The following is an 83,642-nucleotide window of genomic DNA, read 5'->3' as shown; positions in this document are numbered from 1 at the left end:
TGCTCGGCGCCGCGCTGCTCGCGATCCGTCGCGACTAACGTGAACAACGACTGACCGGCGAAACCGGTCACTCAACTGCAGTCCGCTTCACGCGGACCTTTTCTTTCGGACGCTACACCCCACAGCCGCAGCACTCTCCGACCAGAATACTACTCGGGACAACGCAGCCGAGGTCGGGTGAGACGACAAGGGCTTTACTGCGCGGACGCCTGGTTTCAGGACATGCCGAGCGTACTCACCGACCTGTTCGCGTGGCTCGTCATCGCCGCGTTCCTCGTCGGTGCGTCGTTCGACTGGCTGCAGCGTCGGTCCGCCGCGGGGCTCCAGCGGTCGGGGCGGGGCTGGCTGGCCGCGCTCTCAGACCGGCTCAGTTCCGCCGGCGCCGACCCGGCGCGGGCGACGACGGCCGCGGCGTGGGCGCTGTTCGCCGCGTTCTGGCTGGTGCTGTTCCCGCACTTCGCGTTCACGCAGAAGAGCTACGTCGAGGGCGTCCTGGCGCTGGCGGCCGTACCGGCGTGTCTGTACGCCGGCTGGCTGCTGTGGAACGGCCGCGACTCGCTGTTCGTGCTGTCGCGCGCCGTCGCCGCGATGGGGCTGGTGTACCTGCCGTTCGAGACGATTCCGTCGTTCACGGTCGCCGGCGTCCACGTCCCGGCGCCGAAGCGCGTCCTGATTCTGACGGTGACCGAGCAGACTGGGTTCGTGATGCGGCTGCTCGGCTACCACCCCGAGCGCGTCGAGGGGCCGGTGCTCGGCTACATGAACGCCTACCAGTTCACGACCGCCGGCGGCCACAACCTCCTGTTCGAAATCCTGCTCGCCTGCACCGGGCTCGGCAGCATGGCGATCTTCGTCGGGCTCATCGCCGCGGTCCGCGCGCCGCTCGCCCGGAAGCTCCGCGCGCTCGCCGTGTCGATTCCGGTCATCTGGGCGCTCAACCTCGTCCGCACCACGTTCATCGGCGTCACGTTCGGCAACCAGTACCTCCAGGTGTTCGTCGACGAGGTGCTGTTCCTGTTCGGCTCGGACAACGTCTACAAGGTGTCGTACTTCGTCGCCGACCGCATCCTCAGTCAGGTGCTCGCGGTCGTCGCGCTCGTCGGCATCACCTACCTCGTCGTCCGCGAACTCCCCGAACTGCTCACGGTCGTCGAGGACGTGCTGTACCTCCTCACGAACGAGGAGTACGACCTCCGGAGCCAGGTCGACCCGGCGCACGACGCGGCCGCCGACTCCGGCTCACAGCGCCTCTGACGGACCGGCCGACCCAGACTCCTCCTCGCGGCCCCGCCGGACGCCGTTTTTCGCCGTCGACTCAGAACTCCGGGAGCGCGTCGACCGGGCAGCCGGCGAGCGTTTCGAGCGCTTCGGCTTCGAGGTGGTGGAGGTCGCCGGGGACGACGAGCATGTGCAGCGGGTCGCCGAAGTCGCGGTCGGCGAGCGCGCCGAGCCGGTCCGCGGCGACGACCGGGTCGGGGCTGCCGGCGCGGCCGACGACGACGCCGAGCGCGGAAGCGTCCCAGTCGTCCGCGAGCATCTCGGCGGCCGTCGACGCCGACATGTACTCGTCCGGTTCGCCTGGCTGCGGGCCGGCCGGCGACGACCCGGCGACCTTGATGTCGAGGTAGACGAGCGTGTGCAGCCCGCGGTCGCGGTTCGCGTCGATGCCGTCGCGGACGCTCTGCGGGACGCCGTCGGCGCCGTGCGCGTACGGGAACGGCAGCGTCACCGCCTTCCCGAACCGGTAGTTCTGCAGCCCGGTCAGCGACGACGCGGCGGACTGGGCGGTGACGCCGTGAATCACGCGGGTGTCGACGCCGCGCTCTGCGGCGCGCACCCGGAGGTCGACGTGCGTCGTCGAAATCATGGTGTCGCCGGCGGTGAGAAACGCGACGTCGCCGTCTTCGGCGGCGTCGAGAATCGGCTCCGGGCGCTGCTCGACGCCCTCGCGGTCGCGGACCTCGACGTCGACGCTGTGGTGCGCCGCGAGGTCGTCGACCGTGGTGCCGACGAGCCGGCTCGTGTAGAACTCCGCGAACACGCGGTCGGCGGCGCGGAGCGCCTCCCGGCCCTCGACGGTGACGGAGCGTTCGTCGTACAGGCCGAGACCGATGAACGTGAGCATAGCCGCAGGTGCGGCGCCGCGACGCTTCCCGGTTTCGCTTGCCGTACAGGCGCTCGCGGCCGCCCCCGGATTCGCGGCGTCCCGCCCGACCTATTCGTCGTCGTCGCCGCGGAGCGCCACCGGAAGGAACCGCCGCCAGCCGTCGTCGTCCGGCGAGTGCCGCGGCGTCGGCGCAATCCACTGGCCGCGTGCGTCGATTTCCTCCTCCTGGTTGTCGCCGACGAGCGGCGGCACGACCGGAATCGCGGCGGCGAGCGCCAGCATCCCGAGCAGCAGCACCGGAATCGGCGAGACGCTCGTCGCACCGCCGCCCGGCGTCGTCGTCGCCGGCGGCTCCCCGCCCTGCTTCGTCGCCGTCGCGGTGTCACCGCCGACCCCGGCTCCCGCTGCCGTCGTCGTCACCGCGGTCACCGTCGGAGTCGCCGTCCGCGTCGCTGACCGCGTCGCGGTCGCAGTCGGCGTCGGCGTGGCCGTCGGCGTCGCAGTCGGTGTGGGCGTCGCGGTGGAGACCGCACCGCCACCGCCGCCACTGAGTCCGCCGCCGCTGCCTCCGCCACCCGACGAAGGCGTCGGTGTTGCGGTCGTGGTCTGGGTGTCGGTCGGTGTTGCGGTCGCGGTCTGGGTGTCGGTCGGTGTTGCGGTCGACGCGGATTCGACCGTCACGGTCGCGGTGTCGGACGCGGTGTTCCCGGCGGCGTCGGCGACCGTGAGTCGGACCGTGTACGTCCCGGTCGCGTCGAACGTGTACGAGACGGTTCGCCCGGTTTTCATCGTGTTGTCGGGGAACCGCCACGTGTACGAGACGATGCGGGTGGTGGCGTCCGAGTCCTGACTCGGCGCGTACGTCGCGGATTCGTCGACGGTCACGGTGCGGTTCGCGACGGCGACCTGCGGCGCGGTCGTGTCGAGCACCACCTCGTCGGTCGTCGCCTCGTCGGTGTTCCCCTGGCCGTCGTCCGCGGTGACGGTGACGGCGTGTGCGCCGTCGCTGCCGCCGTCGACGTCGACGGTCGCCCGGTACGCGCCGTCCTGCCGGGTCAACACGACGGTGCCGGCGCCGAACGCTGAGAGGTCGGCGGTCACCTCGTCGACGTCGCCGGAGACGTTCGCGGTGACGGTGAGCCGGTCGGTCTCGTTGACGACGCCGTTCCCGTCGGTCGCGTCCGTCAGGTTCGCCGAGACGACCGTCGGCACGGCCACGTCGCGCGTCTCGTTCACCGTCAGCGTCTCGGTGACCGTCTGGCCGTCGTCGTCGGTCGCGTCGCCGAGCGTCAGCGTGTAGTTCCCGTCGGTCGTCGCGTTCAGGCTCGCCCGGTACCGGTAGTCGTCGCCGGCGCTGACCTCGTCGAAGTCGCCGAATGACACCGCGGGAGCGTCCGGGCCGTCGAGCGTCAGGTCGGCGTCGGAGACGTCGTCGGTGGCGTTGAAGCCGGCGGTCAGATTCCCGTCGGCCGCGGTTTCGAGCGTGAGGTTGTACACCGAAAAGTCCGACACGGAGACGTCGTCGGTGAGGTTCTCGCCGTCGACCTGGCCGTCCTGGGACGTCGCCCGGTCCACCGTCACGGTGTAGTTCCCGCTGGCGGCGTCCTCGTAGACGCCGGTGTAGCGGTACGGCGCCGCCGCGTCGTCGGTCGAGAAGTTCGACAGGTCGAGCGTCGCGTCCTCCGGCCCGGTCACGGCGACGTCGACGCCGCCCAGCGGTTCGGAGGCGTTGAAGCCGATGGCGATGTCGGTCCCGCTCTGCGTCGTCGCGTCCAGGTCGGAGACGTTGAATCTGGCGTCCACGACGCCGGAGTCGGTGAGCCCCGGCGACGCAGCGTCGCCGTCAGTCGACGCTGCGGATTCGAGCGTCCCGTCGTAGGTGCCGTCGGCGTCCGGCGTGTACGTCGCGTTGTAGACGTAGTCGCCGCCGTCGCTGGTCTCGGTGAAGTTCGACAGGTGGAGCGTCGTCCCGTCCGGCCCGGCGACGTCGACGGTGACGGCGCTCAGCGGCTCGGTCGCCGTGAACGAGACGTTCAGCGTCCCGGGCTCCCCGACTTCCGACCGGTTCGCGACCGTGAAGTTCGACAGCGAGAGCGGCTCGTCCTGCCCGTTCACCAGCGCGACACCGGCGCTGGTCGCCGCGCTGACGCCGTCGACGGTCCCGGTTGTGCCGGAGTAGGTGACGTACCCGATCTTGCTCGGCGGCGACGAGGTGAGGTACAGCACCTCCGGGGTGCCGTCGCCGGTCCAGTTGACGGCGGCGACCGGCGTCTTCTTCGCGCCGCTGGCGAGCGTCGTGACTCCGCCGACGCCGACGAGTTCGACGTTCCCGGAGCCGTCGACGATGGGGACCCGTGCGACGCCGTCGCCGTCGAAGTCCCGGGGGGCGCCGACGGTGCCGCCGGCCGCCGGCTCACCCGAGAACTCCACGTCCTGCTGGCCCGTCGTGTTGTAGTAGCGCAGCATCCCGGCGCTGTTGTAGACGATTTCGGCGACGCCGTCGCCGGTGACGTCAGCGACGCCCGCCGCGCCGCTGAGCGAGTCGCCCGGGTCGACGACCGTCGTCGGAGCGCCGTTATACGTGACCCGCCGTAGCCCGTCGCCGCCGCTTCCAGGGGTGTAGAAGACGCTCGTGGTGCCGTCGCCGTCCAGGTCGCCGACGGCGACTTTGGTCTTCGAGGCCTTCACGCCGGTCGCGAGAAGCTTCTGCTCCCCCGACCGGTCGATGACGGACAGGTCGCCGTTCCCCGTCACGTACGGCACCTCGGCGTACCAGTCGCCGTCCATGTCCGCGGCCGCCCCGACGATTTCGGCGGAGACGCCCGTCCCGATGCGGTCGCCGTCGGTGGTGACCAGCGTCAGTTCGCTGGTGCTGCTGTTGACGTACGCGAACTGCACGGTCCCGCCCGAAACGCTGCCCTCCGTCGCCGCGAGCGGCGCGCTGAGCGCCGCCGCGCCGTCGCTCGCCCGGTCGCCCGTCAGGTGTGCCGCGGCGCCGCTGACCGTCTGCCCTGCCGTGGGCGCCGCCCCCGCGGCGACCACAGCGACGACCAGCGTGCCGACCACCGCGGCCCGCGCGACGACCCGGTATCGCCCGGTGTCTGACACGTGTCCAAGAAAATACACTGGAAACACGGAAAACGCTTGTCGCCGTCGCAGGCGCGCTGACTCGGTGCATCCGGCGAATACTCTCCCGACGCGACGATTCTCACCGCAGAGGTATGAGTTAATCCATCAATCCCTAGAAACAGAAATTTGTGCTGCCGAGGCGGGTGCGGCGTGATTCGTCAGCGGCCGCGGGTCGATGACTCAGAGGCATCAGAAGCATCCGCGGGCGGTGCGGCGGCCCGCCCCGTCTCCGGTGCGAGGAGCGCCGCGGCCCGGTAGCACGCGACGTCGACGACGCCGAACGCGGTGCCGACGACGCTGCCGACGACGGCGCCGCCGGCGGTGCCGAGCAGCAACAGGTACGCCAGCACGACGACGTCGCCGGTCCCCTCCAGCAGTTCGAGGCCGGCGAGGACGACGGCGCCGGCGACGGCGAACCCCATGCCGACGACGGCGCCGCCGACCGCGCCGCGGCCGAGGAGGTGCAGCGTCTCGCCGTCGGTGCTCCGCCGGAGGCCGCCGAGCGCGAACACCCACCGCGTCGTCGCGACGACGAGTAGCCACAGGTAACCGAACGCCGCGAACCCGGGGAGCGTCCCGAGCCCCGAGAGCGCCCCGGTGAGCGCGCCGGCCGCGTGCCCGGCGAGCACCGCGAGCAGCGCGAAGCCGACGACGTTGAACGTCGCCACCGACCACGTCTCCGCGTCCGGCCACTCAGCCATGCGCGAGCACCTCCGCGAGCACGACGACCACGAGCAGCGCACCCGTCGTCGCACCGTAGGACGAGGTGATGCGCCGGCACACGGCGTCGTCCGGGTCGTCGACGTCGCGGAGGCGGAACACGGCCAGCGACCGGACGCCCGAGCCGGCGACGAACAGCGCGACCACGGCGAGTTTCAGGGTGAACACGGCGCCCCAGCGCGTCCCGGGGCCGGGCGCGCCGAGCGCCCCGAGGTTCCCGACGCCGGTGACGACCATCACGCCCATCGCCGCCCAGAACACGCACTCGAACTGCCTGAGCAGCGGGCCGGCCGCGCGGTCGCCGACCCGGAGCCCCGCCCACACCGCCGCGGAGCCGGCGAGCAGCACGACCATGCCGAGCACGTGGACTGTCCGGACTGCGAGGTGGAGGGCACCTGCCATACGCCCACGATTCCTCTGTCAACACAAAAACACCGGGGAGTCTACAGGTACTCGGGCGCTACTCCCCCGCTCGCGGTCCAGCCTGCCCCTTCCCGATAGCGTTCACACCTGAAGAGGCGTCCTTGGCACACCCAAACATGACCTTCTAGTCTCTGTGTGCAATTAACAGATAATATCGCTATATAGGTGAATACAGAGAAGACTTATTCGAGATTAGTGCATGAGTAGTCACTGAGAGCGCAGAACGATGAAGGGAACACAAATCCTGTGCCGAGTGGTCGGCCACGACTGGGAAGCCACCGACCTCAGAGTCACGCACGGCCGGGTCGAGTGCGGCCGCTGCGGCGACGCCGAGTGGCGGCAGAACTGAGCCGGCGCTGCGCGCTGCCACAATTCGGCGCTTCGAAAACGGCTCGTCGGCGACGGTACGGTCGTCAGAAGGCAAGCCGGTGGAGGGATTTGAACCCTCGGCCTATTCCTTACGAAGGAATCGCTCTGCCAGCTGAGCTACACCGGCGCGTGTATCAGTCGTCGGGGGGAGACGGAAATAAGGATTCCGGAACCGCGGCGCCGTGCCCCGCTCTCACATCCGGCGGAGGCGGGCGTCGACGCAGACGTTCAGTTCGTGTGGCGCGTACGACCGGACGTCGTGTTCCGTGAGGACGTCGACGCGGTAGTCGTCGCCGGCGGCGTCGCGGATGGCGCGCTCTGCGGGGCCGTACGGGTCGGATTCGTGCTGGATGTCGTAGACGTGGAGGACGCAGTCGTCGCCGGCGAACGCGACGGCGGTGTCGAGGAACTCGGTGGCGGTGTGCGGGAGGTTCATGAGGACGCGGTCGGCCCAGTCGGGGTAGTCGGCGGCGACGTCGCGGACGTCGCCCTCGACGGCGGTGACGCGGTCGGTGACGTCGTTGCGGCGGGCGTTCTCGCGGAGGTACTCGACGGCGCGCGGATTCAGGTCGCAGGCGACGACGTCGGCGCCGCGGGCGGCCATCGGCACCGCGAACGGCCCGACGCCGGCGAACATGTCGACGACCTGCTCGTCGGCGTCGACCTGCGTGACGACGCGGTGGCGCTCGGTGGCGAGCCGCGGCGAGAAGTAGACGTCGGCGATGTCGAGGAGGAACTCGTGGCCGTACTCGCGGTGGACGGTCTCGGTGCCGTCGCCGGCGAGCACCTCCCAGTCGCGGACGCGGTACTCGCCGCGGACCTTCGACGCCCGGTTCACGACGGTTTTGCAGGGGACGTCGGAGGCCATGACGGCGTCGGCGACCGCCTGCGCCGTCGCCGGGTCGTCCTCGTCGACGATGACGACGTCGCCGAGCCGCTCGTACGTCGGCTCGTACCCCAGAATCTCGGCGGGCGTCCGCGGCCGGTCGCGCTCGGCGGCGTCGCGCGCCACGACGTCGTAGTCGTCGGCGACGGCGTCGGCGTCGGTGACCGGGATGTAGATGTCGCCGTCCTCCACCTCGATTTCGCGGTCGCCGTCGAGGACGCCGCGCTCCGCGAGCCGCTCGCGGGTGGCTTCGCCGTCCTCGACGGGGACGCGGACGCACGGCACGCTCATGCCGCGAAATCGGCCGGCGGCGGCGAAAGGGCTACCGGTTCGAATCGTCGCCGTCGTCGCCGTCGTCGTGGCCGGCGTGGTCGCCGTCGCCGTCGTCGTGGCCGGCGTCGGGCCGCTGTTCGCCGAGCGCGGTGAGCAGCGGCGTGTCGACGGCGGGGTCGCGGTTGAGCGCGGTGTCGACGCCGAACGACTCCGCGAGCGCGTCGTCCGCGAGGACGGCTTCGGGGTCGCCGGCCGCGCGGATTCGGCCGCCGGCGAGCAGGACGAGCCGGTCGCAGAACCGCGCTGCGAGGTTCAGGTCGTGGATGGCGGCGAGGGCGGCCTTCCCGTCGGCGACGGCGTCGGCGACGAGCCGGAACGTCCGGAGCTGGTGGTTGATGTCGAGGCTCGCGGTCGGCTCGTCGAGCAGCAGCGCCGGCGTGTCCTGCGCGAGCGCCCGTGCGAGCAGGAGCCGCTGACGTTCGCCGCCCGACAGCGTCGTGACGGCCCGGTCGGCGAACGCGGCGACTTCGGCGCGCTCCATCGCCCGCTCGACCGCGGCGTCGTCGTCGTCGCCGGCCTGCCCGAACCGGGAGACGTACGGCGTCCGGCCCATCTCGACGGCCTCCCGAACCGTGAACTCGAAGCTGAACGTCGCGTCCTGCGGCACCGTCGCGACGCGGCGCGCCGTCGCCCGGCGGCTCAGCCCCGCGACGTCGTCGCCGGCGAGCGCCACGCGGCCGGCGTCGGGCGTCAGCGTCCCGTTGAGCACCCGGATGAGCGTCGTCTTCCCGGCGCCGTTCGGGCCGACGAGCCCCACCAGTTCGCCCGCGTCGACGTCGAGTGACACGCCGTCGAGCACCGTGTCGCCGCCGAGCGCGACGGAGACGTCGGTGGCGCGGATGCGCGGCTGCTCCGCGTCGCCGGCGCCGTCGTCAGCGCCGCCGGCAGCGTCGCCGGCGCGGCTCGTCGCGGGGGTATCGCGACTCGCGTCGGCGTCGCCGCGGCTCACAGTTCGTACACCTCGCGCTTGCGGAGCAGGTAGAGGAAGAAGGGGGCGCCGGCGGCGGCGGTGACGATGCCGACGGGGAGTTCGGCGGCGCCCGAGCGGGCGACGGTGTCGGCGGCGACGAGGAAGGCGCCGCCGGCGAGCGCGCTGGTCGGCAGCAGGACGCGGTGGTCCGGGCCGACGACGAGCCGGAGCGCGTGCGGGACGATGAGGCCGACGAAGCCGATGACGCCGGAGACGGCGACGGCGGCCGCCGTGAGAACCGAGGAGACGGCGAGCAGCGCGCGTTTGCTGCGCTCGACGTTCACGCCGAGCGCGCCGGCGTCGGACTCGCCGAGCAGCAGCACGTTCAGGTCGCGGCTGTACGCGAACAGCACCGCGACGAGCGGCGGGACGACGAGCGCGACGGCGCCGACGTCGCCCCACGAGGCGTTGTCGAGGTGGCCCATCAGCCAGTAGACGACGCGGCGCATCGACTCGCCGCTGCGGAGCAGCAGGTACGACGTGACGGCGCCGAGGAACGTCTGGACCGCGACGCCGGCGAGCAGCAGCGTCGCGACCGGGGTGCGGCCGTCGCGGGTGGCGACGAGGTAGACGCCGAAGCCGGCGAGGAGCGCGCCGACGAACGCGGCGCCGCCGAGGCCGACGAACGGCAGACTCCCCAGCGGGCCGAGCGCGGCGACGATGGCGCTCGGCGCGACGATCCAGGCGACCGCGCCGACCGCGGCGCCGGAGGACACGCCGACGATTGACGGGTCCGCCATCGGGTTCCGGAAGAACCCCTGCATGACGGCGCCGGCGGACGCGAGCGCGACGCCGACGAACGCGCCGAGCAGGATGCGCGGCAGCCGGACCTGCATGACGATGGTGCTGTTCACGTCGGAGACGGGGAAGGAGAACGGGTGGGCGTACCGGAGCCGGACCGGGAGGCCGGCGGCGTCCGCGCCGACGCCGCCCGCGAGGTCGACGCCCACCGGGACGGCGACGCTGTTCGCGAGCACGGCGAGGACCGTGCGCGCCGGGATGGACACCGGGCCGACGCCGGCGCTCACCGTCACGACGGCGGCGAGCACGCCGGCGAGCACCGCGGAGTAGGCCGCGGCGCGGCTCCAGGGACGCATCGATAACTCAACCAGAGTTGGTTTAGGTACATATTTATTGCTTTCTCCGTAGGAACGAGTATGCGACAGTTCACAGCGATTCTCGTCACCGCCGCCGTCCTGCTCGCCGGCGTCGCGCCAGCGGCCGGCGCAGCGGGCGCAGCGGGCACAGCGGCCGGCGCAGCACCGGCCGGCACGGACGCCCCGCTCCAGCAGAGCGGCGGCGCGGCGCAGTGTTCGTTCCCGTTCACGGCGACCGACGCCACCGGGACCGAAGTGACCGTCGAGGAGAAGCCCGAGCGCGTGACGACGCTCGCGCCCAGCGCCGCCCAGACGATGTGGGAGATCGGCGGGAAATCGCAGGTCGTCGGCGTCTCCAGGCACGCGACCTACCTCGACGGCGCCGAGTCGCGGACGAACGTCTCGGCGGGCTTCTCCGTCAGCGTCGAGGCGGTCGTCGGCACGAACCCGGACCTCGTGCTGGCGCCGAACGTCATCCCGACTGACACGGTGACCGCGCTGCGGAACGCCGGGCTGAAGGTGTTCTACATGTCCGCCGCCACCAGCGTCGCGGACGTCCGGAACAAGACGACGCTCATCGGCCGCCTCACCGGGAACTGCCGGGGCGCCGCCGAGGCGAACGCCTGGATGACCGCGAACGTCGACGCGGCGGCGCAGGCGACAGCCGACGTCGAGCCGGTGCGGGCGCTCTACCCGCTCGGCGGCGGCTACGTCGCCAACACCGGGACGTTCATCTCCGCGATGATGCGGGCGTCCGGCGCCGAGAACGTCGTCGCGGAGGCGAACGTCTCCAAGCTGTATCCGCAGCTCAGCAGCGAAGTGATTCTGCAACTGCAGCCCGACTGGCTCGTGTTGAGCAGCGGCTCGTCGTACCTGCTCTCGCAGGAGCCGTACGCGAGCACCCCCGCGGTGCAGAACAACAACACGGTGACCGTGAACGCCAACTACCTGAACCAGCCGGCGCCGCGGTCGGTCGTCATGGCGGTCCGGACGATGACGAAGGCGTTCCACCCCGAGGCGGCCGCATCCGCCGAGTTCGAGACGCGCGCCGAAGTCGAAGCGTCGATGTCGACGCCGACGCCCGAGCCGACCACCGCCGCCTCGACCACGGCGACGACCGACTCGCCGGCCGAGTCGACCGCGACCACCGGCGCCGGCTTCGGCTTCGCCGTCGCCGCGCTCTCCGTCGCCGTCGCGGCGCTGCTCGCACGCCGCCGATAGCACCCTTTTTCCGCGCGGGCCACGGCGTCCCGGTATGGTCGAAAACGTCCTGTGGCCTGCGTACTTCGACGCGGCGCTCACCCGCTCTGCGGGGCGGCGCGTCCCGGCGGACCTCGCGGTCGCGGAGCCGACGGTGGACGAGATCGCGAAGGCGGTCCAGCAGGTCGGCTACGACGCGAAAATCGAGCGGGACGCGACGTACAGCCGCGAGTACGAACAGCGCGGCCGCGTCCTCGTCACCGGCACCGAAGAGACCGCGAAGAACGACCTGGTGCAGGCGGTCGGCGCCTACCTCGGCGTCATCCGAGGCGACTGAGGTGCCGCGATGAGACGCGTCGGCGAAGTCGTCCGGACGGCGCAGGGGCTCGCCGTCGTCCGCGTCCCGCCCGACACCGACCCGGTCGACGTCGGCGCGGAAGTCGTCGACGAGTCGCTGACCAGAGTCGGCTGGGTCGTCGACGTGTTCGGACCGGTCGACCGGCCGTACGTCGCGGTCACCCCGACCGACGAATCGCGCCTCGCCGGGCTGCTCGGCGAGAAACTGTACTCGCGGTAGGGTCACGTCACGACAGTCGTCCATCCACGGCGCTCGCCGTATTCTTCCGGGCGTTCAGCCAAACACTCAAGAATCGCGTGCGCTTACCGATTCAACTGCTCCAGCTTCAGTACCATTCTGAGTGACATCCTCCCCGCCGTAAACGGCGAGGTTTTAGCGCCTATTCCGCCCAGATAAATGGCTTGAACGTCCTTCTATCCGCGTGCAATGGGCCTTCCCGGATTGATTCTCGGTATACTGACGTTTGGTACAGGCGCTGTTGGGCCGATGCGTACGGAGCGCCCGAGTGGTTCACTGACTACTCCTGACCCAAGGGCTAAGCCGTGTCAACGCTAACGTTGACGTAACGATGGCGACCGCTGATGAGCAGATTCGGGTGAGCGACCGTGTGAAGCGGGAACTCAACCGCCTCCGGCGTGAGGGAGAGAGCTACAACGACGTCCTGGAGCGCGTCCTCGACGAGGACCGCGTCGGCGACTTCTACGACGGGTTCGGCCGCTGGTCCGACGAGGAGGCCGAGCGCGTCCGTGAAGGGCGTCGGAAGTCGAAGGAGAAGCGGAAGCAGCGGATGCGAGAGCGGACTGAGGACGCTACATGAAGGTCCTCGACGCGACGTTTCTCATCGACTACCTGGACGGCGTCGAAGCGACGAAGGAGTTCTACGAGGCGGCTGGAGCCCAGAACGAGCGTTGGGTGATGCCCGTCCCGGCGTACGCCGAGGCACTTGTCGGTGAGGGGAACCTCCCGAACGGCGACGTCGCCGGCGCTCGTGCTGACCTCTCGTGGGGAGAGAAGTACGAGGTGGACGAGAGGACGGCAGTGACAGCGGGGGAGATCGCGGACGAGGTCGCCCCGGGCGGGCCGTACCTAGACGGTCTCGACGCACTGATCGCAGCGGTCGGGCGTGAACTGGACGCGCCGGTTGTTTCTGCCGACGGTGACCTCACCCACGAGGAGACGAAGAAGGTCGTTGACGTCGAAGAATACTGACCGGGCAGACTGACAGCACGGCCCCTCGACTGACAGCACGACCGTATTGTCGGCCACCAGTTTTGATGACCGTAAACTGGTAGGCGTGTGAGCGGTACGTTCGCACACCTACTTGCCGATTTAGCCGTTTCAGTTTCAGGCACCGATAGTGTTCAGATACGGATGAAGGGTGAGGCTGAACGATTTATGAGTGTTCTATGCTCGAAACCGACCGTATCGACGGTAGTGCCGACTGCTTCGAGTTAGCGTTTCTGGAGCGTTGACTACCCGGCCAAACGCTTATTCGACGCCTACCGCTATTCGTAGCTAAGATGGCCAGTTCGACCAGAGACGGCGGGGACCACACCGACGAGATTCGCCTCTGGCGTGAAGACGACTGGTGGGTGGCTGAAGACGTCGAAACCGGCGTCACGACACAGGGACAGTCTCGGGCGGTCGCGCTGGAGAACCTCGACGAGGCAGTTGCGCTGAACGAAGGCGATGTCGGCACCGAGCCGAGCGACGAGGAACTCCGTGAACTCGGCATCGACCCGGCGGACAACACGACGGGAGAAGACGAACCGCCGGACGTACTCGACTGATGGGGGGCGGGCGTTCTCGGGGCGGGAGGTCGTGAAGGCGCTGGTCAACGCAGGCGGCTTCGAGTGGCGACGGACCGCTGGCGACCACGCACAGCTCTCCTACGAACATCCGTCGAACGACAGTGACCAGCGGCGCGTCACGGTTCCGTTGCACGACGAACTCCGGACGGGGACGCTGCGCAGTATCGCGAAGCAAGCCGGAGCGAACGACTTCGACGCGTTCTGCGACTGGATCGACCGGAACGGGTGACCCGTTCGGTCGACGGTCCGCAACCCCCAACACTGACCGGTCCTCGCCGCCCGGTCTCTGCGGCGGATTCGGGCGCGTCATCTCGTCAGGCTTTACCTGCGTGGGCGCAAACGCCGCCGTAATGGCACAAGCAGCCGAGCAGGGCGAACTCGTCCCCGTCATCGGGCTGGAGGTCCACGTCCAGCTCGAGACGGAGACGAAGGTGTTCTGCGGGTGTTCGACGGAGCCCGCCGAGGACGAGGCGCCCAACACGCGCGTCTGCCCGGTCTGTCTCGGGCTCCCCGGGGCGCTCCCCGTGCTGAACGAGGCGGCGGTGGAGGCCGCGGTGAAAGTCGGGAAGGCGCTGGACGCCGACATCCCCGAGCAGACCCGGTTCCACCGGAAGAACTACTACTACCCCGACCTGCCGAAGAACTTCCAGATTACGCAGTACGACGCGCCGCTGTGCGCCGACGGCACGCTGTCGTTCAGCCACGAGGGCGACCGGCACGAGGTGTCGGTTCGGCGCGCCCACCTCGAAGAGGACCCGGGCAGCATCCGGCACGTCCGCGACGGGACGCAGGACCTCGACGTCCGGACGACGTCGGTGGACCGCGCGGACTACACGCTCGTCGACTACAACCGCGCCGGGACGCCGCTGATGGAGGTCGTCACGGAGCCGGACTTCCGCGACCCCGCCGAGGTCCGCGCGTTCCTCGAGAAACTGGAGGAGGTGCTGGAGTACCTCGGCGTGTTCGACGCGTCCCGCGACGGCAGCCTCCGCATCGACGCGAACCTCTCGATGATTCCGGGGTCGGAGATCCGCGACGACGGCACCATCCCGACGGAGACGCTCGAATCCGCGAACCGGACCGAGGTGAAGAACATCTCCAGCCACAAGGGCGCCCAGACCGCGCTGAGCTACGAGGAGAGCCGGCAGGAGAACCTGCTGCGCCGCGGCAAGGCGGTCGAACAGGAGACGCGGCACTTCAACGAGACGCACGGCAACACCATCTCGATGCGGTCGAAAGAGGAGGAGAAGGACTACCGGTACTTCCGGGAGGCCGACCTGCCGCCGCTGCAGGTCGCCCACTGGAAGGAGGAAATCGCGATTCCGGAGCTGCCCGACGCCCGCCGCGCCCGGTTCCGCGACGAGTACGGCCTCGACGAGGAGGCCGCCGCGAAACTCACGTCCCGGAAGCAGGTCGCGGACTTCTTCGAGGCGGTCGCCGCCGAGTTCGACCCGTCGGTCGCCGCGACCTGGGTCGCCGACAACCTCCTCGGCGAACTCCACTACCGCGACATGACAATCGACGACGTCGACGACCGGCTCGACGAGTTCATGCGGCTCATCGAGCTGGTCGACCAGGACGAACTCACCGTGAAGAACGCGGAGGAGACCGTGCTGCGCGCGATGCTCGACGAGGGCGTCGCCCCGGACGAGGTCATCGAACGCGAAGGGCTCGGGAAGGCCGGCGAGAGCGAAGTCGTCGACGCCGTCCGCGACGCCATCGAGGAGAACCCGGACGCCGTCGAGGACTACCACGAGGGCGAAGGCGGCGCGCTCAACTACCTCGTCGGCCAGGTGATGCAGCGCACCGGCGGCTCGGCCGACCCCGGCACCGTCAACGAACTGCTCCGCGACGAACTCGAATCGTAGCGCGGCGACCCGGGCCGTCCCGCGGTGTCGATTCGCCCCGCGGCGACTCGATTTCTCCTGCGGCGCGTCGCGGCGCTTCTCTCGGCTGTTCTGCGGCGTCGCGGACGGGTCGCCGGTTCCCGGAGGGTTTTGGGTGCTGGGGGCGCCGGGACCGGTATGCCCGAAACCGCGGACGACCTGCACACGATGACGTGGGAGGACGCCGGCGAGTCTTTGCTGTCGGCCGACTGCGTGATTCAGCCGACCGGCAGCACCGAGCAGCACTCCACGCACCTCCCGGTGTCCGTCGACACGCTGCGCGCGGACCACCTTTCGGCGGAGCTGGTGGACGCCGCCGCCGACCACGACCTGGAGTTCGTTCGGCTGCCGACGCTGCCGTACGGCGACTCCGAACACCACATGCGGTTCCCCGGCACCGTGACGCTGAGCCAGGACACCTACAAGTCCGTCCTCGTCGACGTCGGCGAGTCGCTCGCCGCCCACGGCGTCGACCGCGTCCTGTTCTTGAACTGCCACGGCGGCAACAAGCAGGCGCTCGACCTCGCCACCGACCGGCTGAACCGCGACACCGACCTCGCGGCGCACTTCGTCCACTGGACCGACTTCGCCCGCGACGAACTCGAAGCCGAGTTCGGCGACGACTGGGGGCACGCCGGCGACCACGAGACGTCGTTCGTGGAGCTGTTCCGCCCCGACCTCGTCAAACAGGAGAAGAAGCAGCCGCAAGACGCCGCCGAGATGCCGAAGACCCGGTCGTGGACGTACTTCGACGACGTCACCGAACTCGGCGGCCTCGGCGACCCGACGAACTCCGACCCGGAGTTCATGGAGGACGTCGTCGCCGACACCACTGACAGCATCCTCTCGGCGCTGCGCGACGACATCGACGACGGCTGGTGAACCGCGAACGGGGACTCACGGGCGGCGACCGACGCGCGGAGCCGTCCGTAGCGGCCCGTGGCGGTGCGTGAGGAAGCGAAACGCGGCGAGACCGAAATTAGTTCTGCGGGTGTTCAGGCGGCGACGTCGTCGGTTTCCGGGGTCGACGGGCGGCCGGCGGGGCCGGTGCCGGTGTCGCCGTCGCGGCCGTCGTAGCGGGCGCGGACGACGGTGACGACGGCGCCGACGCCGACGAGCGTCAGGGCGAGTCGGAGCAGGCCGCCGCCGGGGACGAACTGGGTGAGTGCGACGACGAGCAGCCCGACGGCGAGCGCCCGCCACGCCGAGTCGCTGTCGGCGTCGGCGGCGCGGAGCGCCCAGGCGCCGAACGTGTACGCGCCGAGCACCAGGCCGGCCCACAGCAGCAGCGCGTACGCCGCGCCGCCGAGCAGCGCCAGCGGGATGCCGATGACGGTGACTGCGACCAGCACGAGCGCCAGCGGGACGCCGACGAGCGCGAGCAGCCCGATACCGCCGCTGCGCGCCGCGTCGGTCAAGCCGGCGTCGCGGACGTCGGCGGCGAACTTCGGGGCGACGAGGACGAACAGCGCGCCGAGCGCGAGGTGGGCGAGCGTCCGGTAGGCGACGCCGACCCACGACGGGACGGCGAACAGGCCGCCGGGGCCGCCGTCGAAGCCGACGACGCTGCCGCCGTAGCCGAGGTCGGCGCGGCTGACCGTGCCGGCGACGCCGCTGCCGGCGTACGCGAAGTCGTCGGAGTCGTACGTGACGCTGCCGCCGACGGCCGCGGTCGGGCCGATGCGGACGCGGTCGGCACCGATTCGGACGTCGCCCGCGACGGCGCCGTCGATGACGACGTCGCCCGCGCCGACGTCGAGGGCGCCGCCGACGACGCCGGACTCGCGGAGCGCGAACGCGCCGGCGCCGACGTCGACGTCGCCGTCGACGCGGCCTTCGATGGTCACGGCGCCGCCCGACCCGAGGAGGTCGCCGGTGACGACGCCGGAGGGCGCAATCTGGACGGTGCCGCCGACGGCGTTGACGTCGCCGTCGACAGTCCCGTAGACGACGACGGTGCCGCCGACCGCGTCGAGGGTCCCGTCGACGGTTTCGCCGGCGGCGACGACGACGGCCCCGCCGACCCGCTCGTCGGCCGCCGCCGGCGCGACGGCGACGAGGAGGACGACGAACAGCACCGCGAACAGCCGCGAAACGGAGAGGTTCATGTTCGGCTGTCCCGACGCCGCTGGAGACGATAAAATAGCGTCGGACGCGTGTTATCTCGGCGCAGCCCGCCGCTGTGCGGCGAATCCGGACGGGTCGTCGCTGCGGTCGCGGCGCCGTCAGACGTGCTCGTCGAGGAACGACGCGATGGCTTCGAACTCCTCGATGCGGTTCTCGCGGGACGTGGTGTGGTGGCCCTCGTCGTCGAACACGAGGTGCTCGACGGGGACGCCCTGTTCGCGGACCGCGTCGACGACCTGCTCGGTCTCCTCGACCGGGACGCGCGGGTCGTTGGCGCCGTGCTGGACGAACAGCGGGCAGGCGACGTTGTCGATGTGGGTGAGCGGCGACACCGACTTGAGGAAGTCGTAGTCGTCGTCGAGGCTGCCGTACTCGGCTTCGCGGTGGCTGCGCCGCCACTCGCCGGTGTTCTCGAGGAACGTCGTGAAGTCCGCGATGCCGACGAAGTCGACGGCGGCCGCCCACAGGTCGGGGTACTCGGTGATGGCGGCGAGCACCATGAAGCCGCCGTACGACCGGCCGTAGGCGACGACGCGGTCGGTGTCGGCCGCCGGCCGGTCGGCGAGCCAGTCGACGGCGGCGGCGACGTCCGCGACCGAGTCCATCCGTTTTTCCACGTCGTCAAGGTGGCTGTACGCCTTCCCGTAGCCGGCGGAGCCGCGGACGTTCGGTTCGAGGACGGCGTAGCCGCGGTTCACGAAGAACTGCTTCACCGGGTAGAACCACGGGCGGCGCTGGTGCTCCGGGCCGCCGTGAATGTCGACGATGACCGGCGCCGGGTCGTCGGCGTCGGCCGCCGGCGGCGCCGTCCAGTACGCCGGAATCTCGCGGCCGTCGAACGTCTCGTAGTGCACCGTCTCGGCGTCGTGGAACGCCGCGGACGGCAGGCCGTTCGTGCCGACCGGCGTCCAGTCCGTGCCGTCCGCGTCGTCGAACGCGGCGACGTGGACGCCGTACGGCTCCGTCGGCGCCGTGTGGGTGTACGCGTAGCGCGCGGCGTCGCCGTCGAACGCGACTCCCTGCACGACGCCGTCGACCGTCGGCGCCGCGGCCGCGGTGAACTCGTCGCCGTCGAGGACGCCGGCGCGGACCGCCGAGTAGCCGCCTTCGTTCACCGTGAACGCGCAGCGGCCCGTCTCGCGGTCGTACGCGAACGAGTCGACGTCCCAGGCGTCGGTGCCGGGTTCGCCGAGCGCGTCGTCGTGGCCGGCGACCGGCGTGATGGCGGTGGCGCCGTCGGCGCTCTCCGCCGGGTCGACGCGGGCGACGTAGGCGGTGTCGGCGCCGTGGTTCGTGACGCAGTAGAGCCCGCCGTCGTCGCCGAAGTGGACGTGGCTGTACGTCGCCTCCGAGCCGTCCGACAGCGTCGTCGACGCCCCGATGTCGAGGTCGAGCACGGCGAGTTCGTCGTCGTAGCTGCTGTGCGGCTTCGTCACGGCGAGCAGTTCGCCGTCCGGGCCGAACGCCTCGACGGAGAGCCAGCCGCCCGGCCCCTCGTACACCAGTTCGGGGTCGCCGTCGAGCCGCTGGACGTACACGTCGAACCGGCCGTCCGCGTCGCGGTTCGCGGTGTAGGCGACGCGGTCGCCGTCCGGCCCCCAGGCGCCCCAGTCGTGTTTCGACTCGGGGTCGTCGGTGAGCGCCGAGTCCGCGCCGGTGTCGAGGTCGTAGTGGCGGAGCTGGTCGCGCTCGTCGCTCCCGCGGTCCATCGCGTACACGAACGTCTCGTCGGTCGGCGACGCCGCGACCGCCGAGACGCGCTCCTCGTGCGGCGTGAGCCGCGTCGGCCACGTCCCGGCGGCTTCGGTCGTCCACACCTGCGGCGTCCCGGACGTGTCCGCGAGGAACAGCAGCCGGCCGGCCGGCGTGAGCGTCGGCGAGTCCACGTGTTCGATGGCGAGGAAGCGCGCGACGCCGTAGTCGGGGTCGGCGCCGCCGCCAGCGTCGTCGGTGTCGGAGTCGCTCATGGCTGTACTGCCGACGGGCCGCTGGTAAAGGATTGGGCCACCGGCGAACCGGGCTGGCGGGGAACCTGACCGCCGACGAATCGGGCTGTCGGGGAACCGGCCCGCCGACGAACCAGGTCGCCGACGAACTCGCGTGGCGCTTCAGTCGCCGTTTCGTGGTCGTTCCGGGGCGGGAGTTCCGAGCGCGAAACCTTTAGAAGGTGAATCGGCCTATCTTCCCGCAACGAATGGAGCTCATCATCACGGAGAAGGACAACGCCTCGCGGCGGATCTCCGAAATCCTCTCCGGCGGGTCGTACGACTCCGAGCGGCAGGCCGGGGTGAACGTCTACCGGTGGGGCGGGACGCGCTGCATCGGGCTGTCCGGCCACGTCGTCGGCGTGGACTTCCCGCCGGAGTACGACGACTGGCGGGACGTCGAGCCGGTCGAACTCATCGACGCGCCGGTACAGAAGCGGCCGACCCAGGAGAACATCGTCCGGGCGCTGCGGCTGCTCGCCCGGAACGCCGACCGGGTCGTCATCGCGACCGACTACGACCGCGAAGGCGAACTCATCGGGAAGGAGGCGTACGAACTCGTCCGCGAAGTGAACGAGGACGTCCCGGTCGACCGCGTCCGGTTCTCCTCCATCACGGAGCGGGAGGTGACGGAGGCGTTCGAGAACCCCGACGACATCGACTTCGACCTCGCGGCCGCCGGCGAGGCACGGCAGGTCATCGACCTCGTGTGGGGCGCCGCGCTCACCCGGTTCCTGTCGCTGTCGGCGCGGCAGCTCGGCGAGGACTTCATCTCCGTCGGCCGGGTGCAGGGGCCGACGCTGAAACTCATCGTCGACCGCGAACGCGAAATCCAGGCGTTCGACCCCGACGACTACTGGGAGCTGTTCGCCGACCTGCTGAAACGCGACGGCAACGTCGCGGACGACGCAGACGACGCCGCGGACCAGGCGTTCGAGGCGCAGTACTTCTACGAGGACGACGACGGCACGGAGGCCGAACGCGTCTGGGACCAGGTCGTCGCCGAGCAGGTGTACGAGGCGCTGTCGGCCGCCGACTCCGCGACCGTCGACTCCGTTCGGCGCCGCACCCGGACGGACGAGCCGCCCGCACCGTTCAACACGACGCAGTTCATCCGCGCCGCCTCCTCCATCGGCTACTCCGCCCAGCGCGCGATGAGCATCGCCGAGGACCTCTACACCGCCGGCTACATCACGTACCCGCGGACCGACAACACGGTGTACCCGGACGACCTCGACGAGCGCGACCTGCTCGACGACCTCAGCGGCGCCCGGCAGTTCGGCGACGACGCCGAGTCGCTGCTCGACCAGGAGGACATCACGCCGACCGAGGGCGACGAGGAGACCACCGACCACCCGCCGATTCACCCGACCGGCGAACTCCCGTCGGCGTCCGAGCTCTCCGAGGACGAATGGGAGGTGTACGAGCTGGTGGTGCGGCGCTTCTTCGCGACGGTCGCCGCGGACGCGACGTGGGAGCACCTCCGCGTCGTCACGCAGGTCCCGGCGGCCGACGCCGGCGTCAACGACGACGACACGCTGTCGCTGAAGAGCAACGGGAAGCGGCTCGTCGAGGCCGGCTACCACGACGTCTACCCGTACTTCTCCACGAACGAGAGCTACGTCCCCGGCGTCGAAGAGGGCGAGACGCTCTCCGTGTCGGACACCCGGCTGGAGGAGAAGCAGACGCAGCCGCCGCGCCGGTACGGCCAGTCACGGCTCATCGAAACCATGGAGGACCTCGGCGTCGGCACCAAGTCCACCCGCCACAACGTCATCCAGAAACTGTACGACCGCGGCTACATCGAGGGCGACCCGCCGCGGCCCACGAAGCTCGCCGAGGCGGTCGTCGAGGCGTCAGAGCAGTTCGCCGACCGCATCGTCAGCGACGAGATGACGGCGCAGCTCGAACAGGACATGCAGGCCATCGCGCGCGGCGAGAAAACGTATGACGAGGTCGCCGACGAGTCGCGCGAGATGCTCGACGCCGTCTTCGACGGCCTCACCGACTCCCGCGAGGAGGTCGGCGACCTGCTCCAGAAGTCGCTGAAAGCCGACAAGCAGCTCGGCCCGTGCCCGGACTGCGGCGAGGAGCTGCTCGTCAGAAAGAGCCGGCACGGCTCCTATTTCGTCGGCTGTGACGGCTACCCGGACTGCGAGTACACGCTGCCGCTCCCCTCCACCGGGAAGCCGCTCATCCTCGACGAGGAGTGCGACGAACACGGCCTCCACCACGTCAAGATGCTCGCCGGCCGCAAGACGTTCGTCCACGGCTGCCCGCAGTGCAGGGCCGACGAGGCCGACGAGGAGGAGGACATCGTCATCGGCGACTGCCCCGAGTGCGGCGACGAGCACGGCGGCGAACTCGCCATCAAGCGGCTCCGCAGCGGCGCCCGCCTCGTCGGCTGCACCCGCTACCCTGACTGCGAGTACTCGCTGCCGCTGCCGCGCCGCGGCGACATCGAAGTCACCGACGAGGAGTGCGACGAACACGGCCTCCCGCACCTCGTCGTCCACTCCGGCGACGAACCCTGGGAGCTCGGCTGCCCAATCTGCAACTACCGCGAGTACCAGTCCCGGCAGGCCGGCTCCGAACTCGAAACAATCGACGGCATCGGCGCCAAGACCGCAGAGAAACTGAAAGACGCCGGCGTCGAAGACGTCTCCTCGCTCAAAGACGTCGAACCCGACGAACTCGCCGCCGACGTCGACGGCATCGGCCCCGACACCGTCCGCGACTGGCAGGCGAAAGCGGACTGACCCGCTCCGCGCCTCGTCGACACCTGCGCCGGCCGTCGCCGGACGACCGGGAATCGTCGTCCGCGACGCCCGCCGGACACCCGCAATCCGCGCCCTTTTTAGCCCTCCTCAGACCATGCCTCGCCACGAATGAGTACGCCGTGGGACGACTGGGACCACGTTCTGAAAGTGGATCCCGACAAGGAGCTTTACGGGGACGACACGTTCGCGGACGTCTGCGAGACCGGCACCGACGCCATCGAGATCGGCGGCACCCTCGACATCACGGAGGAGAAGATGAACCGGGTGGTGGCGGCCTGCGCCGAACACGACGTGCCGCTGTTTCAGGAGCCGTCGAATCCGGGCGTCGTCACCGGCGCGGACGCGCTCGACGGCTACCTGATTCCGACGGTGTTCAACGCCGGCGAGCCGTTCTGGATTACCGGCGCGCACAAGGAGTGGGTCCGCATCGCCGACGAGATGGACTGGGACCGGACGCACACGGAGGCGTACATCGTGATGAACCCGGACGCGTCGGTCGCGGAGCTCACAGGCGCGGACTGCGACCTCGACGCCGAGGAGGTGGCGGCGTACGCCCGCGTCGCCGAGCGGATGTTCGGCCAGGACATCGTCTACGTCGAGTACTCCGGCACGTTCGGCGACACCAACGTCGTCGGTGCGGCGCAGGACGCGCTCGACGACGCCACGCTGTTTTACGGCGGCGGCATCCACGACTACGACTCCGCGAACGAGATGGGCCGCTACGCCGACACCGTCGTCGTCGGCGACCTGCTGCACGACGAAGGCGTCGACGCCGTCCGCGAAACCGTCGACGGCGTCAAGGACGCACACGAATAGGCGTCGTCGCGGCCGTCGCTGATTCACATCGTCGTTCGGGAGGGTCGGTGTCGGGAATCGACCGACTTTAAGCCCCGCACGCCGGAACAGCCTCGTATGGAAGGTCGAACCTACACGGCCGACGCCGAGCCGGGCGACGAGGTCACCGTCGCCGGCTGGGTGCACGAAAAGCGGGACCTCGGCGGCATCGCGTTCCTCATTCTGCGCGACACCTCCGGGAAGATCCAGGTAAAATTCGAGAAGGACGAGATGGACGACGACCTCGTCGAAACCGGGCTGGACGCCCACCGCGAGTCGGTGCTGTCCGTCTCCGGCACCGTCAAGGAGGAGCCGCGGGCGCCGACCGGCGTCGAGGTCGTCCCGGAGTCCATCGACGTGCTGGCCGCCGCGGACCCCGAACTGCCGCTCGACCCGTCCGGGAAGGTGGACGCGGAGCTTCCGACGCGGCTCGACAACCGCACGCTCGACCTCCGGAAGGACGAAGTGAAAGCCATCTTCGAGATTCGCGCCGAGATTCTGCGCGCCGCCCGCGACACGTTCCGCGCGCTCGGCTGCACAGAAATCAACACGCCGAAAATCGTCGCGACCGGGACCGAGGGCGGCACGGAGCTGTTCCCCATCACGTACTTCGGCGAGGAGGCGTTCATGAACCAGAGCCCGCAGCTGTTCAAGCAGCTGATGGCCGGCTCCGGGCTGGAGCGCGTCTTCGAAATCGGCCCGATTTTCCGGGCGGAAGAGCACAACACGCCGCGGCACCTCAACGAGGCGCACAGCATCGACTTCGAGGGCGCGTTCTGCGACCACCACGAGGCGATGGACGCCGCGGAGGCCGTCACGACCGCCGCCTACGACGCCGTCGCGGAGAACTGCGAGGAGCAGCTCGAAGCGCTCGGCATGGCCGAGGAGTTCGACGTGCCGGACGGCGACTTCCCGCGGCTGAGCTACGAGGAGGCGCTCGAACGCATCAACGCGACCGGCGAACTCGACGAGCACCTCGTCTGGGGCGACGACCTGTCGACCGAGGCCGAACACGTCCTCGGGCAGGAGGTCGGCGAGCACTACTTCATCACCGACTGGCCCAGCGAGGTCAAGCCGTTCTACATCAAGGACCACGACGACGACGAGGAGCTGTCGACCGGCTTCGACATGATGCATCCGCGGATGGAGCTCGTCTCCGGCGGCGCCCGCGAACACCGCCACGAGAAGCTCATCGAGGGCTTCGAACAGCAGGGGCTCGACCCCGAGGAGTTCGAGTACTACACGAAGATGTTCCGGTACGGCATGCCGCCGCACGCCGGCTGGGGGATGGGCGCAGAGCGGCTCGTCATGACCGTCCTCGGGCTGGAGAACATCCGCGAAGCCGTCCTGTTCCCGCGCGACCGCCAGCGGCTCAGCCCGTAGCGCCGCCCGCCACGCCCCGGTTTTCCGGCGGCGACTCGGCTCGCCGAACCGATTTTCGACGCCGACTCAGACCCCCTGGTTTCGGCTCCGGGTCGGCCGTCGCGTTCCACAACCGATACTTACCCGCCGCGTCAGGTACGGACGATGACCGACGAGGCGACCGCGTTCGCGCCGGGACACGTCACGGCCTTCTTCGCACCGTACCCCGACGACTCGCCGGCCCGCGCCGGGTCGCGCGGCGCCGGCTTCGCACTCGCCGACGGCGTCGAGGTGACGGTGCGCCGCGGCGACGACGCGGCCGACGAGACCGGGAGCGGCGCTGGCGGCGCCGCCGGCGACCGCGACAGCGACGTGGTCCTCGACGGCGTTCCGGCGGAGATGGAGGCCGTGTCGCTGACGCTGGACGCGCTCGGCGTCGGCACCGACACGGCGCCCGCCGAGGTGGAGGTGACGACGGACCTCCCGGTCGGCGCCGGGTTCGGCGTCTCCGGCGCGGCGGCGCTCGCGACGGCGCTCGCGGCGAACGACCTGTTCGACCTGCAGCGCTCCGAGAACGGGCTGGTGAACGCTGCGCACGTCGCGGAGGTGGAGGCCGGAACCGGGCTCGGCGACGTCGTCGCGCAGTTCCGCGGCGGCCTCCCGATTCGGCTGGAGCCGGGCGCGCCGACGTACGGCCACTTCGACGGGCTGCCGGCGCGGCCCACCGTCGAGTACGTCACGTTCGGCGAACTGTCGACCGCGGAGGTGCTCGACGGCGACCTCGACCCGGTCCGGGAGGCCGGCGAGGCGGCGCTGACGCGGCTGATGCGTCGGCCGTCAGTCGAGGAGCTGTTCGCGGCGTCCCGGGAGTTCGCGGGCGACGCGGGGCTGCTCGTCCCGGAGGTCGCGGAGGCGGTCGACGCCGTCGAGGCGGAGGGCGGCCTGGCGTCGATGGCGATGCTCGGCCGCACCGCGTTCGCGCTCGGCACGGGGCTGTCGGACGCCGGCTACGACGCCGAACGGTGCGGGACGCACCCGACCGGCGCCACGGTCCTCGACGGCCGATAGGCCTGCCGCGCGGCGGCGACCCGGTCGCGCTGCGGGCGGCGCCGGAACCGACCGGCGTCGCCGATAGCCGGCTTTTTCGCGGCGCGTCTCCGAGACCGAGCCATGAGCGACGACACCTCCGGCGGCGACGACTCCGACGCCGAGGATGCCGACGTCCCGGACGCCCCCGGCGAGGTCGACCACGAGTCCGAAATCCCCGAAGACCACCCGCGGTACGAGTCGCTGCTGACGCGCCACCGCATCGAGGCCGGCGTCGAGAAGGGCATCACGTCGACGCAGGGGCTCATCGCGGAGGGCCGCGGCGAGGCGTTCGACTACCTGCTCGGCGAGCGCACCATCGACAGCGCCGACCGCGCCGAGCGCGCCGCCGCCGCCCACCTGCTGCTCGCCGACCACCCGGTGGTGTCCGTGAACGGCAACGTCGCGGCGCTCGTCCCGGCGGAGGTCGTCGAACTCGCGGACGTCGTCGGCGCCGACGTCGAAGTGAACCTGTTCAACCGGACGGAGGAGCGCGTCGAAGCCATCGCCGACCACCTCCGCGAGCACGGCGCCGACGAGGTGAAGGGGCTGACCGCGGACGGCCGCATCCCGGGGCTGTCACACGAGCGCGCCAAGGTCGACGCCGACGGCATCGGCGACGCCGACGTCGTCGTCGTCCCGCTGGAGGACGGCGACCGCGCCGCGGCGCTCGGCGAGATGGGGAAGACCGAAATCGTCATCGACCTGAACCCGATGAGCCGGTCCGCGCAGGTCGCCGCCGTCCCCGTCATCGACAACATCATCCGCGCGGTGCCGAACATCACGGCGCACGCCCGCGACCTCGCCGACGCGGACGACGAGACGCTGCGGCGCATCGTCGACGAGTTCGACCGGGAGGCGGCGCTCCGCGACGCCGAGCGCGCCATCCGCGACGGCGACCTGGAGTAGTTCTGCGGCTCGTTCGGGCACTCGCACGGCCGCCGGCGCGGCGGCTCAGTCGAACCCAGAAATCAGCGTGACGAGCCACTGCGCCGGGTCGCCGCGGCGGCGCACCTCGACGCGCTCGACCCACTTCACCCACTGGAAGCCGCGGCGCCCAGGCGCCACCAGGCGAGCGGGCGCGCCGTGGCCGTGGCTGAGTTCGTCGCCGCCGACGTGCGTCGCCAGCAGCGCCTCGCGCGCCTCCGCGACCGGGAGCGACCACCGGTAGCCCGTCACGGAGACGAACCGGACGAACCGGGCGTCGTCGGCGACGCCGGCCCGGTCGAGGAGGTCGCCGACGCGGACGCCGCCCCAGCGCTGCACCGTGTACCAGCCGCTCGTGCAGTCCAGCGTCGCGTCGAGCGTCGCGGCGCCGCCGCCGGCGGTTTCATCGTCGGCGGGTTCGTCGCTGTCGGCGCTCGCGTCCGCGCCGGCTGCTTCGTCGCCGCCGCCGGCCGCGTTGCCCGCGCGGTCGACGTCGTCGACGCCGAGGGCGAGTTCGGCGTCGACCGCGCCGGCGACCGTCAGCGTCCAGGCGTCGCGGTCGACGGGGTCGGGGTCGTCGGCGACCCACGACGTCACCGGGAAGTCGCCGCCGCGGGTGTCTGCTGCGGAGAGGTCGCCGACGGGCTTCGAGCCGGTGAAGCGGCGGTCGGCGCCGCCGAGCAGTCGGTCCGCCGTCTCGGAGGCGCGCCACGCGACCGCGCCGCCGACGAGGACCGCCCCGGTTTTCAGCGCCGCGCGCCGGTCGGCGTCGACGCGGCGCGGCGAGTGGTACCGCGCCCGGAGGTGGACGACGACGAGCGGCACCAGCAGCAGTCCGAGGCCGACGTGGAGGTTCAGCGTCGTCCAGCCCCACAGCGGCACGTTCCCGCCGAGCACCCAGAACAGCCCGGTGGCGACCGCCGCGACGGCGACGGCGGCCTGCAGCACCGACAGCGGCGTCGCGGCGTCCCAGCCGGCGCGGTCGACGACGCGGCGCCGCACCCGCCACAGCTTCGCGGCGAGCAGCGCGGCGAGCGAGAGCCCGACGGCCGCGTGCAGCCAGAACAGCCACGCGCCGCTCCGCGTCCCCGTGGTGAACGACGCGAGCCCGGAGCCGACCGCGACGGCGACGCCGGCGGCCAGCGCCCAGTCGACGACGCGCGGCGGCGGCGTCAGCGCGGCCAGGACGGACCGGAGCACGGTCGCCGTTCGGGCGCTACCGGCATAGTTCTCCGGTGTGCAGCCGGGTCACGCCGCGTCGCCGGTCAGTTCCTCGGGCGGGCCGCCGGGGAGGCTGTCGCGGCGGTGCGGCGCGGAGAAGTCGATGTCGGGGCCGGTCGGCACCAGCCGCTTCGGGTTCAGGTCGGCGTGGCTCTTGTAGTAGTGCCGCGTGATGTGGTCCACGTTCACCGTCTTGGCGACCCCCGGCGTCTGGTAGACGTCCTTCGTGTACTCCCAGAGGTTCGGGTACTCGTGGACCGCGCGACGGTTACACCGGAAGTGGGTGTGGTAGACGTGGTCGAACCGGACGAGCGTCGCGAACATCGCGAGGTCGGCCTCGGTGAGGCGGTCGCCGGCGAGGTAGCGCTGCTCGCCGAGCAGGTCCTCGTAGCGGTCGAGCGCGTCGAACAGGTCGTCGACGGCGTCGTCGTACGCCTCCTGCGTCCCGGCGAAGCCGGCGCGGTAGACGCCGTTGTTGATGGTCGGGTAGATGTCGTCGATGCGGGCGTCGATCTCCTCGCGGTACCCCTCCGGGTAGAGGTCGACGCCGTTCCCGAGGTCGTCGAACGCGGTGTCGAGCATCCGCATGATCTCCTCGGACTCGTTGTTCACCACGGTCTCCTGCTGTTTGTCCCACAGCACCGGGACGGTGACGCGGCCCGTGTACTCCGGGTCGGCTTTCGTGTAGACGTCTCGGAGGTAGTGCGCGCTGTTCAGCGGGTCCGGGTGCGCCTCGCTGAACTCCCAGCCGTCGTCGTACCGCTCCGGCTGGACGAGCGACAGCGAAATCGCGTCTTCGAGCCCCTTCAGCGACCGGGTGAGCGCGACGCGGTGCGCCCACGGGCAGGCGCGGCAGATGTAGACGTGGTACCGCCCCGGTTCGGCCGGGAACTCCGGGTTGTCGACGCGCTCTCCGCCCGCCTCCCGGACGGCGCCGTCGACCCAGTCGCGGAACGACGTCTCGGTGCGCTCGAACTCCCCGCCGCCGCCCGTGTCCCGACGGACGTCGGTTCGCCACTCGCCGTCCACCAGCATGTTTGTCGCGTCGCTCATCGCGTGGACCTTCGGCGCCTCGCGGCAAAAATGGGTCGGCGCCGCGGCCGCCCCGAGACGCCCGCGACGACTGCACCCTGCGGAGTTTCAAACCGTTTTCACTGAAATTTATGGCGGCTCACCGCGACGACAGTCGTGATGCACGAGTGCCAGAACTGCGGGGCGGAGGTCACCGAACGGTACGCGCGGGTGTTCGCGCCGGACGAAACCGCCGGGCCGCGGGTGTGTCCGCGCTGTGACGACATGGTTCGCGACGGCGCCGACGTCAGGGAGGCGCGAGCGAACCGCGGCTAACCGCCGCGGCGACCCGGCGCCGCCGCATCCCGGCGCATCCCGCCGCCGTCGACGACCCGGCAGCGGCGACTCGCGTCCCCGGTCAGAGCAGGTGGTCGCGGACGGCGCGCGCGACGGTCGGGGCGTCCGGGCCGACCACGTAGACGATGGGTTCGATGCCGAAGCCGCCGGACTGGTACACCGCGAACGGTTCGTCGGCGTCGACGGCGGCGTCGCGGAGCGCCGACGCGATAGGGTTCGTCTCCGAGCCGGGTTCGACGTCGGCGCCGTCGCCGCCGCGCGCGTCGAACTCGACGGTCGGCACGTCGGCGTCGCGGAGCGCCGACACGACGTCCTCGTCGTACCGGACGTTCACGGCGGCGCGGGCGTCGACGCCGGCGGCGCGCACCGACAGCAGGACGCCGGCGACGTGCTCGCTGACGCCGAACTCCGGGTCGCCCGGCACCGACGCCCGGCCCTTCACGTCGAAGATGCGGCCCGGGACGGCGGCGACGTCCTCGATGTCGTCGGCGTCGGCGGTGCACTCGACGAGGTTCGACCCGACGTTCGGCACCAGGCCGGCGAACCCGGAGGCGTTCGTCAGCGTCCGGAGGCCGCGGCGCAGCGACGCCAGCACCCGCTCGCGTTCGCGCAGCCCGCTCTCGGGGTCGTGCACCGAGAAGTCGTACTCGGCGTCCGCCAGCTCCGGCATCGCCTCCTCGTGGAGGTCGGCGAGCAGGTCGCCGTCCTCCAGCCGCCGGATGAACACCTCCAGTTCGACGAGCGCGCCGACGCGGCTCAGTTCGCCGGACGCCAGCCCCTCGCCCACCCGCTCGACGACGTCGCCGACGCGGTCGTCCGCCAGCACCTCCCGGCGACGACTCACCTCGCCGTGGGCGTACTTCGACACCGCCGACTGACTGATTCCGAGCAGGTCGGCGACCTCGCGCTGGGTCAGCCCGCGGCCGCGGAGGTCCTCCGCGAGCATCGACCGGAGCGTCGGCAGGAACTCGTCGACGACGACCTCCTCGACGAACTTCATCCGTCGGCCCCCACCGAGTCGCCGTCAGCGGCACCGCCGGCAGCACCGCCAGCGCCGTCAGCGTCGCCGTCGCCCTCGACGTGGAACTCGGGGTCGTCGCCGATGCGGGAGGCCTGCGGGCCGCCCTGCCCCTGGTACTTCGAGCCGCGCTCGACGCCGTAGGGCCGTTCGGCGGGCGACTTCAGTTCGGTGAAGGTGAGCTGTGAGACGCGCATCCCGGGCGAGAGCGCGACCGGCGCGTTCCCGAGGTTCGACAGTTCGAGCGTGATGCGGCCCTCGAACCCGGGGTCGCAGAGGCCGGCGGTGGCGTGGACCACGATGGCGAGCCGGCCGAGCGACGACCGGCCCTCGACGTGCGCGACGAGGTCCGGCGGAATCTCGACGCGCTCTTTCGTGGTGCCGAGCACGAAGTCGCCGGGGTGGAGGATGAAGTCGTCGCCCTCCGGGACGTGCGTCTCCGTGACGTACTCGTCCACCTCGCGCTCGTCGTTCGGGTGGATGCACGGGATGTTGGTGCGGCGGAACTCTAGGAACTCCGAGCCGAGACGGAGGTCGACGCTCGCGGGCTGCACCTGCATGTCGACGTCGTCGAGCGGGTCGACGACGAGGTCCCCGTCGCGGAGCCGCGCGAGGATGTCGGTGTCCGCCAGTATCATGGTTCCACGACCGGCCCACGGGGACGTAAACCAACCGTTCCGCGGCGCTTCCGCCGCTCGGACGCCGCCGGTCAGACCAGTTCGAACAGCAGCCCGACGACGGTCGTGACGACGACCAGCGCCGCGGCGTCCGAGACGGAGACGTCCCGGAGTTCGGCCAGCCCGTACGTCCGAATCACGCCGGCCCACACCGCGACCACGACCGCGCCGCCCATCGACGCCGGGCCGACGGTCGCGACGACCGCTTCGAGCGCCTGCACCGCGCTCTCGGGGGTCCCGCCGATGGACGCGGTCCGGAGTTTGTACACGAGGAATCCGCCGACCGCGAACAGCCGGGCCAGGCTCGGCGCCATCCCCCAGCCCGCGACCGCGAGCGACCGCCCGAACTCGCCTTCCGCGTCGAACATCGCGCTGCCGACGTGGAGCACTACGCCCTGCACCAGCCACAGCAGTGGCACCACGACGAGCGTCGCCCACGGCAGCCACGAGTACTCCTCGAGGAGGAGCGCGCCGAGCCGCCGCTCGATGGTCTCCGGCACCGACGGGTCACAGCCGGTGCGCGTCGTGTTCAGCGGATTCGGCCCCTCACACACCCACTCCGGGGTGTGCGCCGGGTTCTGCACCTCGACCATGACGTCGAGCGTCGCCGCGAACTCGTGGAGCAGCACGCTGGCGCCGGCCGCTGACAAGACCGCGACGGCGCCGACGACGATTGTCGCGTCGCGCAGCGGCGCCGACGACTGTTCGGCGAAGTATTCCTGCGGGTGGAGGAGGGGCGTCCGGGGACCTGCCATGGTCGCACCGATGTTCCCGACCCGCCAAATGTGTTTGGAGTTCTCGGGCGGACGGCCGACGAACCGCCGCCGGCGACGCGGACCGGCGACCGCGTCGATGACAGGAGCTATACCGTCTCCGTCGCCACGTCCGGTATGAAGCAGGCCATCGTCGCGCGGACCGACATCGGCATGGGGAAGGGGAAGCTGGCCGCGCAGGTCGCTCACGCCGCGCTGTCGGCGTACGAGGACACCGACGAGCGGACGCGCCGCGAGTGGAAAGGCTCCGGGCAGAAGAAGGTCGTCCTGAAGGGGGAAAGCGAGTCGCAGCTGTTCGAACTCGCGGACGTCGCCGAACGCGAAGGGCTGCCGTACGCCGTCGTCCGCGACGCCGGCCACACCCAGCTCGAACCGGGGACCGTGACGGCGCTCGCCGTCGGCCCCGGCCCGGACAGCCTCGTCGACAAGGTCACCGGCGACCTCCCGCTGTACTGAGCTCCGCCGTCGCTCGGCGACCGCTCCGGAACCCTGCGCCGTTTTCTCGGGCCCCTAACGTTTTGAGTGAATGGGGCGTCCGTCCGGTACGGAGATGCCATCAGACGACCGTCCGTCCGTGCTCGTCGTCGACGACGAAGAGGACGTGACGCAGGCGTACGCGCTCTGGCTCGGCGACGACTACGACGTGACGACGGCGCACGACGGCGACGAGGCGCTCGACGCCATCGACGACGACACGGACGTCGTCCTCCTCGACCGGCGGATGCCGCGGCTGTCGGGCGACGAGGCGCTCGACCGCATCCGCGAGGCCGGCTACGACGCCCGGGTCGCGATGGTGACGGCGGTCGACCCGGACTTCGACGTCCTGGAGATGCCGTTCGACACGTACCTGACGAAGCCGGTGAGCCGCGAGGAGCTGCTGGACACGGTCGACGGGCTGGTGGCGCTGTCGAACTACGACGACGCGGTGCGCGAGCAGTTCTCGCTCGCAGAGAAGCGCGCGACCCTCGAACAGTCGAAGCCGCAGAGCGAACTGGCCGACAGCGAGGCGTTCGAGCGGCTGGAAGCCGAACTGGAGGCGGCCGCCGAGGCGGCCGACGACACGCTCGGCGACGTCGACCACGAGTCGATGAAGGCGGCGCTCTCCGGCCTCCCGGACGAGGAGGAAGGCACGTTCGCCGGCGCCGAAGACGACACCAACGGCGGGGCTCCGGGGGACGCCGCCGAGAACGGCGCCGACGGCTTCGGCTCGACGTAGCGGGCGACGTGCGGTGATGCGCGGTGGCGCCGGCGGCAGGGTGGGAGAGCGACCTCCGCCACGAGACGCGGACCGTCCGCGGCCGCGACAGGTAAGGCACTTCTCGGCGCGCCGTGAACGGCCGGTAATGCGCGAGGCGCACCCCCGCGAGCAGGCGACCGGCGTCGACTTCTACGTCAGCGACGCCGACGGCATCGGCGGCCGACTCCGCGCCGCCCCGGAGGACTTCCGGGTCCGCGAGCGCGAACGGATGGAGCCCGAGCCCGTCGACGCCGACCCCGGGTCGTACCCGCACCTCCTGCTCCGCGTGACGCTGCGGGGCTGGGACACGAACGACTTCGCCGGCCGGCTGAGCGACGCGCTCGGCGCCAGCCGCGAACGGGTGTCGTGGGCCGGCACGAAGGACAAACACGCCGTCACGACCCAGCTGTTCACGGTCCGGGACGCCGACCCGGACGACCTCCCGGACGTCAGCGGCGCCGACGTCGACGTGCTCGGCCGCGTCGGCCGCGCCCTGTCGTTCGGCGACCTCGCCGGCAACGAGTTCGAGATTCGGGTCCGCGACGCCGACGGCGACCCGGCGCCCGTCACGGCGGCGCTCCGCGAGTTCGGCGACGGCGACGTCGCGGTCCCGAACGTCTTCGGCCACCAGCGGTTCGGGAGCCGCCGACCCATCACGCACGAGGTCGGCCTCGCCGCCGTCCGCGGCGACTGGCGCGGCGCCGTCCTCGCCTACTGCGGATCGCCGCACGACGCCGAGCCGGAGGCGTCCCAGCGCGCCCGCCGCGTCGTCGAGGCCGAGGCGGCGTCCGACGACCCGGACTGGGCGGCCGCGCTCGACGCCATGCCGAGCCGGCTGCGGTACGAGCGGTCGATGCTCCACCGGCTCGACGAGGGCGCCGGCTGGCGCGAGGCGCTGGAGGCGGTGCCGTCGAACCTCCAGCGGCTGTTCGTCAACGCCGCCCAGTCGTACATCTTCAACCGCATCCTCAGCGAGCGGCTCCGGCGCGGCCTCCCGTTCACGGAGCCCGTCGCCGGCGACGTCTGCTGTTTCGCCGAACGCGACGTCGCGTTCCCGAAGCCCGACATGGACCGGATACAGCACGCCACCGACGACCGCGTCGACGTGCTCGCCCGGCACTGCGGCCGCGGCCGCGCGTTCGTCACGGCGCCGCTCGTCGGCACCGACACCGAACTCGCGGACGGCGAACCCGGCGACATCGAACGCGAAGTGCTCGACGACCTCGGCGTCTCCCCCGGCGACTTCGCGCTCCCCGACGCCTTCGAGTCCAGCGGCACCCGCCGCGCCGTCCTCGTCACCACCGACCTGACCGTCGGCGACCGCGACGGCGACCCGGTGTTCTCGTTCGCGCTCCCCTCCGGGTCGTACGCGACGGCGCTCCTGCGCGAGTACCTGAAGTGCGACCCCGAGCGGCTGTAGCGCCCCCGCGACCCGCAGGGCGTCGCGCGGTGCCGGCGAAGGGCCCGCCAATCCCACAGTATTTGTCCGCGGCGACACCACGGTACGGTAATGAGCGTCTACCGGACCGCGGCCGACCTCGCCGACGCCGGCGAGACCGTCGCGCTCGCGACCGTCACGGCCGTCGAGGGGAGCACGCCGCGAGACCCCGGCGCGACGATGCTGGTCCGCGAAGACGGCTCTACGGACGGCACCATCGGCGGCGGCACCGTCGAGGAGTTGACGCGGACGGCCGCCGTCGAAGCCATCGAGGAGCGCGAGCCGCGAACCGAACACTGGGAGCTCCGCCGCGACGGCAACACCGGGATGGTGTGCGGCGGCGAGATGACCGTGTTCATCGACGTCGTCGTCGGCGCGCCGCGGCTCGTCGTCGCCGGCGGCGGCCACATCGCGGTGCCGCTCGCGCGCATGGCGGACGAGATGGGCTACGAGGTGTGCGTCGTCGACGACCGCGAGGAGTTCGCCGACCCCGAGCGGTTCCCGGACGCCGAGGTGTTCTGCGGCGACTACGACGACGGCATCGCCGAGTTCGGCGTCACCTCCAACACCGCCGTCGCCATCGCCAGCCGCAGCGGCACCTTCGACCGCATCGCGGCCCAGGAGGCGCTCGAACGCGACGCCTACTACGTCGGCCTCGTCGCCTCCGACGACAAGGCCGACCACGTCCGCGACGGCCTGCTCGACGACGGCGTCGACGAGGACGCGCTGGAGCGGCTGCACGCCCCGGTCGGACTCGACGTCGGCGGCGGCGACCCGGCGGACGTCGCGCTCTCCATCCTCGCGGAACTCAACCGAGTCCGCCACGGGAAGCCGGCGTCCGTCGACGCGGAATCCTGACGCCTCACGCGGATTCCCTCCACGAACTTCTGGCTACCCAACTTTAAAGCCGACGCTCCCGTAGTAATTAACATGGCAGCTGATGGCAAGGCCTCGGGTGATGGGCCGCCGGCGGGTGGTGAGGACGGAGGGATGGACGACCCCTCCCGACGACAGATAATCAAGGGGGTAATCGGCGGAACGCTGGTCGCCGCCAACGCCTACCTGTTCAACAACATCCGGCAGGCGTCCGCGGAGACGGACGGCGAGGCGCCGGGCGTCCGCGAGCGGGTGTCGAACCAGCTCAAACTGAACGTCAACGGGAAGACCCGGTTCGTGAAGGTGGAGGACCAAGAGCGGCTCGCGGAGACGCTCCGCTACAAGCTCGGACTCACCGGGACGAAGTTCGGCTGCGACCGCGCGATGTGCGGCGCCTGCACGGTCGAGGTCGACGGCGACCCGATTTACGGCTGCACGTACTTCACGCGCGACGCCGTCGGGAAGGACGTCACGACCATCGAGGGGCTGGAGTCCGACGGCCAACTCCACCCGCTTCAGGAGTCGTTCATCGAGGAGCTCGGCGGGCAGTGCGCCTACTGCACGCCCGGCATGATCATGTCCGGGAAGAACCTCCTCGAGGAGAACTCGGACCCGACCCGCGAGGAGGTCAAAGAGGCGCTCTCCGGGAACCTCTGCCGGTGCGGGAACTACGAGAACGAGATTCAGAGCGTGCTGAACGCCGCGGAGAAGATGTAACTCATGGCGGACAACCAGTACGTCGGCCAGGACTTCGAGATTCCGGACGGCCGCGCGAAAGTCACCGGCGAGGCGAAGTACGCCGACGACTACCTGTTCGACAACGCGCTCGACGCCAAGACGGTCAAGTCGCCGTACGCGCACGCGAAGGTGCAGGACATCGACACGACGGCCGCCGAGCAGATGTCGGGCGTCGAGGCCGTCATCACGTACAAGGACGTGCCCGGCACAGACATCGGCCAGCCGATTCTGGCCGAGGAGCCGCTCGTGTACGGCTACCCGGTCGCCGCGGTCGCGGCGAAAGACGAGTACACGGCCGCGGCGGCGGTCGAGGAGATCGACGTCGAGTACGAGGTGCTCGACCACGTCGTCGACCCGGTGGAGACGCTGAAGCCGGGGTCGCCGAACGCCCGCCCGGAGGGGAACGCGCCGACCGGCGAAGCCGGCGGCGAGAGCGCCGAGGGGCAGGGCGGCGCCACCAACGCCGTCGGCACCATCAAGTGGAAGAACGCCGACTTCAGCGAGCGCTTCCCGAAGAACCCGGGGAAGTACCCGCTGAAGTGGTCGTGGGGCGACGTCGAGAAAGGCTTCGAGAAAGCCGACCACGTCGTCGAGGACACCGTCGAGTCCCAGCCGTTCGCGACGAACCCGCTCGAACCGCGGTCCACCGTCGCGCACTGGCAGTCGAACGGCTCCGTGAAGGTGTGGGGGTCCAGCCAGAGCATGAGCATGACCCACACGGGCCTGGCGTCGATGATCGGCGTCAGCCCGGCGAACCTCACCTTCATCAACAACTTCACCGGCGGCGGCTTCGGGTCGAAAGGGACGAGCTACCCGCAGATGGGCGTCCCGGCGCTGCTGTCGAAGGAGCTGAACCGCCCCGTCAAGATTCGCGGCACCCGGAAAGAGGAGTTCCACTGGGGGAACGGCCGGTCGACGCTCATCGCGAAAATCAAGGTCGGCATCACCGACGACGGCACGATCACCGCCCTCGACATCCAGGGCATCGCGGACTCCGGGGCGTACTCCGCCGACGCGCTCTCGACGCTCAGTTCGGCGTACAACTCCATCTCGCAGTGCTGGCAGCCCGAGACGCTCCGCGTCCGCGGCATCGGCGTCTTCACGAACACGCCGAAGCGCTGGCCACAGCGCGGCCCCGGACAGAACCAGGGCGGACTCGTGATGTCGCAGGTCATCGACCAGCTCGCCGAAGTCGCCAGCATCGACCCGCTGGAGCTCCGCATGCAGAACACGCCGTCGCAGGGCGACCCGGCCGGCCCGACGCGGGCACCCATCACGAGCGCCAACCTGAAGGAGGCGTACGAGATGGCGGCCGAGGACATCAACTACGAAGAGAAACGCCGGCGCTCCGGCACCGTGGAGGGCTCGAAGATTTACGGCGTCGGCGCCGGCACCGCCTCCCACCACTCCGGCTACATCGGCTTCGACGGCCTCGTCGCCGTCCACACCGACGGCACCGTCGAGGTCCGGCAGGGCGCCGGGAACCTCGGGACGGAGTCGTTCGCCGCCGTCGCCCGGATGGTCGCCGAAACCATGGACGTCCCGTGGGACCAGGTGAAGGTGCAGTGGGGCCGCAGCGACCAGGCGTCGTTCACGCTCGGCCAGTTCTCCTCGAACACGACGTTCACGACGGGGCTGGCGAACGTGAAGGCCGCAGAGACCGCGATGGAGTACCTCCGCGAAATCGCGTCGCAGACGCTCGGCGGCGCGCCGGACGACTACGAGGTCACCGGCGGCGAAGTCGTCAACACCCAGACCGGCGACAGCATGACGCTGGCGCAGGCGGCGCAGGCCGCAGTCGAGCTGGGCGGGAAGTACACCGCGGAGACGGTGCCGACGAAGTACCAGGAGAGCCTGGTGCCGCTCACCATCGCGGCCGCACAGGACATCAAAGGCGAGAGCCTCGTCGCGTTCGGGAAGTCCACGTCCGAGGACCTCGACGGCTTCGTGACGTCGTTCGCGGGCTGTATCGCGGAGGTGTCCGTCGACCTGCAGACCGGCGAAGTCGCCGTCGAGGAGATCGCGAACTACGCCGACTCCGGCCGCATCATCCACCCGGAGGGGCACAAAGCGCAGGTGGAGGGCGCGACCGTCCAGGCCATCGGCTACGTCCTGATGGAGCACTACCTCCACGACGACGACACCGGGATTCCGCTGAACACTGACTTCTACAAGAACAAGCCGCCGGCGATTCAGGACTACTCGGAGACGGAGTTGAAGACCGGCGGCGTCGACAACCCCGACCCGTACGGGCCGCACGGCGCGAAAGGCGTCGGTGAGCCGCCGTACGGCGCAGCGGCCGCCGCGGTCGCCAGCGCCACGCGGGACGCGCTCGGCGTGACGTTCGACACGTTCCCGCTGAGTCCGAGCGAGGTGCTCGAGAAGATTCAAAGCGAGGAGGTCGACATCTGACCATGCAACAGGACATGATTCCGCCGCTGAAGCACGTCGACGCGACCAGCGTCGACGAGGCGGTACGACTGCTGAGGAAACACGGCGACGACGCCGCGACCATCGCCGGCAACACCGACGAGATCAACTGGATGAAAAACCGGATGCGGATGCCGGAGGTGCTCGTCGACCTGAAGCCCATCGACGAACTCGCCGGTATCGAAGAGACCAGCGACGGCGGCCTCAAGATCGGCGCGCTCACGACGCTGTCCGACGTGGAGTCTCACGGCGCCGTCAGCGGCCACTTCTCGGTGCTCGCCGACGCCGTCGGCGAGGTCGCGACGCCGCAGATTCGGAACCAGGGCACCATCGGCGGGAACCTCTCGCAGGACTCGCGCTGCTGGTACTACCGGAGCGGCTTCGACTGCTACCGCGCCGGCGGCAACACCTGCTACGCCATCACCGGCGAGTCCCGCGACCACGCCGTCACCGACTACTCGCGGTGCATCACGGCGCACCCGTCGGACGGCGCGGTGGCGCTGATGGCGCTCGACGCGAAGGTCGTCGTGAAGGGCGCCCGCGGCGAGCGCCGCGAACCGCTCTCGGAGTTCTTCGTCGGCCCCGAGGAGAACATCACGGTGATGAACGACCTCGCACACGACGAGGTCCTGACGCACATCGAGGTGCCGAGCGACTGGCGCGACGCCAAGTTCTACTTCGAGAAGGTCACCGACCGCGAGTCGTGGGACTTCCCCATCGTCAACATCGCGGCCGCCGTCAGAACGTCCGGCGGGTCCGTCTCGGACGTCCGGCTGGTCAGCAACGGGCTGGCGCCGACGCCGAAGCGCCTCCGGAACGCCGAGCGGTCCATCACGGGGAAGCCGCTCACCGAGGGCGCCGCCGACAAGGCGTCCGACACGGTGCTGCCGAACGCCGCGCCCCAGCCCGACAACGAGTTCAAGGTGCAGCTCGCGGACAACCTCGTCAAGCGCGCCCTGACCGGCGTCCAGTAGCCCGCCGACTCACGCCGCGTCCGCGCTGCGTCCCGCGTCGTCCCGCCTCACGCCTCCCGCGCTCCGTTTTTCGCTGCCGCCGCTTCCGGTTCTTCGAGACCCGGGGAGTCACGCGTCCGTCCGGTTCGCGACCGCCGCGAGGTCGAAGTCGTCGAACCGGCGGGCGTAACTCGGCACGTCGCCGAGCGTCCGGAACCGGACGCTGACCGTCACGGACTCGCCGGGCCGGAGCGTCCGCGTCGGCCGGGACTGCCGGGCGCCGATGACCGACCGGTTCGCGTCGTAGAACGTCGCGACGACCCGGGAGAGTTCCCGCGGCCGGTCGCCGGTGTTGACGACGGTGCTGCCGACGACGACGCGGTCCTGGCCGCGGCTCTCGACGTGCTGGTTCCGGACGACGAGCGCCGAGTCGACGTCGCCGCCCTCGCGGAACGACACGGAGACGTCGTAGTCGTCGACCGCGGACTCGGTCGGCAGGTGGACGTCGAACGGCGCGGTGGCGCCGGCGGGAATCGTCGTTCGGAGCGTCCGCTGTGTCGCCGACGCCACCCGGTCGCCGTTCCGGTAGCCCGTCACGGTGACCGTGACGTTCGTTATCGGTCCGTTCCGGCCGTTCGCGACCTCGCCGACGACGGTCGGCCGGCCGGTCCGGTCGAGGTGAACCGTCGACCCCTGCACCGACACCTCGCCGGCCGTCGGCGCGGCCGGAACCGTCCCGTTGACGGCCGCCTCGATGCCGACGAAGCCGCCGTAGACGAGCAGCCCCGAGGCGACCGCGGCCGCGAGCACGACCCGGTAGTTCGTCATGGAGCCGGGTACGTGCCGGAGCGCCGTGGGGCTGCCGGTCCCGGAACCGCGACCCGGCCGGACGGCCGGCGGTTCGGACGACCGACCGCCGCCGCGACGTTCCGGGGACGGTGGATTCTTTGGTGCGTCGGCCGGGTGTACGGGTGTGCAGACGGAGATTCACGTCTACGGCGACCCGCTCGACCCTCGCGGCTGGGTGACAGAGCCGGCGCTCCGCGCGCTGGACGCGGCGCTCGGCGACGCCGACTGGCGGTTCCACCCGACCGTGCTCGTCCCCGACTGGGCGGCGTACGACGGCCCGGAGTTCCCGGGCGGGAAGGGGTCGGTCGCCGCGGTGTGTTCGCGGGTCAGCGAGGAGAGCGGGATGCCCATCGACGAGTTCCTGTGGTTCGACGACCCGCCGGCGACGTCCGCGCCCGCGTGCCGCGGCGTCGTCGCCGCCGCCGAGCAGGGCGCCGAGGCGGAGCGGCGGTTCCTGCGCGCCGCGCGGGAGGCGACGTTCCTGCGGCGCACCAACCTCGACACCGAGTCCGCCGTGGTCGACCTCGCCGCGTCGGTTCCGGGCGTCGACGCCGACGGCTTCGCGGACGACGTCGCCGACGCGGCCGTCCCCGACCCCGACTCGTCGGTGCTGGACGTCACCGGCGTCGACGCGGCCGGCGACCGCCCCGCGCTGCCGACCGTCGTGGTTCGCGGCGACGAAGGCGAACGCGGCGTCTCCGGGTGGGCCGACTTCGACGAACTCGCGCACGTCGTGCAGGCGGCCACCGGGTCGGCGCCGCCGTCCCCGTCGCTGACCGTCGCGGAGGCGCTCGACCGGTACTCCGCGGCCGGCTGGCTCGCGCCCGCCGAACTCACGGCGCTCACCGGCGAGTCGTACGACGACGCCGCCGACGAGGCCCGCGCGGACGACGACGTCGTCGAGCGGTCGTTCGCGTCGGAGCCGTTCTTCCGGGCCGCCGACTACGTCGCCGACGGCGGAAACGGCGACGGTGCCGACGAGGAGCCCGACGCGACCGACGAGCCGGCCGGTGACGGAGCGGAGGGGACGCCGGGCGCCGAGGCGTCCGGGCCGCGGGACGCCCCGGTCGAATGACGGTCCGCGTCTTCGAGCTGCGCGGCGTCTACGTGTTCCGGTTCGACGGCGACGTGCCTCCGTCGCTGGCGCGCCACTACAACGACCGCGAGGACCGCTACGAACTGCCGACGGCGGACGCGCTCGACGACCTGCCCGTCGCGTACGACCGCGTCGACGACCCGGACCGCTTCCGCGTGTCGTTCCGCGGCGACCCGCCCGAGGACGTCGCCGACGCGGCGCTGCTCGTCGACGAGGGCCCCGTCTCGTCGACGGTGCTGTGCCCGGACGAGGACGCCGTCGAGGCCGCGGTCGCTGCGGGCGGCGAGCGCGTCGAACCCGACGGGTAGCGGACGAGACGGACGGAGAAAACGGACGCTTCAGTTTCGCGGTTCGCGGCGAGACGGGCCGCGTCCGTCAGGAGAGCCGTTCTGCGAGGTGGCTGCCGACGTAGCTGAACACGGTCCACGACAGCAGCAGCATCAGCAGCACCGCGAACGTCACCGGCCACACCGACACGCCGATGTTCGCGGTGATGAACGTCGGCCAGACGCCGGCGAGGCCGGTGAGCAGGACGACTAGTGCGACCGTCAGCGCGCCGAAGGCGCCGGAGAGGGCGCCGCGGAGGTGCCCGGTCTCTTCGTCGGTCGACAGCCGGTCGGCGACGCTGCCGCCGACGAGCGGCCACCCGACGAGCAACACGGCGAACCCGACGACGTCGCCGACCTGCAGCACGAAGACGTGGAGCAGGCCGAGGAGTGCCACGACCCCGCCGCCGATGACGTCCGGCGGCGCGGGAAGCGCGTCGGGACGCGAACGGCTGGTGTCTGTTGCCATGCGTCTAGGTTCCCCCGGAAGCAGTATAAACGTACCGCCCCCGAACGTCGCCGCCGTCTCCCGAATCGAGGGTTTCGCGGCGGTCGCGTCGACGGCTCAGTCCGCGCGCTCGGAGCGGGGCTCGTACCGCTTCACGGCGTCCCAGTACTCCGACGGCGTGTCGATGTCCACGAAGATTCGCTCGTCGCCGACCGGGACGTCGCGGGTGTCGGTGTCGTCGGCGTACACGACGGCGCGTGCGCCCTCGTCGGCCGGCGCGTCCAGCAGGGCGTCGAACGTGCTCGCGGCGAACAGCGGCGGATGCCCGCGGCCGCCGTCGACGGTCGGATGCACCACGTCGGCGTCGGCGTGCTCGCCCGCGAACGCCTCGCGGAGCCGCTCGACGACGCCGACCGGAATCAGCGGGTAGTCGACCGGCGACAGGAACAGCCCGTCCGCGTCTGCGGCCCGCGCGGCGCGGACGCCGGCGGTCACCGACGACAGCATCCCGGACTCGTAGTCGTCGTTGCGGACGACGGTCGCCGCCGACAGGTCCGCGCGGGCGACGACCTCCTCCGCCTCGTGGCCGACGACCACGACGACGTCGTCGACGCCGGCGGCCCGGTACGTCTCGACCAGCCGCTCGACGAACCGCTGGCCGTCGACCGTCAACAGCGGCTTCGGGAAGCCGCCCATCCGCGTCGACTCCCCGGCGGCCGTGACGAGGCCGACCAGGCGGTCAGGCATCCGAGCCGTCCGCCGCGACCCCGTCGGCGTCCGCGTCGGCGTCCTCGGCGTCCCCGTCCGGGCGTTCGAGGTGGTTCGTGAGCTCGTCGAGGAAGAAGAACTTCATCAGCACCGACTGGAACACGGACATCCCGTTGAGGTTGTCCGCCTGCCGGGACGTGATCTTGTCCTGCTCGCCGAGCAGCGACAGCACGGTCCGCGCCTCCTCGACCTCGTCGGCCATCGTCGCCGTGAACCGCTCGTACGTCTCCGTGTCGAACTGGTCGTGCTCGTCGGGGACGGCGGTCGCGGCGTCGAAGCCGGCGCCGAGCGCCTCCTCGAACTGCGAGACGAACTTCCGGACCTGGTCGTTCGGCGACTGGACGGCCTCCCGGCCGACGCCCTGGCCGGCGAAGGAGATGAGGAACTCGTAGGCGGTCTCGATTCGTTCGATTTCGTCGCGGAGATCTGAAACTGGTGTGTCGGTCATGGGTGTGGATTCGGTCGCTGCGGTGTTCAGTCTGACTCTTCGGTGCGGAGCCGCCACGCCCCCGTCTCGGTCCGGGCGACGTCGCCGTCGGCGTCGAGTTCGCGGAGCGACAGCCGGCAGGTGTCCGCCGACAGGTTCGCCGCCGCGGCGACGTCGGCGAGGTACGCCTCGCCGAACGTCGACAGCACCTCCCGGACCTGCGGCGCGTAGTCCTCGTTGCTCCACTGCTCGGCGGCGCGCTGTTCGACGCCGTACGACTCCATCGCCGACCGGCCGTGAATCTGCGCGCGCCAGTTCAGGTCGCCGAGGTCCGGGTCGATTCGGCGCAGCACGTCGACGAACTCGTCGAACCCGGTCGCCGGGTCGACGACGTCGACGTACTCGCCCGACCGGATACAGACGAGCGGCGGCGCCGGCACCGTCGCCTGCGGCCCGCGCCCGGCCTCGTCGTCGTTACTGTCGCGGTCGTCGTTGCTGCTGCGGTCGTCGTCGCTGTCGCGGTCGTCGTCGCGGCTCGCTCGTGCGGTCGGGTCGCCGTCGCTGTAGAGCCGCGGTGCCAGCGGGAGCGTCGCCGGGTCGCCGCGGACGCCGACGTCGTCGTCCGCGAGCAGGCCGCGTGCGACCTCGGCGTCGCGGCCGACCGCGGCGGCCGCACGGCGGCTTCCGACGGCGTCGCGGACCGCGTCCGGGTCCACGCCGTCGACGTCGGCGGCGACGTCGGCGAGCGCCTCCGCCGACGCCGGGGGTCGACCGGCGGCGAACGCCTCGCCGGCGAGCCGGTGGAGGTACGCGAGCGCCCGGTCCGCCGCGGCGTCGCGGACGCCGACCAGCGCCTCGCAGGCCGCCCACGACGACGGAACCCCGTCGCGGAGCGCGTCGGCGTTCACCGGCAGCCCCGCCGCGGTGGCGGCCCGCTCGGCGTCCGTCGCGGCCGCGTCGGCGTCCGGGCCGTCGAGCGGTTCGGGGTGCGCGACGACGGGCCGGACGGTCCACGCGACCTCCGGGAACGCGTACTCGACGTGCCGAATCACGGGCTGGTGGCGCCACTGCGCCGCCGCGAACGGGTCGCAGAACAGGTCCGCGTCGACCCGCGTCATCTGCGCTGGCCCGGCGCAGCCGGCCCGGAGCGCGAACGGCGCCCCGGCCGCTTACTCATCCTCGGTCCGCGGGTCAGGGTCGCCGCCGTCGGGCGCCTTCTGCGCGCCGACCTGCCAGCTACTCGGGGAGTACTTCTCGGCGTACTCCTGCACCGACACCGTGCCGGTGATCATGCTGGCCGTGATCTCCCACTCGTTCGGCCGCAGCGCGAAGTAGACGTGGCCCATCACGAGCGCGACGAGGCCGATGGCGAAGAAGTCGTGGAACACGAAGCTCCACGACACCAGCCCCGGGGCGTCGGCGGTGCCGAGGCCGAACTGGACGCCGAGGAACGAGAACTCGCGGGTCGCCTCCCACAGCGGCTTCAGGTTCACGCGCCGCAGCAGCACGAACCCGGTGAGGATGACGCCGAACGTCGCGCCGGTGACGCCGAGGTGCAGGAACTTCTGCGCGCTCGGGTACTCGAACTGCCGCGGGTACTTCTCGGTGACGCCGATGAGGTTCTTGAACCGCACCCAGAGGTCTTTCAGCTCCTTCGTCCCGATGAACATCTTGTTCCAGGTGCCCTTTGAGGCGACGTGAGCGACGTGGAAGATGACGTAGCCGATGAGGACGACGGCGGCGACGATGTGGACGGTCAGCCACGACAGCCCCGGCACGATCTTCACGGTCACCTCGGTGTTCATGATGATGAACCCCGAGAGCATCAGCGCGAAGATTGACAGCGCCATAATCCAGTGGGAGGCGCGCTGTGCGACGGTGAACCGCTGAATCTCGTCTATCCCCTGCGACCGGAGCGACTCGACGACTTCGTCCTTCGACGGCTCGTCCCCCGTCGCCGACGGCGTCGTCGGGTTCCAGAGCTCCCGAAGGATGTAGTGACCCAGGAAGGTGAGCGTCGCGACGAACGCCAGGACGAGCAGGACGTCCCAGGACAGCCCGACGATCACTTCCTGTCCGGCTCGGCGCGCGAACCGGAAGAGGTCGATTCCGAATGGCATGTGTCATAAGTTGCCACGTCGAAACTTAAATGTACGCCCACCGGAAGCGGGCGACGACCGCCGGAATCGCTTGCCGGAGCCGGTGTCGGCCGCCCCGACCGCCGCGGCGAACGACGCCCCGACGACTTCACCTCGCAGTTGACAGAACGGCTCTGCGGCGCCGCCGCTGGGTCGAACGAACGGGCTTATCTGCCGCGGCGGCGTCGCGCCGATATGAACTGTCGGCGGTGTGGCTCGGCGCTCGAGAAGCCGGGCGACTACTGCTTGCGCTGTGACACCGCCAACTGCGACGCCGTCGTCGCGGCGTTCGACTCGGACCGCGCCACGCTGACGATGCTCGACGGCGACGACGTCGTCGGCGAAACCACGGTGACGACCGTCCCCGACGACGGGGCGCGCACCCGGCCCGCCCAGCTCCGCAACTTCGCCGGCCGCGTCGCCGACGAGATTCGGCGCAAGCGCCCCGACACCGTCTACGCCGCCGGCGAACGCGCCCCGATTCGGGAGACGCGCGCACAGCTCCACTACGAGTTCTTCCGCGTCCCCGACGACGACCCGGTCGAGGCGACCATCGAGAGCCGCGGGGAGCCGTCGCTCGCCGTCGTCGAGAAGGCGCCCGCCGAGAAACTCGGCGGCTCGCACTCCACGCTCATCGGCGGCCGCACCGGCCGGAACGCCATCCGAACGGTCGCGGAACACCCGCACGTCAAGAAAATCATCCCCGGCCCCATCGACGCCGGCGGGCAGGGGTCGCGGACCGGGCTGCGCGCGAAAGTCACGCGCGCCGACCAGCACGGCAACGTCCGGCTGTTGCTCCGGGACGGGTCGAGCGTCCAGGAGAACCGCGTCGTCACGACCGCGAGCGAACGCGACGTCGGCGAACGCGTCCGCGACGACCTCAACGTCGCGCTCGAAGAGGCCGGGTTCGCGTAGCCGGCGGTCGACGGTCGGCGTGGCGGTGTCGCGGCGGCGCGGACGCGCGTCGACTTCGCGGGGTTTTTAGGCTCGTCCGGCGAATCGGCGTGTACTATGGCCGAGAACAAGGCGCGAACCGTCGGGAGCGCCGGGCGCTTCGGCGCGCGCTACGGGCGCGTCGCTCGCCGGCGCGTCTCCGACATCGAAGACGAGATGAACAGTGCAACCGTCGACGGCGACTCCGTGAAGCGAGTCGGAACCGGCGTCTGGGTGAACGAGGAGACCGGCGAGAAGTTCACGGGCGGCGCGTACCGGCCGGAGACCCCGGGCGGCCGCAGCGTCAAGCGCAGCATCCGCGCGGCGCTCGAAGAGGAAGGGGACGCCGACGAGTAACCCAAGTACCTCCGTTACATATCTCCACCAGATGAGCTACAAGTGTTCCCGGTGCAAGCGCGACGTCGAACTCGACGAGTACGGCGGCGTTCGCTGCCCCTACTGCGGCCACCGCGTGCTCCTGAAGGAGCGCGCCCGCGACGTGAAGGAAGTCGACGTCAGGTAGCGCGCCGATGCCCGCGCCGACCGACCGCGGCGCCGACGACGCCGACGACGCGGACGTCGACCCCGCCGACTACGACCACCGGACCGTTCTCACGTTTCCGTACGCCGACGAGCGGCGCGCCCGCACCGTCCACGACGCCGTCGCGGTCGAGCGCGGCGAAATCGACGACGACCGGTCGACCGCAGAGGCCGACCGCGTCGGCGACGCAGTCGAGGTGACCGTCCGCGCCCGCGACCTCGTCGCGCTCAGGGCGGGGACGAACACGTGGCTCCGACTGGTCGGCGTCGCGGAGGCGGTCGCTGACGACGCAGCGCCCCCGGATTCGCCGGCCGGGGGCGGTGCGGACGCCGCGGATTCGGCAGACGACTGAATAACCGGGTTTTTCACGCCGAAGCACGTCGGCCCACGTATGCAGGGTAATCTGCCGCCGGAGGCGCAGGAGAAGATCGAGGAACTGCAGGATCTGCAGGAGCAGGCCCAGCAGCTCGCCGAGCAGAAACAGTCCACGGAGTCGTCGCTGGCGGAGGCCCGGACGGCGCTCGACGCCATGGACGAAGTCGACGAGGACTCGACGATGTACCGAGAGGTCGGCGAGGTCCTCATCGAGACGAACTACGACGAGGCGTACGACGACCTCGAAGAGAAGGTCGACACGCTGGAGATGCGCGCCGAGCGCTTCGACAAGCAGGAGTCGAACGTCCAAGAGCAGTTCGAGGAGCTCCAAGAGGAGCTGCAGCAGATGCTTCAGGGCGGTGCGGGCGGCGGTCCGGCCGGCATGGGTCCGGGCGCCGGCGGCGCGTAAATGGCAGGCGACGACGCATCGGCCGACGACGAGCCGAGCGACGAGGAGGTCGTCCGGACCGCCGCGGAGGCGGCCGAGGGCGTCATCCTCTCGCGGTACAAGCAGGCTGATCTGCGGGACTTCGACGTCACCGTCACCTTCGAGGACGGCGTGCTCGACGTCGACGTCTACATCAATCCGCCCGAGGACGCCGACGCCGACGCGGACGCCGTCGCCGAGGAGGCGGCGCAGACCGCCGGCGACGCCGTCGACGACCTGTTCGACGAGGCGTAGGCGTCCACCTGCGTTTCTCGGCGGCCCGCTTCTCGCGTGACCTATCGAGGAGCGGCGGCGCTGCCGGACGGCCGGTCGCCGGAACGCCTCGAATCCGGTCCGCGTCCCGCCGTTGAACGGTACTAGAGACTTTTGCCGGTACAGGACTATGGTAACATATGGCAATACGAGGTGACGGGCCGAGCGCACTGAGCGGCTACCAGGAGCGGCTCCGGAGTCGCGTGCGCTGCGTCGAATGCGGCCGGGTCGACGTCGGCGCCGACTGGACGACCGGCTTCCGCGACGGACGCGTCGTCTACCGCCACGTCTGCCCGCGGTGCGGCGCGGTCGCCCGCCGCGAACTCAGCATGCTGGAGTGACGCCGACCGCGACCGGCTTTCCGTCGGTCACGGGGAGTCGGCGATGAGCGTCTCGTCGACGAGTTTGCCGACGGCGCGGCGGATGAGTTCGGAGACGGACTGCGGGGCGACGTCCAGTTGCTCCGCGAGGTCGGCCTGCGTGGCCCGCCGCGGGACGTCGAAGTAGCCGGCGTGGTAGGCGGTGGTGAGCGCCGCGTGCTGCCGGTCGGTGAGCGCGTCCGCGAACGGCCGGCCGTTCGGGTCCGCGTCCGTCCGGGCGACGCGCTGGACGTCGACGTCGACGTCGCGGGTGACGCAGTCGGCGAGGAACGACGACAGTTCGGTGCCTTCGGCGAACCGGACGGTGAACTCCCAGCCGTCCTCGGAGCCGCGGCCGGACAGAATCGTTCCGTTGGCGTCCCGAATCGGGCCGAGCACGCCGCCGTCGACCGACGACCAGGTGACCCGGTAGAGCGCGTCGTCGCTGTCGGCCGCGAGCCGCTCGACCGACGCCACCGACGGGTCCTCGTCGGCGGCGGCCTCGAATGCTGCGGTCGACGTATCGGTCACGTGAACGGTGGGAACGATCTGGTCTGCGGTCGGAACCAGTTCTTCGAGAACGACTTCGGCCCCGGTCGCGCGGAGCGTCGAGGTCAGCATGAATCCGGCGCTTGCTGTCGCGATGTCGACGACTCGGGCCATGCGGCGCGAATTGGTGCGCCGTGTTATAACACTCTCGCCCTTCGCTTCGGGAAAAATACCCGGTGTGAGCAGGTTTGTGGCGGGTTCGCCGGCGGCGGCTGCCGCGAACCCGACCCCGAACCCGGCGTGTTCGCCGCGGCGACGCCCGAAATTATATGCGTGAGTGAGCGAGAGAAGGGGCATGGTCGAGGCGTTCGCCGTCGCGAGCGGGAAGGGCGGCACCGGGAAGACGACGAGCACGCTCGCGCTCGGGATGGCGCTCGCCGACGAGTACGACGTGACGGTCGTCGACGTCGACACGGGGATGGCGAACCTGCTGTTCCACGCCGGCCTCGACGACGCGCCGACGACGCTGCACGACCTGCTCGTCGCCGGCGCCGACGTCGACGTCGCCGACGCCACCTACGACCGCTACGGGATGCGGGTCGTCCCGTGCGGGACGAGCCTCGCCGCCTTCGAGCAGTCCGACCCGGCGCTGCTGCGCGACGTCGTCGCCGACCTCGCCGCCGACGCGGACGTCCTGCTGCTCGACTCGCCGGCGACGCTCGCCTCGAAGTCCGCTGTGCTGCCCGTGGTGCTCGCAGACCGCGTCGTCGTCGTCTCCCAGCCGACGATTCCGTCGCTGAGCGACGGCCTGAAAGTGCAGGAGTACGCGGAGTCGTACGGCACCGAAACCGCCGGCGTCCTGTTCAACAAGGTCCACGGCGACCTCGGCACGGTCGCCGAGCAGGCGGACCGCTACTTCGGCGGCGGCACGCTCGGCGTCGTCCCGGACAGCGACGCGGCCCGGCAGGCCCGCGACGCCGGCGAACCGCTGCTCGCGCACGCACCCGACAGCGAAGCCGCCGCGGCGTTCCGCGACGCGGCAGCCCGAATCGACCCGCGGCCGGGCCGCGCCGGCGACGTCGCCGACCGCTTCCGGAGCGCGGTCGTCCCGGAGCGGCCATGACCGAGCGACCGGGCCGCGCCGGCGACGCGCTCGCCGCCGAACCCGGCGCCGTGCCCGACGCGGCCGTCAGCATCCCGGTGGGCGACGTCGTTCGCGCCCGCGTCGCCGCCGACGTCGCATCGCCGCTGGAAGCCGCGCTCGACCGCGGCCTCACCGGCTACGCCGTGTTGCGCCCCGCAGAGGCGATGCTGTTCGGCGCGGACCGCCGCGGCGTCCTGACGTTCGCCGACGGCGTTCCGGTCGTCGCCTACGAGGCAGCCGCGGACGTCGCCGGCCCGGAGGCGCTCGCGGCGCTCGCCGGCGTCGGCCCGGTGCGCGCCGAACTGTACCGGCTCCCGGCGGCGGCGCTCGCGGCCGCGCACGACTGCGACGCGCTGCGCGTGGCGCCGGACGCGCCCGCCCGTGACCTCGCCGGCGACGACGACCTCGCGGCCCGCACCCGCGACGCCGCCCCGGACTCGCGGTCCGGCGCCGGGAGCCACGACGCGCTCGCCGCGTTCCTCGCCGACGAGGAGCGCGTCGCGGCCATCCAGCGGGAGGCCCGCGCCGAAGCCGAGGCGCGCGCCGCCGAGTGGGGACTCACCGACGAACTCGCCGACAGCGGCGACGGCGGCGACTCAGGCAGCGCCGGCCGCGCCAACGGCGACGATTCACGCCGCTCCGACGGCGGAGCCGACGGCTGACCGCTCGGCTGCGACGGCCCCGCCGCCGCTGTTCGGCGGCCGCCCGGGGGTCGCGTGAGCCACAGGACACAGGTGGCGGGGGCGGTAACCGTGGCGCATGGACTCCGCGCTGCCGGACCGGTCGCGTGCCGGGTGGTGGGCGGCGCTGCTCGGGGCGCTCGCGACGGTCGCGCTGTTCCTGTACGCGTTCGTCGGGACGCTCGTCGTCGGCCTGTTCGTCTACTACGCGGTCCGGCCGCTGCACGACGCGATTCACCGCCGGCTCGGCCTGTCGTCGTCGGGCGTCGAGGCGGCGCTGACGATGCTGGCGGTGGTGCTGCCGGCGCTCGCGGTCGTGGTCTACACCGGCGTCGTCGCGTTCCGCGAGTTCGCCGCGGTCGCCGGCGGCGACGCGGTGTCGGTGCTGCTGTCGATGCTCGGCGCGGAGCCGTCGTCGCTGCTGACGGCGGTCCGCCGCCCGATTCGGTTCCTCAGCCGGCTCGAAGACCCTCAGCGGTTCGGCGAGCGGCTCGCGGCGGCGCTCTCCACGGTGGCGACGGCCGGCAACGCCGCGCTGCACCTGTCGCTGTCGCTGACGTTCGCGTTCTTCCTGCTGCGCGACGGCGACCGGCTCGACCGGTGGTTCCGGGACCGGGTCGCCGACGGCGACAGCGGGCTGTGGGAGCTGCTCGCCGGCGTCGACGCCGACCTCGAACGGGTGTACTTCGGGAACGTCGCGACGGTCGTCCTCGTCGGCGTCGCCGCCGTCTGCGTCTACAACGGCTACAACGCCGTGGCGCCCGCGGCGGTCCGGCTGCCGGCGCCGACGCTGCTCGCGCTCCTCACCGGGCTCGCGACGTTCGTCCCGCTGGTCGTCGGGAAACTGGTGTACGTGCCGGCGACGGGCTACCTACTCGGGGAGGCCGTCCGAACGGACGCCGCGGTCGCATACCCGGTGACGTTCCTCGCGCTCTCGTTCGTGCTGCTCGACGTGCTGCCGCAGGCGGTGCTCAGGCCGTACCTCTCCAGCGGCTCGCTCCACACCGGACTGGTGCTGTTCGCGTACGTGCTCGGCGCCGCGTTGTTCGGCTGGTACGGGCTGTTCCTCGGCCCGCTACTCGCGGTGCTCGTCGTCCGCGTCTCCACGCACAGCCTCCCGGGGCTGCTCACCGACGGCCCGGTTCGCGCGGGCGACGCAGACGGGGCAGCCGACGCTGACGACTCGGGCGACGCCGAGGGCAACGCGGACGCCGAGGGCAACGCGGACGCCGCGGGCGACGCGAACGACTCGGAGCAGGACTGACAGGCTTCGTCGCGGTCGACGAACTCCGCCGCGACCGACCCAGTGTCGTGGTCGCCGGTCGGTCGAGGACGGAAGAAGCGGTGGAACGGCGAGCGACGGAGCCGCGGACGGAGCGAACCGGTGGAGAGCGGAGGCGGTCGGAGGACCGTCGGAGGGACGGTGGAGGGAATCGGAGGGCGCGTGCGACTCGACTCGGTCGCGTCCGGAACCGCGCCGTTACGGCTCGTAGTCGTGGCCGGCGACGGCCGCGACGACGTTGACGGCGACGAGTGCGGCGAACGCGGTGGTGTGCGAACCGGCGACGCCGGCGGCGAGCAGCGGGAGGTACGTCAGCGGGAGCAGCGACGCCGTCCAGAACGCGGCGGCGCGGGCGGGCTGCAACAGGCCGGTCTGTGCGGCGTCGCGGACGACGGCGGGGGCGTCGGTTGCGTGGCGAGCGAGCCGGTCTGCGGGGGACTGATTGGAGGTGGACATGGGTTCGTTCCAGTTCAGCCATGGACGGCCGACCCCATATACCGTCCAGACCGTTGGCGCCCCTTCGGCTCCGTTCACGCGGACGCCGCTGGTTTTACACGGTTTCCGCCGACTCGACGAACACTTTCCCACGTTTCACGAACTGCTGAAAACAGACGAGACAGTTTATCGGGCGATTTGAGCGCGTTTCGGTGGTTCGGCTCAGTCTTCGATTTCGGGGCCGGCCGAAGACAGCTCGATTTCCACGTCGCGGTCGTCGTCCTGCTCCGCGTCGCCGCCGCGCCGGAGCCGGCGGACCACGGCGCCTGCCGCGACGAGGAACGCGAGCCCGACGACCGGCGCGAGCCACGCGGCGCGCGACCGTCCGCTCGACCCGGATGCGACGCCCGGAGCGGCCGTGTCGCCACCGCGGTTCCCCCCGAGTTCCTCGTCGTCGTCGGGTGCGGGGAAACTGACGTCGCTGCTGAATTCGGGGTTGTCGACGTGGAGTTCGAAGAGTGTGAATCGGTCCATGGCCGAGAGACGCGCTCCGAGTAGATATAGCCGTAGTGAGCCGTGTCGACACGGCGGCACGCCGGCGTCGTGTGACCGTCGACTGCTCCGGTGTCCTGGCGTCCGGTCGCGCCCCGGCGTCGTCGACGGCTTCCAGCGGGCGGTGTGTGAGCGGTCAGCGCGCTTTCCGGCGACCGTCGCCGGAACGCGAGCCTACTCACCGCCCCCTACGTTTCGAAACGTATGACCTCGCTCCAGCGGCCGCGTCTCGACCGGGCCACCGGGCTCGTCGGGCTGGCGGCCGTCACGCGGACGCTCGGCGGGGCCCTCCTCGGGACGTCGCTCGCCGTCTACGTCGGCCGGAACGGCTCGCCCGTCGCGGTGTCGCTGCTCGCCACGGCGTTCTCGCTCGGCATCATCCTGTTCGCGCCGGTGTGGGGCGCGCTCGCCGACGTCACCGGCCGGCGGAAGCTCATCCTCGTCGGCACCGGCGTCGGCGCGACGCTCGCCGTGACGCCGCTGCTCGTCGCGCCGTCGTTCGCCGGCACCGTCCGCGTCGGGCCGGTCGCCGTCTCCGCGGCGCTGTTCCCGGTCGCGATTCGGGGGCTGTACGCGGCGTTCATCGCCGGGTTCGGGCCGCTGATGCTGACGGTCGCCAGCGAACGCGGCGGCGCCGACGGCCGCGGGAAGTCCGTCGGGTCGTTCAACAGTTTCCGCGCCGCAGGCGCCGGCTCCGGCCAGTTCGTCGCCGGCCTGCTGCTCGGCGCGCTCGCCCCGACCGAACTGTACGCGGTTATCGCCGCGGTCTCTGCCGCAGCCACCGTCGCGGTCGCGCTCGTCGACACCGGCGACTCGCCGCCCGACCCGGACGCCGACTCGCTCGCCACCGAGGTCAGAACCCGGCTGCTTCCGCCGGCGGGGGACCGCGGCCACCTCCGGACGAACGGCCTCGGCTGGCTCTACCTCGGGCTCGGCGTCCGGCAGGCTACCGTCTCCGGGGTCGGCGCGCTGATGCCCGTCTACATCGTGACGACGCTCGCGCTGCCCGAGGCCTGGATGGGCGTGCTGCTCGCGTTCAACCCCGTCTCGCAGACGTTCCTCATGTACTACCTCGGCGGCGTCGTCGACGACGCGGGGCGCAAGCCGCTCATCACGCTCGGCATGGCCGGCTCGGCCGGCTTCGGGCTCGTCGTCGCCGCCGCGGTGCTCGCGCCCTCGCGGCTGCTCACCGCCGCCGTCGTCGCCGTCGGCTACGTCGTGCTCGCGGTCGCCTACTCCGCGATGTGGACCGGCGCGGTGGCGTTCGTCGGCGACGTCGCCCCCGAGAACCGCGAGTCCGAACTGATGGGGCTCGCGTCGACCAGCCGGTCGGTCGGCGGCGTCGTCGGCCCGCTGCTCGTCGGCGGCGCCGCCGAACTCGCCGGCTACCCCGCCGCGTTCGCCGCCGGCTCCGTGCTGGCGCTCGGCGCGTCGCTGCTCGTCGGCCTCCGCGTCACTGAATCCGCGCCCGCCGCGGTCCGCGGCGGCACCGCCAGCAGCGCCGACTGACCGCTCGCCGCGGGTGCCGTCTGCCCGGAGGGGAATCCCTTTGCCGGTGCCGACGTAGCCAACTGGTATGCAGGACATCGACGGCGACACGGTGGTCATCACCGGCGCGAGCAGCGGAATCGGCGCGGCGACGGCACGCAGCCTCGCGGACGCGGGCGCGAACCTCGTGCTCGGCGCGCGCCGCGCGGAGCGACTCGAGGCGCTGGCCGCCGACCTCGAAGCCGAGTACGGCGTGTCGGCGTCCGCGGCGCCGACCGACGTCACCGAGCGCGAACAGGTGGACGCGCTCGTGGAGGCGGCGGTCGAGCAGCACGGCGGCGTCGACGCGCTCGTGAACAACGCCGGCGTGGGGCTCGAGGGCGACGTGGAGTCGATGTCCGACGATGACTTCCACACGATGATGGACGTGAACACCGACGGGATGTTCTTCGCGACGCGGGCCGCGCTCCCGCACCTCCGCGAGTCCGAGGGGACGCTGGTGTTCCTCGGCAGTTTCGCGGGGCAGTACCCGCGCCCCGGGAATCCGGTGTACGCGGCGACGAAGTGGTGGACCCGCGGGTTCGCCCACAGTCTCGAGGGCGTCGTCGGCGAGGACGGCGTCGCGGTCACGGTCGTCAATCCGACGGAGGTCCGCACGGAGTTCGCCTCCGAGCAGGGCGCCGCCTTCGAAGAGCAGTACGGCGAGGACGAAGCCACCAGCCCGGACGCAATCGCCGACGCCATCCGGTTCTCGCTCCAGCAGGACGCCACCGACACCGTGAGCGAACTGAACCTGTATCGGCGCGACAAGTTCGCCGGGTTCTGACCGGCTCGGCCACCCGACCCCGTTTAAGTAGTTCTCGTCACAACGAGTAGATACGAGGCGGAACGCGGCGCGACCGCGAGGGGACGCGCGCCGCACTTCTCGACTCCTCGACTTGGCCACACCGCGAGCCACTGCGCCATCAGTCGTTTCGGACTGCGACGCCAGCGACACTTTCTGTTCCGAGAACGTCGTGCCCGCTCGGTTTGGAATCCGAAGAACTCGGGCCGTCCTGTCGAACCGATGAAAGGGAAATCCACGTAACCGAGCAGTGCGTACGGCCTCCCGTGCGACAGTTCCAGAGCCGAACCGACTGTCGGTCGCGGAGCCGACGAGGAACCGACGGGCGGAGCCGTGACGGCGGATTGCTACCTCGCGTCAGCGTGAGCCGCGGCGGGAGACGCAGTGGGAGACGAGACTGCGGCGAACCGGGAGGTGAGCGGCCGTGACGCTCGCCGACGCGGCGGTCGAGGGGCTTCGGCTCGCCGGCGAGATGTTCTGGGAGACGTGGTGGGCGCTCGTGCTCGGATTCACCATCGCTGGCGCCGTCGAGACGTTCGTCAGCGAAGAGCAGATGACGGCGGCGCTCGGCGGCGACGGCCTGCGCGAACTCGGCCTCGGCACCGCGTTCGGCGCCGCCTCATCCAGCTGTTCGTTCGGCGCGGTCGCGACGACGAAGTCGCTGTTCAAGAAGGGGGCGTCGCCGGTCGCGAGCCTCGCGGCGTTCCAGTTCGCGTCGACGAACCTCGTCATCGAACTCGGGCTCGTCATGTGGATTCTGCTCGGCTGGCAGTTCGTCGTCGCGGACTACGTCGCCGGCCTCCTCCTCATCGTCCTGCTCGCCGCGACGTTCAAGTACGTCGTCCCGGCGTCGTGGTTCGAGGCCGCCCGGACGCACCTCCAGTCGACGGAGGGCGTCCGCGACCCGAACTGCGGCATGGAGGTCGACCCGACCAGCGACGACGTCGTCACGCTCGACACCGACGACGGCACCGAGTACTTCTGCTCGGAGTCGTGCCGGTCGGCCTACCGGGAGAGCCACGAGAGCGACGAGTCAGGCGGTCGGCGGCTGCTCACCGCGCAGGGCTGGCGGCTCGCCGCGAAGAACGCCATCGGCGAGTGGGACATGCTCTGGAAGGACATCGCCGCGGGCTTCCTCGTCGCCGGGCTCATCGGCGCGCTCGTGCCGCGGCAGTGGTGGACGACGCTGTTCGGCGTCGGCGCCGAAGGGACGCTCGGCTGGGTCGTCGCGTCGGCGGTCATCGGCGTCGTCGTCGGCGTCGTCACGTTCGTCTGCTCGGTCGGCAACGTCCCGTTCGCCGTCATCCTCTGGAACAACGGCATCGCGTTCGGCGGCGTCATGTCGTTCATCTTCGCGGACCTCATCGTCCCGACCATCGACGACGCCTACCGGCGCTACTACGGGCTTCGGCTCGCCGCCGTCCTGTTCGTCAGCATCTTCGTGACGGCCGTCATCGCCGGCGTCGCCATCCACTACGCCTGGAGCGGCCTCGGGCTGATTCCGCCGCAGGGCGAGGCCGGCGGCACCGCGCCGTCCGGCTACACGCTCTACTTGAACGCCGCGTTCACCGTCGTGTTCGCGGTGCAGGCGTACATCACGTTCGCCGGCGACGACGCCGACGACGGCGCCGGCCCCACCGACGCCGAGTCGGCGCACGCGCACTGACCGGTGGGGCGGGGAGTCGGCTTTTGTGCATCCGCGTGAAACCCCCGTCTAGACGCGGCCGTCACGAGACTCGGCCGTCGGCGCACGACCCGAATTCGAACCGACCCGGACTCGAATCGGACCTGACCCGAACCACGACGCTCCCACACACGACACAATGGTCGACCCAGTCCTCGCAAGCCGGCTTCAGTTCGCGCTCACCACGATCGTCCACATCATCTTCCCCGTGATGTCGATGGGGTTGGCGCCGTTCCTCGTCTACTTCACGTGGAAGGAGGTGCGCGGCGGCGACCCGGTGTACGAGCAGCTGCGGCGGTTCTGGACGAAGGTGTTCGCGGTGAGTTTCGTCGTCGGCACCGTCACCGGGCTCGTGTTGGAGTTCGAGTTCGGGACGAACTTCGCGGCGTTCTCGGCGTTCGCCGGCGACCTGTTCGGCGGGCCGCTGGCGACCGAGGGGATGATGGCGTTCATGCTGGAGGCGACGTTCCTCGGCATCTTCGTCTACGGCCGCGACCGGGTGTCCGACAGGCTCTACTTCGCGTCGAGCGTCGCCGTCGGGCTGGGGACGTGGCTGTCGGCGGTGTGGATTCTCATCGCGAACTCGTGGATGCAGACGCCGCGCGGCTACGAGGTCGTCGTGGAGAACGGCGAGCGCGTCATCCACCTGACGGACCCGATGGCGGCGTACTTCACGCCGCGGTTCACCTACATGTTCGTCCACATGCAGAACGCCGCCGTGGAGTCGGTGGCGCTGTTCATGGCGGGCGTCGCCGCCTACCACGTGTTCCGGCACCACGTCTGGGGCTACCCGGTGCAGCAGGTCGACTTCTGGGAGTCGACGCTGAAAATCGCGATCGTCGCGCTGGTCATCACGGCGCCGCTGCAGGTGCTCCACGGCGACGCGTACGCACGGCACGTCTACGAGACGCAGCCGCAGAAGTTCGCGGCGATGGAGGCGGTCTGGGAGACCTCGTCGTACGTCCCCGAGTACATCGTCGCGTTCCCGACGAGCATCTCCGGGCTGTTCACGCCGCGCGCCAAGCACCTGTTCGGCATCGGCATCCCGGGCGGCGCGTCGTGGCTGGCGAGCGGCGGGAACCCGCAGGCGACGATTCGCGGTCTGAACTCCTTCGAGACGCAGGCGCCGCCGGTCGCGATCGTGTTCTGGTCGTTCCGCATCATGGTCGCGCTTGGCACCTGGTTCATCGCGCTGGCGTTCTGGGCGGCCTACCGGTGGTGGCGCGGCGAGCTCGTCGAGGACGACCTGCTGCACAAGGCGCTGATGGGGTCGTCGCTGCTCGGCTTCGTCGCCGTCGAGGTCGGCTGGATCGTCACCGAAGTCGGGCGGCAGCCGTGGGTGATACAGGGCGTCATGAAGACCTCCGCGGCTGTGTCGCCGGGGCTGACCGCCGCGGAGGCGACGCTGACGCTCGCCGGCTTCGCCGCCGGCTACCTCGCGCTGCTCACCCTATACGTGTACGTCATCCTCCGCATCCTCCGCGGCGGCCCGCCGTCGCTCGACGAACTCGGCGCGACCCCACAGACGGACGCCGGCGACGCGACCGGTGACACGGCCGACGGCGACGCCGCCGCGGGCGACGCCGCTGCTGCCGGCGCCCCCGGCGACGCTCCCGAACCGGATTCGGCCAGGGGTGGCGACGATGACTGACGCGGCGCTGTTCGGCGCGCTCGCCGCGCCGCTCGCGGTGTCGCTGTCCGACGGGCCGCTGTTCGGCCTGCCGCTCGCGGACCTGTGGTTCGCGCTGCTGTTCTTCCTGCTCGGGACGTTCCTGTTCCTCGACGGCTTCGACTTCGGCGCGGGCGCGCTGTTCGCCACCCGCGAAGACGACGAGCAGCGCGAAACCATCCTCGCCGCCATCGGGCCGTTCTGGGACGGCAACGAGGTGTGGCTCGTCGTCTTCGGCGGCGCGACGTTCGCGGCGTTCCCGCCGGTGTACGCGAACCTGTTCAGCCGGCACTACCTCCTGATGTTCGCGATTCTCGCGGCGCTGTTCCTCCGCGGGCTCGCCCCGGAGATGTACGAGCAGCGGCACGACGACGGCTGGCAGCGCTGGTGGGGCCGGTCGTTCGTCGTCGGCAGCGTCGCCGCGCCGTTCCTGCTCGGCGTCTTCGTCGGGAACTGGCTCATCGGCGCCCGGAGCACGGTCACGCTCGTCGGCGCCGTCGTCGGCGTCGCCGTCGTCGCGCTCACCGTCGTCACCGGCGCCGCGTTCCTCCGGCTGAAGACCCGCGGCGCGCTCCGCGACGACGTCAGATGGTACGGCGAACGCGCCGCCGCGGCGTATCTGGTCGCCGTCGTCGCCGCGCTCGCCGCCGCCGCGGCCGCCGCTCCCCGCGTCGCCGCCGCGGTCACGGCCCCGGTCAGCGTCGCGCTCGTCGCCGTCTCCGTCGCCGCCACCGGCGGCACCGTCGCGGCGATGCGGCGGGACGCAGACCTCGTCGCGTTCGCGGCCAGCGGCGTCGTCGTGTACGCGCTCGCCGCGCTCGTCTGCGCGCTGCTGTTCCCCGTCGCCGACCCCGCCACCGACCTCACGGTCCAGGAGGCCGTCGTCTCCACCATCCCGCTGAACCTCATGTCGGTCGCGGCCGCCGTGCTGCTACCGCTCGTCCTCACCTACTTCGGCGTGCTGTACAGCGCCTTCAGCGGCCCCATCGAAGCCGGCGACGCCTACTGACGCCGCACCGCGACGACCGCAGACTCAGGCGTCCGCGCCGCCGGCCGCGCCGCAGTCCGAATCGCCGCCTGCAGCGTCGGCGTCGGTGTCAGCGGCCGCCGCGCCGCCGTCGACCGCCGTGACGCCGGTGAACTCGAAGCGGGCGCCGCCGGCGTCGCTGTCGGTGACGGCGACGTCCCAGCCGTGCGCGTCGGCGATGCTGCGGACGATGTTGAGGCCGAAGCCGGTGCCGTCGGGGTTCGTCGAGTAGCCCGCCTCGAACACCGACTCGCGGTCCGACTCGGGGATGCCGGGGCCGTCGTCGGCGACGTAGAAGCCGTCGGCGTCGTCGAGGCCGCCGACGGTGACGGTGACGTCGTCGCCGGCGTGTTCGACGGCGTTCCGGAACAGGTTCTCGAACAGCTCCCGGATGCGGCTCTCGTCGCCGGACACCGCGCCGAGCGACGGCTCGGTTTCGAGCGTCGCCGCCGCGGTGCCGGTCGTCGCCCAGGCGTCCGCCGCCACCGCAGCGAGGTCGACCCGGTCGAACTCGCTGACCGCTCGGCCGGTCCGCGCCAGCGTCAGGATGTCGTCGATGAGTTCGTTCATCCGATCGAGCGCGTCCGCCGCGCGGCGCAGGTGGTCGCTGTCGCGGCGCTCCAGTTCGAGCGACACGAACCCCTGCGCGACGTTCAGCGGGTTCCGGAGGTCGTGGCTGACGACGGACGCGAACTCCTCGAGGTGCTTGTTCTGGTTCGCCAGTTCCCGCTCGCGCCTGCTGAGCTGTTCGCGCGCCGCCAGCGACCGCACGGCGTGGCCGATGGTTTCGCCGAGCTCGGTCAGCACCTGCCGCTCGGCCTCGTCGAAGACGTACGGCCGGTCCGCATAGAGGCTCAGGATGCCGAACACGTCGTCGCCGTCGACGATGGGGACGACGGCGACCGACTCGACGCCGTGCTCCGCGAACAGGTCGCGCCACGGCTCCATCGACGGGTCCGTCGTGACGTCCTGTGAGCACTGAATCTCGCCGCTCCGAATCGCCTTCCCGCCGGCTCCCTGCCCGTGTTCGTCGTCCGCTTCGACCGTGATGACGACGGACTCGTAGTACTCGTCGTCGAGCCCCGCCCACTCGTCCGGCCGGACGACGTCCGTCTCCGGGTCGTACCGCCCGATCCACGCCGACTCGTACGGCTCGGACTGCTGCAGCCGCTCGCACACCCGCCGTTCGAGTTCGCTCCGGCTGTCGGCGTCCACGATTTCCTGCGTCGCGATGCGCAGCGTGTTGTTGATGCGGTTCAGCTGGTCTACCTGCAGCTGCTGCTGTCGTCGCCGGGCGTCGTACACGCCGACGAGCGTCCCGAAGAGCGCGCCGAGCGTCGCCGCGTTCAGCAGCGTCAGCGTCGCGTCCACCGGCAGCGGCCCCCTCGTTAGGGCGTGCGAAACCAGCCACCCGGCCGCCGCGACCAGCACCGCCGCACCGACGGCGGTCCACGCCAGCGCCCACCCCACGAACTGGTCGGGGACCAGGGCGCCGCGCGCCATCCGCACCCCGGTGAGGACCAGCATCGCCGACAGCAGCAACGGGAGCACGCCGTCCACCACGGCCAGCGTCGGCGCGTCCCGCAGCACCACCGAGGTCCGCAGGTGAAACGCGGACAGAGCGACGCCGAACGCGGCCAGCACGAGGCCGCCCGTCCGAGCTGAGATGCGGTTCACTGTCAGGGTTATTTGTCGCATTCCCGGAAGAATCTACTCCTCCTTCTCGTCGCCCCGGCCGCATCTTCCGCGGAATCTCTATCGTCTCCGGCGAACCGGCACCCGGCTATCGGCGAACCGACGGGCCGGGCCGACCGGGGCGTCGAGTCACGGAACCGTGACGACGACGGTGAGTCGCGAGACGCCGCGCGGCTCGGTCACGGTCACGGTCACCGCGACCGCGACGACGTGAACGTCGCCGACGCGTCGCTGCGTGACGACGCCGTCGGTCGCCGCACAGCCCCCGAACTCGCGGTTCGGGCCGCCCGGGCAGTTCGTCGCCGACCACGTCGCGGCCGCGGAGGCGTTCCGGGCGACGTCGACCGCGACGGATTCGCGGAGCCGCGACCGCTCGATGGCGCGAAGGTCTCCGGCGGCGGCGGCGTCGAACGCGTCGAGCGCGGCGCCACGGTCGGACGCGGGATACGACCCGGAGACGCCGCGGGAGGCGTTCGCGACGGCGCGCTCGACCGCCGGCACCGTCGACGCCCCCGGCCGGGACGCCGCGTCGGCGTCGACGTCGGGGTGCGCGCTCAGCGACAGATACGCGAACGTCATCGGGACGAGCGCGACCGCGACGACCGCCGCGGCGACCAGCACCAACTGCCCGCGACTCCGGCCGCCGCCCGCTGGTTCGCCGGCGGTCACGCGAACCACACCTCGATGGTCACCTCGCCGCTTCCGGTCGGCACCACCGCTCGACCGATAGGGACGCGGCGCAGCCGCTCGAAGCCGACGGCACCGTACGCGGTCTCCACCCGGAACATGAGGTTGTCGCCGAGGATGCGTTCGACTCGGTGCCGCAGCGCGTCGCGCTCCCGGTCGAACGCGGCGGCCGACGCTCCGGCTTCCGCGAGCCGCGACGCGTCGACGTGCCGCGGTGGTTCCTCGGCGAGAACCGTCGCGGCGTCGGCGGCGTACGCGTCGAGTTGCGCCTCCGCGGTGCAGGCGTCGGGGAGCGCCACGCCGAACCCGGCGGTGACGGCGAGCAGCAGCGCGACGCCGACGGCGGCTTCGAGCGCCGGCAGCGAGAGCTGCCCCCGGTCCCGGTCAGGCATCGACGGTCACCTCCAGGGTCGCCTTCACGGTCCGCTCCGGGTACGACGACACCCGGATCGTCCCGGTCGCGTTCCCATCCACCGTGATGCGAGCCGTCTCGAACCGGGAGACTGCGACGGATTCGGTGCCGGCGAGTCCGCCGTCGCGGTGGAGGACGACGCGGCCGTTCACCCGGACCGTCTCGACGTCGGAGTCCGTGAAGTCGAACCGGAGCGTCCCGGTGCGGCGCGGGAGCGTCACGGCGCCGGCGGCGGCGTCGATGCTGCGGGTGCGTTCGGCGTCGGCGGCGACGAGGACGATGCGGCGGAACGCCGTGCCGCCGACCGGGTCGCCGCGTTCGACGACGGTTCGGCCGCCGAGCCGAACCCGGAACGCCGCGTCGGCGAGCGGCGGGACGAGGTCGACGAGCGCGTCCGCGGTGAGCGCGTCGACGGCGCCGCGGTCGAGGACGTTCGCCCGACGCGTCAGCGGCGAATCCGGCGCGACGACCCGGTCGGTGGCCGTCACCGCCGCGCGGCGCTCCACCGGGGAGCGGTCCGCGCTCGCGAGCGCCGCGTCCGCGAACGCGACCGACAGGCCGATTGCGGCGGTCAGCGCGACGAGCGCCGCCGCGAGCGCGAGCAGCGACGCCTGCCCGCGGCCCCCGGCCGGGAATCCGACGGCGGAGCGCTGCCTGCTCATCTGCTCACCAGCCGGACGCGCAGTCGGTTCGCGGACGATTCGACTGTGACCACCGTCTCCGCGCCGCTCTCCCACGTCCCGTCGACGACGACTCGGTCGGGGAGCGCGAGCGGCGTCGACGCCGCGACGCCCGGATTCGGGTGCGAGAGCGTGAGCCGTCCGCCGTCGGCGACGACGCGGTACGCCGCGCCGGCAATCGTCGGCGGCAGGTCGACGCGCCGTTCGACGCTGACGGCGGACGCGTCGACCGGAACCGGCACCGCGGCCTCGACGTGCGTCGCCGCGGCGGCGACGACACGGCCGGCCGCCTCGTCGCCCGCGGCGGCCCGGTACTCCGGCGCGACGCCGCCCACCAGCGACGCGGAGACCGCGCCGATGAACAGCAGGACGACGCCGAGTTCGAGCGTCTTCGCGACGGCCGGCGTGACGGCGCGTCGGTCACGCACTGCCGTACACCTCCAGGCGGAGCCGGTGGACGACGAGGTGCGCGCGCCGCTCCCCCGGGAAGGACGCGACGACGCTGGCGTCGCCGTCGCCGTCGAGGTCGCGCCGGTCGACGGACGCGCCGAACCGGCCGAAGTAGCGCTCCCACGCCGCCGGCGTCGCGGTTTCGACGGCGACGCGCCAGTTCCCACGCGGCATCGACGTCCGGTCGTGGCTCACCCGCGTGGAGAGCGTGAGTCGGCCGTCGCCGGACACGTCGACGCGTTCGCCGCCGAGCGCCGCGACGCCGACCACGACGGTGCCGGCAGAGACCGCGACCGGCGCGTCGCCGGTGACGACCGCGTTGCCCGGGCGGCCGCGGACCATCGCTCCGCCGAGGAACGCGACCCGGTGGGAGCCGGCGTCGTACACCAGCGCGTCCGCCGGTACCGCGGCGACGACGCCGGAGTCGTTGAGCAGCCGAACGGTTCGCGGCTCCGTGTGCAGGCGGCCGGCGGTGAACGCGACGCGGCCGCTGTGCGGCCCGGTGACCGCCGCCGGTGCGAGCGCCGCGTCGACGTCGGCCGCGACCCGGTCCGCGTCGACGCCGGCGGCGTTCTCGTCGACGATGGCGCCGATGGTGGCGGTCAGCGCGGCGAGCGACAGCGCCGTGACGCCGAGCAGTAGCGCGACGCCGACGACGTGCGACTGCGCCCGCCGGTTCATGCCAGCCCCGCGCCCGCGAACCCGAGGTAGCACAGGACGACCAGCGCTCCGGAGTGGAGCAGCATCGCGTAGCCGCCGCGCTCGGCGGCGCCGGCGAACAGCCCCGACGCCAACACGGTCGCCTGCGTCACGACGTAGAACCGCCGCCGGGCGCGCGCCGGGTCGACGGCGTCCGGGTTCAGCGACCCCGCGCCGCCGACGCTGGCGAGCCCGGCGAGGTCCGTGAAGCCGCCGATGACCGTGACGTCGAGCCCGACCACGATAGCGACGACGAGCAGCGCCGTCGTCCAGCCGACCGCGACGTACACCTGCATGTTCCCGCGGAGCGCCTGCTTTTCGTGGTGCAGCCGGCCGATTTCGGTCTGCAGCGTCTCGAAGACGGCCTCCGCGTCGCTGCCGGCGTCGAGCGCGCCCGTCACGAGCCCCATCGTCTGTGCCGCCAGCGGCGTGCCGACCCGGTCGACGAACCGCTCCAGCGCGTCGGTCCTGAGGTCGCCGCCGGCCCGCCCGGCGAGCGTGAGGTTGAACGCCAGGTCGGCGACGTCCGGGTTCAGCGGCCCGAGGTCGACGTCGCTGGCGACGTGTTCGACGGCGGCCGGCAGGGGCCGACCGAGGCCGACGTGGCCCGCGACGGCGTGGACGAAGTCCTTGATTTCGCGGTCCTTGGCGTCGTCGAGCCGCGCGCGCCGCACGGACACGAAGCCGACCGGGAGCGCGTACGCGGCGTAGCCGAGCAGCAGCGCGTTCACCGGGTCGTCGAGCGCCGACCACAGCGCGGCGGTCGCCGCGACGGCCGGCGCCAGCAGGACCGCTGCGGCCGCCGCGGGGTTCGACGGCGCCGCGCGAAGCAGCGCCGCCGGCGTCCGCGGGGCGCGGTAGGAGACGTGCTGGTCGGACGGCCGGAGCCGGCCGACCATCGCGGCCGCCCCGGCGCCGACGGCGAGCACGAACGCGGCGGCGCCGTACACGACGAGCGCGCGCAGCGTCGTCGTGCCGAGCGGCGTCACGACCGCCTCCGACAGCCCCGGCGCCAGCACGCTCAGCACCGTCAACACGACGACGAGCAGCGCCGGTAGCACCAGCATGACGACGAACAGCTCCGCGACGAGCTCCATGAAGTCCGCGTTGCGGTCGCGGGCCCGTTCGCGTCGGTGGCCGAGCATCCGCGACTCGAGCCGGAGGTAGTTCGACAGCGCGTCGTCGCCCTGCGTGGCGTGTTCGCGGAACTTTAAAAGGAACGGCGCCAGCGCGTTCCGCGACGGCGTGTCGCGGGCGACCCGGCCGAGCCCTGCGCGGAGGCTCCCGGTCAGCGTCGTCGTGTTCAGCGCCGCCCGGAACGACACCGCGGTCTCGCCGTACGCGTCGTTTTCGGCGACGCGCCGCAGCATCTCGCGCGGTCCGTCGCTGCCCGACGAGAGCGCGTGCAGGTATCGCGCCGCGCCGGGAAGCGTCCGGTCGATGCCGGTCCGGCGAGCGGAGACGCGCAACCGCAGGTACGTCCCGGCGAGCCGAATCGTCGCGCGTTTTGCGGCGAGCGCGACGCCCGCGGCGACCGCGCCGGTCGCGTACAGCCGCGGTATCGCCGGCACTGGGACGCCGGTCGCAGCGACGACGTCGGCCGCGGCGGCGAGCGTCGCCGCCGGCAGCGCCGACAGCACCACGAACAGCCACGTCGCCACGGCGAGACAGACCAGCCACGACAGGCCGTACGTCCGCGCGAGGAACACGTCGAAGCTCGTCCGCATCGCCGCGCCGCGGGACCGCTTCCGGTCGACGGCGTGCCGCCCGGCGTCCGCGTGCCGGGCGAACAGCGCGTACAGCGCCCGGTCCGGAACCGAGAGCCGGTAGCTCGCCGCGTCGCCCCCCGACTCGACGGCGCCGCCGGCGTGCTCAGTCACCGTCCCCCTCCGCCTCCGACGAGTCGCCGTCTCCGGGCAGGCCGCCGTCGGTGGCAGCATGGTCGGTGTCCGGTTCCGGACCCGTGTCCGTCTCCGGGTCTGCCCCCGGACCTGGGTCCGCGTCCGCGCCCCCTCCGCCCCGCTCGGCGAGCGTGCGGCGGACCCGTTCGACGGTCGCGGCCTCGTCGGTCCGGAGGTCGGCGAGGAAGTCGAACGTCTCCTCGAAGTCCGTGACGCCCGCCTCGACGAGGTACCTGACGTACCGGTGTTTCCGGCGGAACTCGGCTTCGACGTCGTCGACGGCGCGGTCGGTTCGGCGCGCGAGCCGGTGGAACACGCGGTGGTCGACGCGGCGGACCGCGTCGCCGAGTTCGGGGTGGCTGTACGCGTGCGAGAACGACCCGTCGGGGCCGCGGTCCACGACGCGGTTCCAGTAGACCGCCGTGTCGTTCTTCTCGACGACGCCGCCCGCGCCGCCGCAGTCGTCGAACGCCGGCGTCGACGCGAGCTCGACGGCCTCGCTCACGTACCGGTCGCCGTCGACGTGGTGCGGGAACACCACGAGGTCGATTTCGCCGAGCAGGTACGACGGGAGCCCCTGCTCGATGACGCGGTTCACCAGCGTCTCCACGGTCTCGGCGTGCGTCGTCCCGAGCACGCCGTGGCCGGTGTTCAGCGTCTCCGCGAACGTCCGGAACGACGCCGGCGTGTTTATCTCCGCGATGACCTCGACGTCCGGGTTGAGGTAGTTCGTCTCGGTCATCAGGTCCGCCATCGTCACGCGCTTGTACTCGTTCTCGTGGTCGCGCGTCGTCAGCGACACCCCGGTCTCGTGCGGCAGCCGCACCTCGCGGCTCCCCTCGTCTATCGAGATCGGCCGCGAATCGAACGGGATGAACGGCGTATGGGCGTTGAGAAGCGTCGTCTTGCCGGCGCCGGTCGGCCCGGAGAACAGCACGACGCCGCCGTGTTCGTACAGCAGCCACAGCAGCGTCACCAGCTCCGTCGACACCGCGTCGTCGGCGACCAGGTCGGCGGGCGTCAGGACGTCGCTGGACTGCTTCCGCACGGACAGGTGCGGGCCGCCCTCGGAGATGACGGGGAGCGCGACCGCGGCGCGGATGGTGTCGGAGACGCCGGGCAAATTCAGGTTGACTTTCGCGCTCGGCGTCGACGCGTTCAGCTCCGTCCCGTCCATCGCGGCGAGCTGCGTGACGACGTTCACGAACTGCGCCTCGTCGTCGAACGCGAGGTTCGTCGGGACGCGGCCGTCAGCCGCGACGTCCCGGCGCGGCACCACCTTGACGCGCTCGCCGACCCGGTTCGCCTCGACGTCCTCGAGGTGCGGGTCGCGGAGCGGCACCGTCAGGATGCCTTCGCCGACGAAGTCGCGCATCACGTAGTACGTCAGGTCGTCGAGGCGGTCTGCGGCGAACCGGGAGTCGACCGGGGGCACCGACAGCCCGTACTCCGAGAGCGCGTCGCGGACGCGGTACCGCGCGGCGGCCAGCCACGCCCGCGTGTTCCGGGCGGTGAGGCGCCGCGAGAGGAACCGTCGGGTGCGTTCGTCGACGAGCGCCGCCCTGTCGTCGACGACGGAGTCGACGTTGGCCTCCCAGATGCGCTCTTTGCACTCGTCGATGAGCGCCGCGTCGCCGGGCAGCAGCGGCGGCTCCCGGACCGCGTACTTCGTGGTGAACCGGTCGTCGCCGAGCAGGTGGTCGCGGTACACCTCGACGTCGACGGCGAACGCGTCGAACCGGACGGTGTACAGCCGGAGCCGCTCGCTGGCGACGCGGCCGGCGTACGGCGCGTCGACGGAGACGTCGGTTCGGACCGGCGCGAAGTCCGCGGTGTGGACGACGAGGGCGCCGTCGTCGGCCGGGCCGCCCGCGTCGGCGACCTCGATTCGGTCGTCGAGCGCGAGCGGCGTCACGTCGTCGAGCAGCCGGAACTCCCGGAGCGCGTGGTAGTCGATGCGGCGGCGGAGCGCCGGCGAGGCGTCGACGAGGCGGTCGATTGCGCGCTCGTACTTCGGCTCGAAGCCGCGCGCGGCGCGGTCGACGGCGCCGGCCCGCGTCAGCGGCCGGCGGTGCTGCCCGGCGTCGAAGTGAGCGGCGACGCGCCGCGTCGCGGCGTCGCCGACGACGCCCAGCGTCGGCTCGCGGGTCTCGTACCGGAACGTCCGGCCGGCGCCGCGGACCACGTCGCCGGCGGTTTCTGCGTCGCTGTCGCCGCCGCCGTCTCCGTTCGCGTGTGTGGCGACTGATGCGTCGGCGGCTGCGTCGTCGGAGCGAACCGTCGCGACGACGCCCGGATGCACAGCGTACTGTTCGTGCACGTCCGGCGCGTACCACGCGTCCGGGTCACCGGGCGGCGGTGGCGGCGGCACGTCCCGCCGGTCGGTCGATTGCATACGCCGTCTGTCACCTACCACACTATAAAATTTCGTATGTGAACAGTATTGATTCTACTCGGGGAGGCGCGGCCGAAGCATCGGCCAGCCACCGAACCTCCTCGGAATACCCATCGAATATCTGTCTCTATACTAGATAACAACGAAACCTGACGCTTCGTCTCGGTTTTCGTGGATGCGAACGCGGAATCTTAAATATGGAGTATATCGGGGGTTCAAGCGCTAAGTATTCGTCTTTGGAATATTTGTCTCGGCTCGTCGTGTGACTGCGACTGCCGTGATGTACTCGTTGAGGAGGCATATATTCCGGGATTCTGGGCTCTAAACCACGAATCGGTAATAACAGGCAATTACTCGAAGAGACAATATTATACACATTCTGTTATATACTTCTGATTGTTATGTTAGGCCTCGCCACGTGGATTCCCAGCGCTCCTGATGCGACGTAGGGTTGGCGAGTGGCGCTTCGAGGTCAGCGGCGGCGGTCGCCGTGAGCGTGGGCCGGTTCGGTTCGCCGTCGCTCGATTCTCCTACGGAACTATCGCGAATTTTCACCACAATACATATTTAGGTGGAACCAGAGCCGAGTGGTATGGTAACGTTAGACGACGTGTTCGTGATCGACGCGGTCACGCACGCGTACAACCAGACCGAGTCGAACTTCCGGGTGCCGCGGTACGCCGAGCAGATCGCGGAGATCGGCGTCGGCCTCGAACAGCAGATGCCGGCGGGGTACGAGCGCACCAGGGAGTCGTTCCTCGGCGACTGGCCGGTTCAGAACACCGAGAACGCGCTGTTCCGCGAGAGCCAGACGGACTTCGCGAACTTCCACCCGCAGTCGATTACGGTGTTCCACGACGGGCTGACCGCCGAGGAGAAGGCGAAGCAGTTCGTCGAGCGGAACCCGACGCGGGCGTCGGCGCTGGCGAGCATCGACGCCATCGGGATGGACGACCCGCAGGCGGAACTCACGCGGCAGGTCGAGGAGTTCGACCCGCACGGCGTCAAGGTGTACCCGTCGTACTGGGAGCAGGACGGCGAGCACCACGGCTTCAAGATGGACGACCCGGAGGTGGCGTTCCCGCTGTGGCAGCACGCGGCGGACCTCGGCCTGGACGTCGTCGCCGTCCACAAGGCGTTCCCGTTCGGCGCCGTTCCGGCGGAGTCGTACGAGGTCGGCGACGTCGAGGAGGCGGCGGCCAGCTTCCCGGAGCTGAACTTCGAAATCGTCCACGGCGGCCTGACGTTCGCCGAGGAGACCGGGTGGCAGATCGCGCGCCACCCGAACGTCTACGTGAACCTGGAACTGACGCTGACCGAGATCGTGACGACGCCGACGTCGTTCGCGGACGCGATGCAAGACCTGCTGTTCGGCGGCGGCAAACAGGCCATCGACAAGATTCTGTGGGGGACCGGCGCGCCGCACTTCCACCCGCAGCTGCTGCTCGAACGGTTCTGGGAGTACGACTTCCCGGAGATGGAGAGCTTCAGCGGTAGCTTCCAGATTACCCAGGAGGACAAACGGAAGATTCTCGGCGAGAACTTCGCGGAAGCGCACGGCTTCGACATCGACGAACTCGAACGGCAGACCCGCGACGACGAGTACAGCGACGTCGAACTCGCGGACGAGCCGTGGTCGACGACGGAGTTCGAGGTGGCGGAATGAGCGCCCCGGCGTCGAACCCCGACGTGGACGGCGACGACACCGGCGCCGATGACGGCGACGCGGCACCGGGCCCGGACCGCGTCCGCGAGGCGCTCGAATCGGTCGTCGACCCGTGCAGCGCGGCGACCGGGTCGAACCTCGACATCGTCGAGATGGGGCTGGTGAAGTCGGTCGACGTCGCGGACCGCCACGTCGACGTGGAGATGCGGCTGACGACGCCGCTGTGCCACATGGTTCCGTACTTCGCCGAGGAGGTCGAGTCGGCCGTCGGCGACCTCCCCGGCGTCGACTCCGTCGACCTCACCACCGACGGCGGCTTCGAGTGGACCGAGGAGCTGATGAGCGACGAGGCGAAACGGCGGCGCCGCGCCGTCCTCGACGAACACCGCTCCCGGTTCGAGGCGGAGGCCGCCGAACGCGACGCGACTGACGGCTGAGCCGGCGACGACTCGCCGGACCACGCTTTTCTGGCGTCGTCGTTGTCGGTAGTCCGCGGGAATCCGCCGGGGGCGACGCGCGCCGCGGAGAGCCAAAGAACTATGCCGGTGTTGTCGATACCGTCAGTCGTGCCCGAAATCATCGACGGCTACACCCACATCCTGACCGAGCCGTTCTACGACGCGCTCGTGGACAAGTACGGCTTCCAGGGGCTGTCCGGCCGGCCGGAGTTCCTGTTCGGCATCGACAAGCGGAAGGAGGACATGGCGGACTACGGCGTCGACAAGCAGGTCATCACGCTCGCGCTGCCGACCGTGTTCCGCGGGATGGACCACGACCTGGCGCTGGAGCTGACGCGGCTGGCGAACGACGAGATTCGGCGGCTGGCCGACGAACACCCGGACGACTTCATCCCGGTGGCGACGCTGCCGATGGTGAGCGAGGAGTTCCTCGCGGAGTTCGACCGCTGCGTCGACGACCTCGACATGGCGGGCGTCCAGATATTCTCGAACGTGGAGGGCCGGCCGCTCGACGACGACGTGTTCTGGCCGCTGTTCGAGAAGGCGGAGGCGACGGACACGCCGCTGTGGATGCATCCGCAGCTCTGGGAGTGGTACGACTGGGCGTCCGAGTACATGGAACACCGGCTGTTCGGCTGGCCGTTCGACACGACGCTGGCGCTGTCGCGGCTCGTGTTCGGCGGCGTCATGGACGCCTACCCGGACCTGAAACTGGTGTCTCACCACGGCGGCGGCATGGTGCCGTACTACGGCGAGCGCATCGCGATGTTCTACGAGCAGCGGCAGGCGTACCCGGACAACTACGCCAGCTTCCACGAGAACGCCGCCGTCCTCGACCGCCCCGCCGCCGACTACTTCAAGGACTTCTACGCCGACACCGCCGTCTCCGGCTCCGTCTCGGCGCTGGAGTGCGCCGACTCCTTCTTCGGGTCGAGCAACGTCATCTTCGGGACGGACTACCCGTTCAGCCCGGAGCGCGGCCGCCGCACAATCGACGTCTCCATCGACGCCGTCAACGACATGGACGTCCACGAGGACGCCCGCGAGGACATCTTCGCCGGCAACCTCCACAGCATCATCTGACTCGCCGGCCTCGGGGCCCGGGTCGATACTTCTGTTCTCGCCGCCGAGTCGCAGCTGCTGAACGACCGGTCGTCGGCTGCCGCTGAGGAACTCGTAGGCGCGTCGCTGAACTGCCGACGGCGACCGCGGAAAACGGGTCGGCTCCGGGTTACTCGTCGGGGTAGTCGAGCCCTTCCCAGCCGGGCCCCTGCCCGATCCACTGGTGGCTGGTTTCGCCGCCGATTTCGGCTTCGGTCCACTCGATCGGCTCCCAGTCCGGCTCGAAGTTGAGGTAGCCGGGGCCGGCGAAGAACTCGATGCAGAGCTCGCTCGCCGGGTCGGAGACGTACAGGAAGTTCGCGCTCGTGATGGCGTGTTTGCCGGGGCCGCCGTCCGGCTCGATGCCGTGTTCCGCGAGGACGTTCGCGGCCTCCCAGAGGTCCTGCAGGCTGTCGAGGTGGTACGAGACGTGGTCGAACTGCGGCGCCTCTCCCTCCGGCAGCCGGTGGATGGCGAAGTCGTGCGGCAGCGGCGTCACGGAGAACCACCAGCCCCACAGTTCGTCGTCGTTCGTCCGGTACTGCTCGTTGATCTGGAAGCCGAGCGCCTCCTGCAGCCACTCGGCGTGCGCCGGCGACACGGAGTCTTGGACGTGTGCGTGGTCGATGCGGCGCGGCGAAATCCGGTTCCCGACGTGTTCGCCGTACACGCGGTTTTTCAGCCGGGACCGCTTCTCCTTCGGCGCCTCCGGCTTCTCGACGTCGTAGTAGAACTCGTACGGGTGGCCGAACTTCTCGACGCGGATGGCTTCGCCCTGTCCGCGCTCGTCGCCCTCGTCGACGTACGTGACGTCGTCGCCGTCGGCCTCCAGCCGCTCTGCGAGGTCGTCGAGCGCCTCCTGGCTCACCATCCGGAAGGCGACGTGGTCGACGCCGGTCTGGCCGGACTCGATGATGCTGAGCGTGTGGTGCTCCCAGTCGCGGAGGCCGCGGAAGTGCGCGACGCCGTCCGCTCGCTCGGTGAGCTGGAACCCGAGGACGTCCCGGAAGAACCACACCGACTCGTCGAGGTCCGGCGTGTGCGCGGCGACGTGGCCGAGTTTCGCGACCGGCGCGCCGTGCGCGGTCATCGGAGCCCTCCGGCGACGGCTCCCCGCCCCGTCCGCGCGTCTGCTGTACGTGATGCTGCCCTCGCTGCGGTCGTGTCCCTCATCGACAATCAACGACTACTCCAGACTAAACCATCATATATGTTTTGGGACGACAGTGCGCCGCGGGGGCGATGCGACGCCGGCGACGACGCACCGCCGACCATGTTCGGGGAAGTGTCAGGAGAAAGATTATATCGGCGGAAGTGGGGCGGCGGTGGCGACGAAAACCGGGCCGATGTCGGCTCGCTGGCCGCCCGTCGCGGGCGGACACCGCTCGCGCGTCGTCGGCGTCCGACGGCGCGGAGCGTGGCTGCGTCGCTCCGAGGAGCGGTCGGCGGCGAAGAAAGATGGCCGGGAGTATGGCTGTTCGTCGGTGCTGTGGCGCTGCTGTTTCGCCGCTGGTGTGCGTCGTCGGTGCGGTTCCGGCGGTGCCGTCGGCGGTCGTTTCAGGTCGGAATCGGGTAGACGAGGTCGCGGTACTCCTCGCCGTCCGTCTCCGGATAGACGAGGTGCTGTGCGCCCTCCTGCCACTGGCCCATCGGCGCGACGAAGTCGACGGGGCGGCCCACGTCGTCGAAGCTGAACTCGCCGCAGACCGACGTGAAGGTGCCGGAGCGGAGCGTCTCCTGGACCGCGGCCTTGTCGGTCGTGCCGGCTTCGAGGAACGCCTGCTCTGCGACCTGCGTCGCGTTGTACGTGGCGCCGACCATCACCGGGAGCGTCTCGCCGGAGCCGACGTCGTAGGCGTCGTGGTACGACTGCACGAGATCCGCGTTGCCGTTGCCGGTGAGGCCAGGTACCCAGCCCGGACTCATGCAGACGTACCGACCCTGCTCGCCGAGCGCGGAGTTCCAGCCGACGGTGTCGGCGGCGCGGACGAACTCCTGGAACTTCGGGGAGAAGTCCGCCTCGTTGATCTGCTTCATCGCGGTGATGCCGCCGACCGGCGTCTCGGTGCCGAGCAGCGCCTCGACGCCGGCGCTCTTCGACTGCTGGATGAGCGTCGAGAAGTCGCTCGCCGCGACCTGGTGCGTCTCGCGCAGCACGACGTCGTAGTCGCCCGAGAGCTGTTTCTCCCACTCGTCGGCCATCGCGACGCTCCACGACTCGTTCGGCACCCACAGCCCGACGTTCGTCGGCCGGTCGGCCTCCGGAATCGAGTCGAGGACGCGCTTGGTGGACGCGACGTGGTCTCTCGTCTGCGGGAACGGCGAGAACAGCCACTTCGTGCCGCTGTTCGTGTGGAGCTTCTCGTTCGACTGCGCGATGGCGATGAGTGGAATCCCCTTCTGCTCGGCGATCTGAATCTGGCTGCCGACGAGGAGGTCCGCGAACGTCGACCAGATCATGTCGACGTCGTTGTTCGAGATGATCTTGGTGAGTTTGTCGCGGACCGTCTTCGGGTCGCTCTGGTCGTCCTGCAGGACGAGGTTGACGTCGCCGAGTTCGTCGTTGTTGTTCATCCGCGCGGCGCCGAGTTCGTAGCCGCGCTTCAGGTCCTGGCCGACCGACGAGAACTGGCCGCTGAGCGGCACCGTCGCCGCGATGGTGATGGACTCCTGGCTCGACCCGCCGCCGGAGTCGGTGCTGCTGCCGCCGCCGCTGCTGTCTCCGCCGCCGTCGGGGGTGCTGTCCGTGTCGCCGCTGTCGTTCCCGCCGAGCGTACAGCCGGCGAGTCCGGTCATGGCTGAAACGCCGGCGATGCCGCTGGCTCTGAGGAACGCTCGTCGCTGTCTTCGTGTCATTGGCTGACAATCGTCAGTATCTATATAACATTATAAATCATTCGGTGCGGTGGGTGCGCGCCGCCGACCGGCTCGGAAGCGGCGTCTCGACGGCGACTCAGGGAGTGAACACGGCGCGGCCTTCGACGTCGCCGTCGCGGAGCCGCCGCGCGACCTCGTTGATGTCCCCGAGGTCGTGCGTCGACGTCCGGACCGAAATCTCGCCGTCCTCGGCGAGCGCGACGAGCTCCTGCAGTTCGGTGTACGTCCCGACGAGGGTACCGCGGAAGTCCACCTCCTGGCCGACGAGCGCCTGCGCCGGGACGTGGAGGTCGCCCTCGTAGCCGACGACGTGGTGGTCCCCGCCGGTCCGCAGCATCCCGAGCCCGTCCGACAGCGTGTCCTCGGAGCCGACGAAGTCGACCACCGTTCGGGCGCCGCCGTCGGTCAGGTCGTCGACGACCGCAGCGGCGTCCGCCTCGCGGGCGTTCACGGTGTGGGTCGCGCCGTGCGATTCGGCGAGCGCGAGCGCCTCGTCTTTCACGTCCACCGCGATGGTCCGCGCGGGGCTGATGGCGTGCAGCGCCTGCAGGCCGATGTGGCCGAGCCCGCCGATGCCGACGAGCACGGCGTAGTCGCCGGGGACCAGGTCGGCCGCCGCCCGCTTGACCGCGCGGTACGCCGTCAGCCCGGCGTCCGCGTGCGGCGCCGCCTCCACCGGGTCGAGCCCGTCGAGCTGGACGACCGACCGCGCTTTCGTCCGCAGGAACTCCGCGAAGCCGCCGTCGGTGTCCAGCCCCGTGAACACGTGGTCCGGGCAGTGCATGTCCTCGCCCTGCCGGCACGCCCGGCACGTCCCGCAGGACATCGGCGGATGAACGACGACCGAGTCGCCGGGTTCGACGGACGTGACGGCGTCTCCCACCTCTGTGACGGTGCCGGCGTTCTCGTGGCCCGGCGTGTACGGCAGTTCGGCGTCCGCGATGTCGCGCATCGCCCCCTCGACGATGTGGTTGTCGGTGTGACACCACCCGGCAGCCGCCACTTCGACGACGACGTCGTCGGGCGCTGCGATCTCCGGCCGGTCGACGTCCTCGACGGTGAACGCCTCACCGACGTTCGACGTGTACCGGTGTAGCCGTGCTGCTCTCATGAACGAACTCCCGTTTCGAGCAAGTGCAGTTAACAGTTACCACGGAAGGCATGGCCGTGGCGGTGGCCGTCGCCTGCCCCGGCATCGCGGCCAGGTCGGCCGGCCGGCGAACCGACAGGAGCCCCGGTTCCGTGAGCCGTCGTCGACGCCGGCGACGACACGGAATCCGGTCGTTTTATACGAAATTACGGTCATCCGTGGGGCATGGACGTGCTTCACAGCGCAATCTGGGTGTCGGACATCGACGAGACGCTCGCGTTCTACGTCGACGCGCTCGGCCTCGAGAAGACCCGCGAGTTCGTCAGCGGCGAGGGCGCGCGGAACGTCTACGTCGCCGGCGAGAGCGACACGGAGATCCAGTTCAAGTACGACCCGGACCGCGAGCCGCCGGCGACCGACGACACCGCCTACGACCACGTCGCGGTCGCGGTCGACGACACCGACGCCGAGGTCGAACGGCTCGTCGAGGAGACCGGCTGCACCGTCCGGCGCGGCCCGCTCACCTCCGAGGGCGCCAACGCCCGCGTCGCGTTCATCGAAGACCCCGACGGCTACGGCGTCGAACTCGTCGAAGAGTTCGACGACTGAGCCGGCACCGGCCGGACTGCTTTTTCTGCGGCGTCGCCGCGCCGGAGACGCGCTTTCGACCGCGAAGCCGGCGGCTCGCGGACGTGAGAACCAGCCGCCGGCCGCGACGCCGCACCGACGCCGCGGACCGGCGGGCTGGGATATGGGAGGGGCCGTCTCGGAGTCGGCGTCGTCAGTCGTCGCCTTCGGCGGCGGCGGACTGCGACCCGGACTCCTCGGCGAGCCGTGAGGCGACGTCGGTGATGAGGTCCTCCTGGCCGCCGACGACCTCCATCTCGCCGAGTTCGATGAGCAGTTCGCGCGGGTCGACGCCGTACCGGTCGCTGGCGCGGCGGGCGTGCCGCAGGAACGACGAGTAGACGCCGGCGTACCCGAGGATGAGCGAGTCGTTGTCGAGCTCCGGAATCGTGTCCTCGGTCAGCATCGGCAGCAGGACGTCCTCGGCGGCGTCCATGACGCCGAACAGGTCCGGGCCGACGTCGTAGCCGGCCTTCTCCAGCGCGCCCACCAGCACCTCCATCTGGGCGTTGCCGGAGCCGGCGCCGAGCCCGCGGAGGCAGCCGTCGACGGTGACGGCGCCCGCATCGAGCGCGGTCAGCGTGTTGCCGATGGCGAGCCCCATGTTGTTGTGCGCGTGGAACCCGACGTCGATGGACAGCTCGTCCGTGAGCAGTTCGACGCGCTCGCGGACGCCGTCGGGGAGCAGCGCGCCCGCGGAGTCCATCACGTAGACGGCGTCGGCGCCGTACTCCTCCATCAGCTGCGCCTGCTCCAGAATCGTCTCCGGCTCCGCCATGTGCGACAGCATCAGCAGGCCGTTCGCCTCCAGCCCGCGCTCGGTCACGTACTCGAAGTGCTCCTGTGAGACGTCGGCTTCCGTGACGTGCGTGGCGATGCGGCAGATGTCGGCGCCGTGGTCGGCGGCCATGTCGAGCTCCTCGACCGTCCCGATGCCGGGGAGCAGCAGCACCGACAGCTTCGTGTCGGTGAGTTCGGGCGCGACGGCTTCGAGGTACTCCTCGGTGTCGGCGGCCGCCATCCCGTAGTTGATGGAGGAGCCGCCCATGCCGTCGCCGTGTGACACTTCGACGACGTCCATCTCGGCGTCGTCGAGCGCGGCCGCGACCCGCCGCATCTGGTCGGGCGTGAACTGGTGGTCGACGGCGTGCATCCCGTCGCGCAGCGTCATGTCGACGAGCCGCGGCGACTCAGTCATCGAGCGCACCTCCGACGACGCGCTGCTCACCGGACTGTTCCACGATTCGTTCCGCCGCGCCGAGTGCTGCGCTTGTCATGATGTCGAGGTTCCCCGCGTACGGCGGGAGGTGCTGGCCTTCGCCTTCCACTTCGAGCTGCGTCGTCAACACGACGGTGTCGCCGAGGTCGAACCCGACGTCGGACTCGTCTTTGACGACCGGTTCGAGCGTCACGTCGTAGCCGGGGACGTACCCCTGAATCTCCGCCTCCATCCGGCCGACCGAGTCGCGGACCGCGTCGACGTCGACGGTGTCTGCGACCTGCGTGTGCACCGTGTTCCGCATCATGATCGGCGGCTCCGCCGGGTTCAGCGTGATGATGGCTTTCCCCTCGTCGGCGCCGCCGACCTCCTCCAGCCCGGCGGCCGTCGTCTGCGTGAACTTGTCGATGTTCTGCCGGGTGCCGGGGCCGGCGCTCTTCGAGGCGATGTGCGAAATCATCTCGGCGTACCGGACGTCAGCGATGCGGTCCACGGCGTGGACGATGGGGATGGTCGCCTGCCCGCCGCAGGTCACCATGTTGATGTTGGTGGTGTCGCCGACGACGTCGTCGAGGTTGACGACCGGCACCGTGTACGGGCCGACCGCGGCCGGCGTCAGGTCGATGGCGAACAGGTCGAGTTCCTCGTACACCGGCGCCTGCTGCTCGTGGACGGCGGCGCTGGTCGCGTCGAACACGACGTCGAACTCGTCGGCGTGCTCGCGGACGCTGTCCAGGCCGTCGGTGCCGACGTCGATACCCTCGTCGACCGCCGCCTGGAGCCCCTCCGATTCCTCGACCGGGAAGATTCCGATCATCCGGGCGACGTCGATGGTGTCGCTCCGGTCGAGTATCTTGTACATCAGGTCGGTCCCGATGTTCCCTGGACCCACGATTGCGGCATCTATACCCATGGCTCAACAAGCCACGGTCGAATATTTAACAGTACTGGTGGCCGCAGCACGCGCGCCGGACGTCGTTCGACGTCGCGGTCGTCGCGGAAAAGAGCCCGTCAGGTCGGGCGCTGCGTCCCCGTCAGAACGGGTACGAGCGCGGTTCGCGCTGGATGGACGTCCACGAGTCCTCGGTGAACTCCTGGAGGATCCAGTCGCCGTTGTAGCGGCCCATCCCGGAGTCCTTCTTCCCGCCGAACGGGACGTGCGGTTCGACGTTCACCGTCTGGTCGTTGACGTGCATCATCCCGACCTCGATCTGGTCGGCGACGTCGCGGGCGCGGCCGCGGTCCGCCGAGTGGACCGAGCCGGCGAGGCCGTACTCCGTCGCGTTCGCCAGTTCGACGGCCTCCTCGTCGGTGCTGAACGGAATGATGGGGGCGACCGGGCCGAAGTGCTCGTTGCACGCCGCCGCCATGTCGTTCGTGACGCCGGTCAGGACGGTCGGCTCGACGAACAGGCCGTCGTGGCCGCCGCCGGTTTCGAGCGTCGCGCCCTCCTCGACGGTTCGCTCCACGTAGTCGATGATTTCGTCGCGCTGGGACTCGTTGATTATCGGGCCGATGACCGTGTCGTCGTCACGCGGGTCGCCGATGGGGAGTTCGGCGGCGCGCTCGGCGAGCCGTTCCGCGTACTCGTCGTACAGCGACTCGTGGACCAGGTGGCGGTTGATGCTGATGCACACCTGCCCTTGGTTCCAGAACGACCCGAAGACGCCGGCGTCGACCGCCTGGTCGAGGTCGGCGTCCTCCAGGACGACGTGGGGGTTGTTGCCGCCGAGTTCGAGCGCCGGCAGCGCGAAGTGGTCGATGGCGTTCTGGCCGACGAGCCGGCCGACCTCGGTCGACCCGGTGAACGCGATGACGTCGCTGTCGGGGTGGGCCGCCGTCCGGTCGCCGGCGGTGGAGCCGGGGCCGGTGACGACGTTCAGCACGCCGTCGGGCAGCCCCGCGGCCTCGAACAGCTTCGCGATGACGAGGCCGCCGGTGACCGGCGTCTCGCCCGCCGGCTTCAACACGACGCTGTTCCCGGTCGCGATGGCCGGCGCGACCGCGCGAATCGACAGCTTCAGCGGGACGTTCCACGGCGAAATCACGCCGACGACGCCCTTCGGTTCGCGCCGCACGATGTTCTCCTTCCCCGGAATCTTCGACTGGTTGTGCCGGCCGGACATCCGGAACGCGAACGACGCCGCGTCGTGGACGAACGTCACCGCGCCGCCGTGTTCGATGGCCTGCCGGGACGGCGCCCCGCCGCTCTCCACGGCGAGCAGTTCGCAGATCTCCTCCTCGTAGTCGTCGAGTAGCTGCGCGGCCGTCCGCACCACGCGGGCGCGCTCGTCCGGCGTCGTGTTCGCCCAGTCCTCCTGGGCGTCGACCGCCGCCTCGTAGGCGTCGTCGACGTCGGCCGCCGTCCCCGCCGGCACCTGCGTGAACAGCTCTCGGGTCGCCGGGTTCTCTACGTCCATCCGGTCGCGGTCCGGGACCTCCCGCCACTCGCCGTCGATGAAGAGGGCGTCCCAGTCCGCGTCCACGGAGAACTCGCGTCCGTCTATCTCGTGTTCGGGCATGAGTCGTCGGCTACGAGTTACGTTCACCTCTACTTATACGTGCGGGATGAGTCAGTCGGCGCCGCTGCACCGGGCTGCGTCGGTACGCCGGCGGGGAGCGGCAGGACTAAGTGACGAGTACGGCAGGTACCAGCCATGGGACTCAGCCAGTCAGAGGTCGATTCGTTCGCCGACGAGCTGTACGACGCCTACGTCGACAAGGAGCCGGTGACGCCGCTGTCGGAGGACACGGAGTTCACGACCGACGAGGCGTACGAGATTCAGTCCGCGGTCGTCGACCGCGTCCTCGCGGGCGACAACGAGGTCATCGGCCGCAAACTCGGCCTCGTCAGCGAGGCGAAACAGGAGCAGATCGGCATCGACGAACCCATCTTCGGCACCATCACCGAGGAGAACGTCCTCGACGGCCCGATTCCGACCGAGGAGATGATTTCGCCGCGGCTCGAAGCCGAAATCGGCCTCGTCCTCGACGACGACCTGCCCGCGCCGGTGTCGACGACGGACGTCCTCACGTCGACCCGGGCGCTCGTCCCGGTCGTCGAACTCATCGAGAGCCGCTACAAGGGCTGGTCCATCCCGTCCGCACAGGACGTCATCGCGGACAACACCTCCACGGGCAAACTCGTCGTCGGCGAGACGCTCCGCGACGTCACGGACGTCGACCTCCCGCACGAGGGCGTCACCGTCACCGTGAACGGCGACATCGAGGCGACCGGCGTCGGCGCCGACATCATGGGGAACCCGGCCCGCGCCGTCGCGTGGCTCGGCGACCGGCTCGCCGACCTCGACCAGCAGCTCCGCGAAGGCGACCTCGTCATGACCGGCGGCATCTCCGCCGCCCTCGACGTCGAACCGAACGACGTCTACACCGTCGAGTTCGGGAACATCGGCTCCGTCCACCTCCGCGCAGAGTAACGCTCAGGGTCGCAGCCGCCGACTTCCGACGGATTTTCTTCGAGAAAACGAACCGTGGCGTCCGGGGTGCGGGCGGCGAGCTACTTGTACTGGATGTCCAGCGACAGTTCGTTCGCGGTGCTCTGAACTTCGCCGACGAGTTCGTCGTCGAACCCTTCGGTGCCGAGCCGCCGCGTCGGCGCGGAGACGCTGATCGCGCCGAGGATTTCGTCGTCGGGCCGAATCGGCGCGGCGATGCAGGCGAGCCCCTTCGTCCGCTCTTCGTGTTCGGTGGCGTACCCCTGCTCGCGAATCCGTTCGAGTTCCTCCAGCAGCACCGACTTCTGCGTGATGGTGTTCTCGGTGGCCTTCGGGAGCCCCCACTGGTCGATGATGTCGTCGACGCGCTCCCGCGGGAGGTTCGCGAGGATGGCCTTGCCGATGGCGATGTTGTGGAGGTGGATGCGGTAGCCGAGGTGGGTGTCGAGGTTCACCGCGTACGCGCCGCGCGACTGGTAGAGGTAGACGCCCTTCCCGTCCTCCTCTGTCATGAGGTTCACGAGCATCCCGGTGTCGTCGGCGAGCTGGTTCGCCTTCGACCGGCCGAACTGGTAGATGTCGTGGGTGCGGCGGACGTGCCCGCCGAGCGTGAGGAACTTGAGGCTCAGCCGGTACTCCTCGCCCGACTTGACGACGTAGCCGTGCTCGCGGAGCGTGCTCAGGTGGTTGTGAATCGCCCCCTTCGTCATGTCGAGCTCCGCTTCGAGCTCGTGGATGCGCGCGCCGTCGAGCGCCCGGAGCTGCTCGACGAGCCGGAGCGACTTCTCGGTCGTCCGCACCGGGTGGTTCGCTGGTTCGGTCATACGTGTGAATCGGTCGCACCGCACATATATGTTTTCACAGTCAAAACTCTCTGGCGGGCTGTCGCCGCCTCAGTCTTCGCCGACGTGCGCCGTCAGCGAGCCGACGGTGGTGAACTCCGCGGTGAGCGCGTCGCCCGGTTCGACGTCGACGGCCGGGGTGAGCGACCCGCTCAAGACGAGGTGGCCGGCGTCGAGTCGCTGGTCGAGGTCGGCGAGCGTGTTCGCCAGCCACGCGACCGCCCGGGCGGGGTGGTCGAGCACCGCGGCGCCGACGCCGGAGGCCGTCAGTTCGCCGTTCCGGTACAGCTTGACGCCCTCCAGCGACAGGTCGGTCGCGTCCGCGGGGCTGAGTTCCTCGCCGGTGAGGTACAGCGCCGACGAGGCGTTGTCGGCGACGGTGTCGGGCAGCCTGATGTCCCAGTCGCGCACGCGGCTGTCGATGACTTCGAGCACCGGGACGACGCTCCGGGTGGCGTTCAGCACGTCGAGGTACGTCACCGGCGGTTCGAGCGGTTCGCCGATGAGGAAGCCGAGTTCCGGCTCCACGCGCGGCGCGATGAGGTCGTCGGCCGGAATCGTCCGCCCCCCGACGAACATCGTATCGAGCAGCCGGCCGAAGTCGGGTTCGTCGACGCCGAGTTGCTCCTGGATACCGTCGCTCGTCAGGCCGACCTTGTGGCCGGTGACCGACGCGCCGTCGTCGAGTCGGCGGTCGATGAACCGCGACTGGACGTCGTAGGCGTCCGCCACCGTCAGGTCGTGCGTTGCCGTCAGCCGACTGATCGGCTCGGCCGACTCGTGCGCCTCGTACAGCGACTCCGCGAGTTCCTCGCGGACGTCCGCGTCGACTGGCATACTCACCCGGATACCGGCCACCGCCAAATAAATTCGTGTTCCCCGCAACTCCCGGCGCTGCGCCGGCGCCTCTCGCTCGCTCCTCCCGCCCGCGCGTCTCTCACATCCGGGACTGGACGGCCGGCATCCTCGTTTTCTATGTGGAAACACGGGGTTCTGCGGGCAGCGGTTTTTCCCGTGACTGCCGACCAGATAGACGTGAATCGCTCCGAGATCCGCTCTGTTCAGGTCTGAAAACCGGCGATGTGCCGCGTCGAGTGACTGCTGCTCTCCGGTGGCTCTCCCGCGACGCCAACCAGATTTTCCTTCTGAAAACGATATCGCGGGAGTCGGCACGCTCTGGGCATTACAACACTAACTCTGTAATAACGTGGGCCGTCTCCCGACCGCAGCACGCTGGCCATCAAATCAATATAAGAAATCCATCTATGAAATAAGTATGTCAGTTCTTGCTCTGCCGGTTCGTGCCCCGAACTGCGGCTTTCGGCTCAAGAACCTCGACAAATTCGCAACTGTGGCTAACTTCGTGGGTATTTTCCGCTATTATCTACGAATAGTGGCTACTTCGAAGCAAGTGCCACTGATTTCCGCACAACCCTGGCTGGTCTGAAACGCTGAAAATCCGTATCGTGAGTGCATCCTAGATTGGGTTGGTCAGCTGACTAAACCTGTGTCGATGACAAAATTAGTAGGGGTTGAAAGAAAACACGGGAATCAGATAGTTCGATTACTCTCCGACTCGGCGGATTGGTTACGGGTGCCGCCTGGGCTGGAGCCGCGGCTCACCGAGGGCGGCACTGCCGAGGAGAACGAGACGAAGTCCTTACCGCCGCGTCCAGTCGCGGGCGCGCTCCAGCTGGTCGGTCGCGGTGTCGAAGCCGTCGTCGGCGACGCCGTAGTAGCGTTCCCGGCCGACGGGCGTTCGGAGCCGCAGAATCCGGGTGTGCGCCGCGACCTCGAAGGCCGTTACTTCCCACCGCGAGTCGGCGTGCTGCCACGCGTCGAGCGCGGTCGCCTCCTCGTCGGCGACGACGCGGCTGCCGAGCTCCCAGGTGAGCTGTGAACTGTGCGGAATCGAAAACGGGAGTGCCGGGTGGGCCGAGCCGCCCTCTGTGGACGACTCGCGTGGCACATGCCCAGACATACCACGGACGAAGCGAACTGCGAATAAAGTCTAT

Annotated in this window: 86 protein-coding genes and 1 tRNA gene; 46 read left to right on the top strand and 41 right to left on the bottom strand. The window is 70.7% G+C overall.

The window, feature by feature from the left end; genetic code table 11:
* Window positions 1-222 precede the first annotated feature (222 nt).
* Window positions 223-1,254, top strand: a complete 1,032-nt coding sequence (gene artA, locus ACQUS7_RS14525) for an archaeosortase A (protein ID WP_435147958.1) — start codon at window positions 223-225, stop codon at window positions 1,252-1,254.
* Between the two features lie 61 nt (window positions 1,255-1,315).
* Here the strand turns inward: artA and dph5 are convergent, their stop codons facing one another.
* The 4 genes from dph5 to ACQUS7_RS14505 form a co-directional block, all read right to left on the bottom strand.
* Window positions 1,316-2,125 carry a diphthine synthase gene (gene dph5, locus ACQUS7_RS14520; RefSeq protein ID WP_435147956.1) on the bottom strand — a complete coding sequence of 270 codons (810 nt, stop codon included), beginning with the start codon at window positions 2,123-2,125 and terminating at the stop codon, window positions 1,316-1,318.
* Window positions 2,126-2,215: 90 nt separating this feature from the next.
* Window positions 2,216-5,215: a PKD domain-containing protein gene (locus tag ACQUS7_RS14515; protein WP_435147954.1), complete on the bottom strand. Its 3,000-nt coding sequence runs from the start codon at window positions 5,213-5,215 to the stop codon at window positions 2,216-2,218.
* Between the two features lie 179 nt (window positions 5,216-5,394).
* Window positions 5,395-5,937, bottom strand: coding sequence for a hypothetical protein (locus tag ACQUS7_RS14510; RefSeq protein WP_435147952.1), 543 nt, complete (start codon window positions 5,935-5,937; stop codon window positions 5,395-5,397).
* Window positions 5,930-6,358: a CopD family protein gene (locus ACQUS7_RS14505; RefSeq protein WP_435147950.1), complete on the bottom strand. Its 429-nt coding sequence runs from the start codon at window positions 6,356-6,358 to the stop codon at window positions 5,930-5,932. The genes ACQUS7_RS14510 and ACQUS7_RS14505 overlap by 8 nt, the downstream gene beginning before the upstream one ends.
* 247 nt (window positions 6,359-6,605) lie before the next feature.
* On the opposite strand from ACQUS7_RS14505, the gene ACQUS7_RS14500 reads away from it, so the two are divergent.
* Window positions 6,606-6,728, top strand: coding sequence for a hypothetical protein (locus ACQUS7_RS14500; RefSeq protein WP_435126834.1), 123 nt, complete (start codon window positions 6,606-6,608; stop codon window positions 6,726-6,728).
* Window positions 6,729-6,802: 74 nt separating this feature from the next.
* On the opposite strand, the gene ACQUS7_RS14495 is transcribed toward ACQUS7_RS14500, so the two are convergent.
* The 4 genes from ACQUS7_RS14495 to btuC form a co-directional block, all read right to left on the bottom strand.
* Window positions 6,803-6,875: transfer RNA gene (locus tag ACQUS7_RS14495), tRNA-Thr, on the bottom strand.
* A 66-nt stretch (window positions 6,876-6,941) separates the two neighbouring features.
* Window positions 6,942-7,925: a class I SAM-dependent methyltransferase gene (locus tag ACQUS7_RS14490; RefSeq protein WP_435147948.1), complete on the bottom strand. Its 984-nt coding sequence runs from the start codon at window positions 7,923-7,925 to the stop codon at window positions 6,942-6,944.
* 31 nt (window positions 7,926-7,956) lie between these two features.
* Window positions 7,957-8,916 (bottom strand): heme ABC transporter ATP-binding protein, encoded by a 960-nt coding sequence (locus ACQUS7_RS14485; RefSeq protein ID WP_435147946.1) that lies wholly within the window; start codon window positions 8,914-8,916, stop codon window positions 7,957-7,959.
* Window positions 8,913-10,034, bottom strand: a complete 1,122-nt coding sequence (btuC, locus tag ACQUS7_RS14480; protein ID WP_435126840.1) for a vitamin B12 ABC transporter permease BtuC — start codon at window positions 10,032-10,034, stop codon at window positions 8,913-8,915. The genes ACQUS7_RS14485 and btuC overlap by 4 nt, the downstream gene beginning before the upstream one ends.
* 60 nt (window positions 10,035-10,094) lie before the next feature.
* Between btuC and ACQUS7_RS14475 the strand changes: the two genes are divergently transcribed.
* From ACQUS7_RS14475 to ACQUS7_RS14435, 9 genes are all read left to right on the top strand, one after another.
* Window positions 10,095-11,255, top strand: a complete 1,161-nt coding sequence (locus tag ACQUS7_RS14475) for a PGF-CTERM-anchored ABC transporter substrate-binding protein (RefSeq protein ID WP_435126842.1) — start codon at window positions 10,095-10,097, stop codon at window positions 11,253-11,255.
* A gap of 34 nt (window positions 11,256-11,289) precedes the next feature.
* Window positions 11,290-11,571 (top strand): signal recognition particle subunit SRP19, encoded by a 282-nt coding sequence (gene srp19, locus ACQUS7_RS14470; RefSeq protein ID WP_435126843.1) that lies wholly within the window; start codon window positions 11,290-11,292, stop codon window positions 11,569-11,571.
* Window positions 11,572-11,580: 9 nt separating this feature from the next.
* Complete coding sequence (locus tag ACQUS7_RS14465; protein ID WP_435126845.1) at window positions 11,581-11,811, top strand: H/ACA ribonucleoprotein complex subunit GAR1; 231 nt, start codon at window positions 11,581-11,583, stop codon at window positions 11,809-11,811.
* 349 nt (window positions 11,812-12,160) lie between these two features.
* Window positions 12,161-12,409, top strand: coding sequence for an antitoxin VapB family protein (locus ACQUS7_RS14460; RefSeq protein ID WP_435126847.1), 249 nt, complete (start codon window positions 12,161-12,163; stop codon window positions 12,407-12,409).
* Window positions 12,406-12,801 (top strand): PIN domain-containing protein, encoded by a 396-nt coding sequence (locus ACQUS7_RS14455; RefSeq protein WP_435147942.1) that lies wholly within the window; start codon window positions 12,406-12,408, stop codon window positions 12,799-12,801. Before ACQUS7_RS14460 ends, ACQUS7_RS14455 begins: the two co-directional genes overlap by 4 nt.
* Before the next feature lie 311 nt (window positions 12,802-13,112).
* Entirely contained in the window at window positions 13,113-13,382 is a 270-nt protein-coding gene (locus ACQUS7_RS14450) for a type II toxin-antitoxin system HicB family antitoxin (protein WP_435126851.1), read from the top strand.
* A gap of 31 nt (window positions 13,383-13,413) precedes the next feature.
* On the top strand, window positions 13,414-13,632 hold the full coding sequence (locus tag ACQUS7_RS14445) for a type II toxin-antitoxin system HicA family toxin (protein ID WP_435126853.1): 219 nt from the start codon (window positions 13,414-13,416) through the stop codon (window positions 13,630-13,632).
* Window positions 13,633-13,753: 121 nt separating this feature from the next.
* Entirely contained in the window at window positions 13,754-15,271 is a 1,518-nt protein-coding gene (gene gatB, locus ACQUS7_RS14440; RefSeq protein WP_435147939.1) for an Asp-tRNA(Asn)/Glu-tRNA(Gln) amidotransferase subunit GatB, read from the top strand.
* A gap of 156 nt (window positions 15,272-15,427) precedes the next feature.
* The gene (locus ACQUS7_RS14435; protein WP_435126857.1) at window positions 15,428-16,171 is read left to right on the top strand and encodes a creatininase family protein; all 744 of its coding nucleotides are present in this window, start codon (window positions 15,428-15,430) and stop codon (window positions 16,169-16,171) included.
* 113 nt (window positions 16,172-16,284) lie between these two features.
* Here ACQUS7_RS14435 and ACQUS7_RS14430 read toward each other — a convergent pair whose 3' ends face one another.
* Window positions 16,285-17,397 carry a bactofilin family protein gene (locus ACQUS7_RS14430; protein WP_435147937.1) on the bottom strand — a complete coding sequence of 371 codons (1,113 nt, stop codon included), beginning with the start codon at window positions 17,395-17,397 and terminating at the stop codon, window positions 16,285-16,287.
* A gap of 117 nt (window positions 17,398-17,514) precedes the next feature.
* Window positions 17,515-19,383: a S9 family peptidase gene (locus tag ACQUS7_RS14425; RefSeq protein WP_435147935.1), complete on the bottom strand. Its 1,869-nt coding sequence runs from the start codon at window positions 19,381-19,383 to the stop codon at window positions 17,515-17,517.
* Window positions 19,384-19,610: 227 nt separating this feature from the next.
* Between ACQUS7_RS14425 and ACQUS7_RS14420 the strand changes: the two genes are divergently transcribed.
* The 5 genes from ACQUS7_RS14420 to ACQUS7_RS14400 all read left to right on the top strand — a co-directional run bounded on the left by ACQUS7_RS14420 (window position 19,611) and on the right by ACQUS7_RS14400 (window position 26,372).
* Window positions 19,611-22,160 (top strand): DNA topoisomerase I, encoded by a 2,550-nt coding sequence (locus ACQUS7_RS14420; protein WP_435147933.1) that lies wholly within the window; start codon window positions 19,611-19,613, stop codon window positions 22,158-22,160.
* Between the two features lie 129 nt (window positions 22,161-22,289).
* Window positions 22,290-22,997 carry a phosphoglycerol geranylgeranyltransferase gene (locus tag ACQUS7_RS14415; protein ID WP_435147931.1) on the top strand — a complete coding sequence of 236 codons (708 nt, stop codon included), beginning with the start codon at window positions 22,290-22,292 and terminating at the stop codon, window positions 22,995-22,997.
* Between the two features lie 96 nt (window positions 22,998-23,093).
* Window positions 23,094-24,398 (top strand): aspartate--tRNA(Asn) ligase, encoded by a 1,305-nt coding sequence (gene aspS / locus ACQUS7_RS14410; protein WP_435147929.1) that lies wholly within the window; start codon window positions 23,094-23,096, stop codon window positions 24,396-24,398.
* A 144-nt stretch (window positions 24,399-24,542) separates the two neighbouring features.
* Window positions 24,543-25,445: a pantoate kinase gene (locus ACQUS7_RS14405; protein WP_435147927.1), complete on the top strand. Its 903-nt coding sequence runs from the start codon at window positions 24,543-24,545 to the stop codon at window positions 25,443-25,445.
* A gap of 102 nt (window positions 25,446-25,547) precedes the next feature.
* On the top strand, window positions 25,548-26,372 hold the full coding sequence (locus tag ACQUS7_RS14400; RefSeq protein ID WP_435147925.1) for a 4-phosphopantoate--beta-alanine ligase: 825 nt from the start codon (window positions 25,548-25,550) through the stop codon (window positions 26,370-26,372).
* Between the two features lie 45 nt (window positions 26,373-26,417).
* Here ACQUS7_RS14400 and ACQUS7_RS14395 read toward each other — a convergent pair whose 3' ends face one another.
* Both ACQUS7_RS14395 and ACQUS7_RS14390 read right to left on the bottom strand, forming a co-directional pair.
* Window positions 26,418-27,590 carry a molybdopterin-dependent oxidoreductase gene (locus ACQUS7_RS14395; RefSeq protein ID WP_435147923.1) on the bottom strand — a complete coding sequence of 391 codons (1,173 nt, stop codon included), beginning with the start codon at window positions 27,588-27,590 and terminating at the stop codon, window positions 26,418-26,420.
* A 48-nt stretch (window positions 27,591-27,638) separates the two neighbouring features.
* Window positions 27,639-28,664: a glutathione S-transferase family protein gene (locus tag ACQUS7_RS14390; protein ID WP_435147921.1), complete on the bottom strand. Its 1,026-nt coding sequence runs from the start codon at window positions 28,662-28,664 to the stop codon at window positions 27,639-27,641.
* A 138-nt stretch (window positions 28,665-28,802) separates the two neighbouring features.
* On the opposite strand from ACQUS7_RS14390, the gene ACQUS7_RS14385 reads away from it, so the two are divergent.
* Complete coding sequence (locus ACQUS7_RS14385; protein WP_435126875.1) at window positions 28,803-28,958, top strand: DUF7563 family protein; 156 nt, start codon at window positions 28,803-28,805, stop codon at window positions 28,956-28,958.
* 82 nt (window positions 28,959-29,040) lie between these two features.
* On the opposite strand, the gene ACQUS7_RS14380 is transcribed toward ACQUS7_RS14385, so the two are convergent.
* The 3 genes from ACQUS7_RS14380 to ACQUS7_RS14370 all read right to left on the bottom strand — a co-directional run bounded on the left by ACQUS7_RS14380 (window position 29,041) and on the right by ACQUS7_RS14370 (window position 31,429).
* Window positions 29,041-29,979, bottom strand: a complete 939-nt coding sequence (locus ACQUS7_RS14380; protein WP_435126876.1) for a thiamine-phosphate synthase family protein — start codon at window positions 29,977-29,979, stop codon at window positions 29,041-29,043.
* The gene (gene dcd / locus ACQUS7_RS14375; RefSeq protein WP_435147918.1) at window positions 29,976-30,635 is read right to left on the bottom strand and encodes a dCTP deaminase; all 660 of its coding nucleotides are present in this window, start codon (window positions 30,633-30,635) and stop codon (window positions 29,976-29,978) included. The genes ACQUS7_RS14380 and dcd overlap by 4 nt, the downstream gene beginning before the upstream one ends.
* Before the next feature lie 71 nt (window positions 30,636-30,706).
* Window positions 30,707-31,429: a YIP1 family protein gene (locus ACQUS7_RS14370; protein WP_435147916.1), complete on the bottom strand. Its 723-nt coding sequence runs from the start codon at window positions 31,427-31,429 to the stop codon at window positions 30,707-30,709.
* A gap of 135 nt (window positions 31,430-31,564) precedes the next feature.
* Between ACQUS7_RS14370 and pth2 the strand changes: the two genes are divergently transcribed.
* From pth2 to ACQUS7_RS14335, 7 genes are all read left to right on the top strand, one after another.
* Window positions 31,565-31,903, top strand: coding sequence for a peptidyl-tRNA hydrolase Pth2 (gene pth2 / locus ACQUS7_RS14365; protein ID WP_435126881.1), 339 nt, complete (start codon window positions 31,565-31,567; stop codon window positions 31,901-31,903).
* Between the two features lie 94 nt (window positions 31,904-31,997).
* Window positions 31,998-32,663 carry a response regulator gene (locus ACQUS7_RS14360; RefSeq protein ID WP_435147914.1) on the top strand — a complete coding sequence of 222 codons (666 nt, stop codon included), beginning with the start codon at window positions 31,998-32,000 and terminating at the stop codon, window positions 32,661-32,663.
* 127 nt (window positions 32,664-32,790) lie between these two features.
* Entirely contained in the window at window positions 32,791-34,104 is a 1,314-nt protein-coding gene (gene truD / locus ACQUS7_RS14355) for a tRNA pseudouridine(13) synthase TruD (RefSeq protein ID WP_435147912.1), read from the top strand.
* A gap of 90 nt (window positions 34,105-34,194) precedes the next feature.
* Window positions 34,195-34,980: an XdhC family protein gene (locus tag ACQUS7_RS14350; protein WP_435126887.1), complete on the top strand. Its 786-nt coding sequence runs from the start codon at window positions 34,195-34,197 to the stop codon at window positions 34,978-34,980.
* 72 nt (window positions 34,981-35,052) lie between these two features.
* Window positions 35,053-35,715, top strand: coding sequence for a (2Fe-2S)-binding protein (locus ACQUS7_RS14345; RefSeq protein ID WP_435126889.1), 663 nt, complete (start codon window positions 35,053-35,055; stop codon window positions 35,713-35,715).
* Between the two features lie 3 nt (window positions 35,716-35,718).
* Window positions 35,719-38,148 carry a xanthine dehydrogenase family protein molybdopterin-binding subunit gene (locus tag ACQUS7_RS14340; RefSeq protein WP_435147909.1) on the top strand — a complete coding sequence of 810 codons (2,430 nt, stop codon included), beginning with the start codon at window positions 35,719-35,721 and terminating at the stop codon, window positions 38,146-38,148.
* 2 nt (window positions 38,149-38,150) lie between these two features.
* Window positions 38,151-39,140 (top strand): FAD binding domain-containing protein, encoded by a 990-nt coding sequence (locus tag ACQUS7_RS14335; protein ID WP_435147907.1) that lies wholly within the window; start codon window positions 38,151-38,153, stop codon window positions 39,138-39,140.
* Between the two features lie 108 nt (window positions 39,141-39,248).
* Here ACQUS7_RS14335 and ACQUS7_RS14330 read toward each other — a convergent pair whose 3' ends face one another.
* A complete protein-coding gene (locus ACQUS7_RS14330) occupies window positions 39,249-39,947 on the bottom strand; it encodes an FxLYD domain-containing protein (RefSeq protein ID WP_435147905.1) in 699 nt (232 codons plus the stop codon).
* Window positions 39,948-40,092: 145 nt separating this feature from the next.
* Here ACQUS7_RS14330 and ACQUS7_RS14325 point away from each other — a divergent pair, with 145 nt between their 5' ends.
* Both ACQUS7_RS14325 and ACQUS7_RS14320 read left to right on the top strand, forming a co-directional pair.
* Complete coding sequence (locus tag ACQUS7_RS14325) at window positions 40,093-41,043, top strand: DsbA family oxidoreductase (RefSeq protein ID WP_435147903.1); 951 nt, start codon at window positions 40,093-40,095, stop codon at window positions 41,041-41,043.
* A complete protein-coding gene (locus ACQUS7_RS14320) occupies window positions 41,040-41,372 on the top strand; it encodes a hypothetical protein (protein ID WP_435126898.1) in 333 nt (110 codons plus the stop codon). Before ACQUS7_RS14325 ends, ACQUS7_RS14320 begins: the two co-directional genes overlap by 4 nt.
* A 67-nt stretch (window positions 41,373-41,439) precedes the next feature.
* Here ACQUS7_RS14320 and ACQUS7_RS14315 read toward each other — a convergent pair whose 3' ends face one another.
* The 5 genes from ACQUS7_RS14315 to ACQUS7_RS14295 all read right to left on the bottom strand — a co-directional run bounded on the left by ACQUS7_RS14315 (window position 41,440) and on the right by ACQUS7_RS14295 (window position 45,153).
* Window positions 41,440-41,859 (bottom strand): hypothetical protein, encoded by a 420-nt coding sequence (locus ACQUS7_RS14315; protein WP_435126900.1) that lies wholly within the window; start codon window positions 41,857-41,859, stop codon window positions 41,440-41,442.
* A gap of 96 nt (window positions 41,860-41,955) precedes the next feature.
* Window positions 41,956-42,585: a nucleotidyltransferase family protein gene (locus ACQUS7_RS14310; protein ID WP_435126901.1), complete on the bottom strand. Its 630-nt coding sequence runs from the start codon at window positions 42,583-42,585 to the stop codon at window positions 41,956-41,958.
* Window positions 42,578-43,054 carry a hypothetical protein gene (locus ACQUS7_RS14305; protein WP_435126903.1) on the bottom strand — a complete coding sequence of 159 codons (477 nt, stop codon included), beginning with the start codon at window positions 43,052-43,054 and terminating at the stop codon, window positions 42,578-42,580. The genes ACQUS7_RS14310 and ACQUS7_RS14305 overlap by 8 nt, the downstream gene beginning before the upstream one ends.
* A gap of 26 nt (window positions 43,055-43,080) precedes the next feature.
* On the bottom strand, window positions 43,081-44,151 hold the full coding sequence (locus tag ACQUS7_RS14300; RefSeq protein WP_435147900.1) for a hypothetical protein: 1,071 nt from the start codon (window positions 44,149-44,151) through the stop codon (window positions 43,081-43,083).
* Window positions 44,152-44,202: 51 nt separating this feature from the next.
* Window positions 44,203-45,153, bottom strand: coding sequence for a cytochrome b/b6 domain-containing protein (locus tag ACQUS7_RS14295; protein ID WP_435126906.1), 951 nt, complete (start codon window positions 45,151-45,153; stop codon window positions 44,203-44,205).
* 213 nt (window positions 45,154-45,366) lie between these two features.
* Between ACQUS7_RS14295 and ACQUS7_RS14290 the strand changes: the two genes are divergently transcribed.
* The 7 genes from ACQUS7_RS14290 to ACQUS7_RS14260 all read left to right on the top strand — a co-directional run bounded on the left by ACQUS7_RS14290 (window position 45,367) and on the right by ACQUS7_RS14260 (window position 48,061).
* Complete coding sequence (locus ACQUS7_RS14290) at window positions 45,367-46,086, top strand: DUF2103 domain-containing protein (RefSeq protein ID WP_435126908.1); 720 nt, start codon at window positions 45,367-45,369, stop codon at window positions 46,084-46,086.
* Window positions 46,087-46,182: 96 nt separating this feature from the next.
* Window positions 46,183-46,461, top strand: a complete 279-nt coding sequence (locus ACQUS7_RS14285; protein WP_435126910.1) for a 50S ribosomal protein L37ae — start codon at window positions 46,183-46,185, stop codon at window positions 46,459-46,461.
* A gap of 31 nt (window positions 46,462-46,492) precedes the next feature.
* On the top strand, window positions 46,493-46,627 hold the full coding sequence (locus ACQUS7_RS14280; RefSeq protein WP_435126912.1) for a DNA-directed RNA polymerase subunit P: 135 nt from the start codon (window positions 46,493-46,495) through the stop codon (window positions 46,625-46,627).
* 7 nt (window positions 46,628-46,634) lie between these two features.
* Window positions 46,635-46,997 carry a KEOPS complex subunit Pcc1 gene (locus ACQUS7_RS14275; RefSeq protein WP_435126914.1) on the top strand — a complete coding sequence of 121 codons (363 nt, stop codon included), beginning with the start codon at window positions 46,635-46,637 and terminating at the stop codon, window positions 46,995-46,997.
* Window positions 46,998-47,036: 39 nt separating this feature from the next.
* On the top strand, window positions 47,037-47,429 hold the full coding sequence (locus tag ACQUS7_RS14270) for a prefoldin subunit beta (RefSeq protein WP_435126916.1): 393 nt from the start codon (window positions 47,037-47,039) through the stop codon (window positions 47,427-47,429).
* Entirely contained in the window at window positions 47,430-47,702 is a 273-nt protein-coding gene (locus tag ACQUS7_RS14265) for a DUF3194 domain-containing protein (RefSeq protein ID WP_435126918.1), read from the top strand.
* A 158-nt stretch (window positions 47,703-47,860) separates the two neighbouring features.
* Complete coding sequence (locus ACQUS7_RS14260) at window positions 47,861-48,061, top strand: HVO_0649 family zinc finger protein (RefSeq protein WP_435126920.1); 201 nt, start codon at window positions 47,861-47,863, stop codon at window positions 48,059-48,061.
* A gap of 27 nt (window positions 48,062-48,088) precedes the next feature.
* Here the strand turns inward: ACQUS7_RS14260 and ACQUS7_RS14255 are convergent, their stop codons facing one another.
* Window positions 48,089-48,742, bottom strand: coding sequence for a helix-turn-helix domain-containing protein (locus ACQUS7_RS14255; RefSeq protein ID WP_435147896.1), 654 nt, complete (start codon window positions 48,740-48,742; stop codon window positions 48,089-48,091).
* Window positions 48,743-48,923: 181 nt separating this feature from the next.
* Here ACQUS7_RS14255 and ACQUS7_RS14250 point away from each other — a divergent pair, with 181 nt between their 5' ends.
* From ACQUS7_RS14250 to ACQUS7_RS14240, 3 genes are all read left to right on the top strand, one after another.
* Window positions 48,924-49,691, top strand: coding sequence for a P-loop NTPase (locus tag ACQUS7_RS14250; RefSeq protein ID WP_435147895.1), 768 nt, complete (start codon window positions 48,924-48,926; stop codon window positions 49,689-49,691).
* Window positions 49,688-50,374, top strand: a complete 687-nt coding sequence (locus tag ACQUS7_RS14245; protein ID WP_435147893.1) for a hypothetical protein — start codon at window positions 49,688-49,690, stop codon at window positions 50,372-50,374. Before ACQUS7_RS14250 ends, ACQUS7_RS14245 begins: the two co-directional genes overlap by 4 nt.
* A gap of 97 nt (window positions 50,375-50,471) precedes the next feature.
* Complete coding sequence (locus tag ACQUS7_RS14240; RefSeq protein WP_435147891.1) at window positions 50,472-51,656, top strand: AI-2E family transporter; 1,185 nt, start codon at window positions 50,472-50,474, stop codon at window positions 51,654-51,656.
* A gap of 216 nt (window positions 51,657-51,872) precedes the next feature.
* On the opposite strand, the gene ACQUS7_RS14235 is transcribed toward ACQUS7_RS14240, so the two are convergent.
* Window positions 51,873-52,130, bottom strand: coding sequence for a hypothetical protein (locus ACQUS7_RS14235; protein ID WP_435126930.1), 258 nt, complete (start codon window positions 52,128-52,130; stop codon window positions 51,873-51,875).
* Window positions 52,131-52,331: 201 nt separating this feature from the next.
* Window positions 52,332-52,643 carry a hypothetical protein gene (locus ACQUS7_RS14230; RefSeq protein ID WP_435147889.1) on the bottom strand — a complete coding sequence of 104 codons (312 nt, stop codon included), beginning with the start codon at window positions 52,641-52,643 and terminating at the stop codon, window positions 52,332-52,334.
* A 222-nt stretch (window positions 52,644-52,865) separates the two neighbouring features.
* On the opposite strand from ACQUS7_RS14230, the gene ACQUS7_RS14225 reads away from it, so the two are divergent.
* The 5 genes from ACQUS7_RS14225 to cydB all read left to right on the top strand — a co-directional run bounded on the left by ACQUS7_RS14225 (window position 52,866) and on the right by cydB (window position 59,355).
* A complete protein-coding gene (locus ACQUS7_RS14225) occupies window positions 52,866-54,170 on the top strand; it encodes an MFS transporter (RefSeq protein ID WP_435147887.1) in 1,305 nt (434 codons plus the stop codon).
* A gap of 67 nt (window positions 54,171-54,237) precedes the next feature.
* Window positions 54,238-54,975, top strand: a complete 738-nt coding sequence (locus tag ACQUS7_RS14220) for an SDR family oxidoreductase (RefSeq protein WP_435147885.1) — start codon at window positions 54,238-54,240, stop codon at window positions 54,973-54,975.
* A 442-nt stretch (window positions 54,976-55,417) separates the two neighbouring features.
* Window positions 55,418-56,659, top strand: coding sequence for a permease (locus ACQUS7_RS14215; RefSeq protein WP_435126937.1), 1,242 nt, complete (start codon window positions 55,418-55,420; stop codon window positions 56,657-56,659).
* A 157-nt stretch (window positions 56,660-56,816) separates the two neighbouring features.
* Window positions 56,817-58,328, top strand: a complete 1,512-nt coding sequence (locus ACQUS7_RS14210) for a cytochrome ubiquinol oxidase subunit I (protein WP_435147883.1) — start codon at window positions 56,817-56,819, stop codon at window positions 58,326-58,328.
* On the top strand, window positions 58,321-59,355 hold the full coding sequence (gene cydB, locus ACQUS7_RS14205; RefSeq protein WP_435147881.1) for a cytochrome d ubiquinol oxidase subunit II: 1,035 nt from the start codon (window positions 58,321-58,323) through the stop codon (window positions 59,353-59,355). Before ACQUS7_RS14210 ends, cydB begins: the two co-directional genes overlap by 8 nt.
* Before the next feature lie 24 nt (window positions 59,356-59,379).
* Here cydB and ACQUS7_RS14200 read toward each other — a convergent pair whose 3' ends face one another.
* From ACQUS7_RS14200 to ACQUS7_RS14165, 8 genes are all read right to left on the bottom strand, one after another.
* On the bottom strand, window positions 59,380-61,050 hold the full coding sequence (locus ACQUS7_RS14200; RefSeq protein WP_435147879.1) for a GAF domain-containing protein: 1,671 nt from the start codon (window positions 61,048-61,050) through the stop codon (window positions 59,380-59,382).
* A gap of 147 nt (window positions 61,051-61,197) precedes the next feature.
* Entirely contained in the window at window positions 61,198-61,746 is a 549-nt protein-coding gene (locus ACQUS7_RS14195; RefSeq protein ID WP_435126945.1) for a DUF7261 family protein, read from the bottom strand.
* Window positions 61,734-62,147, bottom strand: a complete 414-nt coding sequence (locus tag ACQUS7_RS14190; protein WP_435126947.1) for a DUF7262 family protein — start codon at window positions 62,145-62,147, stop codon at window positions 61,734-61,736. The genes ACQUS7_RS14195 and ACQUS7_RS14190 overlap by 13 nt, the downstream gene beginning before the upstream one ends.
* Complete coding sequence (locus ACQUS7_RS14185; RefSeq protein WP_435126949.1) at window positions 62,140-62,829, bottom strand: DUF7263 family protein; 690 nt, start codon at window positions 62,827-62,829, stop codon at window positions 62,140-62,142. The genes ACQUS7_RS14190 and ACQUS7_RS14185 overlap by 8 nt, the downstream gene beginning before the upstream one ends.
* Window positions 62,826-63,275 (bottom strand): DUF7266 family protein, encoded by a 450-nt coding sequence (locus ACQUS7_RS14180; protein ID WP_435126950.1) that lies wholly within the window; start codon window positions 63,273-63,275, stop codon window positions 62,826-62,828. The genes ACQUS7_RS14185 and ACQUS7_RS14180 overlap by 4 nt, the downstream gene beginning before the upstream one ends.
* Window positions 63,268-63,978 (bottom strand): DUF7289 family protein, encoded by a 711-nt coding sequence (locus ACQUS7_RS14175; protein ID WP_435147876.1) that lies wholly within the window; start codon window positions 63,976-63,978, stop codon window positions 63,268-63,270. Before ACQUS7_RS14175 ends, ACQUS7_RS14180 begins: the two co-directional genes overlap by 8 nt.
* Window positions 63,975-65,936: a type II secretion system F family protein gene (locus ACQUS7_RS14170; RefSeq protein ID WP_435147874.1), complete on the bottom strand. Its 1,962-nt coding sequence runs from the start codon at window positions 65,934-65,936 to the stop codon at window positions 63,975-63,977. The genes ACQUS7_RS14175 and ACQUS7_RS14170 overlap by 4 nt, the downstream gene beginning before the upstream one ends.
* On the bottom strand, window positions 65,869-68,292 hold the full coding sequence (locus ACQUS7_RS14165) for a type II/IV secretion system ATPase subunit (RefSeq protein WP_435147872.1): 2,424 nt from the start codon (window positions 68,290-68,292) through the stop codon (window positions 65,869-65,871). The genes ACQUS7_RS14170 and ACQUS7_RS14165 overlap by 68 nt, the downstream gene beginning before the upstream one ends.
* A 592-nt stretch (window positions 68,293-68,884) precedes the next feature.
* Between ACQUS7_RS14165 and ACQUS7_RS14160 the strand changes: the two genes are divergently transcribed.
* From ACQUS7_RS14160 to ACQUS7_RS14150, 3 genes are all read left to right on the top strand, one after another.
* Window positions 68,885-69,958: an amidohydrolase family protein gene (locus tag ACQUS7_RS14160; protein WP_435126957.1), complete on the top strand. Its 1,074-nt coding sequence runs from the start codon at window positions 68,885-68,887 to the stop codon at window positions 69,956-69,958.
* Window positions 69,955-70,395, top strand: a complete 441-nt coding sequence (locus tag ACQUS7_RS14155) for a metal-sulfur cluster assembly factor (RefSeq protein WP_435147870.1) — start codon at window positions 69,955-69,957, stop codon at window positions 70,393-70,395. Before ACQUS7_RS14160 ends, ACQUS7_RS14155 begins: the two co-directional genes overlap by 4 nt.
* A gap of 129 nt (window positions 70,396-70,524) precedes the next feature.
* A complete protein-coding gene (locus ACQUS7_RS14150; RefSeq protein WP_435126961.1) occupies window positions 70,525-71,499 on the top strand; it encodes an amidohydrolase family protein in 975 nt (324 codons plus the stop codon).
* Between the two features lie 148 nt (window positions 71,500-71,647).
* Here ACQUS7_RS14150 and ACQUS7_RS14145 read toward each other — a convergent pair whose 3' ends face one another.
* The 3 genes from ACQUS7_RS14145 to ACQUS7_RS14135 form a co-directional block, all read right to left on the bottom strand.
* Window positions 71,648-72,607, bottom strand: a complete 960-nt coding sequence (locus tag ACQUS7_RS14145; RefSeq protein ID WP_435147868.1) for a VOC family protein — start codon at window positions 72,605-72,607, stop codon at window positions 71,648-71,650.
* Between the two features lie 467 nt (window positions 72,608-73,074).
* On the bottom strand, window positions 73,075-74,373 hold the full coding sequence (locus ACQUS7_RS14140) for an ABC transporter substrate-binding protein (protein WP_435147866.1): 1,299 nt from the start codon (window positions 74,371-74,373) through the stop codon (window positions 73,075-73,077).
* Between the two features lie 97 nt (window positions 74,374-74,470).
* Window positions 74,471-75,505, bottom strand: a complete 1,035-nt coding sequence (locus tag ACQUS7_RS14135) for an NAD(P)-dependent alcohol dehydrogenase (RefSeq protein WP_435147864.1) — start codon at window positions 75,503-75,505, stop codon at window positions 74,471-74,473.
* A 204-nt stretch (window positions 75,506-75,709) separates the two neighbouring features.
* Between ACQUS7_RS14135 and ACQUS7_RS14130 the strand changes: the two genes are divergently transcribed.
* Complete coding sequence (locus ACQUS7_RS14130; RefSeq protein ID WP_435126969.1) at window positions 75,710-76,093, top strand: VOC family protein; 384 nt, start codon at window positions 75,710-75,712, stop codon at window positions 76,091-76,093.
* A gap of 172 nt (window positions 76,094-76,265) precedes the next feature.
* Here ACQUS7_RS14130 and dmpG read toward each other — a convergent pair whose 3' ends face one another.
* From dmpG to ACQUS7_RS14115, 3 genes are all read right to left on the bottom strand, one after another.
* Window positions 76,266-77,309, bottom strand: a complete 1,044-nt coding sequence (gene dmpG, locus ACQUS7_RS14125; RefSeq protein ID WP_435147861.1) for a 4-hydroxy-2-oxovalerate aldolase — start codon at window positions 77,307-77,309, stop codon at window positions 76,266-76,268.
* Window positions 77,302-78,243 (bottom strand): acetaldehyde dehydrogenase (acetylating), encoded by a 942-nt coding sequence (locus ACQUS7_RS14120; RefSeq protein WP_435147859.1) that lies wholly within the window; start codon window positions 78,241-78,243, stop codon window positions 77,302-77,304. The genes dmpG and ACQUS7_RS14120 overlap by 8 nt, the downstream gene beginning before the upstream one ends.
* A gap of 121 nt (window positions 78,244-78,364) precedes the next feature.
* Complete coding sequence (locus ACQUS7_RS14115; protein WP_435147857.1) at window positions 78,365-79,852, bottom strand: aldehyde dehydrogenase family protein; 1,488 nt, start codon at window positions 79,850-79,852, stop codon at window positions 78,365-78,367.
* A 135-nt stretch (window positions 79,853-79,987) separates the two neighbouring features.
* On the opposite strand from ACQUS7_RS14115, the gene ACQUS7_RS14110 reads away from it, so the two are divergent.
* Window positions 79,988-80,767 carry a 2-keto-4-pentenoate hydratase gene (locus ACQUS7_RS14110; RefSeq protein WP_435147855.1) on the top strand — a complete coding sequence of 260 codons (780 nt, stop codon included), beginning with the start codon at window positions 79,988-79,990 and terminating at the stop codon, window positions 80,765-80,767.
* A gap of 80 nt (window positions 80,768-80,847) precedes the next feature.
* On the opposite strand, the gene ACQUS7_RS14105 is transcribed toward ACQUS7_RS14110, so the two are convergent.
* From ACQUS7_RS14105 to ACQUS7_RS14095, 3 genes are all read right to left on the bottom strand, one after another.
* A complete protein-coding gene (locus tag ACQUS7_RS14105) occupies window positions 80,848-81,609 on the bottom strand; it encodes an IclR family transcriptional regulator (RefSeq protein ID WP_435126978.1) in 762 nt (253 codons plus the stop codon).
* A 69-nt stretch (window positions 81,610-81,678) separates the two neighbouring features.
* Window positions 81,679-82,464: a 2-keto-4-pentenoate hydratase gene (locus ACQUS7_RS14100; RefSeq protein ID WP_435147853.1), complete on the bottom strand. Its 786-nt coding sequence runs from the start codon at window positions 82,462-82,464 to the stop codon at window positions 81,679-81,681.
* Between the two features lie 823 nt (window positions 82,465-83,287).
* Window positions 83,288-83,608, bottom strand: coding sequence for a hypothetical protein (locus tag ACQUS7_RS14095; protein ID WP_435147851.1), 321 nt, complete (start codon window positions 83,606-83,608; stop codon window positions 83,288-83,290).
* Window positions 83,609-83,642 lie beyond the last annotated feature (34 nt).

The sequence above is a fragment of the Halobaculum sp. P14 genome, from assembly GCF_051195155.1.
Lineage (GTDB): Archaea > Halobacteriota > Halobacteria > Halobacteriales > Haloferacaceae > JBNTKA01.
This window is presented reverse-complemented; position numbering and strand designations above follow the sequence as displayed.

Bases quoted from the DNA above. Each gene is read 5' to 3' on its own strand.
- ACQUS7_RS14265 (WP_435126918.1), top strand. From the start codon at position 47,430: ATGGCAGGCGACGACGCATCGGCCGACGACGAGCCGAGCGACGAGGAG.
- ACQUS7_RS14380 (WP_435126876.1), bottom strand. From the start codon at position 29,979: ATGAAGTTCGTCGAGGAGGTCGTCGTCGACGAGTTCCTGCCGACGCTC.
- ACQUS7_RS14425 (WP_435147935.1), bottom strand. From the start codon at position 19,383: ATGAGCGACTCCGACACCGACGACGCTGGCGGCGGCGCCGACCCCGAC.
- ACQUS7_RS14260 (WP_435126920.1), top strand. From the start codon at position 47,861: ATGGCAATACGAGGTGACGGGCCGAGCGCACTGAGCGGCTACCAGGAG.
- ACQUS7_RS14160 (WP_435126957.1), top strand. From the start codon at position 68,885: ATGGTAACGTTAGACGACGTGTTCGTGATCGACGCGGTCACGCACGCG.
- ACQUS7_RS14250 (WP_435147895.1), top strand. From the start codon at position 48,924: ATGGTCGAGGCGTTCGCCGTCGCGAGCGGGAAGGGCGGCACCGGGAAG.
- ACQUS7_RS14170 (WP_435147874.1), bottom strand. From the start codon at position 65,936: ATGCTGCCACCGACGGCGGCCTGCCCGGAGACGGCGACTCGTCGGAGG.
- ACQUS7_RS14120 (WP_435147859.1), bottom strand. From the start codon at position 78,243: ATGGGTATAGATGCCGCAATCGTGGGTCCAGGGAACATCGGGACCGAC.
- ACQUS7_RS14360 (WP_435147914.1), top strand. From the start codon at position 31,998: ATGCCATCAGACGACCGTCCGTCCGTGCTCGTCGTCGACGACGAAGAG.
- ACQUS7_RS14370 (WP_435147916.1), bottom strand. From the start codon at position 31,429: ATGGCAGGTCCCCGGACGCCCCTCCTCCACCCGCAGGAATACTTCGCC.
- ACQUS7_RS14335 (WP_435147907.1), top strand. From the start codon at position 38,151: ATGCAACAGGACATGATTCCGCCGCTGAAGCACGTCGACGCGACCAGC.
- ACQUS7_RS14345 (WP_435126889.1), top strand. From the start codon at position 35,053: ATGGCAGCTGATGGCAAGGCCTCGGGTGATGGGCCGCCGGCGGGTGGT.
- artA (WP_435147958.1), top strand. From the start codon at position 223: ATGCCGAGCGTACTCACCGACCTGTTCGCGTGGCTCGTCATCGCCGCG.
- ACQUS7_RS14225 (WP_435147887.1), top strand. From the start codon at position 52,866: ATGACCTCGCTCCAGCGGCCGCGTCTCGACCGGGCCACCGGGCTCGTC.
- ACQUS7_RS14165 (WP_435147872.1), bottom strand. From the start codon at position 68,292: ATGCAATCGACCGACCGGCGGGACGTGCCGCCGCCACCGCCGCCCGGT.
- ACQUS7_RS14455 (WP_435147942.1), top strand. From the start codon at position 12,406: ATGAAGGTCCTCGACGCGACGTTTCTCATCGACTACCTGGACGGCGTC.
- ACQUS7_RS14330 (WP_435147905.1), bottom strand. From the start codon at position 39,947: ATGACGAACTACCGGGTCGTGCTCGCGGCCGCGGTCGCCTCGGGGCTG.
- ACQUS7_RS14190 (WP_435126947.1), bottom strand. From the start codon at position 62,147: ATGCCTGACCGGGACCGGGGGCAGCTCTCGCTGCCGGCGCTCGAAGCC.
- ACQUS7_RS14280 (WP_435126912.1), top strand. From the start codon at position 46,493: ATGAGCTACAAGTGTTCCCGGTGCAAGCGCGACGTCGAACTCGACGAG.
- ACQUS7_RS14490 (WP_435147948.1), bottom strand. From the start codon at position 7,925: ATGAGCGTGCCGTGCGTCCGCGTCCCCGTCGAGGACGGCGAAGCCACC.
- gatB (WP_435147939.1), top strand. From the start codon at position 13,754: ATGGCACAAGCAGCCGAGCAGGGCGAACTCGTCCCCGTCATCGGGCTG.
- ACQUS7_RS14155 (WP_435147870.1), top strand. From the start codon at position 69,955: ATGAGCGCCCCGGCGTCGAACCCCGACGTGGACGGCGACGACACCGGC.
- ACQUS7_RS14270 (WP_435126916.1), top strand. From the start codon at position 47,037: ATGCAGGGTAATCTGCCGCCGGAGGCGCAGGAGAAGATCGAGGAACTG.
- ACQUS7_RS14095 (WP_435147851.1), bottom strand. From the start codon at position 83,608: ATGTCTGGGCATGTGCCACGCGAGTCGTCCACAGAGGGCGGCTCGGCC.
- ACQUS7_RS14290 (WP_435126908.1), top strand. From the start codon at position 45,367: ATGAACTGTCGGCGGTGTGGCTCGGCGCTCGAGAAGCCGGGCGACTAC.
- ACQUS7_RS14405 (WP_435147927.1), top strand. From the start codon at position 24,543: ATGACCGACGAGGCGACCGCGTTCGCGCCGGGACACGTCACGGCCTTC.
- ACQUS7_RS14295 (WP_435126906.1), bottom strand. From the start codon at position 45,153: ATGCCATTCGGAATCGACCTCTTCCGGTTCGCGCGCCGAGCCGGACAG.
- ACQUS7_RS14110 (WP_435147855.1), top strand. From the start codon at position 79,988: ATGGGACTCAGCCAGTCAGAGGTCGATTCGTTCGCCGACGAGCTGTAC.
- ACQUS7_RS14105 (WP_435126978.1), bottom strand. From the start codon at position 81,609: ATGACCGAACCAGCGAACCACCCGGTGCGGACGACCGAGAAGTCGCTC.
- ACQUS7_RS14285 (WP_435126910.1), top strand. From the start codon at position 46,183: ATGGCCGAGAACAAGGCGCGAACCGTCGGGAGCGCCGGGCGCTTCGGC.
- ACQUS7_RS14315 (WP_435126900.1), bottom strand. From the start codon at position 41,859: ATGGCAACAGACACCAGCCGTTCGCGTCCCGACGCGCTTCCCGCGCCG.
- ACQUS7_RS14245 (WP_435147893.1), top strand. From the start codon at position 49,688: ATGACCGAGCGACCGGGCCGCGCCGGCGACGCGCTCGCCGCCGAACCC.
- ACQUS7_RS14390 (WP_435147921.1), bottom strand. From the start codon at position 28,664: ATGAGCGACGCGACAAACATGCTGGTGGACGGCGAGTGGCGAACCGAC.
- ACQUS7_RS14305 (WP_435126903.1), bottom strand. From the start codon at position 43,054: ATGACCGACACACCAGTTTCAGATCTCCGCGACGAAATCGAACGAATC.
- ACQUS7_RS14320 (WP_435126898.1), top strand. From the start codon at position 41,040: ATGACGGTCCGCGTCTTCGAGCTGCGCGGCGTCTACGTGTTCCGGTTC.
- ACQUS7_RS14385 (WP_435126875.1), top strand. From the start codon at position 28,803: ATGCACGAGTGCCAGAACTGCGGGGCGGAGGTCACCGAACGGTACGCG.
- ACQUS7_RS14145 (WP_435147868.1), bottom strand. From the start codon at position 72,607: ATGACCGCGCACGGCGCGCCGGTCGCGAAACTCGGCCACGTCGCCGCG.
- cydB (WP_435147881.1), top strand. From the start codon at position 58,321: ATGACTGACGCGGCGCTGTTCGGCGCGCTCGCCGCGCCGCTCGCGGTG.
- ACQUS7_RS14450 (WP_435126851.1), top strand. From the start codon at position 13,113: ATGGCCAGTTCGACCAGAGACGGCGGGGACCACACCGACGAGATTCGC.
- ACQUS7_RS14135 (WP_435147864.1), bottom strand. From the start codon at position 75,505: ATGAGAGCAGCACGGCTACACCGGTACACGTCGAACGTCGGTGAGGCG.
- aspS (WP_435147929.1), top strand. From the start codon at position 23,094: ATGGAAGGTCGAACCTACACGGCCGACGCCGAGCCGGGCGACGAGGTC.
- ACQUS7_RS14310 (WP_435126901.1), bottom strand. From the start codon at position 42,585: ATGCCTGACCGCCTGGTCGGCCTCGTCACGGCCGCCGGGGAGTCGACG.
- ACQUS7_RS14505 (WP_435147950.1), bottom strand. From the start codon at position 6,358: ATGGCAGGTGCCCTCCACCTCGCAGTCCGGACAGTCCACGTGCTCGGC.
- ACQUS7_RS14420 (WP_435147933.1), top strand. From the start codon at position 19,611: ATGGAGCTCATCATCACGGAGAAGGACAACGCCTCGCGGCGGATCTCC.
- ACQUS7_RS14100 (WP_435147853.1), bottom strand. From the start codon at position 82,464: ATGCCAGTCGACGCGGACGTCCGCGAGGAACTCGCGGAGTCGCTGTAC.
- ACQUS7_RS14235 (WP_435126930.1), bottom strand. From the start codon at position 52,130: ATGTCCACCTCCAATCAGTCCCCCGCAGACCGGCTCGCTCGCCACGCA.
- ACQUS7_RS14275 (WP_435126914.1), top strand. From the start codon at position 46,635: ATGCCCGCGCCGACCGACCGCGGCGCCGACGACGCCGACGACGCGGAC.
- ACQUS7_RS14240 (WP_435147891.1), top strand. From the start codon at position 50,472: ATGGACTCCGCGCTGCCGGACCGGTCGCGTGCCGGGTGGTGGGCGGCG.
- dmpG (WP_435147861.1), bottom strand. From the start codon at position 77,309: ATGACTGAGTCGCCGCGGCTCGTCGACATGACGCTGCGCGACGGGATG.
- ACQUS7_RS14460 (WP_435126847.1), top strand. From the start codon at position 12,161: ATGGCGACCGCTGATGAGCAGATTCGGGTGAGCGACCGTGTGAAGCGG.
- ACQUS7_RS14350 (WP_435126887.1), top strand. From the start codon at position 34,195: ATGAGCGTCTACCGGACCGCGGCCGACCTCGCCGACGCCGGCGAGACC.
- srp19 (WP_435126843.1), top strand. From the start codon at position 11,290: ATGGTCGAAAACGTCCTGTGGCCTGCGTACTTCGACGCGGCGCTCACC.
- ACQUS7_RS14430 (WP_435147937.1), bottom strand. From the start codon at position 17,397: ATGAACCTCTCCGTTTCGCGGCTGTTCGCGGTGCTGTTCGTCGTCCTC.
- ACQUS7_RS14475 (WP_435126842.1), top strand. From the start codon at position 10,095: ATGCGACAGTTCACAGCGATTCTCGTCACCGCCGCCGTCCTGCTCGCC.
- pth2 (WP_435126881.1), top strand. From the start codon at position 31,565: ATGAAGCAGGCCATCGTCGCGCGGACCGACATCGGCATGGGGAAGGGG.
- ACQUS7_RS14340 (WP_435147909.1), top strand. From the start codon at position 35,719: ATGGCGGACAACCAGTACGTCGGCCAGGACTTCGAGATTCCGGACGGC.
- ACQUS7_RS14500 (WP_435126834.1), top strand. From the start codon at position 6,606: ATGAAGGGAACACAAATCCTGTGCCGAGTGGTCGGCCACGACTGGGAA.
- ACQUS7_RS14175 (WP_435147876.1), bottom strand. From the start codon at position 63,978: ATGAACCGGCGGGCGCAGTCGCACGTCGTCGGCGTCGCGCTACTGCTC.
- ACQUS7_RS14115 (WP_435147857.1), bottom strand. From the start codon at position 79,852: ATGCCCGAACACGAGATAGACGGACGCGAGTTCTCCGTGGACGCGGAC.
- truD (WP_435147912.1), top strand. From the start codon at position 32,791: ATGCGCGAGGCGCACCCCCGCGAGCAGGCGACCGGCGTCGACTTCTAC.
- ACQUS7_RS14465 (WP_435126845.1), top strand. From the start codon at position 11,581: ATGAGACGCGTCGGCGAAGTCGTCCGGACGGCGCAGGGGCTCGCCGTC.
- ACQUS7_RS14185 (WP_435126949.1), bottom strand. From the start codon at position 62,829: ATGAGCAGGCAGCGCTCCGCCGTCGGATTCCCGGCCGGGGGCCGCGGG.
- ACQUS7_RS14140 (WP_435147866.1), bottom strand. From the start codon at position 74,373: ATGACACGAAGACAGCGACGAGCGTTCCTCAGAGCCAGCGGCATCGCC.
- btuC (WP_435126840.1), bottom strand. From the start codon at position 10,034: ATGCGTCCCTGGAGCCGCGCCGCGGCCTACTCCGCGGTGCTCGCCGGC.
- ACQUS7_RS14255 (WP_435147896.1), bottom strand. From the start codon at position 48,742: ATGGCCCGAGTCGTCGACATCGCGACAGCAAGCGCCGGATTCATGCTG.
- ACQUS7_RS14435 (WP_435126857.1), top strand. From the start codon at position 15,428: ATGCCCGAAACCGCGGACGACCTGCACACGATGACGTGGGAGGACGCC.
- ACQUS7_RS14510 (WP_435147952.1), bottom strand. From the start codon at position 5,937: ATGGCTGAGTGGCCGGACGCGGAGACGTGGTCGGTGGCGACGTTCAAC.
- ACQUS7_RS14230 (WP_435147889.1), bottom strand. From the start codon at position 52,643: ATGGACCGATTCACACTCTTCGAACTCCACGTCGACAACCCCGAATTC.
- ACQUS7_RS14400 (WP_435147925.1), top strand. From the start codon at position 25,548: ATGAGCGACGACACCTCCGGCGGCGACGACTCCGACGCCGAGGATGCC.
- dcd (WP_435147918.1), bottom strand. From the start codon at position 30,635: ATGATACTGGCGGACACCGACATCCTCGCGCGGCTCCGCGACGGGGAC.
- ACQUS7_RS14210 (WP_435147883.1), top strand. From the start codon at position 56,817: ATGGTCGACCCAGTCCTCGCAAGCCGGCTTCAGTTCGCGCTCACCACG.
- ACQUS7_RS14300 (WP_435147900.1), bottom strand. From the start codon at position 44,151: ATGACGCGGGTCGACGCGGACCTGTTCTGCGACCCGTTCGCGGCGGCG.
- ACQUS7_RS14415 (WP_435147931.1), top strand. From the start codon at position 22,290: ATGAGTACGCCGTGGGACGACTGGGACCACGTTCTGAAAGTGGATCCC.
- dph5 (WP_435147956.1), bottom strand. From the start codon at position 2,125: ATGCTCACGTTCATCGGTCTCGGCCTGTACGACGAACGCTCCGTCACC.
- ACQUS7_RS14130 (WP_435126969.1), top strand. From the start codon at position 75,710: ATGGACGTGCTTCACAGCGCAATCTGGGTGTCGGACATCGACGAGACG.
- ACQUS7_RS14220 (WP_435147885.1), top strand. From the start codon at position 54,238: ATGCAGGACATCGACGGCGACACGGTGGTCATCACCGGCGCGAGCAGC.